This window comes from Bacillus pinisoli (assembly GCF_023036475.1).
GTDB classification, from domain to species: Bacteria; Bacillota; Bacilli; order Bacillales; family SA4; genus Bacillus_BS; species Bacillus_BS pinisoli.
The window spans coordinates 288,358-403,700 of sequence record NZ_JAJQKI010000003.1 but is presented as its reverse complement, the minus strand read 5'-3'; the positions used below and the strand labels follow the sequence as shown (position 1 = coordinate 403,700).

At 37.9% G+C, this 115,343-nt stretch carries 109 protein-coding genes, 1 riboswitch and 2 other annotated features (1 of these 112 running past the window's edge); of the genes, 79 read left to right on the top strand and 30 right to left on the bottom strand.

The window, feature by feature from the left end:
• Positions 1-3 precede the first annotated feature (3 nt).
• A complete protein-coding gene (locus LT143_RS06575) occupies positions 4-942 on the bottom strand; it encodes an ABC transporter substrate-binding protein (protein WP_418909808.1) in 939 nt (312 codons plus the stop codon).
• Positions 943-1,109: 167 nt separating this feature from the next.
• Between LT143_RS06575 and LT143_RS06570 the strand changes: the two genes are divergently transcribed.
• Both LT143_RS06570 and LT143_RS06565 read left to right on the top strand, forming a co-directional pair.
• Positions 1,110-1,892: an alpha/beta hydrolase family protein gene (locus LT143_RS06570; RefSeq protein ID WP_246941424.1), complete on the top strand. Its 783-nt coding sequence runs from the start codon at positions 1,110-1,112 to the stop codon at positions 1,890-1,892.
• Between the two features lie 13 nt (positions 1,893-1,905).
• Positions 1,906-2,148: a DUF2584 domain-containing protein gene (locus tag LT143_RS06565; protein WP_246941422.1), complete on the top strand. Its 243-nt coding sequence runs from the start codon at positions 1,906-1,908 to the stop codon at positions 2,146-2,148.
• Between the two features lie 66 nt (positions 2,149-2,214).
• Here LT143_RS06565 and pckA read toward each other — a convergent pair whose 3' ends face one another.
• Complete coding sequence (gene pckA, locus LT143_RS06560) at positions 2,215-3,804, bottom strand: phosphoenolpyruvate carboxykinase (ATP) (RefSeq protein ID WP_246941420.1); 1,590 nt, start codon at positions 3,802-3,804, stop codon at positions 2,215-2,217.
• Positions 3,805-4,057: 253 nt separating this feature from the next.
• On the opposite strand from pckA, the gene LT143_RS06555 reads away from it, so the two are divergent.
• Together LT143_RS06555 and metK are read left to right on the top strand one after the other, a co-directional pair.
• Complete coding sequence (locus tag LT143_RS06555) at positions 4,058-4,378, top strand: hypothetical protein (RefSeq protein ID WP_246941418.1); 321 nt, start codon at positions 4,058-4,060, stop codon at positions 4,376-4,378.
• 74 nt (positions 4,379-4,452) lie between these two features.
• Positions 4,453-4,561, top strand: a riboswitch (SAM riboswitch).
• Positions 4,562-4,832: 271 nt separating this feature from the next.
• Positions 4,833-6,032 carry a methionine adenosyltransferase gene (metK, locus tag LT143_RS06550; protein WP_246941416.1) on the top strand — a complete coding sequence of 400 codons (1,200 nt, stop codon included), beginning with the start codon at positions 4,833-4,835 and terminating at the stop codon, positions 6,030-6,032.
• Positions 6,033-6,484: 452 nt separating this feature from the next.
• On the opposite strand, the gene LT143_RS06545 is transcribed toward metK, so the two are convergent.
• Positions 6,485-7,000: a gamma carbonic anhydrase gene (locus LT143_RS06545; protein WP_246941414.1), complete on the bottom strand. Its 516-nt coding sequence runs from the start codon at positions 6,998-7,000 to the stop codon at positions 6,485-6,487.
• Positions 7,001-7,081: 81 nt separating this feature from the next.
• Here LT143_RS06545 and LT143_RS06540 point away from each other — a divergent pair, with 81 nt between their 5' ends.
• Complete coding sequence (locus tag LT143_RS06540; protein ID WP_246941411.1) at positions 7,082-7,882, top strand: alpha/beta hydrolase; 801 nt, start codon at positions 7,082-7,084, stop codon at positions 7,880-7,882.
• 29 nt (positions 7,883-7,911) lie between these two features.
• Positions 7,912-9,030, top strand: a complete 1,119-nt coding sequence (locus LT143_RS06535) for a tetraprenyl-beta-curcumene synthase family protein (RefSeq protein WP_246941409.1) — start codon at positions 7,912-7,914, stop codon at positions 9,028-9,030.
• 35 nt (positions 9,031-9,065) lie between these two features.
• On the opposite strand, the gene mnmM is transcribed toward LT143_RS06535, so the two are convergent.
• On the bottom strand, positions 9,066-9,632 hold the full coding sequence (mnmM, locus tag LT143_RS06530; RefSeq protein ID WP_246941407.1) for a tRNA 5-(aminomethyl)-2-thiouridylate-methyltransferase MnmM: 567 nt from the start codon (positions 9,630-9,632) through the stop codon (positions 9,066-9,068).
• Complete coding sequence (gene mnmL, locus LT143_RS06525; RefSeq protein WP_246941405.1) at positions 9,629-10,597, bottom strand: tRNA modification radical SAM protein MnmL/YtqA; 969 nt, start codon at positions 10,595-10,597, stop codon at positions 9,629-9,631. The genes mnmM and mnmL overlap by 4 nt, the downstream gene beginning before the upstream one ends.
• Before the next feature lie 202 nt (positions 10,598-10,799).
• On the opposite strand from mnmL, the gene LT143_RS06520 reads away from it, so the two are divergent.
• The 6 genes from LT143_RS06520 to LT143_RS06495 all read left to right on the top strand — a co-directional run bounded on the left by LT143_RS06520 (position 10,800) and on the right by LT143_RS06495 (position 17,008).
• Positions 10,800-11,066, top strand: coding sequence for a YtzC family protein (locus LT143_RS06520; RefSeq protein ID WP_246941403.1), 267 nt, complete (start codon positions 10,800-10,802; stop codon positions 11,064-11,066).
• Positions 11,067-11,110: 44 nt separating this feature from the next.
• On the top strand, positions 11,111-11,263 hold the full coding sequence (locus LT143_RS06515) for a glycogen biosynthesis protein GlgD (protein WP_246941400.1): 153 nt from the start codon (positions 11,111-11,113) through the stop codon (positions 11,261-11,263).
• Between the two features lie 304 nt (positions 11,264-11,567).
• Complete coding sequence (locus LT143_RS06510; RefSeq protein WP_246941398.1) at positions 11,568-12,563, top strand: nuclease-related domain-containing protein; 996 nt, start codon at positions 11,568-11,570, stop codon at positions 12,561-12,563.
• Positions 12,564-12,629: 66 nt separating this feature from the next.
• Complete coding sequence (locus LT143_RS06505; RefSeq protein WP_246941396.1) at positions 12,630-13,817, top strand: MDR family MFS transporter; 1,188 nt, start codon at positions 12,630-12,632, stop codon at positions 13,815-13,817.
• A 75-nt stretch (positions 13,818-13,892) separates the two neighbouring features.
• Positions 13,893-14,120, top strand: a binding site (T-box leader).
• A 90-nt stretch (positions 14,121-14,210) separates the two neighbouring features.
• Positions 14,211-16,625, top strand: coding sequence for a leucine--tRNA ligase (gene leuS, locus LT143_RS06500; RefSeq protein WP_246941394.1), 2,415 nt, complete (start codon positions 14,211-14,213; stop codon positions 16,623-16,625).
• Between the two features lie 65 nt (positions 16,626-16,690).
• On the top strand, positions 16,691-17,008 hold the full coding sequence (locus LT143_RS06495) for a rhodanese-like domain-containing protein (RefSeq protein ID WP_246941392.1): 318 nt from the start codon (positions 16,691-16,693) through the stop codon (positions 17,006-17,008).
• Between the two features lie 149 nt (positions 17,009-17,157).
• Here LT143_RS06495 and LT143_RS06490 read toward each other — a convergent pair whose 3' ends face one another.
• Entirely contained in the window at positions 17,158-17,709 is a 552-nt protein-coding gene (locus LT143_RS06490) for a GNAT family N-acetyltransferase (protein ID WP_246941389.1), read from the bottom strand.
• 454 nt (positions 17,710-18,163) lie between these two features.
• On the opposite strand from LT143_RS06490, the gene LT143_RS06485 reads away from it, so the two are divergent.
• From LT143_RS06485 to LT143_RS06465, 5 genes are all read left to right on the top strand, one after another.
• A complete protein-coding gene (locus tag LT143_RS06485; RefSeq protein WP_246941387.1) occupies positions 18,164-19,654 on the top strand; it encodes a helix-turn-helix domain-containing protein in 1,491 nt (496 codons plus the stop codon).
• A 160-nt stretch (positions 19,655-19,814) separates the two neighbouring features.
• On the top strand, positions 19,815-21,485 hold the full coding sequence (gene hutU / locus LT143_RS06480) for a urocanate hydratase (protein WP_246941385.1): 1,671 nt from the start codon (positions 19,815-19,817) through the stop codon (positions 21,483-21,485).
• An 81-nt stretch (positions 21,486-21,566) separates the two neighbouring features.
• Positions 21,567-22,868 (top strand): imidazolonepropionase, encoded by a 1,302-nt coding sequence (gene hutI, locus LT143_RS06475; protein ID WP_246941383.1) that lies wholly within the window; start codon positions 21,567-21,569, stop codon positions 22,866-22,868.
• Entirely contained in the window at positions 22,841-23,824 is a 984-nt protein-coding gene (locus LT143_RS06470) for an agmatinase family protein (RefSeq protein ID WP_246941381.1), read from the top strand. Before hutI ends, LT143_RS06470 begins: the two co-directional genes overlap by 28 nt.
• Positions 23,825-23,919: 95 nt before the next feature.
• Positions 23,920-25,257: a YjiH family protein gene (locus LT143_RS06465; protein WP_246941379.1), complete on the top strand. Its 1,338-nt coding sequence runs from the start codon at positions 23,920-23,922 to the stop codon at positions 25,255-25,257.
• A gap of 104 nt (positions 25,258-25,361) precedes the next feature.
• On the opposite strand, the gene hutH is transcribed toward LT143_RS06465, so the two are convergent.
• The 3 genes from hutH to LT143_RS06450 all read right to left on the bottom strand — a co-directional run bounded on the left by hutH (position 25,362) and on the right by LT143_RS06450 (position 29,336).
• Complete coding sequence (hutH, locus tag LT143_RS06460; RefSeq protein ID WP_246941377.1) at positions 25,362-26,885, bottom strand: histidine ammonia-lyase; 1,524 nt, start codon at positions 26,883-26,885, stop codon at positions 25,362-25,364.
• Between the two features lie 245 nt (positions 26,886-27,130).
• Positions 27,131-27,568 carry a hut operon transcriptional regulator HutP gene (gene hutP, locus LT143_RS06455; protein ID WP_246941375.1) on the bottom strand — a complete coding sequence of 146 codons (438 nt, stop codon included), beginning with the start codon at positions 27,566-27,568 and terminating at the stop codon, positions 27,131-27,133.
• Positions 27,569-28,058: 490 nt separating this feature from the next.
• Positions 28,059-29,336: a BaiN/RdsA family NAD(P)/FAD-dependent oxidoreductase gene (locus LT143_RS06450; protein ID WP_246941373.1), complete on the bottom strand. Its 1,278-nt coding sequence runs from the start codon at positions 29,334-29,336 to the stop codon at positions 28,059-28,061.
• Between the two features lie 181 nt (positions 29,337-29,517).
• Here LT143_RS06450 and LT143_RS06445 point away from each other — a divergent pair, with 181 nt between their 5' ends.
• Entirely contained in the window at positions 29,518-29,901 is a 384-nt protein-coding gene (locus LT143_RS06445) for a hypothetical protein (RefSeq protein ID WP_246941371.1), read from the top strand.
• 69 nt (positions 29,902-29,970) lie between these two features.
• Positions 29,971-31,605, top strand: a complete 1,635-nt coding sequence (locus LT143_RS06440; protein WP_246941368.1) for a putative polysaccharide biosynthesis protein — start codon at positions 29,971-29,973, stop codon at positions 31,603-31,605.
• Between the two features lie 28 nt (positions 31,606-31,633).
• Here the strand turns inward: LT143_RS06440 and LT143_RS06435 are convergent, their stop codons facing one another.
• Positions 31,634-31,846 carry a hypothetical protein gene (locus tag LT143_RS06435; RefSeq protein WP_246941364.1) on the bottom strand — a complete coding sequence of 71 codons (213 nt, stop codon included), beginning with the start codon at positions 31,844-31,846 and terminating at the stop codon, positions 31,634-31,636.
• Between the two features lie 110 nt (positions 31,847-31,956).
• Between LT143_RS06435 and LT143_RS06430 the strand changes: the two genes are divergently transcribed.
• A complete protein-coding gene (locus LT143_RS06430) occupies positions 31,957-32,676 on the top strand; it encodes a pseudouridine synthase (protein WP_246941362.1) in 720 nt (239 codons plus the stop codon).
• 124 nt (positions 32,677-32,800) lie between these two features.
• On the opposite strand, the gene LT143_RS06425 is transcribed toward LT143_RS06430, so the two are convergent.
• Complete coding sequence (locus tag LT143_RS06425; RefSeq protein ID WP_246941360.1) at positions 32,801-33,022, bottom strand: DeoR family transcriptional regulator; 222 nt, start codon at positions 33,020-33,022, stop codon at positions 32,801-32,803.
• Between the two features lie 403 nt (positions 33,023-33,425).
• Between LT143_RS06425 and LT143_RS06420 the strand changes: the two genes are divergently transcribed.
• The 7 genes from LT143_RS06420 (at position 33,426) to LT143_RS06390 (ending at position 42,097) form a co-directional block, all read left to right on the top strand.
• Positions 33,426-34,457, top strand: coding sequence for a potassium channel family protein (locus LT143_RS06420; RefSeq protein WP_246941358.1), 1,032 nt, complete (start codon positions 33,426-33,428; stop codon positions 34,455-34,457).
• 6 nt (positions 34,458-34,463) lie between these two features.
• Entirely contained in the window at positions 34,464-35,870 is a 1,407-nt protein-coding gene (gene pepV, locus LT143_RS06415) for a dipeptidase PepV (protein WP_246941356.1), read from the top strand.
• 37 nt (positions 35,871-35,907) lie between these two features.
• A complete protein-coding gene (locus LT143_RS06410) occupies positions 35,908-37,116 on the top strand; it encodes an MFS transporter (protein ID WP_336296593.1) in 1,209 nt (402 codons plus the stop codon).
• A 232-nt stretch (positions 37,117-37,348) separates the two neighbouring features.
• A complete protein-coding gene (gene thpR, locus LT143_RS06405) occupies positions 37,349-37,927 on the top strand; it encodes an RNA 2',3'-cyclic phosphodiesterase (protein WP_246941353.1) in 579 nt (192 codons plus the stop codon).
• A 109-nt stretch (positions 37,928-38,036) separates the two neighbouring features.
• On the top strand, positions 38,037-38,999 hold the full coding sequence (locus LT143_RS06400) for an NERD domain-containing protein (RefSeq protein WP_246941351.1): 963 nt from the start codon (positions 38,037-38,039) through the stop codon (positions 38,997-38,999).
• A 38-nt stretch (positions 39,000-39,037) separates the two neighbouring features.
• On the top strand, positions 39,038-41,173 hold the full coding sequence (gene pulA, locus LT143_RS06395) for a type I pullulanase (protein ID WP_246941349.1): 2,136 nt from the start codon (positions 39,038-39,040) through the stop codon (positions 41,171-41,173).
• Between the two features lie 141 nt (positions 41,174-41,314).
• Positions 41,315-42,097, top strand: a complete 783-nt coding sequence (locus tag LT143_RS06390; RefSeq protein WP_246941347.1) for a phosphotransferase family protein — start codon at positions 41,315-41,317, stop codon at positions 42,095-42,097.
• Here the strand turns inward: LT143_RS06390 and LT143_RS06385 are convergent.
• Complete coding sequence (locus LT143_RS06385) at positions 42,089-42,367, bottom strand: YtzH-like family protein (RefSeq protein WP_246941345.1); 279 nt, start codon at positions 42,365-42,367, stop codon at positions 42,089-42,091. The genes LT143_RS06390 and LT143_RS06385 overlap by 9 nt on opposite strands.
• Before the next feature lie 216 nt (positions 42,368-42,583).
• Between LT143_RS06385 and trmB the strand changes: the two genes are divergently transcribed.
• Positions 42,584-43,228, top strand: coding sequence for a tRNA (guanosine(46)-N7)-methyltransferase TrmB (gene trmB / locus LT143_RS06380; protein WP_246941323.1), 645 nt, complete (start codon positions 42,584-42,586; stop codon positions 43,226-43,228).
• A 118-nt stretch (positions 43,229-43,346) separates the two neighbouring features.
• Complete coding sequence (locus LT143_RS06375) at positions 43,347-44,189, top strand: YtnP family quorum-quenching lactonase (protein ID WP_246941321.1); 843 nt, start codon at positions 43,347-43,349, stop codon at positions 44,187-44,189.
• Between the two features lie 20 nt (positions 44,190-44,209).
• On the opposite strand, the gene LT143_RS06370 is transcribed toward LT143_RS06375, so the two are convergent.
• The gene (locus LT143_RS06370; protein WP_246941319.1) at positions 44,210-44,518 is read right to left on the bottom strand and encodes a PepSY domain-containing protein; all 309 of its coding nucleotides are present in this window, start codon (positions 44,516-44,518) and stop codon (positions 44,210-44,212) included.
• A gap of 347 nt (positions 44,519-44,865) precedes the next feature.
• Here LT143_RS06370 and LT143_RS06365 point away from each other — a divergent pair, with 347 nt between their 5' ends.
• Both LT143_RS06365 and LT143_RS06360 read left to right on the top strand, forming a co-directional pair.
• Positions 44,866-45,939: a M42 family metallopeptidase gene (locus LT143_RS06365; RefSeq protein ID WP_246941317.1), complete on the top strand. Its 1,074-nt coding sequence runs from the start codon at positions 44,866-44,868 to the stop codon at positions 45,937-45,939.
• 17 nt (positions 45,940-45,956) lie between these two features.
• Positions 45,957-46,466 carry a DUF84 family protein gene (locus LT143_RS06360; protein ID WP_246941315.1) on the top strand — a complete coding sequence of 170 codons (510 nt, stop codon included), beginning with the start codon at positions 45,957-45,959 and terminating at the stop codon, positions 46,464-46,466.
• A gap of 142 nt (positions 46,467-46,608) precedes the next feature.
• Here the strand turns inward: LT143_RS06360 and LT143_RS06355 are convergent, their stop codons facing one another.
• Positions 46,609-47,043 (bottom strand): YtoQ family protein, encoded by a 435-nt coding sequence (locus LT143_RS06355; RefSeq protein WP_246941313.1) that lies wholly within the window; start codon positions 47,041-47,043, stop codon positions 46,609-46,611.
• 146 nt (positions 47,044-47,189) lie between these two features.
• Here LT143_RS06355 and LT143_RS06350 point away from each other — a divergent pair, with 146 nt between their 5' ends.
• The 7 genes from LT143_RS06350 (at position 47,190) to murC (ending at position 55,591) form a co-directional block, all read left to right on the top strand.
• Positions 47,190-47,690, top strand: coding sequence for a hypothetical protein (locus LT143_RS06350; RefSeq protein ID WP_246941310.1), 501 nt, complete (start codon positions 47,190-47,192; stop codon positions 47,688-47,690).
• A gap of 393 nt (positions 47,691-48,083) precedes the next feature.
• Positions 48,084-48,392 carry a thioredoxin family protein gene (locus tag LT143_RS06345; RefSeq protein ID WP_246941308.1) on the top strand — a complete coding sequence of 103 codons (309 nt, stop codon included), beginning with the start codon at positions 48,084-48,086 and terminating at the stop codon, positions 48,390-48,392.
• Positions 48,393-48,422: 30 nt separating this feature from the next.
• Entirely contained in the window at positions 48,423-49,223 is an 801-nt protein-coding gene (locus tag LT143_RS06340; protein ID WP_246941544.1) for a DUF1444 domain-containing protein, read from the top strand.
• A 4-nt stretch (positions 49,224-49,227) separates the two neighbouring features.
• Entirely contained in the window at positions 49,228-49,830 is a 603-nt protein-coding gene (ytpR, locus tag LT143_RS06335) for a YtpR family tRNA-binding protein (protein ID WP_246941306.1), read from the top strand.
• Positions 49,831-50,337: 507 nt separating this feature from the next.
• Positions 50,338-52,758, top strand: coding sequence for a DNA translocase FtsK (locus LT143_RS06330; protein ID WP_418909805.1), 2,421 nt, complete (start codon positions 50,338-50,340; stop codon positions 52,756-52,758).
• Between the two features lie 143 nt (positions 52,759-52,901).
• A complete protein-coding gene (locus LT143_RS06325; RefSeq protein WP_246941304.1) occupies positions 52,902-53,999 on the top strand; it encodes a nicotinate phosphoribosyltransferase in 1,098 nt (365 codons plus the stop codon).
• 293 nt (positions 54,000-54,292) lie between these two features.
• Positions 54,293-55,591 (top strand): UDP-N-acetylmuramate--L-alanine ligase, encoded by a 1,299-nt coding sequence (gene murC, locus LT143_RS06320; protein ID WP_246941302.1) that lies wholly within the window; start codon positions 54,293-54,295, stop codon positions 55,589-55,591.
• Between the two features lie 329 nt (positions 55,592-55,920).
• On the opposite strand, the gene LT143_RS06315 is transcribed toward murC, so the two are convergent.
• A complete protein-coding gene (locus tag LT143_RS06315) occupies positions 55,921-57,036 on the bottom strand; it encodes an aminopeptidase (protein ID WP_246941300.1) in 1,116 nt (371 codons plus the stop codon).
• Between the two features lie 224 nt (positions 57,037-57,260).
• On the opposite strand from LT143_RS06315, the gene LT143_RS06310 reads away from it, so the two are divergent.
• From LT143_RS06310 to LT143_RS06290, 5 genes are all read left to right on the top strand, one after another.
• Complete coding sequence (locus LT143_RS06310; RefSeq protein ID WP_246941298.1) at positions 57,261-57,722, top strand: DUF948 domain-containing protein; 462 nt, start codon at positions 57,261-57,263, stop codon at positions 57,720-57,722.
• A 2-nt stretch (positions 57,723-57,724) separates the two neighbouring features.
• Positions 57,725-58,147: a YtxH domain-containing protein gene (locus tag LT143_RS06305; RefSeq protein ID WP_246941296.1), complete on the top strand. Its 423-nt coding sequence runs from the start codon at positions 57,725-57,727 to the stop codon at positions 58,145-58,147.
• Between the two features lie 26 nt (positions 58,148-58,173).
• Positions 58,174-58,500: a bacillithiol system redox-active protein YtxJ gene (gene ytxJ / locus LT143_RS06300; RefSeq protein ID WP_246941294.1), complete on the top strand. Its 327-nt coding sequence runs from the start codon at positions 58,174-58,176 to the stop codon at positions 58,498-58,500.
• 225 nt (positions 58,501-58,725) lie between these two features.
• Entirely contained in the window at positions 58,726-59,064 is a 339-nt protein-coding gene (locus LT143_RS06295) for a hypothetical protein (RefSeq protein ID WP_246941291.1), read from the top strand.
• Positions 59,065-59,103: 39 nt separating this feature from the next.
• Positions 59,104-60,468 (top strand): amino acid permease, encoded by a 1,365-nt coding sequence (locus LT143_RS06290; protein ID WP_246941289.1) that lies wholly within the window; start codon positions 59,104-59,106, stop codon positions 60,466-60,468.
• A gap of 42 nt (positions 60,469-60,510) precedes the next feature.
• Here LT143_RS06290 and LT143_RS06285 read toward each other — a convergent pair whose 3' ends face one another.
• Complete coding sequence (locus tag LT143_RS06285) at positions 60,511-62,649, bottom strand: cell division protein FtsA (RefSeq protein WP_246941287.1); 2,139 nt, start codon at positions 62,647-62,649, stop codon at positions 60,511-60,513.
• A gap of 177 nt (positions 62,650-62,826) precedes the next feature.
• On the opposite strand from LT143_RS06285, the gene LT143_RS06280 reads away from it, so the two are divergent.
• The 3 genes from LT143_RS06280 to ppsA all read left to right on the top strand — a co-directional run bounded on the left by LT143_RS06280 (position 62,827) and on the right by ppsA (position 67,981).
• A complete protein-coding gene (locus LT143_RS06280) occupies positions 62,827-63,903 on the top strand; it encodes a bifunctional 3-deoxy-7-phosphoheptulonate synthase/chorismate mutase (protein ID WP_246941285.1) in 1,077 nt (358 codons plus the stop codon).
• A gap of 231 nt (positions 63,904-64,134) precedes the next feature.
• Entirely contained in the window at positions 64,135-65,133 is a 999-nt protein-coding gene (ccpA, locus tag LT143_RS06275) for a catabolite control protein A (protein WP_272495698.1), read from the top strand.
• 478 nt (positions 65,134-65,611) lie between these two features.
• The gene (gene ppsA, locus LT143_RS06270; RefSeq protein WP_246941283.1) at positions 65,612-67,981 is read left to right on the top strand and encodes a phosphoenolpyruvate synthase; all 2,370 of its coding nucleotides are present in this window, start codon (positions 65,612-65,614) and stop codon (positions 67,979-67,981) included.
• Between the two features lie 76 nt (positions 67,982-68,057).
• Here the strand turns inward: ppsA and LT143_RS06265 are convergent, their stop codons facing one another.
• From LT143_RS06265 to LT143_RS06255, 3 genes are all read right to left on the bottom strand, one after another.
• Entirely contained in the window at positions 68,058-69,215 is a 1,158-nt protein-coding gene (locus LT143_RS06265; RefSeq protein WP_246941281.1) for an acetoin utilization protein AcuC, read from the bottom strand.
• Positions 69,208-69,840 (bottom strand): CBS and ACT domain-containing protein, encoded by a 633-nt coding sequence (locus LT143_RS06260; RefSeq protein ID WP_246941279.1) that lies wholly within the window; start codon positions 69,838-69,840, stop codon positions 69,208-69,210. The genes LT143_RS06265 and LT143_RS06260 overlap by 8 nt, the downstream gene beginning before the upstream one ends.
• 82 nt (positions 69,841-69,922) lie before the next feature.
• Positions 69,923-70,555 (bottom strand): GNAT family N-acetyltransferase, encoded by a 633-nt coding sequence (locus LT143_RS06255; RefSeq protein ID WP_246941538.1) that lies wholly within the window; start codon positions 70,553-70,555, stop codon positions 69,923-69,925.
• 384 nt (positions 70,556-70,939) lie between these two features.
• On the opposite strand from LT143_RS06255, the gene acsA reads away from it, so the two are divergent.
• Complete coding sequence (acsA, locus tag LT143_RS06250) at positions 70,940-72,658, top strand: acetate--CoA ligase (protein WP_246941277.1); 1,719 nt, start codon at positions 70,940-70,942, stop codon at positions 72,656-72,658.
• Positions 72,659-72,786: 128 nt separating this feature from the next.
• Here the strand turns inward: acsA and LT143_RS06245 are convergent, their stop codons facing one another.
• On the bottom strand, positions 72,787-75,747 hold the full coding sequence (locus LT143_RS06245) for a transglycosylase domain-containing protein (protein WP_246941275.1): 2,961 nt from the start codon (positions 75,745-75,747) through the stop codon (positions 72,787-72,789).
• Positions 75,748-75,913: 166 nt separating this feature from the next.
• Positions 75,914-76,129: a binding site (T-box leader), on the top strand.
• Between the two features lie 84 nt (positions 76,130-76,213).
• Here LT143_RS06245 and tyrS point away from each other — a divergent pair.
• The 3 genes from tyrS to LT143_RS06230 all read left to right on the top strand — a co-directional run bounded on the left by tyrS (position 76,214) and on the right by LT143_RS06230 (position 79,116).
• Positions 76,214-77,476 carry a tyrosine--tRNA ligase gene (tyrS, locus tag LT143_RS06240; protein ID WP_246941273.1) on the top strand — a complete coding sequence of 421 codons (1,263 nt, stop codon included), beginning with the start codon at positions 76,214-76,216 and terminating at the stop codon, positions 77,474-77,476.
• Between the two features lie 125 nt (positions 77,477-77,601).
• A complete protein-coding gene (locus tag LT143_RS06235) occupies positions 77,602-78,651 on the top strand; it encodes an ATP synthase beta subunit C-terminal domain-containing protein (RefSeq protein ID WP_246941271.1) in 1,050 nt (349 codons plus the stop codon).
• A 195-nt stretch (positions 78,652-78,846) separates the two neighbouring features.
• A complete protein-coding gene (locus LT143_RS06230) occupies positions 78,847-79,116 on the top strand; it encodes a hypothetical protein (protein WP_246941269.1) in 270 nt (89 codons plus the stop codon).
• Positions 79,117-79,212: 96 nt separating this feature from the next.
• On the opposite strand, the gene rpsD is transcribed toward LT143_RS06230, so the two are convergent.
• Positions 79,213-79,815, bottom strand: coding sequence for a 30S ribosomal protein S4 (gene rpsD, locus LT143_RS06225; RefSeq protein WP_246941267.1), 603 nt, complete (start codon positions 79,813-79,815; stop codon positions 79,213-79,215).
• A 380-nt stretch (positions 79,816-80,195) separates the two neighbouring features.
• On the opposite strand from rpsD, the gene LT143_RS06220 reads away from it, so the two are divergent.
• Positions 80,196-82,031, top strand: a complete 1,836-nt coding sequence (locus tag LT143_RS06220; protein ID WP_246941265.1) for a sensor domain-containing diguanylate cyclase — start codon at positions 80,196-80,198, stop codon at positions 82,029-82,031.
• Between the two features lie 110 nt (positions 82,032-82,141).
• Positions 82,142-83,317: a methionine gamma-lyase gene (gene megL / locus LT143_RS06215; protein ID WP_246941263.1), complete on the top strand. Its 1,176-nt coding sequence runs from the start codon at positions 82,142-82,144 to the stop codon at positions 83,315-83,317.
• 66 nt (positions 83,318-83,383) lie between these two features.
• On the opposite strand, the gene LT143_RS06210 is transcribed toward megL, so the two are convergent.
• Positions 83,384-83,863, bottom strand: a complete 480-nt coding sequence (locus tag LT143_RS06210) for a GAF domain-containing protein (protein ID WP_336296592.1) — start codon at positions 83,861-83,863, stop codon at positions 83,384-83,386.
• Between the two features lie 142 nt (positions 83,864-84,005).
• On the opposite strand from LT143_RS06210, the gene refZ reads away from it, so the two are divergent.
• Positions 84,006-84,659, top strand: a complete 654-nt coding sequence (refZ, locus tag LT143_RS06205) for a forespore capture DNA-binding protein RefZ (RefSeq protein ID WP_246941259.1) — start codon at positions 84,006-84,008, stop codon at positions 84,657-84,659.
• Here refZ and hisJ read toward each other — a convergent pair.
• Positions 84,641-85,459, bottom strand: coding sequence for a histidinol-phosphatase HisJ (hisJ, locus tag LT143_RS06200; RefSeq protein ID WP_246941257.1), 819 nt, complete (start codon positions 85,457-85,459; stop codon positions 84,641-84,643). The genes refZ and hisJ overlap by 19 nt on opposite strands.
• A 284-nt stretch (positions 85,460-85,743) precedes the next feature.
• On the opposite strand from hisJ, the gene ezrA reads away from it, so the two are divergent.
• The 8 genes from ezrA to LT143_RS06160 all read left to right on the top strand — a co-directional run bounded on the left by ezrA (position 85,744) and on the right by LT143_RS06160 (position 94,889).
• The gene (gene ezrA / locus LT143_RS06195; RefSeq protein ID WP_246941255.1) at positions 85,744-87,432 is read left to right on the top strand and encodes a septation ring formation regulator EzrA; all 1,689 of its coding nucleotides are present in this window, start codon (positions 85,744-85,746) and stop codon (positions 87,430-87,432) included.
• Positions 87,433-87,781: 349 nt separating this feature from the next.
• Positions 87,782-88,924, top strand: a complete 1,143-nt coding sequence (locus LT143_RS06190; RefSeq protein WP_246941253.1) for a cysteine desulfurase family protein — start codon at positions 87,782-87,784, stop codon at positions 88,922-88,924.
• A gap of 4 nt (positions 88,925-88,928) precedes the next feature.
• A complete protein-coding gene (gene thiI, locus LT143_RS06185) occupies positions 88,929-90,137 on the top strand; it encodes a tRNA uracil 4-sulfurtransferase ThiI (RefSeq protein ID WP_246941251.1) in 1,209 nt (402 codons plus the stop codon).
• An 88-nt stretch (positions 90,138-90,225) separates the two neighbouring features.
• A complete protein-coding gene (locus tag LT143_RS06180; protein WP_246941248.1) occupies positions 90,226-90,432 on the top strand; it encodes an alpha/beta-type small acid-soluble spore protein in 207 nt (68 codons plus the stop codon).
• 518 nt (positions 90,433-90,950) lie between these two features.
• Positions 90,951-92,525, top strand: coding sequence for an acyl-CoA synthetase MbcS (gene mbcS / locus LT143_RS06175; RefSeq protein ID WP_246941246.1), 1,575 nt, complete (start codon positions 90,951-90,953; stop codon positions 92,523-92,525).
• 101 nt (positions 92,526-92,626) lie between these two features.
• Positions 92,627-94,231, top strand: coding sequence for an amidohydrolase (locus LT143_RS06170; RefSeq protein ID WP_246941244.1), 1,605 nt, complete (start codon positions 92,627-92,629; stop codon positions 94,229-94,231).
• Between the two features lie 14 nt (positions 94,232-94,245).
• The gene (locus tag LT143_RS06165; protein ID WP_246941242.1) at positions 94,246-94,683 is read left to right on the top strand and encodes a hypothetical protein; all 438 of its coding nucleotides are present in this window, start codon (positions 94,246-94,248) and stop codon (positions 94,681-94,683) included.
• Between the two features lie 29 nt (positions 94,684-94,712).
• On the top strand, positions 94,713-94,889 hold the full coding sequence (locus LT143_RS06160; protein ID WP_246941240.1) for an SE1832 family protein: 177 nt from the start codon (positions 94,713-94,715) through the stop codon (positions 94,887-94,889).
• A gap of 43 nt (positions 94,890-94,932) precedes the next feature.
• Here the strand turns inward: LT143_RS06160 and LT143_RS06155 are convergent, their stop codons facing one another.
• Complete coding sequence (locus LT143_RS06155) at positions 94,933-95,745, bottom strand: NAD kinase (RefSeq protein ID WP_246941238.1); 813 nt, start codon at positions 95,743-95,745, stop codon at positions 94,933-94,935.
• A gap of 132 nt (positions 95,746-95,877) precedes the next feature.
• Between LT143_RS06155 and sppA the strand changes: the two genes are divergently transcribed.
• From sppA to LT143_RS06115, 8 genes are all read left to right on the top strand, one after another.
• Positions 95,878-96,885: a signal peptide peptidase SppA gene (gene sppA, locus LT143_RS06150; RefSeq protein WP_246941237.1), complete on the top strand. Its 1,008-nt coding sequence runs from the start codon at positions 95,878-95,880 to the stop codon at positions 96,883-96,885.
• Between the two features lie 12 nt (positions 96,886-96,897).
• Positions 96,898-97,389 carry an RDD family protein gene (locus LT143_RS06145; protein ID WP_246941235.1) on the top strand — a complete coding sequence of 164 codons (492 nt, stop codon included), beginning with the start codon at positions 96,898-96,900 and terminating at the stop codon, positions 97,387-97,389.
• A gap of 362 nt (positions 97,390-97,751) precedes the next feature.
• Positions 97,752-98,438, top strand: coding sequence for a DUF2953 domain-containing protein (locus tag LT143_RS06140; protein ID WP_246941233.1), 687 nt, complete (start codon positions 97,752-97,754; stop codon positions 98,436-98,438).
• A gap of 15 nt (positions 98,439-98,453) precedes the next feature.
• Positions 98,454-98,927 (top strand): GerW family sporulation protein, encoded by a 474-nt coding sequence (ytfJ, locus tag LT143_RS06135; protein ID WP_246941232.1) that lies wholly within the window; start codon positions 98,454-98,456, stop codon positions 98,925-98,927.
• A 129-nt stretch (positions 98,928-99,056) separates the two neighbouring features.
• The gene (gene tpx / locus LT143_RS06130; RefSeq protein ID WP_246941229.1) at positions 99,057-99,557 is read left to right on the top strand and encodes a thiol peroxidase; all 501 of its coding nucleotides are present in this window, start codon (positions 99,057-99,059) and stop codon (positions 99,555-99,557) included.
• Positions 99,558-99,701: 144 nt separating this feature from the next.
• Positions 99,702-100,691 (top strand): class I SAM-dependent methyltransferase, encoded by a 990-nt coding sequence (locus LT143_RS06125; protein WP_418909807.1) that lies wholly within the window; start codon positions 99,702-99,704, stop codon positions 100,689-100,691.
• 314 nt (positions 100,692-101,005) lie between these two features.
• Positions 101,006-102,196, top strand: coding sequence for an acetate kinase (locus LT143_RS06120; RefSeq protein WP_246941226.1), 1,191 nt, complete (start codon positions 101,006-101,008; stop codon positions 102,194-102,196).
• 23 nt (positions 102,197-102,219) lie between these two features.
• Positions 102,220-102,726, top strand: a complete 507-nt coding sequence (locus tag LT143_RS06115; protein ID WP_246941223.1) for a MogA/MoaB family molybdenum cofactor biosynthesis protein — start codon at positions 102,220-102,222, stop codon at positions 102,724-102,726.
• A 334-nt stretch (positions 102,727-103,060) separates the two neighbouring features.
• Here the strand turns inward: LT143_RS06115 and LT143_RS06110 are convergent, their stop codons facing one another.
• From LT143_RS06110 to LT143_RS06095, 4 genes are all read right to left on the bottom strand, one after another.
• Positions 103,061-103,351 (bottom strand): hypothetical protein, encoded by a 291-nt coding sequence (locus LT143_RS06110; RefSeq protein WP_246941221.1) that lies wholly within the window; start codon positions 103,349-103,351, stop codon positions 103,061-103,063.
• Positions 103,352-103,397: 46 nt separating this feature from the next.
• Positions 103,398-103,763: a hypothetical protein gene (locus tag LT143_RS06105; protein ID WP_246941219.1), complete on the bottom strand. Its 366-nt coding sequence runs from the start codon at positions 103,761-103,763 to the stop codon at positions 103,398-103,400.
• A 100-nt stretch (positions 103,764-103,863) separates the two neighbouring features.
• Positions 103,864-104,142: a hypothetical protein gene (locus tag LT143_RS06100; protein WP_246941217.1), complete on the bottom strand. Its 279-nt coding sequence runs from the start codon at positions 104,140-104,142 to the stop codon at positions 103,864-103,866.
• 444 nt (positions 104,143-104,586) lie between these two features.
• Positions 104,587-104,901, bottom strand: a complete 315-nt coding sequence (locus tag LT143_RS06095) for a hypothetical protein (protein WP_246941215.1) — start codon at positions 104,899-104,901, stop codon at positions 104,587-104,589.
• 180 nt (positions 104,902-105,081) lie between these two features.
• On the opposite strand from LT143_RS06095, the gene LT143_RS06090 reads away from it, so the two are divergent.
• Entirely contained in the window at positions 105,082-105,243 is a 162-nt protein-coding gene (locus tag LT143_RS06090; RefSeq protein WP_246941213.1) for a hypothetical protein, read from the top strand.
• Positions 105,244-105,304: 61 nt separating this feature from the next.
• Here LT143_RS06090 and LT143_RS06085 read toward each other — a convergent pair whose 3' ends face one another.
• On the bottom strand, positions 105,305-106,681 hold the full coding sequence (locus LT143_RS06085; protein ID WP_246941211.1) for a purine-cytosine permease family protein: 1,377 nt from the start codon (positions 106,679-106,681) through the stop codon (positions 105,305-105,307).
• 86 nt (positions 106,682-106,767) lie between these two features.
• Here LT143_RS06085 and LT143_RS06080 point away from each other — a divergent pair, with 86 nt between their 5' ends.
• From LT143_RS06080 to ald, 3 genes are all read left to right on the top strand, one after another.
• Positions 106,768-107,529: an SDR family oxidoreductase gene (locus LT143_RS06080; protein WP_246941209.1), complete on the top strand. Its 762-nt coding sequence runs from the start codon at positions 106,768-106,770 to the stop codon at positions 107,527-107,529.
• Between the two features lie 76 nt (positions 107,530-107,605).
• Positions 107,606-107,974, top strand: a complete 369-nt coding sequence (locus LT143_RS06075) for a hypothetical protein (RefSeq protein WP_246941207.1) — start codon at positions 107,606-107,608, stop codon at positions 107,972-107,974.
• An 87-nt stretch (positions 107,975-108,061) separates the two neighbouring features.
• Positions 108,062-109,183 (top strand): alanine dehydrogenase, encoded by a 1,122-nt coding sequence (ald, locus tag LT143_RS06070; RefSeq protein ID WP_246941205.1) that lies wholly within the window; start codon positions 108,062-108,064, stop codon positions 109,181-109,183.
• Positions 109,184-109,454: 271 nt separating this feature from the next.
• On the opposite strand, the gene LT143_RS06065 is transcribed toward ald, so the two are convergent.
• Positions 109,455-110,552 (bottom strand): M24 family metallopeptidase, encoded by a 1,098-nt coding sequence (locus LT143_RS06065; RefSeq protein ID WP_246941203.1) that lies wholly within the window; start codon positions 110,550-110,552, stop codon positions 109,455-109,457.
• Positions 110,553-110,807: 255 nt separating this feature from the next.
• On the opposite strand from LT143_RS06065, the gene LT143_RS06060 reads away from it, so the two are divergent.
• The 6 genes from LT143_RS06060 to LT143_RS06035 form a co-directional block, all read left to right on the top strand.
• On the top strand, positions 110,808-111,314 hold the full coding sequence (locus LT143_RS06060) for a DUF4178 domain-containing protein (protein ID WP_246941201.1): 507 nt from the start codon (positions 110,808-110,810) through the stop codon (positions 111,312-111,314).
• Between the two features lie 14 nt (positions 111,315-111,328).
• A complete protein-coding gene (locus LT143_RS06055) occupies positions 111,329-111,997 on the top strand; it encodes a PspA/IM30 family protein (protein ID WP_246941199.1) in 669 nt (222 codons plus the stop codon).
• Between the two features lie 140 nt (positions 111,998-112,137).
• Positions 112,138-112,776, top strand: coding sequence for an SRPBCC family protein (locus tag LT143_RS06050; RefSeq protein WP_246941197.1), 639 nt, complete (start codon positions 112,138-112,140; stop codon positions 112,774-112,776).
• Between the two features lie 113 nt (positions 112,777-112,889).
• Complete coding sequence (locus LT143_RS06045; protein WP_246941195.1) at positions 112,890-113,285, top strand: DUF350 domain-containing protein; 396 nt, start codon at positions 112,890-112,892, stop codon at positions 113,283-113,285.
• 190 nt (positions 113,286-113,475) lie between these two features.
• A complete protein-coding gene (locus tag LT143_RS06040) occupies positions 113,476-115,026 on the top strand; it encodes a polyamine aminopropyltransferase (protein ID WP_246941192.1) in 1,551 nt (516 codons plus the stop codon).
• An 87-nt stretch (positions 115,027-115,113) separates the two neighbouring features.
• Positions 115,114-115,343 carry the 5' portion of a metal-dependent hydrolase gene (locus LT143_RS06035; protein WP_246941189.1) on the top strand. 448 nt of this gene lie beyond the right edge of the window, so only the first 230 of its 678 coding nucleotides appear in the window; its start codon is at positions 115,114-115,116; its stop codon lies beyond the right edge, outside the window.

Genomic DNA, 115,343 nt, shown 5'->3' with positions numbered 1-115,343 from the left:
CCTTTATTCTGAGATGATGCTTTCCGCAATGTCAGTATTCACAAGGACACCATGCTCCACCTTAGTTGGTAGTTCACCTGCTTCATCCATAATGTTTTGTAAGTTTTGCCATTCTTCCTGATCTAAAATAGGATTTGTGGCAAATGAACCTTGCTCCTTGTAACGGGCCACTACTGTTTCAATTAGCTCAATTGGGGTATCCTCAAATTGAGGGGAGATGGATTCAGCAATTTCTTTCGCTGAGTGTGACTCCACCCATTGCTGAGCTTTATAGATTGCTCGTGTAAATTTTTCAATAGTTTCTTTGTTTTCATCAAGGTAGCTTTGTTTAGTCATAAATGTCGTATAAGGAACATGACCGGATTCTTTACCGAATGAAGCAATGATATGTCCTTTGCCTTCTTGTTCAAAGATACTAGCAGTTGGTTCAAATAACTGGACAAAGTCACCCGTACCAGATGCAAAGGCATTAGCAATATTAGCAAACTCAATGTTTTGAATTAATTCTAAATCCTGTTGTGGATTAATTCCGTTTTTCTTAAGAACAAATTCACCAACCATTTGAGGCATACCGCCTTTTCGTTGGCCTAAGAAGGTACTTCCCTTTAGTTGATCCCATGAGAAGTTATCAATTTTTTCACGAGATACAAGGAATGTACCATCGGTTTGTGTCAATTGTGCGAAATTGATAACTGGATCTGTTGCACCTTGGGCATACACGTAAATGGATGTTTCTGAACCGACAAGTGCAATGTCTATCCCATCGGATAAGAGAGCTGTCATGGTCTTGTCGCCACCAAATGTTCCTTGAAGCTCAACTTCCAATCCTTCTTCTTCAAAAAATCCTTCAGTTAGGGCAACATATTGAGGAGCGTAGAAGATCGAGTGGGTCACTTCACCAACTCTCACTTTTTGAACATCGCTTTGACCGCAGGCACTCATGCCTAGTATAAATATTATTGATACGATGAATATACTAAATGTCTTAATGTACCGCATCATGGTTACCTCCTATAAATAAATGAATAAGTAATTACTTACCCATACAATATGTTGGTGACAAAAATGTGTGAATGCCTACAAGAAATTTAAGAAAGGAGGGACACAACGTGGATGGGACGATTATTGATAAACAAAGGTTTCCTTCACCAAGTTCCAAAATAGAGCTATATATCGTTACATATTTATGTCAGGGATTAAAGATAAAAGGACTTCTTGCTGCCCCGAAAGAAGAAGGTGAATATGATGGATTCCTCTATTTAAGAGGCGGAATCAAAAATGTAGGAATGGTTCGAATTGGAAGAATTGTGCAGTTTGCATCAGAAGGATTTGTCGTTATGGCTCCTTTTTATAGGGGAAATCAGGGAGGAGAGGGCAATGAAGATTTCGCTGGTGAAGATCGAAACGATGCGCTTGCTGCCTTAACTTTACTTAAGCAACACAAAAAAGTGAATCCTGAAAGAATCCATGTCTTTGGATTTTCTAGAGGTGGAGTTATGGCGTTATTTACTGGGATCATTGATTCTACAGTCAAATCAATTGTATCTTGGGGAGGGGTCACTGATATGGCTCTGACTTACAAAGAACGAATTGATCTTAGAAGAATGATGAAACGAGTAATTGGAGGGTCACCTAATAAGGTACCGGAACAATATGCGTCTAGAACACCATTGTTTTATATTGAAAAAATTCAAGCTCCTGTCCTCATTATCCATGGCAGAAAGGATCAGAATGTCACGATTGAACACTCCTTTCGACTTGAAAAAAGGTTAAAGGAACTTGGAAAAAAGGTGGATTCATGGTACTTTGATGAATATACACATTATTTTCCACCCAAGGTGAATCGAAAAGTAGTACAAGATTTAACGAGTTGGATGAAACAACAGCAATAGGAGGAGATAAACAATGGGGATGCCCTTTGAATTAAACACGATGATTGTGACAAAAGGTTTAGAAGAAAGAGTAAGCGGAAATCTATTTACCTTAACGAAGGCTGGCTACCGTTTATATCCTTTAGATATTCCGTTGGAAGTGAGAAAAACGAAGGATTCTGATCCAAATGGAACGGGGATTATTAAAAAAGTAGAACTAGAAAATGAACAAACGGTTATTGTGTACGAGTTAATCTCGCTCAATTCTACTAATTAAATAAGTTACATTAGTTTTGTATAAAAAACAGCAACCGTCGAGAGTTGCTGTTTTTTTACATGAGATTTAGTTGTTAACGGGTCCACCAAGATTTTCAATTTCTTTTGGAACGTTTACGAACTTTTTAAAGTTTGCTTTAAATTTATCAGCTAGTTCCGTTGCTTTTTTCGTATAAGCATCTTGGTCAGCCCATGTTTGGTCTGGTCGAAGAACTTCATCAGGTACACCCGGAACGTGAGTTGGAATCTCAAGCCCAAAAATTTCGTCCTTTGCCGTTTCAACGCTGTTTAATTCTCCCTCTAGTGCAGCTTGAACCATAGCTCTTGTGTAGCTTAACTTCATTCTGCTTCCAACACCATATTCTCCACCAGTCCAGCCAGTGTTAACAAGGAATACTTGTGCGTTATGTTCATCAATCTTTTTACCAAGCATTTCTGCATATACAGTTGCAGGTAAAGGTAAGAAAGGTGATCCAAAGCAAGTAGAGAACGTAGCTTGAGGTGACGTTACACCTCTTTCTGTTCCAGCAAGCTTACTTGTATAACCACTTAGGAAATGGTACATAGCCTGTTCTTTCGTTAGCTTACTGATTGGAGGCAATACTCCAAACGCATCAGCTGTTAAGAATACAATTGTATTTGGATGACCCGCAATGCTTGGGTCAATAATGTTATCAATTGCTTGAATTGGGTAAGCAGCACGTGTATTCTCAGTTAGAGACATATCATCATAATCAGGTACTCTTGTTTGATCGTTTAGGATGACATTTTCTAGTACGCTACCAAAGCGAATCGCATCAAAGATTTGAGGTTCTTTTTCTCTTGTTAGATTCGCACACTTTGCATAGCAGCCACCTTCAACATTGAATACGCCACTGTTAGACCAGCCATGCTCATCATCACCAATTAAGCGACGGTTAGGGTCAGCAGAAAGAGTGGTTTTACCTGTTCCTGATAAACCGAAGAATAATGCTACGTCACCTTCAGCACCAACATTTGCAGAGCAGTGCATTGGAAGAATACCCATTTCAGGTAACACGTAGTTCATAACAGAGAAGATCGATTTCTTGATTTCTCCTGCATATTCTGTTCCACCAATTAGTACAATTTTGCGTTCAAAAGAAATGATGATAAATGTCTCTGAAGCAGTTCCATCGACTTCTGGATCAGCTTTAAAATTTGGTGCAGAAATGACAGTAAACTGAGAATTATGAGAAGACAATTCTTCTTGTTCAGGGCGAATAAATAGCTGATGAGCAAATAAATTATGCCAAGCATATTCATTAATGACTTGAATTGGTAGGCGATATTTTGAATCAGCACCAGCAAACCCTTTGAACACAAATAGTTCATTTCTATTTTGTAGATACGATAATACTTTATGGTAGAGGCGATCGAAAGTCTCAACAGAAATTGGTTGATTGACTGAACCCCAAGCAATTTTATCTTTAACTGATGCTTCCTCTACAATAAATTTATCCTTTGGAGAACGTCCTGTATATTTTCCAGTTGTTGCTCTTACTGCACCAGTTGATGTTAATTCTCCTTCATTACGTGAAAGGACTTTTTCAACTAGTTGTGAGACAGATAAATTTGTGTACACATTATGCCCATTTAGTAAATCCTTCAAGCTAATGGAAAGATCAATTGAACTCATCTTCATAACCTGCCTTTTTTATCAGTTTCTATTATTCTAAAAGTAAATGTATATATGAATTCCTTCTTGAATTAGTATAACATATTTAAATGAATAGTCTATACTATTTTACGGTATTGTACGCATAAATTCACAAAATGTACCAGTTATTTCGTTCAAAGTTCACAAAATGTAATCTGTACGTTTAAAAATGGTCATCCGCCCAATCGTTCTCATGCTATTTTCCATATTGTAAAACAAGGAGGGTGACATTATGTTTGAAATTACACAACTAAGCAGTTTTGATTATGCAACAATTGCTGCTGTTGTTGCAGCTTTTGTAACGGTTTTAGGTAATGCCTTTTCCATTAATAAAAAATATCGTGCGCTTTTAGCCATCTTTTTAGGACTTGTTATCGTTTGCTTACCTCAACTGTGGGCGGAAAAATTATTAACTGCTTTAATTATCGGTTTAACGGCAAGCGGTGTTTATAGTCAGGTAAAACCAAGAGATAACGAAAACGAGCTTCTTAAATATGAAACGTTGGAACAAATAAATAAGAAGAAACGTGACTCAGAAGAGACGCCTTATTAAAATTATTCGTTAAGCTATAATCTTTTGTTGACATCATTCGACTTCTTCGGTATGATATGAGCCGAACGGATACTCTCTTATCCCGAGCAGGCGGAGGGAACAGGCCCTATGAAACCCAGCAACCATCATGAGAATGATAAGGTGCTAACCTGATGCAAGGCGTTTGGCCTTGAACGATAAGAGCGAAAGGCTACGATGTGTATTAAAACCTTTCCTCATTAGGGAAAGGTTTTTCTTTGTTATTAGGAAAAGGGAGTTTTTACCTTTACAGGGGAATCTTGTTTTTTTCTATGACCTTGTTACAGCCTGGTTAAGAAAATGTCGAAAAAAGCATGTTTTCATCATAAATTCATGTTTTTATTAGAATAATAAGGGAATGAGTACCGTATCAAGCAGAAAGGTGATATACGAAAACCGTATTTCACTTCATTGTATAAAGGGAGGAAAACGTTAGATGTCAAAAAGACGCCGTTTATTTACATCTGAGTCTGTGACAGAGGGGCATCCAGACAAAATTTGTGACCAAATTTCTGATTCAATCCTTGATGCTATTTTAGCAAAGGATGCAAATGCTCGTGTCGCATGTGAAACTTCAGTAACAACAGGATTAGTATTAGTAGCGGGAGAAATTACAACTTCTACATATGTAGATATCCCAAAGATTGTTCGTGAAACAATCCGTGAAATTGGTTATACTCGTGCAAAATACGGGTTTGACGCTGAGACATGTGCTGTTTTAACATCGATTGATGAGCAATCTGCTGATATCGCAATGGGTGTTGACCAAGCTCTTGAAGCTCGTGAAGGTCAAATGACAGATGAGCAAATTGAAGCAATTGGTGCAGGAGACCAAGGTTTAATGTTTGGTTACGCTAATAACGAAACAAAAGAACTTATGCCTCTTCCTATTTCATTAGCTCATAAATTAGCTCGTCGTTTAACTGAAGTTCGTAAGGAAGATATCTTACCTTACCTTCGTCCGGATGGAAAGACGCAAGTAACTGTTGAATATGATGAAAACGATCAACCAGTACGTATTGATACTATTGTCATTTCTACACAGCATCACCCTGAAATTACAAATGAGCAAATCAAGCGTAATCTAAAAGAGCATGTTATCGATCCAGTTGTACCAAAAGAGTTAATTGATGAAAATACAAAATACTTCATTAACCCAACAGGCCGTTTCGTAATCGGTGGTCCTCAAGGGGATGCTGGATTAACTGGTCGTAAGATTATCGTTGATACTTACGGTGGATACGCTCGCCACGGTGGAGGAGCATTCTCTGGTAAGGATGCGACGAAGGTAGACCGTTCCGCAGCATATGCAGCTCGTTATGTAGCGAAGAACATTGTAGCAGCAGGTTTAGCTGATAAAGCTGAAGTCCAATTAGCGTATGCAATTGGTGTTGCTCAACCAGTTTCTATCTCAGTTGATACATTCGGAACAGGGAAAGTATCTGAAGATGTATTAGTTGACTTAATCCGCAACAACTTTGATTTACGTCCAGCAGGCATCATTAAAATGCTAGACCTACGTCGCCCAATTTACAAGCAGACAGCAGCTTATGGTCACTTTGGCCGTTCTGATGTTGATCTACCATGGGAGCGTACTGATAAAGCAGCAGCTTTAAAAGAGCAAGCATTAAGCTAAGTGTTGAAAGGGCTGACTTCGATTAATGAAGTTAGTCCTTTTTTTCGTGAAGGAAAAGAGTGATCCTTAGAGGCTCTTGTGTAACTTTTATCTGACTGAGCGTCAAATAAGGACGTGGACGAGGGTATAGTTTTTTCAAGATCATGACGGGAATATGGCTTACTAGTAATGAGAGAGCACTTGCAATACCAATATACTTTAATGGAGAGGGTAAGCATATAATGAACAAAAGGACCGTACCTATTGTCATTCTTGCTCCACCAATGTGGGTGATAGGACGGAAGAAATAGTTGAGTGCTTTTAAGTCGAAATGACGGTTCACGTATCGAAATAAAGAGCACTCCACTTCATATAATGTCGTTATAGATAATTTCTACCTATTTTTTTAGTAAGGGCGAAATATTTAGGAAATACTATGTGAATGTAAAAATAATGGAAACTGATTGTAAAACTTATTGATCTTGAAGAGATTTATAATATTGTCCCTTCTCGACGTATTCTTTTCTTATTCGTTCCATGTCCTGTTGGTCCTCTTCCGTTAAAGGTCTAATGACTTTGGCAGGTCTTCCAAATGCCAGACTATGAGGTGGGATCACTTTCCCTTGTGGAACTAAACTGCCTGCACCGATAAAGGCACCTTCACCAATTTCTGCACCATCAAGAATGATGGAACCCATACCAATTAATGCACCTTTACGAATAATGGAGCTGTGTAAAATAACTTGATGACCAATGGACGCATCATCTTCAATGATAAGAGTCTTATTTGGACTTTGGTGTAATACACAGTTATCCTGGATATTTACACGATTGCCGATCATAGTGGGAGATACATCTCCTCTAATGACGGTATTAAACCAAACGCTAGTTTCTTCACCAATCGTTACATCTCCTGAAATTGTTACATAATCAGCAATAAATGCTGAAGTAGCGATTTTAGGTGTATGATTTTTATATGGATAGATCATCTGTCATTTCCCCTTTTCAGTCATTATTGTCATTGTAACAAAAATAGATAAAATCTGTTAAGGAATGGGAGGAGAAGTTTTATGTGGAAGTGGGAAGCTGAGAATGCAAAAGGCGTCATTGTTATGGTTCACGGTGCCGCTGAGCATCATGGGCGATATAAGTGGTTAATTGAAATGTGGAGAGGTGAAGGCTACCATGTCATTATGGGAGATTTACCTGGACAAGGAACAACCTCAAGACGTGACCGTGGCCATATAGATAAGTTCGATGTGTATATAGAAGCGGTTGAAGAATGGTATAAGGAAGCCTTGTCATACCAACTCCCAATTGTTTTACTCGGTCATAGTATGGGGGGGCTAACGGTTATTAGAACGATGCAGGAGAAGCAGCTAAAAATAAACTGTATGATTCTCTCTTCTCCATGCTTAGGAATTAGTGAGCAGACCACTCCGTCTATTTTCTTGGATCTAGCTTCAAGAGTGTTAAATAAAATCACACCTTCGCTTAGAATCGCAACCGGACTAACTCCTTCTATGGCGACGAGGAACAAAGAAGTCATTGAACTTGATTCAAATGATTCTCTATATGTAACAAAGGTATCGGTCAGATGGTTTCGGGAGTTAATTCATGCTACGGTCTTAGCACTTATAAATATAAAAAAAGTTCCGGATGTACCCGTGTTATTTATGCAGGGTGGAGACGATCAAATTGTGGATAAGCGAAAAGGAAAGGAATGGTTTGATCAGTTAGATGTAACAGATAAGACATATAAGGAGTGGCATGGACTGTATCATGAAATTTTTAATGAGCCAGAACGTGAACAAGTTTTCGACTATGCAAAGCGATTTGTTGAAACGCAGCTATCAATCAATGTAAAATAAGGAGCATCAAGGCAAAGGAGTCGACTACTATGGTGCCTTCCCATCCCTTAGGATTAATGACAAAAGTATATCGAGAGGTTTTTCCAATTGTTCATAAGGAACTGGACTATTGGCGAGGGAGAGCTGCGAGCATTCCCAATCAGGAGTTAAGAACACAGGCCCTCGCAAGTATTGGCGATAAATCCTTTCATTGTGAAGGTGGTTCCATTTTGGCATTGTTGTCTATCCAACATCTCGAGCCATGTATTAAATTCATCGTTGCTTATCAAACCATAAGCGACTACTTAGATAATTTATGCGACAGAAGTACTTCTTTAGATCCACAAGACTTTGAAGCACTTCATGAGTCTATGCCCAACGCTCTAACGGTAGAGAGCGAGCACCAGCACGACTATTATCGTTTTCGAGAGGATCAAGATGACGGGGCTTATCTGAAAGATTTAGTGTTGACTTGCCAATCGGTTCTTAAAGATTTACCACATTATTCAAAGATAAAATCCTATATCATTGAATTAGCTAACTATTATTGTTCACTTCAAGTTCATAAACATGTTAAACATGAAGAGCGTGTACCTCGTTTGGAAAAGTGGTTTTCAACCTACAAATCGGACTTACCTGAAATGGAATGGTATGAGTTTTCAGCTTGCTCTGGCTCAACCCTTGGGATTTTCTGTCTAGTTTCGTATGCATTTCAACCGCAGTTAAAAGAAGAGGATGTTTTAAAAATTCGTCAAGGGTATTTTCCTTATGTACAAGGTCTTCATATTCTACTTGATTATCTGATTGACCAAGAAGAAGATAAGGCAGGTGGAGATTTAAACTTTTGTACATATTATCCGAGCGAAGAAGCGGTATTAACACGTCTATCACACTTCCTAACGAAGGCTGATGACCATATTAGTGGCATTCCGCATGAAGTATTTCATCGATTTATTAATCGAGGATTACTTGGAGTTTACTTATCGGATCAAAAGGTCTTGAATCAACGAGCTGTCCAAAAAATGGCCAAGCAGCTAATTAAGCAAGGTGGATTCATTAGCTTTTTCTTTTATTGGAACGGAAGAATGTATAGAAAATGGAAGCAAATGAAGGAGTTTAGAAATCGTTCCTTCTCTGATCGAAAAGCAAATAGATCAATGAGTGATTGAAAAAGCCCCTCAAACTAGTTCGAGTAGTGACTAGTTTAGGGGCTTCTTTTTTCAATCGCGATGATAAAAGGTGGGTTATTTTGTTGATTTAAAAACTTGTATTGAAGCACATGGGCTTCTTGTTGGTCAATGGACTCTACAAATGTTAAAAGCTGATCACGTTCCTCTTGTCCTTCAGGATGTCCATGATAGACCACAATGACGATTATCCCTTCTGGCTTTAATAAGGACAATATCTGTTTCACTGCAGAAATGGTGGTGGGGGGAGTGGTCACTATAGCCTTATCCCCGCCAGGTAGATAGCCTAAATTAAAGATGGCACCACTGACTTTTGTCGGTACGTGTTCTGAGACATGTTCATGGCCTTTATGAAGTAGTGTTACTCGATGAAGGAGATCTTTTTCCTGCAGCTTACTTTGTGTATTCATAATGGCTTCATCTTGAATGTCAAAACCGTACACATGACCCGTCTCACCAACTAGGTTAGCTAGGAAAAGGGTATCATGACCATTACCTACTGTTGCATCAACGGCAACTTCACCTGGTGATATCGCTTGGCTTAAGAGTGTTCGGGCAAAAGGCAAAATTCTTTCAATCTTCATAGTGTCATCAATTCCTTATGAAAAAATTTACCTTGGTAGCTATCTCGACTCTTTAGCTCATTTTCAATCGCATTAAAAACCGCCCATTTATTCAAACTCCACATTGGACCGAGTAATAGATCAGGTGGACCATCACCCGTTATTCGATGGATAATCATTTCTGGTGGTAAAATTTCAAGCTGGTCACACACTAGGTTGATATACTCATCAAAGCTTAGAAATTCTAAAAGTCCTTTTTCATATTGCTTCACCATAGGAGTACCTTTTAATAAATGCATAAGGTGTATTTTAATACCTTGAACATCAAGCTTTGCCACTTCTCTTGCTGTTTCCATCATCATTTCTGGCGTCTCAAGTGGTAAGCCATTAATGATGTGTGAACATATGCGTATATTATGTTTTCTTAGCTTGTTTACACCATCGATATAACATTGGTAATCATGGGCTCGGTTAATGAGTAAAGCTGTTCTTTCATGAACAGTTTGCAGACCAAGCTCTACCCATAAATAAGTCCGTTCGTTTAATTCCGCTAAATATTCTATAACGTCATCTGGCAAGCAGTCCGGCCTTGTGGCAATAGAAAGGCCTACAACCCCTTCTTGCTTTAAAACAACCTCAAATTTTTCTCGAAGTTCTTTCACCGGAGCATGCGTATTTGTAAATGCTTGAAAATAACCAAGGTATTTACCGCTTTTCCATTTATTGTGCATCTTATTTTTAATATCATGAAACTGTTTCTCAATGGACTCTGCTCGGTTCCCAGCGAAATCACCAGACCCGGCCGCACTACAAAATGTACACCCGCCATGTGCCACGGTGCCATCACGATTAGGGCAATCGAAGCCACCATCTAATGCCACTTTGAATACCTTGTGTCCAAAGTGATGTCGAAGATGATAGTTCCAAGAATGATATCGTTTATGGTCATCTGAAAATGGGAATGGATTGTGTTGGTTTGGGTTCATTTTTAATGTCCCCTCCTTATCTCTCGGATTCGCTCGTCATTTAGTCAATCAATTTTAGCATGGTTTCAGCAGGAAACCAACCAATTCAACAGTGGGAAAAACCTCCTTTGTGGAAATGTGATAGAACGAAGCGAGTTGTATAAACTAAGTGATGATGAAGCTTTTCATCTAGTGTATATACAGTGAAGGAGGTAGAGGCAGAATGGCAACTCGTCAATCTGTAGAAGAGCATCTGCAAATGGCAGAAGATACTTTACGCTATGCACAAGACCAGTTCAAGATTGCAAAGAAACAAGAGCATTATAATCAAACCGAGTACACAAAAGCACAACAGCTTTTAGAAACAACTGTCATTGAATTAGGTCAGCTTGCTCATAGCGGGAATCCCCAGCAAAAAGAGCAAATTGAACGAATGAGACTTCAATTGCAGCAAATTCAAAACGAGATGATTATCTATCCACATCACTAAAAAGTGATTGATTTCTGCTGAAAATAAAAGCTGGAGGTACTTGTATGAAGAAACGCTCTGATCAGAACAATCCAGAACAGAAGACAAAGAACGGTGTAAATAATCAGGATATGGAAGTCGGTCCAGACTTCGACCCGGTGAAAGAAGTAAAGAAGCGCAATGCGAAGCGCGCGCAGCCGGATAAGTCGAAGGCGTAGAGAGTAGTGAAATTATGAATTGGTACCCCTGCCCGGTGTTGGGTGGGGGTTTTTTGTGTGGTAAATAAGTGGAGTTGCTCGGGGTAAGGAGCAATACGCATAAATTTTGGATTTCACGCATATATCTGAAATTTCACGCATAAAAAACAGATTTCACGCATATATTTAAAATTTTCCGCATAAATCCTAAACTTCACGCATAACCGAGTGCTTCATAAATTTAGGACAGACCCAGGGTATAAAAGAAGGAATATATAGTTTAAAGTCGAAGTATATTTTACAAAATTGTAAAGGGAGGGCTTAAATGCTACTAAAAGAGAGACAAATTTCAATTAGAATTAGGAAACTTGAGGCTTTATTAAGGAGACTACCTAAAACTCACCCTACGTATTCTGATTTGGAAGTAGAGTTGGCAAAAAATCTTGCTGGGTACCGTGGTGAACAGTCGATGAACTACTATTACAGTTATCTAATGGATAATAAATATTGTATATTTCATGACTTAAGGCTCTTTGATCAGCAACATTATTTTCAAATGGACACTTTGCTACTATGTCCATCGTTTATTCTAATTGTAGAGGTTAAAAATTTTATTGGTACTTTATTTTTTGATAGCAACTTTAAACAATTAATAAGAACCCACAACGGAAAAGAAGAAGCTTTTCCTAATCCTCTTATACAGGCTAAGAACCATCAGCGTAAATTATCAGACTGGCTAGAAGTGAATAAGTTGCCTAGTTTGCCAATCGAATCTCTTGTTGTTATCAGCAATCCCCAAGCAATTATCAGAACATCCCCCAACTATAAAGAAGCCTTCCAAAAGGTGACTACAAGTCAAAACTTCCTAGACAAGCTGGTATTAATTGAAGCTACATATAAAACTGAAAGGCTAACAGGGAAAGAAATAAAGAAAATCTCAAAGATGCTATTAAGTAAGCATGCAGAAGGAAATCCAGATTTATTGAGACAGTTTAGTATCAATAAGGATGATTTACTTTTAGGAGTATATTGTCCAAGTTGCTCTAGAATCCCAATGAACAGAATAGAGACTAAGTGGTTCTGTACTTTTTGTAATGCGTACTCCTCAGATGCTCATATTCATTCTCTAAGTGATTATTTACTATTATTTGAAACGACCATTACCAATCGGAAGTTACGTGAATTTCTTCGAATTGAATCCAGAAATATAGCAACTTATTTGCTTTCCTCAATGAACCTCCCCACCACAGGCAAAGGCAAAGGTACGACTTATCATCTTTCTTCCACACAATTAGACTATCTGGATCCCCCTAAACATTAATATTGCCACCCACCCCAAAAGCGACTACAATGAACGATGGTGAAGATGATTTTTAGGGGGAGTACCATGCCAAAGCAGTTGAGGCTTTTGTTAATAGGAATGGTTATAAACGTGGTAGGGGCTTCTTTTTTATGGCCGTTGAATACAATTTATATTCATGATGTGTTGGGAAAATCGCTTACCATGGCGGGAGTTGTGTTAATGCTTAATTCGGCTTCTGGTGTGTTAGGTAATTTAATCGGAGGTCTTTTGTTTGACCGATTTGGTGGTTATCGCTCTATTTTAATCGGTGTCAGTATGACGATGGCAGCGGGACTTGGTCTTGCTTTGAATCATAGCTGGCCATGGTATGTGTTGTTTTTAACCTTAATTGGATTTGGTTCAGGAATGGTCTTTCCTTCAATGTATGCCATGGCGGGTTCGGTTTGGCCAGAAGGTGGACGAAAACCGTTTAATTATATGTATGTTGCTCAAAATGTGGGGGTCGCTGCAGGGGCGGCCTTAGGTGGATTAGTGGCTTCGATTTCTTTTCCCTTAACCTTTTTGGCGAATGCTCTGATGTATGGTGTGTTCTTCTTATTAGCATTAACGACGTATCATCGCATTAAAGTGGATGCAGGAGAACAAAAAGGTCTCCTACAAGCTGATAAAGGAATTAAAAATAAAGCTAAGTTTACGAGTTTACTCGTTTTATGTGCAGGTTTCTTGCTTTGCTGGGTGGCTCACGTTCAGTGGCAAACAAGTATCTCCTCGTATACTCAATCGCTTGATATTTCCATCAATCAATACAGCTTTTTATGGACGGTTAATGGAGCAATGATAGTATTGGCGCAGCCACTTATATCGACTGCCATTCGTTATGTAGCTAAGACTTTGAAAGCTCAAATTATTATCGGGATTATCATTTACATGGTTTCCTTTGTTGTTGTGGCGAATGCAGGACAGTTTACAGGCTTCCTCGTTGCAATGATTATTCTTACCATTGGTGAAATGTTTGTATGGCCGGCAGTTCCGACTGTTGCTAATGAACTTGCACCAAAAGGCAGAGAAGGCTTTTATCAGGGTGTCGTTAACAGTACAGCAACAGGTGGAAGGATGCTAGGACCAGTATTAGGCGGGTTTATGGTAGATGTATATAACATAAATGCATTATTTGTTTTACTGATTGGCCTCTTATTTATGGCGATTTTCACAACGATGTTCTATGATCGTGCCATTAAAAAAGAACAAGTTAATACGGAGCTTACAGCCTAATTATTTAATTGTTTTAAAGAAACACTTGATGTTTGGAAGTTTTTTCTTTAAAATACATTACAAAACCTTACACGAAAATAAACAGTGCGAAGGAATAGTAGTGATAGAAGTTGGTCTAGAGAGTTGACGGTCGGTGCAAGTCAATCCCATGACTATCATGAACTCGCCTTCAAGTTTCAATGGTGAACTGTTCTAACTGAACACACTAATTATTGACGACTCATCCGCGTTAAGGATTCAAGTGAATGCTTAGTAAGCATTAATTTGGGTGGTACCGCGGGTTATATAAATCTCGTCCCTATTTTAGGGGCGGGGTTTTTTATTTTGTCCTTCCACTGTATGAAATGGATAATTAAACCAAATGCTAAGGTGAAGAAACAAGGAGGAACTTTTATGGCTTTTAATCACCAAGAAATTGAAAAAAAGTGGCAGCACTATTGGGAAAGCAATAAGACTTTTAAAACAAAAGAAGAAAAGGGTAATCCCAAGTTTTATGCGTTAGATATGTTTCCTTATCCTTCAGGAGCGGGTCTTCATGTTGGGCATCCTGAGGGTTATACGGCGACTGATATTGTATCCCGTATGAAGCGTATGCAAGGATATAATGTCCTTCACCCAATGGGATGGGATGCATTCGGTCTACCAGCTGAGCAGTATGCATTAGACACTGGTAATGATCCTGCGGAATTTACGGAGCAAAATATTAACACGTTCCGTAGACAAATTAAGGAACTTGGTTTCTCTTATGACTGGGACCGCGAAGTGAATACGACAGATCCTAATTATTATAAGTGGACACAATGGATTTTCTTAAAGCTTTTTGAAAAAGGGCTTGCTTATGTGGATGAAGTGCCGGTTAACTGGTGTCCAGCACTTGGAACGGTTTTAGCAAATGAAGAGGTTATTGATGGGAAAAGTGAACGTGGAGGGCATCCAGTAGAACGTCGTCCAATGAGACAATGGATTCTAAGAATTACCGAATATGCGGATCGTCTACTTGAAGACCTTGAGGAATTAGATTGGCCTGAGAGCTTAAAGGATATGCAACGTAACTGGATTGGCCGTTCAGAAGGAGCTACGGTTAACTTTGATATCGACGGATTTGAAGAAGGATTCTCCGTCTTTACGACTCGTCCTGATACTTTATTTGGTGCTACTTACGCGGTGCTTTCTCCAGAACATCCGTATGTGGATAAAATCACGACACCGGAGCAAAAAGACGCAGTTCAAGCTTATGTGGACAAGGTGAAGAGTAAGAGTGACCTAGAGCGTACAGAGCTTTCCAAAGAAAAAACAGGTGTATTCACAGGAGCTTATGCGATTAATCCCATAAACGGTGAAAAAATGCCAATCTGGATTGCAGATTATGTATTAATGAGCTATGGGACAGGTGCCATTATGGCCGTTCCAGCACATGATGAGAGAGACTTTGAGTTTGCTCAAAAATTTGATCTACCGATTAAAGAAGTTGTAGCGGGTGGAGATGTTACAAAAGAGGCTTATACTGGTGATGGTGAGCATGTTAACTCCGACTTCTTAAACGGTTTAAATAAAGAAGAAGGAATTACACAAGCAATCAAGTGGCTTGAGGAAAACAATAAAGGTGAAAAGAAGGTTTCATACCGTCTTCGTGACTGGTTATTTAGCCGTCAGCGTTACTGGGGTGAGCCGATCCCAATCATTCATTGGGAAGATGGTACGACAACAGCAGTTCCTGAGAGTGAGCTTCCATTAGTTCTTCCAAAGACAAAGGAGATTCGTCCTTCTGGTACAGGTGAATCCCCACTTGCTGCTATCGAGGATTGGGTAAATGTTATCGATCCAGTAACAGGTAAAAAAGGTCGTCGTGAAACAAATACGATGCCACAATGGGGCGGAAGCTGCTGGTACTTCTTACGCTATATTGATCCACATAATAGCGAACAGTTAGCTGATCCTGAAAAGCTAAAAGAATGGTTACCAGTTGATATTTATATTGGTGGAGCAGAACACGCAGTACTTCACTTACTATACGCTCGTTTCTGGCATAAGTTTTTATACGATATCGGAGTTGTTCCAACAAAAGAGCCATTCCAAAAGCTATTTAACCAAGGAATGATTCTTGGTGAAAACAATGAAAAGATGAGTAAATCAAAGGGGAATGTGGTAAACCCTGACGATATTATTAAGAGTCATGGTGCTGATACACTTCGTTTGTACGAAATGTTCATGGGACCTCTTGAAGCGTCAATTGCTTGGTCAACAAATGGACTTGACGGCTCACGACGTTTCCTTGACCGTGTATGGAGACTGTTCATTGAAGAAAATGGGGAAATGAACCCTAAGATTACAAACAGCTCAGCTGAAGGTTTAGAGAAGGTATATCATCAAACGGTTAAGAAAGTGACCGAGGATTACGAAGGACTTCGTTTCAACACAGCGATTTCTCAGATGATGGTCTTCATCAATGATGCCTATAAGGCAACGGAACTTCCTAGAGAATATATGGAGGGCTTTGTAAAGCTTCTTTCTCCAGTTGCGCCACATCTTGCGGAAGAGCTTTGGGAAAAGCTTGGTCATTCAGGTACGGTTACGTATGAAGCATGGCCAACATTTGATGAGTCAAAGCTAGTTGAAAACGAAGTAGAAATTGTCGTGCAAGTAAACGGTAAGCTTCGTGCTAAATTACTTGTACCAACAACCGCTTCAAAAGAAGAGCTAGAAAGTATTGCAATGTCTGATGACAGTGTAAAAGAGCAGATTGAAGGTAAAACGGTTCGTAAGGTAGTTGTCGTACCAGGCAAACTGGTTAACATTGTTGCAAATTAGAAAAAAGCCTAACAAAGAGGCAGGTAAACTGCCTCTTTTAACTGAGGATAGGAAGGTGAATCAACATGGAACAAGAAATTAAAATCATCACAACGTCAGAGCTTCAAGAAAAGCTAGCAAAAGGTGAAAATGTAGAATTAATCGATGTACGCGAAAATGAAGAGGTGGCTCAAGGCGTCATCCCTGGTGTTAAGCATATCCCAATGGGACAAATTCCTGAGAGAATGTCAGAACTTGACCCTGATAAAGAATACATATTTATTTGCCGATCAGGTCGTCGTAGTGAGAATGTTTGCTACTACCTTCAAGATCAAGGCTATAAATGCGTGAATATGGTTGGTGGAATGTTAGAGTGGGAAGGCGATCGAGAAATTCCTTCCTAAAAAAGGGGAGGCATCAAGTAAGGTTCAATTTTAGAATAGAGAATTCCAATTCATAATTAGATTAGTACACTAATTCTCACAATCTCTATCAGTGAAATAGCACGAAAAGAAGCACCTGTTCATTCAGGTGCTTTTCAATTAATATATTGTTAAGAATGACTACCTCTCCATTCATTTACTAAAACTCCATATACGATATGGTCAACATAATGGTCATATAACCACTCTGCTTGTCTAATAGTTCCTTCATTTATAAACCCCAATCTTTCTGGAACACTTCTACTTTTTTTATTCTCCACGGCAGCTCTTATTTCCACCTTATTTAATTTAAGGTGTTTAAAAGCATAGTTGGTCAATGCTTCAGCAACCTTGGTTACAATCCCTTTTCCTTGAAATTTTTCTCCTAGCCAATATCCAATATATGCCGTCTTATTGGACCAATTTATACTGTTGAATCCTGCTATTCCTACAATCTCTTCATTGAGTATAATAACGGTATTTAAACTTTTATTTTCGGCATAACCTTTTAAACAGCCTCGGATAAAGTCTTTTGTATCTTCCACACTCTTGGTGAAGTCAAGCCAAGGTAACCATTCTTTTAGATAAATTCTTGATTCGTCTGTTAGTTCAAAGATTCTTTCAGCATCATGTATTTCGACCAATCTTAATGAAACACTCTCATCAATTTTATGTATGAACATCCTCGATCCCCCAATTTTTTCTATTTGTTTCATTTTACTATAGAACTAATATTAAATTTTAAAAAAACTGTAGGAGAATGATCTATTCATACTAATGATGTCTTTTTCATAGACTCATTCCCTTTAATCCCAAATCGTTGTGCTAGAGTTCTTTTCCTATCTTTAGTTTTAATTGTTTGTCCTTTATTAGGAACTCATTCCAACAGCTGAAAAACATATGTAGGTTTCTCTTAATCCGTTTCATTATTCAGTTAGAAATTTGCTAAAATATCATTATAGACTTTTCTTTGGTTAGTTACAGTGACTATTCATTACTTTTTGTATACCTTACTTCCAATGCTATACCTAACGAACGAAATTTCAACGTTTGTCATTGGAAATTCTCTCTCCTTCTAATTCTCAAACTATCGTAAACTTTTAAACTTACATAGATCACCAAAAAGGAGCCCTCAAAATGGTAAAACTTCTAATCGCAGATCGAGATTTAAATGAGCGGACAGGTATTAACTGGTTGGTCAATTCTTATGCTATTCCCTTTACGAGTGTTCTTCTCTCTGGGGCATTATCAGAGGTAGTTCAATTAATAGAGTCCGAGGTTCCAGAAGTGGTTTGCATTGAGCTTGATATGATTGAGCCACAACAGTGGGCCTATGTTAAAGAGCTAGTGAATCGTTATAGGATTAAGGTAGTAGCGATGACCGCGGAAGCTACATTTGAAAGGGCTTACGAAGCTATTCAATTAAAGGCTGTTGACCTTTGGGTAAAGCCATTATCGCCTGATACGATAAAACGAGTTTTATCTAGCTGCAGTACGTCTTCTAGCGGGCGAATAGATACAGATACCGCCTTACAGAACAAACGCCCAACTCTATCCTATCACTCTATTTTTCATTCCCAAGAGAGTTCAATTGGGGACTATCAGTTAATGCTCATTCAGCTTGAAAATGGAAAAAAGCAAAATAGTCTTCAATCTTTTATCTCTGATTATCCATTTGTAAATCAACCGGTCATATTACCATTAAGTGATATGATCGTCTGTATTTTTTCATTTACCAAAAAACAATCAAAGAGCATGTTAACGAATATTGGCAATCAATTTCTGCGAGAATGGGAGAAAGCGTACTCTGACTCCTTATCTCTCGTTATTTATGATTCTGACCAGGCTGGACTCTCGTTACATGAAAAATATTTGCACGCACGTCAAGCACTTGAGATCCGTTTTTATCAAGGCACTCGCAGGTTATTTTATTTAAATCATAAGGTAAATTGGTTGATAAAAGAACCATTTTTGACGCCTGCAGACCAAAGACTGTGGGTTGATATGCTGCACGGTGAGAAAAGGGATCAAATAAAAGATTGGATGTATCATGAGTTTTTAATTAAACAAGAGCCCTATCCAGAACCGGGATTACTACGAATCAGGCTGACGAGTATATTGGCACAAGTCAGTCGTTTTATGAAATCTCACGGACTTGTGGAGAATTCAATTACTACCAAATATCACAACGTGTTTGACATTATTTTATATAGTCCAATACTATACCGAATTGTACAAGAGTTTTTATTGTTTATTTATGATGTACTTGATTTAGCAGTGAAGAATGCTCACTCTTCCAGGATTGACATCATTGAGCAAGCTCTTCATTTTATGGAGAATCATTTTAGCAACCAAGATCTAAAATTGGAGGATGTTGCTGCACATGTAGAAAGAAGTCCTGCTTATCTAAGTACATTGTTTACTAAGAGACAAGGTAGCTCTTTTAGGGAGACGTTGACCGCATTTAGAATAAAGGAGGCTAAACGTTTGTTAATTGAAACAAAGCTTTCTATAAAGGACGTGGCAGGAAAAACCGGCTTTTATAGTGCAAATTATTTTAGTCGAATTTTTAAAGAAAAGACTGGATTACCACCAAGGAATTACAGAAATCAAAAAAAATTACTATAAACTAAAAAAATTAACATTATTAGGTAAGGTGAGAGGTGAATGGATCCTTCTCACCTTTAATTTTTAGAATAATTAGAAAGAATGTTATCTGTTTTTCAGTCTTCCGTTTTTCTAGAATAAAAATAAGACATAAGAAAAATATGGAAAAGCAGGTGACATGATGACAACTAATCAATCAAATAAAAGAGTCATTCAAAATTATACTGGAACGGAGCTCCACACAAAGGGCTGGATCCAAGAAGCAGCACTTCGCATGCTGTTCAACAACTTAGACACGGAAGTAGCTGAACGGCCTGAAGATCTTGTTGTCTACGGTGGAATAGGAAAGGCGGCTCGGAACTGGGAGTGTTTTGACGCCATTGTCGAGACATTAAAAAAACTAGAAAATGATGAAACACTTCTTATTCAATCTGGGAAACCAGTTGCAGTGTTTAAAAGCCATACAGATGCACCTAAGGTTCTCATTGCAAACTCGAATCTTGTGCCTGCCTGGGCAAATTGGGAGCATTTTCATGAGCTGGATAAGAAAGGCTTAATGATGTACGGGCAAATGACAGCCGGAAGTTGGATCTATATTGGAACACAAGGTATTGTACAGGGGACGTATGAAACATTTGCAGAATGTGCGAGGCAGCATTTTAACGGATCTTTAAAAGGAACGATTACAGTTACAGCCGGACTTGGTGGGATGGGTGGTGCTCAACCACTTGCGGTTTCTCTAAACAATGGTGTGAGTATTAACATCGAAATCGATGAGACAAGAATTCAAAGACGCCTTGATACAAAATACCTTGATATCAAAACAGATAATCTTGATGAAGCAATTAGGTTGGCTCTAGAAGCGAAAAGAGACGGGAAAGGTATTTCAATTGGTTTACTAGGCAATGCCCCGGAAGTGCTAAACAATATGATTGCAAAAGGATTTATTCCGGATGTACTAACAGATCAAACATCCTCTCATGATCCGTTAAACGGATATATTCCAGTCGGGTTTACACTGGATGAAGCAGCTGAACTTAGACAAAGAGATCCAAAGGCGTATGAGGCTAAATCAAAGGCAAGCATTGCTGAGCATGTTAGAGCAATGTTAAAAATGCAAGAACTTGGTGCCATTACCTTTGATTACGGAAATAACATTCGTCAAGTGGCAAAGGATGAAGGTGTCGAAAATGCATTTAACTTTCCTGGCTTTGTTCCTGCCTTTATCCGCCCACAGTTCTGTGAGGGGAAAGGTCCATTTCGCTGGGTAGCTTTATCAGGTGATCCTGAAGATATTTATAAAACAGATGAAGTCATTTTAAGAGAGTTTAGCTATAATACCCATCTATGTAACTGGATTAAGATGGCGCGTGAACGAATTCAGTTTCAAGGATTACCTGCTCGTATTTGCTGGTTAGGATATGGAGAACGTGCCCGCTTTGGAAAAATCATTAATGACATGGTTGCGAGCGGGGAATTGAAAGCACCTATTGTGATCGGTAGAGACCATTTGGATTCTGGATCAGTTGCTTCACCAAACCGTGAAACAGAGGCGATGAAGGACGGAAGTGATGCTGTATCAGACTGGCCAATTTTAAATGCCTTGATTAATAGTGTCGGTGGGGCGAGCTGGGTCTCTGTCCACCACGGTGGTGGTGTAGGCATGGGGTATTCTTTACATGCAGGTATGGTAATTGTCGCGGACGGAACGAAAGAAGCGGAGAAACGATTAGAGCGTGTGCTAACAACTGATCCTGGAATGGGTGTTGTTCGTCATGTCGATGCAGGCTATGACTTGGCAAGAGAATCGGCGAAAAAGCATGGTATTCAAGTTCCGATGATGAAGGAGTAATAATTGTTGTTTCTGGGACACTATAAAAATTTTTTTCTAGTGTTTATTGATTCATGCTAAGAAAGGAAAGGAAGTGTATCAATGAAACAAACCCCGATTTTAATACGAAACGCTAGCCAACTAGTTACTTTAAGAGGAAGTTCGGATCAGCCCCTTACAGGAAAGCAGATGGGGAATCTCAACATTATTGAAAACGGTAGTGTTTGGCTTGAGGATGGACTCATTTCCATGGTGGGAACTGATGAGGAGGTCATCCAAGCGTACAAAGGACGTCTGCATGAAGCAGAAATCATTCATGCAACAGGCAAGCTCGTCACACCAGGTCTAGTAGATCCACATACGCATTTGGTGCATAGTGGTACAAGAGAAAACGAGTTTGATATGAGACTACAAGGCGCATCGTATATGGAGATTATGAACAGTGGAGGAGGAATTCATGCTTCTACGAGGGCCACGCAAGCAGCAACACATGAACAACTTTTTAAGGAAAGCTTTGAAAGGCTTGAAAACTTCTTATTACACGGTGTTACAACAGTAGAAGCAAAGAGTGGGTATGGATTGACGCTTGAACATGAAATGAAGCAACTAGAAGTGGCAAATGAGTTGGGAGAAAAGCATCCAATTGATATTGTTCATACGTTTATGGGAGCCCATGCTGTGCCACTGCAGTATAAAGAGGAACCAGATAAGTTTGTTGATATCGTTGTCGATGAAATGATTCCTGAAATCGCCCGTAGAAAGCTAGCTGAATTTAATGATGTCTTCTGCGAACGTGGTGTGTTTACACCGGAGCAGTCAAAGCGCGTTTTGGAAGCGGGCTTAAAGCACGGACTCTTTCCAAAAATTCATGCCGATGAAATAGAGCCTTACGAAGGAGCAGAGCTAGCTGCGGAAATCGGAGCTATTTCCGCTGATCATTTGTTGCGAGCATCCGACAAAGGAATTTCATTGATGGCTGAAAAGGGAGTAATTGCTGTATTACTACCGGGCACCGCCTTTTTCTTAATGGCTGAATCAGCTAATGGGAGAAAAATGATTGATGCTGGTGTACCGGTAGCTCTTTCTACTGATTGTAATCCCGGATCTTCACCAACCGTTTCCTTGCCATTTATTATGAACTTAGGGTGCGTCAAAATGGGGATGAGTCCTGCGGAGGTTTTGACGGCAGCAACGATTAACGCCGCACATGCCATCAACCGAGGCAAAGAAGTTGGAAGTATTGAAAAAGGGAAGAAAGCAGATATTACGATTTTTGATGTTCCGAATTACATGGTGCTTCAATATAAATACGGAGTAAACCATGTTAGTACTGTGATCAAGTCTGGTAAGGTCGTTGTGGACGGAGGGAAGCTGGTTTGGCACAATACCCATATCCACAACTAGTCCCCCCCTCCTTCTCATGGAGGAGACCTGAAGCTGGCAGTGAATTAAAAGTACATGAATGGATACAAGGAGCTAGAGAATTAACAGACTTAAAAAATGCTGATGTGGTTATTTTAGGCGTACCGTTATCACGTTCTTCTATATCCGCGTCAGCAGCCAGTGAAACACCTGATGCAATGAGAAGGACTTGGAAATCCTTTACTACGTACAATTTAGACTATGACGAAGATCTTACTGATATGAAGGTAGTAGACCTTGGTGATGTAAGGCAGCATGTGACAGATATAAAAAGGTGCCATGAAAATATTCGTGAGGCAATGGTGAGCATGAGGACCTATCATCCAAACGTTTTGCCGGTTGTAATGGGAGGAGACCACTCCATAACGGCCATGCTCATAAAAGGATGGAGCCAAGTCCACAAAGGAGAAAGAATAGGTATTCTCCAACTAGACACACACTTTGACCTGAGGGACTTAACGGACAACGGTCCTAGTAACGGTACACCCATACGAAATCTAATAGAGTCAAAGATTATTAGAGGAGAAGATGTTTACAATATTGGGCTTCATGGCTTTTTTAACGCAAAATCTCTTAAGGATTACGCTGACAACGTAGGATTACATTACGTTACGATGAGACAGGCAAGAAAAAAAGGCATCGAGACCACAATAAGCGAGGCATTGGACGCACTTAGCCAAAAAGTGGATACTATCTATTTAACCGTTGATATGGACGTACTCGATATCAGTTTTGGACCGGGAGTTCCGGTTGCAACACCTGGAGGAATGTTCCGTGACGAACTGTTCGATGCTGTTTATCTAGCAGGAAAGCACCCAAAGGTTAAAGCTATGGATATGGTCTGTATTGATTCATATAAGGACCAAAGTGACATAACCATTAAAACGGCTGTGCATACGATGCTATCGTTTCTGACAGGATTTAAACAAAGAACATAACAAATTTTCATTACAACTGGTAGACAGTTCAGAAATTGAACTGTCTATGAAAAACATTTTGTAAGCGATTTCATAAAATGATAGGGGGAATGTATATGTTAGAACGCGAAACTAGTGGAGCAATTAAGAAACCCAATCTTAGAGTTAACAATTCTACAAACATATTAAAGTTTCTTTTATTTAGTATGGTTGGGGTCTTTGTATTCTTTATTCCTGTAACAATTGGTGAGGTTTCTTCCATAACACTCGATCATATCGTGACATGGATAAGGGGGAGCGCTTCTTCTTTATTACCGTATTATGCACTGATTGTTATATTACTTGGAGCCATCTATCCATTTTTTACAAAATCTTGGAATAAAGACAAAGTGACAATCGTATTTTCTTTCTTAAAAGTATTGGGTGTAGTGGTTGCTCTATTAATTGTCTTTAAAGCAGGGCCTGCATGGTTGCTAGAACCAAGCATGGGACCGTTCCTGTTCGAAAAGCTTGTGATTCCAGTAGGACTCGTCGTTCCGATTGGCTCCGTTTTCCTTGCCTTATTAGTAGGTTATGGACTTCTGGAATTTATAGGTATTCTCGTGCAACCTATTATGCGTCCGATTTGGAAAACTCCGGGACGTTCAGCGATAGATGCGGTCGCGTCCTTTGTGGGTAGCTACTCAATTGGACTATTAATTACAAACCGAGTGTTTAAAGAAGGGAAGTACACTGTTAAAGAAGCAGCCATTATCGCAACTGGTTTTTCAACCGTTTCCGCAACGTTCATGATCGTCATAGCGAAAACGCTCGGGCTAATGGAAATTTGGAATTTATATTTCTGGGTTGCACTGTTCGTAACCTTTCTAGTTACTGCGGTGACAGTACGTATTTATCCTTTAAATAAAATGAGTAATGACTATTACACTGAAAAGGGAGACCCGGAAGTAATTATTAAAGGAAAGTACCTCCAAAGTGCTTGGAATCATGCACTCGAAGCAGCGGGTAAATCTATGAGTCTTGGTAAAAATATATGGACCAACTTGAAAGACGGTTTCGTCATGACGATGAGTATTCTTCCTTCCATCCTATCCGTAGGTTTAATAGGTCTGGTCCTTGCAGAATTTACCCCGGTATTTGATTGGTTAGGGTATATCTTCTATCCGTTCACTTTGGCACTACAGATACCAGAACCTTTACTCGCGGCAAAGGCTTCTGCTATTGAAATTGCAGAAATGTTCCTACCAGCACTACTGGTTGTGGATGCACCTCTTGTAACAAAGTTTATTATCGGTGTTGTATCGGTTTCATCCATTTTGTTTTTCTCAGCTACAATTCCTTGTATCTTATCAACAGAAATTCCTTTAAAAATCCCTCAGCTGCTACTGATCTGGCTAGAGAGAACGATATTAACGCTAATTTTTGTAACACCTATAGCGTTTTTATTCTTATAAGCTCTGATGTGGAATAATGGACAATAGACAAAGTCTACTAGTAAATAGAAAAACTCTTTTCCTGTAAAAGGAGAAGAGTTTTTTTCTAGTAAAGGGGGACCTAATTATTGATAAACAACCTCATTCTTCAATACAGTTGTCCACTGCCCCTTATTTTTTTTAAACCATTCCGCTAATCTCTCGATATCATCAGAAAATACACGATCTTCCGTAATAGAAGGAACCACCTTTCTTACCTCATCGTAAAACTCTCTTGTTTTAGGTGACATTTTCTCAACCCCGCGGTATTGCACAGCTTGAAGGGCACATATACACTCGATTGCCAAAACGCGACGTACATTCTGAATAATCATATATGCATGACGTGAAGCAATTGTGCCCATGCTTACATGATCTTCCTGATTAGCAGAGGACGGGATTGAATCTACGCTAGCTGGATGGGCAAGGGTTTTGTTTTCAGATACAAGAGAAGCGGCACAATATTGCATAATCATGGCACCTGATTGTAATCCCGGCTGGGCACTTAAAAATGGTGGTAAATCATTTAGCTGTGGGTTTACAAGTCTCTCAATCCTGCGTTCTGAAATACTTGCCAACTCAGCTACACCAATCTTCAAGAAATCCATTGCAACCGCAATAGGTTGGCCGTGGAAATTCCCACCGGAAATGACCGTTTCCCCACCATCAAAGATTAATGGATTATCAGTCGCTGCGTTAACTTCAATCTCAAGCTTCTCCTTTACATAATCAAGTACTTGCCATGAGGCACCATGTACTTGTGGAATACAACGAAGGGAATAGGCATCCTGTACACGCTTCTCACCTTGTCGTGTGATGAGTTTGCTGCCATTCAAGAGATTCCGTATCCGTTCAGCAACTGCTGTTTGCTGCACGTATCCACGTGCCTCGTGAATCGCTGGGTGAAATGCATCAATAATACCTTCTAAGCCCTCTAGTGTAAGTGCTGAAATCCACTCCGATTGATAAGCAAGGTCACTAGCCTCAATCCAGTTCACGACACCCATCGCGGTCATGGCTTGAGTCCCGTTTATCAAGGCAAGCCCTTCTTTTGCCTTTAGCTTGATAGGTGTTAATCCTACCTCATTGTATACATCCTCGGTTTTTGCGATGGTGCCCTTGTAATGAACCTTTCCTTCACCCATTATGACTAGAGCTAGGTGAGAGAGAGGGGCTAAGTCTCCTGATGCGCCAAGTGACCCTTGCTGTGGAATTACCGGATGAATCTTAGAGTTTAATAGAGTGACTAGACGTTCTGCAATGACAGGCCTGATACCCGAAAATCCTTTAAGCAGAGCATTAAGTCTTAATAGAATCATTGCTCGTGAAACAACTTCAGGAAACGGATCACCGACTCCACATGCGTGTGAGCGAATTAAATTAACTTGTAAAGCATCTACATCACATTCATCAATCATCACATCACTAAACTTACCAAACCCAGTGTTGATTCCGTAAATTGTCCGTTTATCAGCAACAATTTTATCAACTGCTGCTCTGCTTTCTTCCACTTTTCTCATACTTTCCTTGCTTATTGTTACATGTTCTTCTTCGTAGCATATTTTTTTAATACTCTCTAATGTCAACGAATTTCCTGTTAAGTCCACCATACTGATCCCTCCGATATAAAATGTTTTTCATATAGGCTCTTTGCGTATAGATTGTTGCTTTCATAAAAATGCCAAAAGCCGGATTTTTCCTCGGTAGTACACTGGTCAAAGGTTAGAAAGTAATAAGATTCTAGAAAAGAGCCTTCATATATAAGAACCTATTGCCAAAATAAAAAGGAGACGATAATGGCATAGAGATACCATCATCGCCTCCTACTGACTAGTGGACTATAGGCAATGTTTCGTTATATATGATTAATTCCTAACCCAATCGTTTCGTGTTCTAATCCTTTTACAGGTGCACCAATGGTCCCGTAAAAAGCAATTGCGATCCATTCTCCTTCTCCTTCATCAGAGAAAGGGTTCCCTCTTACAATCGCAAAGCGTAAACCAACTGTTCTGCTCATTTCACCAATCGCTGTTCGTCCTCTTGTCACGCCCTCAATCGCTTCAATAATCGCATGGTATAAAGCGTGCGTTTCTCGGTAATAGCTCTCATGAATGAGTCCATTTCGTTTAGCAGCCGTTTCTACTGCAGATATAACTTTCTGCATATTCATTGATCCGACTTTCCCTTGGCAGTATTTTACGTGCTTTAAGGAAGAAGTGAATATGTCTAATTCCTCTTCTGACAAGGTAGCAAGCAATATGGCCATTTTACCAATGGCTACTTTCTGGCTCATAGTGAAACCTCTTTTTTCTGAATTTTCCCTCTTGACTAATAACTATCTTAAATTCTATTCTAAGCGTGATGATCATGTCAATGCATTTGGAAAATTTTAGTATATTAGCATAGTGATATGCTAAAGGGGTAAAGCTGAACTATTATAATTAAGGTTTAAGCAAATCAATCTTAAAGTTCAACAGGGACAATAAATAAGGCTGTTTTCGTATAGAATGTTGCTTTGCGTAAAAATCCCAAAAGCCGGATTTTTACCTTAGTATCTAGTTATTACTATACATAAAGAGAGTTGCTCTTTTCTAATCCAACCTCGTTTTGCTACTGAAACTGGTTGTACACCCAGAATAATTGTACTAAAAGCAACAAAATTTTAGAAAAGAGCCATAAATAAAAAGCAGGGCGAATTCATTTACGAATGGCTCTGCTTTTTAGATTTTATTCTGATAAAAAGTTATGGCAACTTACCATACTTTTTCCTTATCCTTATTCAGTTAATATTGCTTTTCCAACATCGCATTCTTCCCAGCTGTCATCCCAGCAATGCGTCCGGTTACGAAAGCAGCCGTTATGTTATACCCACCCGTATACCCATGAATATCTAAAATCTCTCCGCAGAAATAGAGTCCTTCTACTAGCTTAGAAGACATTTCCTTTGGATTAATCTCCTTAACCGAAACGCCTCCACCAGTCACAAAAGCCTTCTCAATAGAAAGGGTTCCGTCCACATAAAAAGAAAATTGCTTACAGCTTGCAACAAAAGCTTTCAGTTTCTCATGAGGTATATGATGATAGTTTAATTGTTCATCAATCTCATTATGTTCAAGTAAAAATAGTAAATATCGTTCAGGTATAAATCCTTTTAATACATTTTTAACGGATTTATTTGGTTCTTCTTTTAATGCCTTCAACATCTCCTGAAAAAGAGCCTCTTCCTTTTGATCAGGTAATGCATCAATTCTCATTTCAATTTTCTTCGTGTTGAATTTCTCCTGTGCTTTAACAACGTATTGACTGCAGCGTAATACGGCAGGTCCCGAAATGCCAAAATGAGTAAAAATCATATCCATTTTATGTGTAATTAATGTTTTTCCTTTTGGACTTATGACACTAAGTGCCACATCTCTCAGTGATAATCCTTGTAAGGTTTTATTCTTAATAAAGGGCTCGCTTGAAGTTAAGGGGACTTCAGTCGGATAAAGACTGGTAATCGTATGTCCAGCTTTTTCAGCCCAGGCATAGCCATCACCTGTGGATCCAGTGTGGGGAACTGATTTTCCTCCGACCGCTAGGATTACGTTCTGACATTCAATGACTTGTCCGTCTTTTAACGTAACAGAATGTGTTTGACCATCCTTATAATCAATAGTATGAACCGGTGAATTCGTCCAAACGGTCACATGTAATTTTTGAAGCTGCGATAACAATGCATCCACGACGGATTGCGCTTTATCAGTAACGGGGAACATTCTGCCGTGATCTTCCTCTTTAAGTTGAATACCCAACCCTTCAAAAAAGCGGATAATGTCTTCATTATTAAAGATGGAAAATGCGCTATATAGAAAGCGTCCATTTCCAGGAATATGTTTGATAATCTCATCAACGGGTAGTCGGTTGGTTACGTTACATCTACCGCCACCAGAGATGGCTAGCTTTCTTCCTAATTTATCTCCTTTATCAATCAGAAGTACCTTCGAGCCAGTTTCAGCAGCGGCAATTGCTGCCATTAGGCCAGAAGGTCCTCCACCAATAACTATTACATCATATTTCATTGTAATCCTCCGATATCATCACTCTCTAGATAACTTGTTTTGAGCTTCAAATCTACTGAACTCTAGATAAAAATGCAACAAGGCTAAAAAAGCCTAGCTAGAAAAAGAATAGCATTTTTCCCGTAAAAAGAAAAACTTGGCTCTATATTGGGTTTTCATCTATTATTAGGAGGGGAGAGTGATGAACGTGAATTACATTCCTACTGTGAATGAGGGCCACTATCCTCATGATGCTGGTTGGACAGAAGAAAACAATCAATCTATATTACTGCTGTCGATACCTGAGCTTAAAAATATAGCTCATCAGGTTATCACTGTATTTGATTATGCTTGGCTTTTTGATCGAAATCTAAATGCCTATATTTTTTGTTTTCGTATTGAAGAGGAAGAGCATGCCATCATCTTTCAGTTTACACACGCGGGAAAGCTTCTGATGGAGAAGGAAGCCTATGACAGTTTTGCAATTGCGATCACTGGAGCAGAGTTTAGTGAGATGACGGAGCACACGCCGTATTTATTACTACCCTCAATCCAGTTAAATAGGCAGCCTGTAGCGGGCTGGTAAGTAGAAAAGATACTTTTTATGGATAGTATGGTAAAATAATGCCATTGTTTGTTAACGTTGGGGGTTTTTATGTCAGGCTCAAATTTATTAAGAGGGACATTTATTTTAACATTAGGAACCTATATTTCTAGAGTACTTGGAATGATTTATGTTTTTCCATTTGTTGCTTTAGTAGGTTCTCAAGGAACAGCCCTATATTCATATGGCTATCTTCCGTACACTATTTTTCTAAGTCTATCGACTGTTGGTGTTCCAATGGCCGTTTCAAAATTTGTATCACGATATAATGCGCTTGGCGACTATCATACGAGCAGAAGGTTATTTAAACTGGGAATGCTTTTAATGTTAGCGATGGGAGTCGTATCTTTTATTGTTCTATTTATTATGGCGCCAGTTATAGCTCCAATGGTACTCGGTGAACAGGATACGACTGATACAGGGGTTAATCGTATTGAGGATGTTGTTTATGTCATTCGAATGGTTAGCTTTGCCTTATTGGTGGTCCCCGTTATGAGTGTCATTAGAGGTTTTTTTCAAGGGCATCAGTCGATGGAACCTACAGCTATATCACAAGTAGTGGAGCAATTGTTCCGGATACTGTTCTTACTAGGCTCTGTTTATTTCATACTTAAGGTGCTAAACGGAGAGTTAACAACGGCTATCGGTTATGCAACATTTGCTGCCTTTATAGGGGCGTTAGGCGGATTACTTGTATTAGGTTGGTTCTGGAAGAAAAGAAAAGCAGAGTTTAATGAGTTAACCAATCAATCTGTTGCTGTTTCGGATATCTCTACGAAAGCAATGGTTAAAGAATTAATTACATATGCAGGACCGTTTGTGTTTGTCGGTTTAGCGATCCCACTGTATCAGTTAGCTGATTTCTTACAATTCAACAAAACGATGATGGAGATAGGTAATACGAAGAAATTCTCAGAGTATGTATATTCCGTTATACAATTTAATGTCCCGAAGCTTATTATGATTCCTGTTTCATTAGCTACAGCATTCGGGCTTACCCTTGTGCCAGCTATCACAAAAGCATTCACAGATGGTGACCGAAAACTTCTACATACTCAAATCAATCAGTCTATACAGATTGTGTTTTTCTTGACGCTTCCAGCTGTGGTTGGATTAGCAGTTTTAAGTGATGAGCTCTATGCGTTATTTTATAATGTAGATGAACATGGAAGTATGCTTTTAGCTTGGTACGCACCAGTTGCTGTATTATTCGCTTTTTTCACAATCACTGCGGCGATGCTACAAGGAATTCAAAAGCAAAAACTCGCTGTGATTAGCTTGGCGTTTGGGTTAATTTTAAAGTTCTCATTAAATGTACCGCTTATCATGCTATTTGGAGGAATTGGTTCCATTCTTGCGACAGGTATCGGATATTTAGGTTCAGTCATTTATAGTTTAGCGATGATTAAACGTCATGCTCAATTTTCATTTAGGTTAACGATGAAGAGATCGGTACTTATGATTATTTTTGCACTTATGATGGTAATTGGTATTACAATCGTGATGTTGATTTTTTCTTCTTTTATTGATTATACAGACGGGAAATGGGCGACAGTAGTCTTATCTGTTATTGGAATTAGTGCTGGTGCTGGAATCTATTTATATTTAAGTTATCGTTCCAATTTAGCTGGAAAGCTACTAGGCAATAGATTTAGAATGCTAAAAAGACAAAAAGTGAATGGTTAATGTCCATTCACTTTTTTTGTCTAGGTGATTAGTAGTTGTAACCATCACCGTAGCCTAATCGACGCTCGATTCGATCAACACGACGATCAAGTCGATCAATACGGTTATTGATCCTTTGGATTTGTCTTTCTAATCGATCTAAACGTTGGTCCACGTTACCGCCGCCTCCAGGGTAACCAGGGAATCCAGGGAATCCAGGGAATGGGAAATAGTAACCTTCTTGTTGTTGTCTCGGATACATTTTGTTAGCTCCTTTGATTTAGAATACGAAATACAATATAGTGTATGAGAGCAGGTCAAATGTGGAAAGGGTTAACGCCCAAAAATATAAAATTAGTTAGGTGAATGTACATGCGTATTGATAAATTACTAGCCAACATGGGGTTTGGTACGAGAAAAGAAGTAAAACAATTATTAAAGACAGGACTCGTCCGAGTAAATGATGCCATTATAAAGGATGCAAAAACTCATGTGAATCCTGAACAACAACAAGTAACAGTAAACGGTGAAACAGTAGAATATAAGGAATTTATTTATTTAATGATGAACAAGCCACAGGGAGTTATTTCAGCTACAGAGGATAATCATGACCAAACGGTTATTGATTTACTTGAACATGAAGATTTGATCTTTGAGCCATTTCCAGTCGGAAGATTAGATAAAGATACAGAAGGGTTACTACTCATTACGAATGATGGACAGCTTGCTCATCAACTACTGTCTCCCAAAAAACATGTACCGAAGACCTATTTTGCTCTTATTAATGACGTAGTTGGTGAAGAAGATATAGAAGCATTTAAACATGGTGTTACTTTGGATGATGGCTATGAAACAAAACCAGGCGTATTAAAGGTGTTAGAGGCTGGACCAACTTCTAAAATTGAATTAACCATTACAGAAGGAAAATTTCATCAAGTAAAAAGAATGTTTGAAGCAGTTGGAAAGAGGGTAATGTATCTCAAGCGGATACAGATGGGCCCATTACCACTAGATGAAACATTAGAACTAGGTGAATATCGAGAGTTAACAGATGAAGAGATTGAACTTCTAAGAGAGGCAACAGGCAAGTAAGGGCGCTTAGTATCGTTCACATACAAAAGAAGGACTTTTTGTCCTTCTTCCTACTTTTACTATATATAACGTGAAAAATTCTGTTATCACTATGTAATCCTTTTTTGAAAGAATCTGAGGTGTTTTACGAAGTTAACTTCACTTTCTTTTCGGTTGTTGTCCATCGTCCGCGGCTTGGGCTTTCTACCAAATCGTTATATACCAGAACGTTTAAATCCCGCTGGACAGTACGCTGTGTCATTCCAAACTCATCTGCGAGTTGGTCTGTTGTCACTGTGCCACGTTCACTAATGTACATATACACTGATTTAATTCGATTTAGCATCCGAGAAGTTGAAGCCTTCAAAAAACCACTCCCTATTGTTTATTTGTGTTCCTCAACAACAAAGTTTTGAATTACTTCAATTAGAATTACTATAGACAACTCTCCTTTTCATTTTTTAGTAATATATGTCTTTACATAAACTGTATATGACCAATTCTACAAAATTCGCTGTTTTTCCTCCTGCTTTTTTTGAATTTTTCTTATTATTTCGTTAATTACTGAGAAAAGGGAAAAATGAAATGTAACTATGTTTATTTTCGCATGAGTGCTTTTGTTAGAGATTAAACTAGTGTTAAAAGTTTATTAAGTTTAACCGAGCAAGGAGATTGCTCGGTTTTTATATTTCTATAAATTTACTTTTTACATAACATTCTATTATTGTTTTTTGGTATGCTGATACTATGTAAAATTTCAGGAGGTACTTATGGTCATACTCAGAAGAATCCTTTTGATGACATTAAGATTGAATAATTGGGTATTATTTTGGTCTAGTTTTACTCTTATTTTAGGTAGCACGTTGGTGATTCATTATCTTGAGCCTGATACATTTCCTACACCGTTTATAGCTTTATGGTGGGTCATGACGACCGTTACTACGGTAGGATATGGTGATTATTATCCTGTCACGGTTGGAGGTAGAATATTTGCGATTTTCCTTTATATATTTGGCATCGGGTTAATTGGTGTTATGATTGGGAAAGTTGTGGATTTCTTTTCTGAGTTTAAAAGGAAAAGGGAGGAAGGCAGAATGATTTACAAGGGAGAAGGACATCTTGTCATAATAGGATGGTCTTCAAAAGCAAATTTTGCTATTCAGGAAATCTTGGAGTCAACATTAGATACAGATGTTGTCATTATTGATCAACTAGACAAGACCCCATTAGTAAAGGATCGTGTTCACTACATAAAAGGTCAGGCTACAACTGATGAAACCTTAGTCAACGCAAATATTACTCAAGCAAAAGCCGTGTTAATCTTTGCAGACGATAAGATTCAAAACGACGAATTAGCTGATGGAAAATCTTTATTAATTGCTACTTCTATTGAGAGATTAGGGAAACAGGTTCATACAATTGTAGAGATTTTAAATGAGAATCACATTAAAAATTTCAAGCATATTCATATTGATGATTTTCTATTATCACACGAAACGGTGTCTGGACTTGCTGTTCGCGCTGCCATTTCAAAAGGAATAACGGGTATCTATTCGCAATTGATCAGTCGCAGATATGGTGATGACCTCTTTCAACTCAAACCAAGTCCCCATTGGAAAACGTACAAGGATGCTTTTCATGCATTATTATTAGAAGGGGCTACATTAATTGCCGATAAGGACAAACTAGATATTAATAGAAGACTCGATGAATCCATTAAGGAAGATTCAATCCTCTATATCATATGTGACGTTCATACATACAAAAATATCCAAAATAAGTTTTCAGCTGTCAAGGAGTGATTACACATGAAGCATATTAATTGGTTAGAAGAGGTAGAAAAGAGAAAAGAAGATTTAATTAAGGATACACAAGCCTTCTTACAAATTGAGAGTATTTTAGATGAAGAGACAAAAGGTGAAGGTGCTCCTTTTGGTAAAGGAATTAATGATGCTCTGCAATTTCTCTTACATAAGGGAGAGAAGGAAGGATTCATTGTAAAAAATGTCGATGGCTACGCCGGACATATAGAGTTTGGCGAAGGAAAAGACCTTGTCGGCATTTTATGTCATATTGATGTGGTCCCTCCAGGTGATGGATGGACTAGTCCACCATTCTCGGCAGAAATAAGAGATGGGAAGGTTTTTGCCAGAGGTGCTCTAGATGATAAAGGCCCAACGATGGCGGCGTATTATGCTCTTAAGATTGTTAAAGAACTAGGAGTAGATGTTCAAAAAAGACTTAGGATTATTATTGGGACAGATGAGGAAAGCAGTTGGGGCTGTGTTGACCACTATTTTAAGCATGAAGAAATGCCAGGGTTAGGTTTTGCACCTGATGCAGATTTTCCTATCATCTATGCTGAAAAAGGGATTTTAGATTGTACCTTAACGCAAGAGTCTGATTCTAGAGGAGAAGCTCCTAATCACTTACTTTCTTTTTCTTCAGGAAGAAGATTAAATATGGTACCAGATTTAGCTATAGCGAGAGTAGTAGGTGATTCTTCAAGCATCATTGAAAGCTACGAATCATTTCTAGGTGAGCAACAGTTGAATGGAAGTTATAATCTTACAGACAATGTGGTGGAGCTAAAGCTTAATGGAGTATCCGCTCATGGTATGGAGCCAAGAAACGGAGTGAATGCAGGGACAAAGCTCCTTCAGTTTCTGTCTGCATTCTCGTTCAATCATCAGGCAAATCAGTTTATTGAAGCAGGCTCAACCTACTTTAATGAGGATTCAAGAGGTAATAAACTCGGCATTACTAGCTCTGATGACATTTCTGGAGATTTAACGATTAACGTTGGGATCATATCGTATGATGAAAGCAAAGGTGGCAGCTTTGGATTAAATATTCGCTATCCGGTTACTCAAAATAGCGATACAACCATTTCAACTATTAAGGAAAAAGTAGCACCGTATGGTTTTTCGCTTGCTAGCTTTTCTGACTCAAAGCCTCACCATGTGGATAAAGAGCATGAGTTGGTAAAGACCTTGCAGCGTGTTTATACAGAGCAGACAGGAGAAGAAGCGACTCTATTATCTATTGGGGGCGGTACCTATGCTCGTTCACTTGAGGTTGGTGTAGCGTTCGGACCGTTATTCCCAGGTCGCCCTGATATTGCTCATCAGAAGGATGAATATATGGAAATTGAAGATCTTGTGAAAGCAACTGCCTTGTATGCTCAGGCGATTTATGAATTGATAAAGAAATAGGTTTAGATGAAGCCCCCGATGTTCGGGGGTATTTCATGTGAAAGAAGGGTTTAACGTGCAAGGAAAACAACAAGATATAACAAATTGGAATTTTAGAATGTTTTATTTTCTTATCTTTTTAGGATTAGGTTCTTTATATCCTTTATTAGCGGTATATCTTGATGAAGAAGTGGGATTAACAGGGAGCCAGATTGGAACAATTTTATCGGTAAGTCCTGTTGTGATGATTGTGATTCAGCCACTGTGGGGGATGTTAAGTGATTGGACACAAAAACCAAGATTGCTTCTCACAATTGCCATCTTACTTACAAGTGTAATTGGCTTTATATACTCTCTAGTAGATGTATATATATTGCTATTTATTATGGCTATCTTGCTAGCAGCCGTTCAAAGTGCTGTTACACCATTATCTGATAGTATTACGCTGAATTATGTTCAGAAGGTAAAAGGTAATTATGGTTCTATCCGATTATGGGGGGCACTAGGTTTTGCTCTTGCTGTCATTATTGCTGGCGGGCTAGCAGACTCGTTCGGGTTAACGATTATTTTCTACCTATTTTCTGGAATGTTACTACTATCATTCTTGTTTTCTTGGAAATTACCTGAAGAAAATCAAGCGCTACGTGCCAATTTGTTTTCTGGAATGCGAACTTTGGCAAAGCGTCCTCGCTTCCTTTTGTTCTTATGTACAACGTTTTTAGTTTTTGGGCCAATCTTTGCTAATAATTCTTATTTTGGTCTTTTTATTAAGGACATAGGTGGAACGTTAACCGGGGTGGGGATCGCTTTTTTATTTGCTGCAGGTAGTGAAGCTCCTTTTATGCAGTTTGCCAATCGTTTCATTCAAAAAATTGGAATGCTACAAGTCTTGACACTAGCTGCCACAGTATCTATGCTACGTTGGTTTTTTTATTTCTTTGAGCCTTCCTTATATTTAGTCTACGCAACGACTATTGCACAAGGCTTTTCTGTGGGGTTATCAATTCCGGCCGCTTTACAGTATGTAAGAGATATCTCACCAAAAGAGGTTCGAGTTACCGCTGTCTCTATTTATGCAGCTGTTGGAAGTGGACTTGGGGCTTGGTTTAGTACATATATAGGTGGACTTATTCTTCAATACTACTCCATAAAAAACGTGTATCTATTCTTTGGCATTTTAACAGTCTTAGGTATTACAAGCCTTCTTGCTGTTGCAAGGCTGGATTATGTAAAGCGTAAAGCTGGTCTTCAGGTAGAACCTCGCTAAGAAGCTCCTAATAGGAGCTTTTTTCTAATTAATGTAATAATGGTTCTCCTATAATTGAAACCAGCCTCTAGTACAGTCCTCCATTTTCCCTGATTCATGAAATGTAACCAGTAAGTTTTGTGCATGATATTAAGAGTATGGAACAATTGGGATACATAGAAGAGTGGAGTACCTTTACAAATAACTTCTTGGTACGATATACAATCATCGGTACTATTGAAAGGTGGGAGAAATGATGACGAACACGCACTATTTTTTGGCGATTCCTATACCAACTTCTGTGAAACAATTATACTTGGAGTGGAGAGAGTTGATGAAGGAGCAGCTCCCGTTTAAAACGTGGGTTCATCATGAAGATTATCATATAACCTTAGTTTTCTTAGGAGAGGCTCCTTTTACTAAAGTACAAGATGTTAAGACAGAAATGAAGAAGATTGCAGCAAATCATCCGGCTTTTACTTTAAAACTTTCAGGACTTGGATATTTTGGCAGACAGGAAAGTCCTCGTATCTTTTGGGCTGGGGTAGATGTTTCTTTACAGTTAACAAGACTTCAAAAAGATATTTATGAAGCTTGTGAGAGACTGGGTTTTATGCTGGAAAAGAGGGCCTATCATCCACATATGACACTAGCAAGAAGATGGGGTGGGGAATATGAGTTCCCTCAAGGAAGCCTCTCGGATATGATGCAGCCTAAGGATGAACACTTAGAGATGAAGGTAGAGAATATTGTCTTGTATCAAACGCACTTAAATCGCTCACCTAAATATCAACCTTTATCAATTTTTTCTTTAGGAGAGAATAAGGGGTAGCGTTCAGCATAGATTAAATTCAACAAGAATAGTTTTACTGGAATACTTTACGTGTAATGTTATACATATGAGTTTTTTCACTTAGCCTATAAAATAAAGGGGAAAAGCAGTGGCACAGTTAATAAAATTACAGGATTTCATTTCAAGATATGAAATGAATGTATATCGCTATCCTAGTCAGTATATACGGTTGAAAAAGCAACATTGGAGAAAATTAAAAGCCAAATGGGAAGAAGGAACCCTTGTTGCTCCTGAGCAAGTGGAGCAAGAAATAGAGGATGAGGAGAGAAAAACCTTCTTTGGCCCTCTAAAAAAATGGAAGCTTAAAAGAGGAGGAGACACGGATGAAAATCTAGAAGTGATGATGTCTCCAGTTTCCTATGAAGAGGAAAATCAGGAAGACTCTGGTTTTTCAATGGAGTATCAGTTTAGAGAGCAACCACTTGATGAAGAAGATCTAAAGAGGCATTTTCTAGATCAGTTATTAGAAATACAAATTAGGTGGGCTAGTTCCACCATTCGAGAGAAATCATTTGTTGATCGGGAATTTTATCATGATGATCACTTAAAATATTTTCTTCAGCGATTCCCAGATAATTATCTTCTTCTTTATCATCCAGTTTTTCTGATTCAAAAGGCTCCGATTGAGTTAGAAATTATTATGATTAGTCCAACAGAGACATGGTGCATTACGATGCTAGAGGGAAAAGAAGATAGTGTATTCCTAGGATCTAAAGAGAAGTTTTGGACAGAAAAACATACAAATGAGGAGAAGAAGATTTTAAATCCTTTAATTAGTTTAAATAGGATGGAAAAAATAGTAAAGCGTATTTACACGCTATATCAACTTGAGCTTCCAATCCGGAAAGTGGTATTAAATCGTAATGGGTATATTGATTATCCATTTGGACCAGCAGACACCCTTTTTATAGATCGACGAAATTATGAAGGTTGGTTTACGTCATTAAGAAGACTATCCTCACCCATTAAGCATGATCAATTAAAAGCAGCGAAACACCTGCTACAATATTGCCAGACCACCTATATAAAGCGGCCTGAATGGGATGCATAAAATTACGTTAATTAAACCTAGAGCTGGGGGAATGAAGGATGGAGACGATAGTATCTCGGGACTTTGAAGCTTACTTAGATGAATTAACGTTAATCACAATATTGCTACCACGTAACCGAAGTTGGGAAGCGAATCCAACTTTTCAATTACTAAAGGATGACGGAAAGAGCTATACATTGGAAGTCATTTTTCAAGAAGAGCATGATCACTTTTTCAAGTATCAATGTACATTGATGGAAAGGATAAGAGTAGAGAACAACTATCAACTTATCTGTCAGGATGCCCAAACAGATTTACAGATAGGTGCTGTTGTCCGGACTGAACAGTTTGATGCTGAATATGCTTATGATGGTGATGATTTGGGCGTTCAATACTCTAGCCCTTGTTCTACCTTTAAAATATGGGCTCCTACTGCTACGCAAGTATTACTACAAGTAATAGATGCAACCTCAGGATCTGAAGAGACGTTAGAGATGCTGAGAATGGAAAAAGGAGTCTGGGAAAAGAAGGTTGAGAAGGATGTGGAAGGGTTCTACTATATTTATAAAGTCTGTGTAAATCAGATTTGGCGAGTAGCGGTCGATCCTTATGCGAAAAGTGTTTCGTTAAATGGAGAATTCGGGGTAATCATAGATCCAAGTAAAATAAAGAAAACGTTTAACGCTTCACCATCACTTATTGAGTTCACAGATGCCATTATTTACGAAACCCATATTCGAGATTTTACCATCCATCCAGGAAGTGGAGTAGATAAAAAAGGGACGTATAAAGGCTTTACTGAATCTACGACAGACACTGGATTAGATTACGTATCAAGATTAGGTATCACGCATATTGAGCTTCTACCAGTCAATGATTTTGGAGGGATTAATGAAGCAGAAAAGGAGTCTTCTTACAATTGGGGGTATAATCCTTTACATTTTTTTGCTCCAGAAGGTAGTTATTCTTTAAATCCTAGCCATCCATATGAGAGAATCTATGAACTTCAAGAAATGATTGATGAAATCCATAAAAAAGGAATTAGTGTCATTTTAGATGTCGTCTTTAATCATGTATATGTGAAGGAGGATTCTTCTTTTGAGAAAGTAGTACCAGGCTACTATTTTCGATATGATCAACACGGTTTCCCTTCTAACGGCACAGGTGTCGGAAATGATATAGCCTCAGAACGTAGAATGGTAAGGAAGTTCATAGTAGACTGTATTCTATACTGGACTCATACTTTTCAAGTAGATGGTTTTCGCTTTGACTTAATGGGCATTCTTGATATAGACACAATGAATGAAATTAAGAGAACGATAAACAAGTTGGATAGAAAAATGCTTTTATTAGGAGAGGGATGGGAGTTAAATACCCCCTTACCTGTTCAGCAAAAAGCAACCATAAGAAATTCTTCTAAGATGGATGGCATTGCTTTTTTTAACGATCGTTTTCGTGACAGTGTGAAAGGCAGTACGTTTAATTTATACGACCGTGGTTTCTGTCTAGGTAATACTCAACAAACGGAGGAAGTTAAAAAAGTAGTGGCTGGTAGTTTGTCCGTTTTCGATAACCCAGAGCTATCAGTAAATTATGTAGAATCTCATGATAATCATACATTTTGGGATAAAGCGGTTAAGTGTAATAGCATGGAAGAGAAAGACATAATTAGAAAGCGGCAAAAGCTAGCTACATGTATGGTACTGCTTTCTCAAGGTATTCCCTTCTTGCATAGTGGTCAAGAATTTTATCGAACCAAACAGGGAGAAGGAAACAGCTATAAGTCTTCAGATGAAATTAATCAGTTGGACTGGGAGTTATGTAAGAAGTGGGCAAAAGATGTAACTTATATTCAACAGATCATCTCAATCCGGAAATCTCATCGCTCTTTTCGATTTAATAAGAAAGAACAAGTTAACAAGCACATGAGGTTTTTGCCGACTAATCCAGAGGTTATTGCTTATGAGTTAGTTGATGTCGGAGCATTTGGAGAATGGGATCAGATCGTCGTTATCTTTAATAACAGCCTTGTCGAGCAACAAATTGTTCTTCCACAGAAAGATAGCTGGATGATATTGGCCGACCATCTTCATGCTTCTGAAAGTGGGTTATACACCCTTGTTACAAAGAAACTAATTGTCCAGCCTGTTAGCTGTTTAATTTTGGCTAAACAAATGAAGCATAAATTTACTTGACGTAATTTGAATAGAAAAGATAAACTTTATAACATATTGTTTTTTTTTACTACATTAGTTTGAACAACAAAACTATATAAATATATTTTTTATTAATATCAGCATATTGTGATATGACATAAGGCAAATGAAGGTGATGGTTTGGAAGATTTACTAGGTAAAGAGTGGGAGATATCTCCGGCTGGTGGAGCTACGGGAGAGGCTTACTTCGCAAGATTTGAGGATAAGAGATTATTTTTAAAGAGAAATTCTTCTCCTTTTTTAGCAGTGTTGTCTGCTGAAGGGATTGTTCCTAAATTGGTTTGGACGAGAAGATTGGAAAATGGGGATGTTATTACTGCACAACATTGGTTGGATGGGAGAGAGCTAAAACCAGTTGATATGAAGCTAGCAAAGGTAGCAAAGCTCCTAAATAAAATACATTCATCTAAAGAACTGTTGGATATGCTTATGAGAATAGGAAAAGCCCCACTTATGCCATTGGAGCTTTTAAGTGAGTTAGAAGGCTCTCCATATTATAGTAAATCTAGTAAAGAAAACCACCTAATCCATAATGCCATTCAGTTCCTGAAAAATGGACTGAATGAAATTAAGTATTCCGACTTTGTCGTATGTCACGGAGATATTAACCATAATAATTGGTTATTAGCAGACAATGATCATTTATTCCTCATTGATTGGGATGGAGCAATGGTGGCAGATCCCGCTATTGATATTGGAATGCTCTTGTATTCCTACATTCCTGAATCAAATTGGGAAGAGTGGATGAACCATTATGGACTGGAGCTAGATGATTCGTTAAGAAGCCGGATGAAATGGTATGTGATCTACCAAACATTGCTTTCCATTCAATGGTTTGACGAGAAACAACTAGATGAGCAAAAAGGCTATGCTGAACATTATTTACAGACATTATTAGGATAATTGATGAATATCTTCAATCCATTGTGATAAATCTTGCTGATGACTTAGAATATGTTCATCCAGATGCTGATTATATTTACCGCTTTGACTATATTCATACACATCCATTAATACATTTTTGGCTTCCGAAGTAAGCTCGTTATTGGCTAGTAAAGATTTAACGAGTCTTTCTAGTTGCTCACATTCAGCTACAGTGCCACAGCAATCTGTTTGTTGATTAGATAGAATGTCCATTAACACACTAAGTTGATGATGATAATCTAAAGGCATTGATTTCACATCCTCGATTAAATTTACTACCTTAATGTTTGTTGTAATAAGAAATTTATACTGTGTATTATAAGCCAGACGGTCGCTCTGGCTTTTTATTAGGCTCTTCTTAAAGTAAAATACTAAAGGAATAAGTCTATGTTGGTCATGTTGCAACATTCATATCTTTCATGATATTGTTTAATTTGTATATTTTGTAGAAGAGGAAGTGTAATTATGCGTCTGCGTAATAAACCGTGGGCCAAAGATAAGCTAGCTGAACATTCAAATTATGTGATTGATAACCCGACTGAGCAAAAAGGGAAATGGCATGAAATCTTTGGGAATGACCACCCTATTCATATAGAAGTTGGAACGGGAAAGGGAAAGTTTATTACTGGAATGGCAAAAGCGAATCCGGAAATAAACTATATCGGTATAGAGTTGCAAGAAAGTGTAATAGTGGGTGCTCTTGATCGGATTCTAGAAGACCCATTACCAAATATAAGACTTCTTAATGAAAATGCTGATGATTTAAACGAGATATTTCAAGAAGGCGAAGTAGATCGCGTTTACTTAAACTTCTCTGATCCATGGCCAAAGAATCGACATGAAAAGAGACGATTAACTTATAAAAGTTATCTTAACCTCTATGAAACAATCTTAGTTAAAAATGGCGAAATTCATTTTAAAACTGATAATCAAGGGCTGTTTGAATATTCCTTGAGAAGCTTTTCTGAATATGGGCTTTTATTAAAGTTCGTAAGCTTAGACCTTCACCAAAGTGACTTTGAAGGAAATATAATGACTGAATATGAAGAGAAATTTGCAAGTAGAGGCAATCGCATCTATCGTTCAGAAGTTAAATATCTTAACGGATAGAAACAAAGTTTTAGAAAAGATCCAACTAAAATCCTGCTAAAGGCAGGATTTTTTTTCATTCATACAGAAGTTATTGAAAGCATATGCACTATAGAAGAGTGTAAAAAGGAGTGATTTAGTGGAAACTTTAAACGTAGGTAAGGCTACTTTGACTTGGTTGAATGGTGGAGTTACACATTTAGATGGGGGAGCTATGTTTGGTGTTGTTCCAAAGGCTCTATGGTCAAGAAAATATCCGCATAATGATAAAAATCAAATTGAACTGCGCTCCGATCCAATTCTTGTCCAAATGAAAGGTAAGAACATCTTAATTGAAGCAGGTATTGGGAATGACCGTATGTCCGAAAAACAAAAGCGAAATTATGGAGTTCTAGAAGAAGCTGCAATTGAGGATTCCTTAGCAACACTAGGATTAACAACACAAGATATTCATATCGTTTTAATGACACACATGCATTTCGATCATGTATGTGGGCTTACAAAATGGAGTGAAGGAAAATTAGTTCCAACTTTTGAGAACGCTGTCATCTATGTATCAGAAACCGAATGGAATGAAATGAGAGAGCCTAATATTCGTTCTAGAAATACATATTGGAAAGAGAATTGGGAGAGTATTCAACATCAAGTGCAAACCTTTGAGAAGGAGCTTCATGTTCTAGAAGGTTTAAAGATGATTCACACAGGTGGTCACAGTGATGGACATGCCATTATCACACTTGAAAGTGATGGCGAGCAATTATTTCACTTGGCAGATCTTCTACCGACCCATGCTCATCAAAATGCATTATGGGTGATGGCGTATGATGATTATCCGATGCAGTCCATTTACTCTAAGGAATATTGGATGAATCAAGGACTTACAAAGCAAGTCTGGTTCTCCTTCTATCATGATGCCTTCTACCGAGCGATAAAGTGGAATAAGGAACTAGAGGTCATTGATCAACTTGAGAGAAAAAAATAATGTCCTACAGTCGCAGGACATTACAAGGATGTTTGAACATCGATGATGGTACCGTTTTCAGCGTTTACGACAAATTCTAGCTGTTCTGGGTTGTTATCATTAACGCGTGAGATACCACCCTTATAGACACGATACGTAATATTATTTCGTACATACGTTTCAGGCTCCATATGTATCCAAGAACCATCAATGGGGCCTTGTTTTTTCATTTCCTGTTTAACTAGCTTAAGGGCTTGATCTGATGAAATGTATGAAGGCTTTAATTTTTGTATCGCGTATGTGCCAATAACTCCAACTGCAATACCTGCTAAAAAATTACCTAAACGCATATTGTTCATATCCTCCTTTTCCTTATGAAAGGCTCTCACTTCAAGTATTTACAGTTAAGGCTCTTTTCCAAAACTTTGTTGTTTTTCAAACTAATTTTTCAACTAAATTAACCTTCTAATGGTCTCTAAATAAAGCACTGACCACTGTACTATCTAGAAACAATCTATACGAAAAGAGCCTTCTTTAAACGGCCTTACAATACATGCTTTTATATACTATTCACAGTATAAACTACTTTATGCTTTTAAACCAACTGATGGAATTTCAACTGGAAACAGTGAAGTTATTTCTGTAAAATAAAAAGCAGAAGATATTTAGTATATCGAAATATTGAGGGGGATGTACAATGAGAGAAGATACTTTGCAATTATTTCGTACGTTAACTGAGCTACCTGGAACTCCAGGTAATGAGCATGAGGTTCGTAAGTTCATGCGTTCAGAGCTTGAGAAATATTCAGATGATGTTGTTCAAGATGGCTTAGGAAGTATTTTTGGTGTGAAGCGTGGACTTGAAACGGGTCCGACAGTAATGGTTGCAGGTCATATGGATGAAGTAGGATTTATGGTTACGTCCATTACTGAAAATGGTATGATTCGCTTCCAACCACTAGGCGGCTGGTGGAGTCAAGTGTTACTAGCGCAACGAGTACATATTATTACACCAAATGGGCCAGTTGTTGGGGTCATTGGTTCCATTCCCCCACATTTGCTGGAGGAGTCACAACGTTCTAAACCAATGGATATGAAAAATATGCTTATTGATGTTGGTGCTGATGATAAAGAGGATGCGCATAAAATTGGTATTAAGCCTGGTCAGCAAATTGTTCCGATTTGTCCTTTCACTCCAATGGCAAACCCTAAGAAAATTGTGGCAAAGGCATGGGATAATCGCTATGGATGTGGGTTAGCAATCGAGTTATTAAAAGATTTACAAGGAGAAAGCATTCCTAATATTCTTTACTCAGGTGCTACAGTACAAGAGGAAGTTGGCTTAAGAGGTGCTCAAACTGCTGCCAATATGATAAAACCTGATATTTTCTTTGCACTTGATGCAAGTCCAGCGAATGATATGTCTGGTGATAAGCAAGCCTTTGGTCAACTAGGTAAAGGGGCTCTTTTAAGAATTTACGATCGTTCCATGGTCACACATCGTGGAATGAGGGAGTTTGTATTAGATACTGCAGAGTCCAATAACATTCCTTATCAATACTTTATCTCACAAGGTGGAACAGATGCGGGGCGCGTCCATACAGCAAATGAAGGAGTTCCTTCTGCCGTTATTGGTATCTGCTCACGTTATATTCATACGGCGGCATCTATTGTACATGTGGACGATTATGCGGCAGCAAGAGAGTTGCTAGTAAAGCTTGTCAAATCATCTGACCAATCAACTGTAGAATCAATTCGTCAAGACAGCTAATAGCAAGGAGTATTTTCATGTTAACCATTACAGTTGGATCGAAAAACTTTGCTAAAGTAGAAGCTGTTAAAGATGTATTTTTAGAAGCGGTAGAAATTAAGAGCCTATCTGTTCCCTCTGATGTTTCCGAACAGCCTTTTTCTGATGAAGAAACATTACATGGTGCAAAAAATCGTGCTGTACATGCAATGATGGCTGGAGGTACTGACATCGGTATAGGTCTAGAGGGTGGAGTAGTTGAGATGGCCTCAGGACTTTACTTGTGTAATTGGGGTGCACTTGTAGATCACACAGGTTTTTCTACGGTTGCAGCGGGTGCCAGAATCCAATTGCCTGATGAGATCGCTCATGAATTGCGGAATGGTCAAGAATTAGGTCCTGTTATGGATGCCTATGCCAAGAAAAAGGACGTCCGTAAACTTGAAGGTGCGATTGGGATTTTTACAAATGAAATGGTGAATCGTAAAGAAATGTTTACACACATTGTCAAACTGCTCGCAGGACAGTATGAATTTTTTAAAAAGTAGGCTAAGTTAACCAGTTGACGATTTAAATGAAGTGGATACTCACGAGATTGTAGGGTGGAAAACGAGTGTCTCATATCAAATGCCAAGTTCAACAGAGCCAAAATATAAGAAAATCTCGGCCGTTTTTTCTGGCCGAGTTTTCTTATTCATATATGTAATTCAATATCTTAATAGCTTGTTCAACTGTTTCAACTGTGACATTTGCTTTGTTGGAAAGTTCCTTTAGTGGGTGATGAAGCTCCTCTGGCCGAATGAGGATTAATGGCTTTTGAAGAGTTAGTGCCGTGCTCGCATCCATCGCTGTATTCCATTGTTTGTACTTCGAACCAAATAATGCAATCACAAGATCTGCTTTGCGTAATAATAATTCAGTACGTAAATTATTTATGTTAGAAGCTGCATCATCTTTAAAAATACTTGAAGGCTGAGTGCCTAGTATTTCTTCCCCAATTTGATCGGACCGATCATGGTCCAACATTGGACCAACAAAAGTAAGTGGGAGATGTTTTGCCTGTTCCTTTAGTTCGTCTCTCCAGTTACTATGAATCTCACCAGCCAAATAAACGACTAATTGCATCTAAAACCATCCTCCTATTAAAAAAGTAGTATATTCATCACACCCACTATATCATATTCTTTTTTACGAATCTGTTATTTCCCCTTGAAACATCGTTTTTAATAGAGTTATTATAGAAGAGTGTGTCTATTATAAGGGGGGGTATTGTGAGTAGATTTATACTTGTATTTATTGCATTTTCGATCCTTTTAGTAGGATGTTCATCTATAGAAGATCAATTAGCAGAAACAGAGAATGTAACAAATGAGGCTTTTGAACTAGGAGCGAAGGGAATTAATATGGAAGAGGGAGCGTTTACCTACTACCTACCTGGCTCTATGGAACGTACTAGTTCTGAAGAAAATAACATTATACTATCCGAAGGTAAACAAACATATATTCTTTTCGTCAACCCACTTGAAGCAAAAACGAGTAACATTGTGTATGAATCGTCTTTACATGGTGACGAAGAGTATCTATTAAATAAAACATATGAGAACGATGACCGCTTTGGGTTTGTTCAAGTGTTAGAACTAGAAGAAGGTCAATATGAAGTTACAGTAGGTGTGGGTGGTTCAAAACTTACTACCGTTACGAAAAAGAATAATATTGCTGAAAGTGCAAATAAGATGATGTTAATTGCTAATTCAGTTCGATTGAAACCTTAGGACTCTAGGGTTTTTTTTATCCCCCAAAAACTATGAGGGGCTTCTTAAAACATGAGTACGATGTTAAAAGAGCAACATTTAAAGCAAAGGAAATGTACCGGTTTTTGTTAAGACTCTTTTCGTATGCTTTCGTAAAATTCCCTAAAGCCGGATTTTTACTCGGTAGTACAGTGTTTAGTGCTTTAAATAGAGGTAGTTGCTCTTTCTAACAATTATTACTTCGGTTTAATAGTATGAGAAGGGGAACTTTATTTAAAATTAGTTTGAAAGCAACATAGTTTTAGAAAAGAGCCTTTGTTAAAGGCTGTTTAGGTACAGAAGCCAATCATTTTGTATTCAACTTCGATGATAGCTATAATAAAGGAACGAGAATGTAAAAAAGGTTGGGATGATATGAAGAAGCTTGAAAGTGTAGATCAGTTTAAAGAATTGAAGAATGGTAACACAGTACTGCTATTTTCAGCAGATTGGTGTCCGGATTGTCGTGTCATTGAGCCTGTCCTACCGGAAATTGAAGAGAATTTCGCTGAATTTACTTTTTATTATGTAGACCGAGACCAATTTATTGACCTTTGTATAGAGCTAGATGTATTTGGTATTCCAAGCTTCATTGCTTACCGTGATGGACAGGAAGTAGGCAGATTTGTAAGCAAGGACAGGAAGACGAAAGAGGAAATCGAAGAATTTTTAAGCAAGTTGTAAGCCTGAAGTAAGGAGTGACGCATAATGAAAATGACAAGTATCAAGATGAAGAAGCTACTTGAAGAACGGTTAGCTAATCCCAATTGGGAGACAAGCTATCATTCCAAGCAAGATACGCTGAAAGTAACGGACAAGGAACATGAGAAAGGAGTCACCATTTCACTGCCAGGTATTATTAGTAAATGGGAAGTGAGCAAGGAAAAAGCCATTGATGAGGTGGTCTATTACGTAGAAGAGTCACTTCATGCGCTTCGTCGAAATGATGATTTATCAGGGAAAGAAAAACAAATTTATCCTGTCATTCGCTCGACCTCTTTTCCGACCGAGACAAAAGAAGGAAAAAAACTCCTTTTCACAGAACATACAGCTGAAACTAGGATTTATTATGCTATTGATCTTGGAGCAACCTATAAGCTTGTAGACGAGAAAATGATGGAAAGAGAAGGGTGGCAGGTTGAACAAGTAAAACAAATTGCAACCTTTAATGTAAGGTCACTTCCTGTGCACACTAAGGAAGACCAAGTAGCCGGGAATATTTTCTACTTCTTAAACACTAATGATGGTTATGATGCGAGCCGAATACTAAATGACGCTTTACTGGATAAGTTTGAAAAACAAATAGAAGGAAAAATGGCGGTAGCCGTTCCCCACCAAGATGTTTTAGTCATTGCTGATATTAGGAATGAAACAGGTTATGATATTTTAGCACAGATGAATATGAGTTTCTTTACGAATGGACTTGTACCAATTACAGCTTTATCGTTTCTGTACAACAATGGTGAATTGGAGCCTATTTTTATATTAGGTAAAAATAAACCAAAGAGGAGTTAATAACATGAATGTATTTTATAATGAAAAAGGTATTGGAGATACTTTATTAATTTCTATAAAGGATGTTGCTAGAGAACATAGAGCTTTCGAGAAGAAGGGAAATGTTGTACGTATCTTCAATCATGAAACAAATGAGACGGTGGGTTATAACATATTTCAGGCTACAAGCTTCCTTACGATGAAGGAGTCTGGTCACATCACTTTAACCGAAGAGCTTGTCCTACAAATAGGTGACATTCTAAAGCGGAATGGATTCCAAGAACCTCTGAATGTTGATTTATCTCCTAAATTTGTCGTAGGACTAGTGAAGGAAAAAATCAAGCATCCAGATGCTGATAAGTTAAGTGTGTGCAAGGTAGATGTAGGGAAAGAAGTTCTACAAATTGTATGTGGAGCTCCAAATGTTGAAGCCGGACAAAAGGTGGTTGTTGCAAAAGTAGGTGCTGTTATGCCAAGTGGACTTGTCATAAAGGATGCCGAACTAAGAGGAGTAGCCTCCTCAGGTATGATTTGCTCAGCCCGTGAATTAGCCATCCCAGACGCACCACAAGAAAAGGGAATTCTAGTGTTAGAGAACGAGTATGAAGTCGGTAAAGAATTTAAATAGAGCAGGACAGGAGGCTGGAATATAAGTATTCTAGCCAACATTATACCCGAACTAATAGGTGTTTCATAATGAACCTTACACACCAAATAGTTCGGGTCTTTATTTGTTGATTTCATACTATTTATAGGAACTAGTGAAATGGAGCGGAGGACACTCGACTCCTGCGGGAAAAAGAGAAAAGGTTGAGACCCCGCAGGCGAAGCCGAGGAGGCTCGACTTTCTCCCCGCGGAAAGCGAGTGTCTGAAGCGCAATGGAACGCACTTGATATTTGAATAAGCTGGTTAAAAAGTAACAAAGTATTTAAATACATGTATATATAATCAATATAATAATCTAGAGATTATTCGTGTTTGAGGAATATACATATAGTTATGTCCCAACTTCCTTTTCTCGGTTAGGCTTTTCCCAGCCCTCCTAAATATAACTGAATTTTATTTCTTCCCCCAAATAAAGAAATTCTTGATAGAATAGAGAAGAAAACTTTTATCTTTGAAAGAGTGATTTACATGTTTAAATATATTAAAGGATTTTATAGATTTATAGTTGGAGAGGATTCACAAACGAAGAATTCGAAATCAAATCAGACTACTACTACACAACCAACTGTACGTACGAACCAAAAGATGGATGATCAACATATGAATGCTAGGGTTAGTTATCAATATCCAAAAGGAAATTTTCGATTCCCTTTGATTTCTGACGATGAAGTGAAAAAGGATATTGAACGAAGACCAGAACGGAAACGAGAGAAGGTAACCGAACAACCAAGACAGCAAGTTAGAAAACAGCAACCAAGACAGACAACGGTTAAACCGGTAGAAAAGCCGGTTAAAGATCAGCCAAAGCACTCCTTTAAGCCTACTGATGTCCCGTCCCCGATACATGGTTTTCATTCCACTGTACAAAAAGAACAGCAGGTAATTGAGTATGAATTACCCGCGTCTAAAGGTATGTCTAGAAACCAGTCTTTGATAAGGCTTGAACCTGATCTAAGTGAGTCAGAAAGAGCATTGGGAAGTAGCTCGGATGAAAGCTACGATATGTCTGTCGCGGAAGAGGTTCATTTAGATGTGACAGAAGAGATACAAGGAGAGGCTGGATTTGTAGAAGAGTCTTTTGCTCCAGAGGAACAGGAAGTAACTGAGTTTGAAATAATGGAAGAACCGGAACTAGTTCAAGACCAAGAAATAGATGAGTATATGGAAACCTTGCAAGAAGTAGAAGTATTCCAAGATGAAGAACCATCTTCTTCGGCTTATTATGAAATTGAGGAAGTGGAAGCAACTCAAGAATGGGTATTAGACACTCTTCAAGATGAAGAAGATGTCGTAAAAGATAATGAAGTAGTGATGACAGAAGAGAGGAACTCTGAGTCTGTTCAAGTTGAGACTCCACCTAAAAAATATGTTCCATTTAATGTAGTGATGCTAAAACAGGACCGTGAAAGACTAAAAGAAAGACAAGAAAAGGAAACTCATCAACCTGCTTCTTCTCTATCTTCAAGTCCGGTTTATCGCTTTCCGCCACTTCATTTTTTGACCATGCCTAAGCACGATAACGATGTTGATGATCAGTGGTTACATGAACAACAAGAACTCTTGGACGTAACACTACACCACTTCAATGTGAGGGCAAAAGTTGTGAATGTTACACAAGGGCCTTCCGTCACTAGATTTGAAGTGCATCCTGAGCCAGGAGTGAAAGTTAATAAGATTACGAATCTTTCTGACGATATTAAACTAGCATTATCTGCAAAAGATATTCGTATGGAGGCACCAATTCCAGGGAAAAACACGATCGGGATTGAGGTACCAAATAAAAAGAGTAAACCTGTATTACTAAGTGAGATTATTAGCAGTCAAGCGTTTAGAGGCAATTCTTCACCATTAACGGTGGCACTAGGCTTAGATATATCAGGAAAGCCGATTGTGACAGATCTAAAGAAAATGCCACATGGTTTAATTGCAGGAGCTACTGGTTCAGGTAAGAGTGTTTGTATCAATGCTATGTTGATTAGTATCTTATATAAGGCAGATCCTAGCCAAGTTAAGCTTTTACTCATTGACCCTAAGATGGTCGAGTTGGCACCATATAATGATATTCCTCATCTAGTGAGTCCTGTTATTACAGACGTGAAGGCAGCAACCGCTGCATTGAAATGGGCTGTTGAGGAGATGGAGAGAAGATATGAACGATTTGCCCACTCAGGGGTACGTGATATCTCAAGATATAATGAGCTTGTTCGAGAGCATAATGAACCTTCCGGTGAAATGCCTTACTTAGTTATCGTAATTGATGAGCTTGCTGATTTAATGATGGTAGCTCCTGGAGAGGTAGAAGAATCTATTTGTAGAATTGCTCAGAAAGCAAGAGCCTGTGGCATTCATTTATTACTTGCAACACAACGCCCATCGGTTGATGTTATAACAGGGTTAATTAAAGCGAATATACCTACAAGGATTGCTTTCTCGGTCTCATCACAAGTCGACTCAAGAACCATAATTGACTCAAATGGTGCTGATAAGCTACTAGGTAAAGGGGATATGTTGTTCTTAGAAAATGGTTCTTCTAAGCCGTACCGTTTACAAGGAAACTTCGTATCGGATCAAGAGATTGAAAAGGCAGTGTCATTTGTAAAGTCCCAATTAAAACCAGAATATTTATTTGAACAGCAGGAACTGATTTCTAAATCGTCGTCTATCACTCAAGAAGAGGATGAACTGTTTTATGAAGCATGTGAATTTGTCATAGATCAAGGTGGAGCTTCTTCGTCAAGTCTACAAAGAAGGTTCAGAATTGGATATAACCGTGCAGCTCGACTGATTGAGATGATGGAAGAACAAGGTTATATTTCTGAGCAAAAAGGAAGTAAGCCAAGAGATGTGTTAATTACAGAAGATCAGCTTATTGAAAAGCAATCAAATTAATAGGCTGGCTAATCCATAAAGTATTTTCCGTTTGAGTAATAGGGCTGATTTCGTTACAATGTAAACAAAAACTTTAGAATGTGAAATATTTAACTAAAAATTCGTTAAAACTAAGGTCTAAAGGTAGAGATAGGGGTCTAGGCATGAAAGAAATCGAATTAAAGCTTCAAGGAAAAATTAAAAGGTTAACAAATCGCACTTTCAAATTTGATGAGCGGGTAAGGGAAGGCTGGTTTTCAGCTGTGTACTTCTTGAAAACAAAGGAAATTGTGAAGAAGTATAAGCCCGATAATATTGTGACAATGCAATTTTTTCAAAAGGAGCATGCCGTTCTCTGTGGGACTGACGAAGTGATCGCCTTGGTAAAAACCTTTGCGGAACAACCAGAGGAACTCGAAATCTACTCTTTAAAAGATGGAGATAAAATAAGCCCATTTGAAACGGTATTAACCATTAAGGGACCTTATCAGAACTTTGGTTTCTTAGAAGGAATTATAGATGGAATTCTTGCAAGACGAACTTCTGTTTCAACTAATGTGTATAACGTGATGAACGCTGCTGGTATAAGTGGTATCCAAAAACCAATTATTTTTATGGGAGACCGTGATGATCATTTTACCCAGCAGGCTGGTGATGGCTATGCTGCTTATATAGGTGGCTCCAAAGCACAGGCTACTCATGCAATGAACGAGTGGTGGGGTAAAAAAGGAATGGGCACCATGCCACATGCACTCATCCAGCTATTCAATGGTGACGTCGTGGCGGCTGCAAAAGCCTATCATGAAATGTTCCCCGAAGATGAACTGATTGTACTGGTTGACTATAATAATGATGTAATATCAGATGCCTTAAAAGCAGCACATGAGTTTGGTGAAAAATTAAAAGCGGTTCGTGTTGATACATCACGTACTATGATTGATCAATATTTTATTAAGCATCCAGAGGTGTTAGGTACATTTGACCCTAGAGGTGTGAACCCACCATTAATCTTTGCTTTACGCGAGGCGCTAGACCGCGGTGGATTTGAACATGTCAAAATAGTTGTTAGTGGCGGTTTTAATGAGAAGAGAATTAAAGAATTTGAAGAACAACAAGTACCAGTTGATATGTACGGGGTAGGCGGAAGTCTACTCAAAATCAATATCGGTTTTACGGGTGATAATGTAGAACTAAATGGTGATCCGGAAGCAAAAGCAGGGCGTAGATACCGTCCAAATCCACGCCTTGAATTAGTGGAATAAATAGAGCCTATTTTTTAATGGAAAAACTGATAGACTGCTATCAGTTTCTCTTTGCTTTTGTTTAACCCTTGGAATAGTTTTTTCATCCAGTAAGCCTATAAGACCAGCGATCGATCTAGTGATAAGTTGCTACTTTTGGCATGAGTGTGTAAACAGAAAATCAATGTTATAATAGGTAGGGTGTTTTACACGTAGTATGCTCGGAATACTGGACAATCGCAAAATTAGATAAATTACATATACTGTCTTACAGATAGACCGTTGCATTTGATTGAATATTGGAGGTTCTTTATATGACAGTTTACCACTTTGTAGGAATTAAAGGGTCTGGAATGAGCCCTTTAGCACAAGTGCTTCATGATATGAACTATCAAGTACAAGGTTCGGATGTGGAGAAATACTTTTTTACGCAAGCAGCACTAGAAGAGCGGGGAATTCCTATTCTACCCTTTAATCGTGAGAACATAAAACCCCCAATGACCGTTATTGCTGGTAATGCTTATCCAGATACTCATGAGGAAATAGATGAAGCCGAAAAGGAAGGCATTCCTGTTATTAGGTACCCAAAATTTCTAGGTGAATTCATGGAGAAGTTTACGACTGTCGCAATCACGGGGGCACATGGTAAAACATCCACAACAGGATTACTGGCTCACGTTATTTCAGGTTCTTATCCAACCTCGTATCTTATTGGTGATGGTACGGGGAAAGGAACAGCTGGTAGTAAGTATTTTGTGGTGGAGGCATGTGAATATCGTCGTCACTTCTTATCGTACCATCCTGACTATGCCATTATGACGAATATTGACTTTGATCATCCAGATTATTTTAAGGATATTGAGGATGTCTTTGATGCCTTTCAAGAGATGGCCTTACAAGTGAAAAAAGGAATCATTGCTTGTGGTGATGATGAATATTTACAGAGAATCCAAGCCAATGTTCCAGTCATTTTTTACGGATTTGATGAGGATAATGATTTTCAGGCAAGAAATGTTGTGAAATCAACTACAGGCACAGCCTTTGATGTTTTTGTTCGTAATAATTATTATGCATCCTTTGAAATCCCTGCTTTCGGTAATCATAATGTTCTAAATTCCCTTGCGGTTATTGCATTATGCCATTACGAAGGGATGTCTGCAGAATCCATTGCTGAACAATTAAAAACGCACAAAGGTGTGAAGCGTCGCTTTACAGAAAAGAATGTGGGCGATCAAACGCTAATTGATGATTATGCTCATCACCCAACTGAAATTAAGGCAACGATCGAAGCCGCTAATCAAAAGTACCCGGATCGTGAAGTAGTCGCGATCTTCCAGCCTCACACTTTTACTAGAACGCAAACTTTCTTGCAGGAATTTGCGGATAGCTTAAAACTAGCAGATAAGGTATATCTATGTGATATTTTCGGATCTGCAAGAGAGCAACAGGGTGAGTTGAAGATTGAGGACTTGCAAAGAAAAATTGAAAATGCAAGTATAATTTCTGAAGATAGCATTGATATTTTGAGATCCCATCATAATAGTGTCTTGATTTTTATGGGAGCTGGAGATATTCAGAAGTTCCAAGATGCTTACGAAAAATCATATGTGTAAAGGGAGGACATACAATCTCGAGTGGATTGTATGTCTTTTTGACTGGTTCAAAAGAGAGCACCAATTTATGCGTAAAGAGCACTTTGATTTGGTTGATTTTTCCTTGTAGGCGCATATATTTTGAAAATCGCGCATAAAATTGTTATTTGACGCATATATTTTGGATTTGACGCATATATGAAAAAATTGACGCATAAAATCCGAGAAAGACGCATAAACGCTATAAATTAGTTTTCAACAAGGAGCACATGTAGGTAAAGTGCAAACTTTCTGCGATCCAAAACAAAAAACGAGGTAGTATCACCTCGTTTTTGTCCTGTACAAAAGAATTATTTTAAGTTCTCTGGGTTTAATGCCTCAAGTTGCGGCACGACAAATCGGCCATCTTTACGAATTAATACATCATCAAAGTAAATCTCCCCACCACCATATTCAGGGCGTTGAATATTAACCATGTCCCAGTGGATGTTAGAATTATTTCCGTTCCAAGCATCTTCATATGCTTGACCTGGTGTGAAGTGGAAGCTTCCATCAATCTTCTCGTCAAACAGAATATCCTGCATTGGGTGTAGGATGTAAGGGTTTACTCCAATTGCGAACTCCCCAATGTAACGAGCACCTTCATCTGTGTCAAATATTTTAGTAATGCGCTCTGTATCATTTGCTGTTGCATCCACAATCTTTCCGTTTTCAAACGTTAGCTTCACATTTTCAAAAGTGAAACCGTGATATGGTGAAGGGGTGTTATACGTAATCACACCATTGACTGAATCTCTTACAGGTGCTGTATATACCTCACCATCAGGGATATTCATTTCTCCAGCACATTTAATGGCTGGGATATCTTTAATAGAGAATGAAAGATCAGTTCCTGGACCTGTAATACGCACCTTGTCTGTTTTGTTCATCAACTCTACAAGGCTGTCCATGGCATTGCTCATTTTTCCGTAGTCTAGGTTACAGACATTGAAGTAAAAGTCTTCAAATGCTTCTGTGCTCATTTTAGCTAATTGAGCCATGGAGTTATTAGGAAATCTAAGAACGACCCATTTTGTCTTAGGTACACGAATTTCACGGTGAACTTTTTTCCCAATTGTTTTTCCGTGTATAGCCATTTTGTCACTAGGTACGTCAGATTGTTCGGAGATATTGTCACCTGAGCGAAGCCCTATGTAAGCGTCCATTTCGCTCATAACGTTTGCTTCAAATTGAGCCATCATTTCATACTGTTCTTCCTGCGCTCCCATTAGTAGCGAGCGATCTACTGTTGCATCTTTTAATGATACAAATGGGTGAGCTCCTGCAGCGTAAGCTTCTTTAACTAATGCTGTTACAAGCTCTTTTTGAAGGCCGAAATTTTCAATTAAGACTTTTTCACCTTTTTGTAATCTACATGAGTAATTAATTAAATTCTTTGCTAAAGTTTGTATTCTGGGATCTTTCATTTTTGTACACACCCTTTTATGTAATATATAAATATTGTAACCGAAACGTAAGAAAAATGCTGTGTTATAAAATTCGATATAAAAGAAGGAATATCTATTTTCATATAGAAGGTGTAAACAAAAGATTTATACTTTCTACTTGCTTATGAGTATAATGTTTCATATACGTTAGTTATGGGTAAAGTTAGTATAGATGAAACAAGCTTTAGAAAGGGGTCACAGGTGTGTGGATTAATTTACTCTACGTGAGTGCAGCTATTGTAGCTATTTCATTTTTAGTTTTAGTGATTTACTTGTCTAGGACATTATCAGCTCTACAAGGTTCTTTAACACAAATGTCAGGGACAATTGCTGACCTAGAAAAGCAAATGAGAGGGGTAACCAAGGAGACAACCGATTTACTTGCGAAAACAAATAAATTGGCTGAGGATTTACAACAAAAGTCAGAAGCTTTAAATTCAGTCGTACACTCGGTGAAGGAAATTGGTGATTCTGTACATAAGTTTAATGTCTCTATTAAAAATGTATCAACCTCAATTTCACAAAAAGCAGAATTAAATAGCGAAAAAGTGACACAAGCTATTCAATGGGGAAATGCAGCCATCGATGTTTGGAATAGATGGAAGCAAAAGAGAAGAAATGTAGATCAAGTTGAAGTTAAACGAGAATTTGAAGGGGGAGTTTAATAATGGCTAACAATCAAGGTGGTTCAGGTAAATTTGTATTAGGTGCATTTATTGGGGGCTTAGCGGGTGCAGCTGCAGCCTTATTCCTTGCTCCGAAATCGGGCAAAGAACTAAGAGATGACCTAAGCGAACAGGCAATGGTATTAAAGGATAAAACGAATGAATACAACTCAATCGCTCTGGAAAAAGGGTCAGAATTTGCGGATTATGCAAAAAGAAAAACGATTAGCTTAACGCAAGCTGTATCTGAGCAATCTTCTCAAGTAGTTGATAAAGTAAAAACTGCAAAAGAGCAAGTACTTACTCAAGCGGATGAAACACAAGAAGATTCAGATGTAGAAGAAAACGAAGGTGTAGAGCTTATAGAAGAAGTCTCTAATCAAGATGAAGTGGCAACTGCACTAAATGAGAAACAAAACTTTTAATCATCGTATGTAATGGAGGAGCAGCAATGAAAACAAGAATCTCAACTGTAGAAGAATTTGAGAAGTTAGTCAATGAAGAACATGATTTCTTATTCATCAAACACAGCTTAACCTGTCCAGTCAGTCTCGCTGCTTTTGATGAATATCATCTATTCGTTGAAGCAAACTCAACTATCCCGACATACTATCTATATGTCCAAGAGGATCGACCATTATCAACTTATATAGCAGATACATATGGAGTTAAACACGAATCTCCTCAAGCATTACACTTTAAAAATGGTGAAGTCATCTGGAACGCTTCGCATTGGAAAATAACAAACCGTTCTTTGACGGAAGCCTTAATTGGCTAATCATCAAAAAAGAGCTAAATCATTCTGATTTGGCTCTTTTTTTGTGCAATCGACAAAATTCGAGTGGTGCCTGTCACCTGGCGTATTCGACAAAATTCGGGTGGTGCCTGTCACCTGGAGTCACTTTGCGGGGTTATCCATATTTTAGTGGTCGAGTTTTTGAATGCATCACTTTCTTACAGGTTAATCTAAGCAAAGATGTCAATCGACTGTGGAGGGAAGCATATGTCAGTTTATGTGTATCAAACGTTTGAGTTGAAACAAGATCAATTGAGTGAAGCGATTAAGAATGTGAGAACGATCCAGAATTTTAGAAATGAGCATTATGATCATCAGATTGAGTTGTTGTCTCCGATTTCTGGTGATGATTTTAAGTATGCATTTGTTTCTGTGTTTGAGGGATTAGCTGAAATGGAGCTTCAGAGTAAGAAAATGTTTGAGGATGAAGAGTATAAACAGCTGATGACAGCGTTTATGACGAAGTTTATTGTTCAGGGAAGTCTTCATACTCAGATGTATCGAACGATGCCAGGTTTAAAGAATGAGAAGGATTCAAAGGATTAAACAACAATAAATAAAATTATACCGAGGGAGGAGCTAGGTTTGGATTTTTTTGTTCCTAATGAGGATTCGTGTTCAGATCAAGAAGATGGAACAGGTACGTTAAAATGGTGGCAGTTATCATTGGTTGGGGTGGGCTGTACAATTGGTACGGGTTTTTTCCTTGGATCTGCCATTGGAATTAAGATTACCGGCCCCTCGATTGTTTTTTCATTTCTTTTGGCTGCAATCGGAACATATATCGTCTATAACTTGTTGGCAAAAATGACAGCTCAAGACCCACAGGATGGCTCATTTTGTTATTATGCCAATAAAGCGTATGGCAGATGGGCTGGTTTTAGTTGTGGATGGAACTACTGGGCTTCAAATATTTTAATTATGGGGAGTCAGTTGACGGCATTATCTATCCTATCTAGATTTTGGTTTCCTGACGTTCCGTTATGGATTTTTGCTTCGGGTTATGCGGTATTATCCATTCTTGTTGTTTTAACAGGGAGTAATGGATTCAATCGTGTTGAAAACTTATTTGCTATTATTAAAACAGCAGCAATTATAATGTTTATTATCCTAGCTGCAGCTGCTTTATTTGGTTGGATTCACGGAGATGCTAAGATGCCAAGTTTTCCTAACACGGGAGAAGAAATATTTCCCGAAGGACTAAAGGGTTTCTGGGGATCATTAATCTACGCTTTTTATGCTTATGGAGGAATTGAGGTTATTGGTCTCCTAGCAACGAATCTAAAGAAAAAAGAGGATGCGCCTAAGGCAGGAATTATCATGTTAATCCTTCTCGTCATTATTTATGTACTTTCTCTCTTCTTTGCTGTAATTCTAGCCAAACATGGAGCGTTTACAGATAAAGAAAGTCCATTCGTGACAGCATTATCTGCTTATAATCTTGATTTCTTTCCTCATGTGTTTAACGGAGCCATTATTATTGCTGGCTTTTCAGCTATGACAGCGGCTTTGTTTGGGGTTACGACTTTATTGGTGACATTAGCTGACGGTGGAGATGCACCAAAGCTCTTTTCAAAGAAAGTAAAGAAATGGAAGGACCTGCCGTTGCCGTCGCTTGTGCTCGCTACAATCGGATTAATCGCATCTATTATTACAGCCTTTTTATTACCGGGGAAGATCTATGAATACATTACAACTGCAGCAGGTATTTTAATCTTATTAAATTGGGCATTTATTATTATATCTGCTTTACGCATTTTGAAAGTGAAGGCATGGGGAAAAATAACTGGTATGATTGGGATTATTCTCATTATTGCCGCCATAAGTGGAACACTTGTGGAGAAGACCATTCGTTTAGGGCTTGTGTTTAGTGCAGGATTTGTTCTACTTATCGCGATTGTTACACTAATTATGCAAAAAAAAGTATGGAAACATGCCGAGTCGAACTAAGCATAAAAAGGAGCCACTGGGCTCCTTTTTCAAATAGTCATATTAAAATACAATATCCAAATAGTCACCAGGTGTGAGATTCTCATCAAAACCTACTTCTCGTTCATTTCGCAAAAGCTTAAAGCCACTAATACCGTGAGTCGGAATTTGTAAGTCAATAAACCTAAATAGATCTTGAAAAATAAAAGGGCTTGTAGAATGGAGAATGGTTTGTAGAGAGTCTCCATTATTAATAACATCAGAATGTTCTACAGGCTGACCATCCTTCATAACTTTCATGTTTTCCCTTGTTAATGTTAGCTGTTCTCCTCTAAAGAAAACGGTCATGGAACTTGTGAGTTCTAATTGTTGTAGTTCAGCAAAATCTTTAAGTAATAAAGGTTGTCCATCTTTAATTTCAATCTCATCGTGATAGTCAACGGAAGTCGTGGCTGAGACTACTTTGCCATTTTTAAAGATCTTTCCTTGGTAGGAAGGAAGGGTTATTTTTCTTCCATTTAATTGCACTGTAAAGTCCTTCATGATCTGCAACCATTCGTTTAACTCTAAAAAATGTAGAAGTTGTTCAATAGTCTCTGGAAAGTGGTAGTCAATTTGATCATGGTCATGTACCAGGTCATTTCCACTTGCTAAGAGACTATTTTTGTATATACTTGCTCTAATCTCAATCGTTTGCTGATTAAGCGACATTTGTTTAATAGGAGGCTCATCGAGTAATTCACCAATAGTAATAGAAGGTGGGCTACCATCTTCCCCTTTTTCAACGATAAGTTGATCACCATTCCTTACATTTGAGTCAAGTGTACAGGTCTCTCCATTTTGTTTCAGCACTGGTGCTTTCCCATAATCACCTGGAATGGTTACCTTTCTACCATTTAAAGTAATCATAAGGGCCATACCCGGCTTTCCGTAAAGTTTTTTCATATTATAGCCTGCTGCCAGTATACAATCTCCTACTGTCAACTGCTTCATATCAAATAATCTCACTGGGCGTTCATTTACATAAATAGTTAGATATTGGACAGGACTTTGGTTTGACGCAATGGCAATTCCAATAGGAGTTACCAGTTCTGGCCCTTTTAATATATGGTCTGGTAGCTGGATATTACGAATAGCATCAATCCCTCTAATAGCTACTCTATTTTCGGGGAGTTCTAGCATATTTGCTATTCTAAGTGGTAATTCAGGAGTTAAACTCCCACCTCCTACAAGCATGATTGCTTTAGGAGATTTCTTATTTAGACGTAGGATCTCCTGACAGATGGAATAGGCTAAACGATTAATGGATTCTGAAATCCTATCAATAACATCTTGCCTTGGTACATCGGTTTCAAAACCTAATATATCCTCAATTGTTATCATTTCTTGAGTGTGCAGATCACGCTTCGCTTTTTCTGCTAGAGGAAAATCTAATAAAAATTCATCACTAAGTGCCTCTGTAATTTCATCTCCAGCGACAGGTACCATTCCATAAGCAACGACCGTGCCTTCGTCCGTTATCGCGATGTCTGATGTACCAGCACCTATGTCAACAAGGGCAACATTCAATCTCCTCATAGAAGGTGGTATTAATACATTGATAGCTGCAATTGGCTCGAGTGTTAGGGCCTCCATTTCTAAGCCTGCTCGTTGCAAGGCAGATAGTAATGACTCCACCACTATTTTAGGTAAGAATGTAGCAATAATCTCAACAGAAGCTTCTTCACCTTGTTGATCTAGTAAGTTTCCAATGTCTTCTCCGTCCAATTGATAGTGCATGACTGAGTAGCCTACACAATAATAGTGTTGACTTTTTTCTTCCATGTATTTTGAAGCAAGGGCGAACTGAGCCTGCTGGACAGCACTTAATTCAAGGTGTAGGATATCTTCCTTTAGAATAATCGGCTTTCGTTTAATATCAATGCTTACTTTTGCTCGTTCTGTTTTAAGAGCACGACCAGCTGCGGCAACACATACTTTACTAAGCGGACCATGCTTCTTTTCCAACCTATTCTTAATTTGTGCAATAACATTTGAGACAGATAATACGTCATGGATTTGACCATCTACCATTGAACGTTCAACATGCTCAATTGTTTCGTTATCAATAATATGATAAATTCCATCTATGTTTTTCATAATTAGTCCGACTACAGACCTGGTCCCTATATCAAGAGAGAATATCAACGGCTGTTCTTGCAAAATGGTTTCACCTCTACCTTAAAACATGCATAAAATACTTTAATGCTTAAAAGCGTTTAACTGATGAAGTGGATGTCGTGACATTCACTAACATATCGTTTATAATAAATGCTAATTAATCAAAATGTACCATACTTTGAGAGTTAATTAAACAGATAGAAAGAAAGGATGACAGAGATGAGTAATGTTGAGCTAGATCAGTTAAGAGAACAATTGGATGATGTGAACTTAAAGCTATTAACGCTGTTAAATGAACGTGCCAAAATTGTGAAAGAGATAGGAAAAGTAAAGGAAACACAAGGTACAAATCGATTTGATCCAGTGCGGGAAAGATACATGCTAGATAAGATTGCTAATGAGAATGAAGGACCGTTTGAAACTTCGACTCTTCAACATATATTCAAGGAGATATTCAAAGCAGGATTAGAATTACAAGAAAACGATCACCGAAAAGCGTTATTGGTTTCTAGAAAGAAAAAGCCAGAGGATACAATTGTTAACGTTAAAGGCGAACTGATTGGAGATGGTAAGCCTCACTTTGTGTTTGGACCTTGTGCGGTTGAGAGCTATGAGCAAACAGCAAAGGTTGCAGAGGCTGTCAAGGCAAGGGGACTAAAGCTTCTACGTGGAGGAGCATTTAAACCGAGAACCTCACCATACGACTTCCAAGGTTTAGGCTTAGAAGGGTTAAAGATATTAAAGAAAGTGGCAACTGAATATGATTTAGCTGTCATTAGTGAAATTGTAAATCCTGCCGACATTGAAGCAGCGATTGATTATATTGATGTCATTCAAATTGGTGCAAGAAACATGCAGAACTTTGAATTATTAAAGGCGGCTGGTTCTGTAAATAAACCGGTACTATTGAAGCGTGGACTAGCGGCAACGATTGAAGAATTCATTAATGCTGCAGAATATATTAATTCAAGAGGAAATGGACAAATTATTCTCTGTGAACGAGGAATTAGAACATATGAAAAGGCAACAAGAAATACATTGGACATTTCAGCTGTGCCGATCTTAAAGCAAGAAACCCATTTACCAGTTATGGTGGATGTGACACATTCCACTGGAAGAAGGGATTTATTATTACCTACTGCTAAGGCTGCATTAGCGATTGGGGCAGATGGAATCATGGCAGAAGTTCATCCAGATCCAGCTGTTGCACTTTCAGATTCTGCCCAGCAGATGAATATTGAGCAATTTAACCACTTCTTAAATGAATTACAAGCATTTATGCCAGTTAAAGCATAAAAACTTAACCTTTCACTAAAAATAGTGAAAGGTTTTATTATTTTCAAAAAACATTAATCTCGGAATAAAATTTGTCATAAATCTGAATTTTAATACTTGGAAGTGGATAAATCATAGTAAATACGTTGCGGTAAAGGCATTTGTATCGTATTATTAGTAACATACAAAAACGATGATAATGGTTTAATTTTACATAATTTGATTTCATTATTATAAGGAGGAGCACTTACATTGAATATTACAATATACGATGTAGCCAGAGAGGCCAATGTTTCAATGGCTACTGTCTCAAGAGTTGTGAACGGTAATCCAAATGTTAAACCGGCTACAAGGAAAAAGGTTCTAGAAGCTATTGAAAGATTAGGCTATCGTCCTAATGCAGTAGCGAGAGGATTAGCAAGTAAGAAAACAACAACAGTAGGAGTAATTATCCCGGATATCTCAAGCATCTTCTTTGCGGAATTAGCGCGCGGAATTGAAGATATTGCAACGATGTATAAGTACAATATTATCTTAAGTAACTCTGACCAAAATAAGGACAAGGAGTTGCACTTATTAAACACAATGCTTGGGAAACAGGTTGATGGAATTGTGTTTATGGGTGGAAACATTACGGAAGATCATGTGGAGGAATTCAAAAAATCACCTGTACCAATTGTGCTTGCTGCAACGATCGAAAAAAGTAAGCAAACGCCATCTGTAAATATTGATTACAAGCAGGCTGCCTTTGATGCAGTGACTCATTTACTTGAGAAAGGTCATGAACGAGTAGCATTTGTTTCAGGGCCACTTCATGATTTAATTAATCAAGATGAAAAGCTTGAAGGATACCGTAGTGCTCTTGCAAGTAAAGGTATTGAGTTTCAAGAGGAGTATGTGGTGGAAGGTGATTACTCCTACGATTCAGGAATTGAAGCGTTTGAAAAACTAACAGAGCTTTCAACACCACCAACGGCAATCTTTGTTGCGACAGATGAAATGGCTCTAGGTGTCATTCATAGCGCTCAAGACATGGGTAAGGTCATCCCAGATGATATTGAGGTAATTGGCTTTGACAATACTCGTCTAGCGACAATGGTACGTCCACAGTTGACAACTGTCGTTCAGCCGATGTATGACATTGGAGCTGTAGCGATGAGACTATTAACGAAGCTTATGAATAAAGAAAATGTGGAGGACCATATTGTTGTTCTTCCTCATCGAATCGAGTATCGAAAATCAACAAAATAAACCGATCAAAGCTAATTATGAGTCATATATCATAATTAGCTTTTTTATATTGTGTGTACTTAAACACCTAAAAAGCTGTAACGATGCTCTTTAAAAAAGGCTCTTTTCGTATAGATTGTTGCTTTCGTAAAAATCTCAGGAAGCCGGATATTTACTAAATAGTTTAATGTCAACTGCTTTTCAATTAGACAGTTGCTCTTTTCTAAAGGATATATACGGAATTTATTCGTTAAAGGTTAGCTTAACTTCAGATAAAGTAGGTTAGAAAGCAACAAAGTTTTAGAAAAGAGCCTTAAAAAAAGGCTGAGCAAGGAGAAATTTCCTCGCTCAGTCTTTTATTGTGTCACAATCAAATTATTTATTTAATAATGTTATAATTTTTAGTGTAAATATATAAAAAGTATAACACAATTAAAATAAATTGTGTTATTATCAAATTAACATGTAATATCTTTGATAAAGAAAAGGGGTACAAATGATGGCTGAAGCGACCAAATATAACTATATCTTGAGATTTAATGAAATTGGTAAGAATGATATTCAACTTGTTGGTGGAAAAGGTGCAAACTTAGGTGAATTAACTCAGAATAACATCAATGTTCCTCCTGGTTTTTGCGTTACAGCAGAGGCTTATAAAGTCTTTATTGAAGTAAGCGGGATTAGTCCTCAAATAGAAGAAACTATTAATCAATTAGATTATGAAAACACGGAGCAGCTTCTAGAAGCAAGTAAACGAATTCGTACATTAATAGAAGAAACTTCAACACCTGAAATCATTCGTGCTGAAATCGAAGAAGAGTATAACACATTTTGTGAGCAGATCGGAAAAGAGAATGTTCCTGTTGCGGTTCGTAGCTCGGCTACGGCTGAGGATCTTCCTGAGGCCTCTTTTGCCGGACAACAAGATACTTACCTAGAGGTTAAAGGTGCCATTGATGTAATGGAACACATTAAAAAATGTTGGAGCTCTCTATGGACGGCAAGAGCTATCTACTATCGTCAAAATCAAGGCTTTAATCATTTCGAGGTATCTTTGAGTGCAGTTGTTCAAAAAATGGTCGATAGTGAAAAAGCTGGAGTGATGTTCACAGCCAACCCAGTTACACATGAGCGTAATCAAATTATGATTAATGCTAGCTGGGGTCTTGGTGAAGCAGTTGTTTCAGGTATTGTTACTCCTGATGAATACATTGTGGATAAGGATACGAAAAAACTAATAGAAACGTATATTGCAAGTAAAAATGTGATGGTGGTAAAAAGAGACATTGGTAGTGGGACGGCGGAAGTAGCGGTTCAAGATTATCTTGGCTTTTCAAAGGTAAAAGAACAGTGCTTATCATCTGACCAAATCTTGACGTTAGCAGAGCAGGCATTACAAATAGAAGAAGTATATCATGCACCACAGGATATCGAGTGGGCGTTTGATCATGATTTAAAAGAATTATTTATTCTTCAGGCAAGACCCATCACAACTTTAAAGGAAAAGGAAGAGGATAAAATGGAAACTTCAGCAACGACAAAACGAAATGCATTAGTAAAGGGTCTTGCTGCCTCTCCAGGTATCGCTAGAGGTAAAGTAAGGTTAATCCATCATATATCGGAGTTTGCTAAGGTACAAGAAGGCGACATCCTGGTGACCATTATGACAAATCCAGATATGATTCCTGCCATGAAAAGAGCAGCAGCAGTTGTTACGGATGAAGGTGGTAGAACTTGTCATGCTGCCATCGTTTCTCGTGAACTTGGCATTCCTTGTATCGTTGGTTCAAATCATGCCACTGAGATTTTAGAAGACGGCATGGAAGTAACGGTAGATGCGACTCGTGGAGTGGTTTATGAAGGGTTAGTCATGCAGGAGAAAGTAAAACCCCAAACTGAAACGACTTCTGGTGGGTATATGATGGACCCAATGTTTATGCAACAATTCGCACCAATCACGGGTACAAAGGTATACATGAACCTTGGCGAGCCTTCCATGATTGATAAATATCAGTACTTACCATTTGATGGAATTGGCTTAATGAGAACGGAATTTATATTTTCAAATATGATTGGTGCTCATCCTATGTATCTACTAAAAACAGGTCAGGGTGACGTGTTGATTGAGAAAATGTCAGAAGGAATTACGATGGTTGCAGAAAAGCTTTTCCCTAAACCTTTAGTTGTTCGTTTAAGTGATTTTAGAACTAATGAATTTAGAGGTCTTAAGGGAGGAGAAGAGGTAGAGCCAATTGAAGCGAACCCAATGATAGGTTGGCGTGGAGTGTCACGGTATATTTCTCCTCAATATCGTGAAGGCTTCCGTTTAGAATGCCGTGCTATTAAAAAGGTAAGAGATGAATTTGGTTTAACCAATGTGTATGTCATGCTTCCTTTTGTGAGAACAGTTTGGGAGTTAGAAGAAGCAAAGGAAATTATGAAGGAAGAAGGTCTTGTACAAGGACCAAACTTTAAGATTTGGATTATGGCAGAGGTACCATCTGTTATCTTTGCGGCTGAGGAATTTGCTCAATTGGTAGATGGCTTTAGTATCGGTAGCAACGATTTAACTCAGTTAATCTTAGGAATTGACCGCGATTCTGGCATCTTAAATAGCATGGGATATTTTGATGAACGTGATATCGCTGTGAAGAGAGCGATTAAGAAGTTAATTGAAGCTGCACATAAATACGGTAAAACCGTTTCAATTTGTGGTCAAGGTCCATCCTTATATCCTGATTTCACAGAATTCTTAATAGACGCTGGTATTGACAGCGTAAGTGTTAACCCTGATACAGTAGCCTTCACACGTCGTTTAGTAGCAAGTGCAGAACAAAAAATTCTATTAAATAAGGTAAGAAAAAACTAAAATATTGTTGTGGGGACAAGGTGACAAGTACCTTGTCCTTTTTAGGTCAAAAAAGAAGAGACCATCTACTAGATGGTCAAACAGAACGTATTACACTTAGAGCTTTACTTAAAGTAAGACTATTTTTTTCATTAATCTCAGCCTTCCTTGGTATTGGCTTTACTAGATTACTAGGATCAAACCAAGTAGTTGGAAGGGAAACAGGAGCTTTAGATTGCCATTTATTAATCCACTCTATAGGAAGTTCTTTTTGATAGACGGAGGACTGTTCAACCATTTCAGCCCAAACCATTGACCATGCTCGAGGTACGACTCGCCAAACATCGTATCCTCCACCACCAACGGCTATCCATCTTCCTTGGCAATACTGATGAGCAATTTTATGAGCCAGTTTAGGGATGGCCTCATAAAGTTTCATCGTACAGGATAGATGAGTGAGGGGATCATGGTAATGCGCATCTGCTCCATTCTGCGTAATAATAATATCCGGTTTAAAATATGCTGCTATCTCCGTTAGAGCTTGTTCATAAGCATCTAAAAAGGAATCGTCTTCTGTAAAGGCATCTAATGGAATATTAAAGGAATAACCAAATCCGACTCCGTATCCTCTTTCGTAAATATTTCCGGTACCAGGGAATAGATAACGACCTGTTTCATGAATGGAAAGCGTACAAACGGTCGGGTCATCATAAAAAGCCCATTGCACCCCGTCACCATGATGGGCATCAGTATCTACATATAGTACTTTTAACTGATATTTTTGTTGAAGGTATTTGATTGCAACCGCAATATCATTATAAACACAAAAACCTGAAGCTTTTCCTTTAAAACCGTGGTGTAGACCACCCCCAAGATGGAGAGCATGAAGTGCCTTGCCACTCATGACATAGTCAACAGCAGTTAGTGTTCCCCCAACAAGCCTTGCACTTGCCTCATGCATATTAGGAAAGATAGGTGTATCCTCAGTTCCAATCCCATAATTTATACCTGTTTCTTCAGAGAGTTCTCCAATACTAGCACTTTTCACTGCTTGAATATAAGCTGAATCATGAAATAGAGCTAATTCATCATCGGTTGCCATCCGAGGTTCAACGATATCCGTAGGAGTTATCAATTGAGTACATTCAAGTAGATCCTTAGTCGTGGTCACCCTAATCTGATTAAAAGGGTGGTTCTCATTAAACTTATACTCTTCGATTTGATTTGAATGAATAAATACCGAATGATTACTCATATGTAGCACCTGGTAATCTAGGCCAGAGAACGTCATACTGTTTAGCCCTTAGTTTTTCAATCAATGGAAGAGGATTTTTTGTTTGAATACGAAGTACTAATGTTTGTTTTTCAGCGTTTGTAGTTGGATAAACAATAACACTTAGAATATTCAAGTGCAGTTCTCTTGTTACAGTTGTAACTTCCGCTAATACGTCTGAAATTGTAGAAGTTTTAATTTCAATTTGGGAACCAGGTTGATCGGCACCTGTCAGCTGCACAAATGTATGTAGTAAGTCAGTTTCCGTGACAATACCAACTAGCTTGTTATTTTCAGTAATAGGAAGACAACCAATTTTTCTTTCAAAGCATATAGCAGCAACTTCCTCTATAAAGTCTAACGGATGTCCAGTTATGACCTTTGTATTCATCACATCAGCAATAACTGCTCGATCTTCTTCATCCCCACTCGTGAGGAAATATTGATATAAATCTGACCTTGTTACTAGACCAATGACTTGTTGTTGGTCGTTTACAACTGGAAGATGACGTATCCCGTTTTCCAACATTAGTAATTTCGCTTTTCTGATCGTATCAGTAGATAACAGCGTTATCACTTTTTTCTTCATGATTTCATCGACGATCATTTAGATCCTCCTTCCGATCAAGCTTGCATGGTTTATTCTCCATTTGAGAATATCCGAAAAAGAAGAGTAGTTGGTAGATTGCTTAGTACATAAACCGATGTCTAAATCTTAGTCTATCGAATTGTTGAATAGAGTCTTGATCCACTCGTGAACCTATACGCACCATTAAGCAATTAGCTGGATGAGAGCTAATTTCCGGATCATCTGTGGCAAACCATACAAGTCCACCGGAGTTCATCATTTTTTCCATAACCTTTCGATATTCCCATACATTAAGACCTGTACCTTTTAAGTCCCAATGCCAATAATATTCTGTTGTAATAATAATGAAATCATTCATTGCGTCATCCATCATGGAAACCGTAAGAAGATTCTTCCCTACAGATTTACCTCTATATTTTGGTATGACTTCTATTGCACCAAGCTCAATCAGATTCTCCATCTTACCTTCTGACCAGCGCTCAAGAGGATCTGGGTATAAGTAGGTAACGTAACCAACTACGGTATGATGGTCTCTAGCTATGATAATTCTTCCTTCTGGAAGTTTTGCTATTTCAACAAGTGCTTTATGCTGCTGTTCTGGTATTCGGAAGGAGGTTAGATCCTCATGAAACTCATAGGATGCTAGTTTGTCAGACGGGATAGGTCCTTCTATAATTAGACTGCCATGTTGTGTTTTTAATTCCATTGCGTTGTATGTTTTTTTATGAAGCATTACATCACCGCCAATAAAGTTTTTAGCTAACAATTTTTTAACGTTAACCAGTGTCTACTTCTATTATTATACTGATGAGAAGAGAAGTAAAGCGTTTTCAATATCGGAATTTTTAATATTAAAGCTGATTTCATATATATTGCTACCTTCGTAACAAATACCCGCTAGCATAATGTGATGTACATAACATCTAGAAAGTTGCTTTTTTCTAAGTGTCTTGTTGCATTAAAGTGAGCTCGTGCTTAAATAGTTGAGGTTGATAAGCAACAAGGTACTAGGAAAGAGTCAAAATTCAGTACTTTAAGTTTTTTAAAAATTGAGAAAAACTTATTTTTATACTATAATATAATGGAAATGATTACATAAAAGGGGGAGAATGAAGAAATGAAATTGGAAGCGCTTCCTGTGATAAAGGGTAATTTTAATTTAAAAAGTTATGATGATGCGAAAAATCAATTTTCGTGGGATGAAGTAGAAAAGGAATTTTCTTGGTACTCAACAGGGCGAATGAACATGGCCTATGAGGCGATTGATAAGCATGTTGAAACGGCAAGAAAGAATAAAATAGCACTCTATTACAAAGACTCTACTCGCAATGAAAAATATACTTTTAAAGATATGATGGAAAACTCTAATAAGGCTGGAAATGTTTTAAAGCAATCAGCTGATGTAGAGAAGGGAGATCGCGTTTTCATTTTCATGCCACGTTCTCCAGAGCTATACTTTATGGTTCTTGGTGCATTGAAGCTTGGTGCCATTGTAGGGCCGTTATTTGAAGCATTTATGGAAGGTGCTGTAAAAGACCGTCTACTAGATAGTGAAGCAAAAGTATTAGTAACAACGCCATCATTATTAGAGAGAGTACCACTAGAGGATCTACCTTCTTTAAAGTCTATTATTCTAGTTGGCGATGATGTAAGAGAAGATGGAGTATTCATTGATTATTATAAGAGAATGAACGATGCTAGTAAGTATCTTGAAATTGAATGGTTAACTAAAACAGATGGACTTATTCTTCATTACACTTCTGGTTCAACAGGAAAGCCAAAAGGAGTATTACACGTTCAGAATGCCATGATTCAGCACTATCAAACAGCTAAATGGGTACTAGACTTACAAGAAGAGGATATTTATTGGTGTACAGCAGACCCAGGCTGGGTAACAGGTACTTCTTACGGTATCTTTGGACCATGGCTTGTTGGAGCATCTAATGTTGTAGTGGGTGGTAGATTCAGTCCAGAAGCTTGGTATGGGACGATTGAGGACTACGGTGTAACGGTTTGGTACAGTGCCCCAACCGCGTTTAGAATGCTAATGGGTGCTGGTGATGAAGTCGTAAAGAAATTTAATTTAAACTCTTTACGTCACATTTTAAGTGTTGGAGAACCGTTAAATCCAGAGGTAGTTCGTTGGGGAATGAAGGTATTCAATCTTCGAATTCATGACACTTGGTGGATGACTGAAACAGGTGCACAGTTAATCTGTAATTATCCAAGTATGGAAATTAAGCCAGGTTCTATGGGGAAACCAATTCCAGGTGTACATGCAGCAATTGTAGATGATCAAGGTAATGAGTTGCCTCCGAACAGAATGGGGAACTTAGCCATCAAAAAAGGATGGCCTTCTATGATGTATACCATTTGGAATAACCAACAAAAATATGAATCTTATTTTATGCCCGGTGATTGGTATGTATCAGGAGATTCGGCTTATATGGACGAAGATGGATATTTCTGGTTCCAAGGCCGTGTAGATGACGTCATTATGACATCTGGTGAAAGAGTTGGGCCTTTTGAAGTTGAAAGTAAACTTGTAGAGCACCCTGCCATTGCAGAAGCTGGAGTCATTGGTATTCCAGATCCTGTTCGTGGTGAAATTATAAAAGCATTCATTGCTTTACGACAAGGCTATGAACCGTCAGAAGAACTAAAAGAGGAAATTAGATTATTTGTTAAAAAAGGTCTAGCAGCTCATGCAGCTCCAAGAGAAATAGAATTTAAAGATAAACTTCCAAAAACACGTAGTGGAAAAATCATGAGACGTGTGTTAAAAGCGTGGGAGTTGAACCTACCGACAGGAGATCTGTCTACATTAGAGGATTAATGGTAAAGCCCCCGATACATTGTGAGTATCGGGGGCTTATTAATTTCTTTGAGAATTAAGGGCTTGAATGAAAAAATAACCTATGACTCTTTGTCATAGGTTATCTTAATGAGATTATAGATGTTTTATCAACCGCCAGAATTACCATTACCACCTGTATTACCACCAGTGCCACCGGTATTACCACCGTTACCTCCAGTATTACCACTGCCACCGGTGTTACCTCCACCGCCATTGCTTGGAGGGGTTTCAGCAGGTGGATCAGCTGGTTCTTCAGGCTCTTCAGGCTCCGGTTCTGGTTCAGGAGGCTTTTCCTTCATCCATTCACCTTTTAAAGCATGTGCTGAAGGCTTACCTTCTTTTCCGCTTATATCTACCGCTGTTACATAATAGGCTGCAACACCAGAATTAATGGGGAAACCACCATTTGTCATGAAGTCATTAATCGAAATACTTCCAACCTTCACAAACTTATCGGAGAAGTTTTCCGCTCGGTAAATTCGGAATCCAATGATGTCGTTATGAGCATGCTTTGCCCATGTTAATTTACTGCCTGAAACGGCTACCTTATCAACAGCACTTGGTGCGGAACCGTTATCTGCAAGAGGCTCTTCTTCAGGAATTACTACATTTTTAAAAGTAGCTGCTTTAGCAAGTAATTTCATCAATTCTTCAGCACTCTTAAGATTGTTTTCTTCCAAGAATTCCTTCTTAATCATGACTCCATCCTGCGTAAATTCTGCTGGAGAGGAATCAAGAGCACGATACGCTTTGTCGCCAATCATGACAAATTTACCTTTTTCTAACGTATCATCTTCTTTTCTTGGTACAAATTTAGAGTTGAAAATATCTGTTTCAACTAAGCCTGCTTCTGAACATAACGCAGAAGGGAGTAATCCAGAAATCGTACAATACGATCTTCTTACTATGCCACCTGGCATTTTAAATGTATCGTTTGATTTAACTAGTTCAGGTCTAACATCATAAGCTGCGTTCATTAGTTGTGCCCAAATCATTTGACCTCTCTTAGAGTAAGAGAGTCCTTTATATGCTTCTAAACGCTTAGGCGTGTCATATCCAATCCATGTACCGAATGTTACATTTGGATTTGTAGCTACAAACCATGAATCACGATATTCCTGGGAGGTACCCGTTTTACCAGCCCAGTCAGAAGAGAAGTTTAACATAGAAGGAACGCCTGCAGCTGTCCCACCTCTTATTACATCTCTCATCATATCAATGGTTAAATAAGCTGTTTGAGGAGAGAATACCTCGACTTCTTCCGTTTCATGCTGATAGATGATTTCTCCATCTTTTGTTTCAATCTTCTCTATCATATAAGCATCAATGAACTTCCCGCCATTTGCAAAAGTTGCATATGCGTTTACGTTTTCTTCAACTGTTACACCAGCTTCCATCCCACCAAGTGACATCGCTAAGTTTGTATGATCACCTTCTGTAAGACTTGTGAAGCCCATATTTTCTAAAAAGGTAGTTGGTCGTTGATTAACAATCTTTGTATACCCAATAGCAGCCGGGACGTTATGGGATTTAGCAAGTGATGTACGAGCTGAGACTAGTCCATAGTGATTCCCACCAAAGTTTTTAGGACTCCACATGTCTGGCCCAGCTTTTATAGAAAATTCAACATCTACAAACACAGTACCCGGCTGAATTTGCCCTAATTCCATACCTGGTGCATATACCAGAAGAGGTTTCATTGTAGAACCATTTTGACGTTTAGCTCGTAAAGCATGGTTCGTTTGCTCACGCTGATGATCACGACCAGCAACGAAACTAATAATCTTACCTGTTTTATTTTCAATGAGAACGGCACCTACTTCAACCGGTTCAGGTACCTTTTCCATCTCACCTGTTTCTTTATTTTTCTTTTCTTCCATCTTGTCTTGTCCGTAGTATTGGAATTCCTCTGCTACAGTTTGCATACGATCATAGATGTCTTTATCAATCGTTGTATAAACACGGTAGCCGTTTTGTCTCATTTTTGTATCAGCTAAGTTTAAATAAGAGTTATATAGCTCACTGTCATTAAGTAAATCAGCTTTTTCATATCCATCTTCTTCAGCTAGCTTATCTGCTAGTATTTCTTTTGTTCTTAATTCAATCTCGGCTGTTAACCAAGGATAATCTTCAGTAGGTGATGGTTTTGGTTTCGCGAAGCTACCAACTATATCAAAGGCTAGCGCTTCATTATATTGCTCTAACGTTATCTTTTCTGCTTTAAGCATTCTGCTTAGGACAGTTCTCATTCGCTCTAAGCCAGGTTCTAAATTGTTTTTGATTTCCCCTGCATTCGTGAAGGGTGTATAACCAAAAGGACTTTGTGGAAGTCCTGCAATAAAGGCAGCTTGAGCAAGGTTTAGCTCTTTAGGATCAATATTAAAAATTCCGAGGGCGGCTGTTTTTACGCCTGCAATATTATCTCCTGAACTGTTTCTTCCGAATGTTGCTACATTAAGATAGGTTTCTATAATCTCTTCTTTTTCAAAAAATTGCTCTAAACGCATGGCTAGAAGGATTTCTTTTGCCTTACGTTCAAATGAAACTTCGCTAGATAAAATTTGGTTCTTAATTAATTGTTGAGTTAGTGTACTTCCACCCGTTTGTGTCTGTGCATTTGTTACTTCCTGTAATAACGCACGAAGGATCGCTTTAGGTACTACACCATTATGTTGATAGAAGTATTCATCCTCTGTAGCAATGACAGCGTCCATTAAAAATGGGGAGATTTTGTCTAATGTTACCTCTTCACGGTATAGGTCAGATCTAAGCTCGCCCAAGTAAACATTGTTTGCAAAGTATACTTCTGAAGTCTCTTCGTAGTTGTAAATATCTTTTTTCATACTTTCATAACTTCTAATAGGCTCGTCCTTAACAAGGGAAGCAAAGTACCCAGCCCCTACTCCTCCGGCAAAGAAAGCACCAATTAATCCTATAACTAAAAAAACTAAAAATAAATTCCAAAAAACCTTGTAAGTAACAGAAAAGAACTTAGTTGTATTCTTACTTACGATGATGTCTTTAAAGGTTTGCAAGTATTCTTTTATCATTGATTTGTTAATCTTCATAACACTCCCCCTAAATCACCTACTATTATAGCACATAACAATTGTAGTTTTATATACACAGCAGTACATATTATAGGAAAAATAAACCATTTAGTGATATGTTTTAAGGGAGGAGTTTGACAGGAACTTGTTTATTATGGTATTAATTTGTATATGAATTTAATAGTGAAAAGCAATGATAGGAATAAGTAATGGAGTTAATCACTGTTTAAGAGAGCTGATGGTTGGTGAGAATCAGTACAAATTAGCACATGAAATACGTCCTTGAGCATCTTTTGTGAAATCAAGTAGCAGAAGACGGTGAAACCGTTAATTTGTCTGAGTGGAAAGTATTTATTTACTTTCAACAAGGGTGGTACCGCGACTATAACTCGTCCCTTTTTTAGGGAGGAGTTTTTTTATTTTATCTCTATTTAAGGATAGGACAAAGGTTCTTTGCTTCATAACAAGAAAGGGGTTTAGGAGTATGGATTTATTAAAGGATTTAGAGTTCAGAGGACTTATTCATCAGGTTACAGATCAAGAAGGGTTAGAAAAAGTGTTAAGCGAGGAAAAGATCAAACTGTACTGTGGTTTTGATCCAACTGCTGATAGTCTTCATATTGGTAATCTGTTGCAAATTGTAACGTTACGTCGCTTTCAGCTGGCAGGCCATTCCCCGGTTGCATTGGTTGGAGGTGCAACAGGATTAATTGGAGATCCAAGTGGTAAAGCAAATGAAAGAACGCTTAACTCATCTGAAGTGGTTGAACAATTTACTGAAAAGATTAGAATGCAATTATCGCGTTTCTTAGACTTTGAACATGCTGTTAATCCTGCAACCATCGCCAATAACTTTGATTGGATTGGTAAGCTTGACGTCATCTCGTTTTTACGTGATGTAGGAAAAAGCTTCGGTTTAAACTATATGCTGGCTAAGGATTCTGTTCAGTCAAGACTTGATGCAGGTATTTCTTTTACAGAGTTTAGCTACATGATTTTACAGTCGTATGACTTCTTAAAGCTATACGAAACACAAGGTGTTCGTCTTCAAATTGGTGGAAGTGACCAATGGGGGAATATTACCGCTGGACTTGAATTAATTCGTAAATCAGTTGAAGATTCGAAGGCTTTTGGTTTAACCGCTCCACTTGTCACAAAAGCGGATGGAACAAAGTTTGGTAAAACGGAGTCAGGAACAATCTGGTTAGACCGTGAAAAGGTTTCTCCATACGAGTTTTATCAATTCTGGATTAACACAGATGACCGAGATGTAATGAAGTTTATTAAATGCTTTACGTTTTTATCAAAAGAAGAGATCGAAGCAATTGAACAAGATATGGTAGAAGCACCTGAAAGAAGAACTGCACAAAAGCGTTTAGCTGAAGAGGTTACAACTTTTGTTCATGGAGAAGAAGCGTTAAAACAAGCTATAAGAATCTCAGAAGCATTATTCTCAGGAAGTATTGGTGATTTAACAGGAGAAGAAATTAAAGAAGGCTTTAAGGATGTTCCTTCTTTTGAAATTCCTGCTTCTGAACAGCCAGGTCTTGTAGATCTATTAGTACAAAGTAAAATCTCATCATCGAAGCGTCAAGCACGTGAGGATATTTCAAATGGTGCAATCTATATCAACGGTGAAAGAATTCAGGAAGTAGATTTTGTCGTATCGGAAGACCAGCGTATTGAAAGTGCATACACCGTCATTCGACGCGGGAAGAAAAAGTATTACTTAATTAAGTTTATATAGTGTCGTAAATTAGCCATCTCCTTAGGAGGTGGCTTTTACTTTTAGGAGTAATAAAAATTATTTTATAAAGTAATTGTATTTAAACGAAAAATATATTACTCTTTAAAGTAAGGGGGTGTTAAAAAATGGAAGACTTAAGGCTGAATGTAGCTTTATTGAGAAGAAGGGTACCAAATTTAACAAGTGCAGCAAAGTCAGTGGGATTACGACCGGCAACCGTTTCAAATTTATGTACTGGAAAGATACCAATTGGTCGATCTGAGGTTCGGACACTGGTGGCTTTAGCAGATTTAGCTGAATGTAGTTTGGATGAGCTAATCATTAGAGGGGAGAAAATTGACATGATTGAAACGAAAATCAAGGTGTTAGATTTATTTGCTCCGTTAGCAAAAGGTGGAACGATCGGTTTAGTAGCAAGACCAGGTATGGGGCAGGTTGTCGTACTTGCTGAATTATTTTATAGATTGAAAAAAGAAGGATATTTAACAGCATTACTCATGCCAGAAACAGAATCCAAAGAATTAGATGACATCCTAGAATATGTGGATATTGTTGCGAAAGACATTGATGAGGCTTATGAACAGCTAGCTGTTAAAGGGAAAAATCATGAAGTGATATTCGCATCAGATCGCAGTCATGTGGTGTCAGGAAAAATCTATGACCTTCAACAACGACTCCAGGATATTGGTATAGATTCTATTACCACTATGTTACTTGACTTAAGAGGTGAGGCTGTTGATGAAGATTTACCATACGGTCCACTTGAGACACTTCTACAATTCGATGCAGACCTATCCGCAAGATTTAAGTTTCCAGCAGTTAATCCTATTTACTCCACTTCATCCGTGCTAGAAGGCGCACACCTAGACCAACAACATCTATCCATTCAACAACGTGCTCAAAAACTACTCAGACGCTACCGTGAACTTCGCTCATTAGTGAATGTAAATGGAGTACAATCGCTTCCGACATCCGAGATCCAAACCTTTAAACGAGGTGAACGCCTTGAAGCGTATTTAACGCAACCATTCTATGTAGCTGAACTGTTCACTGGGAAAAAGGGAGAGTCAGTGGACTTAGTAGATACGTTAAATGACGTGCGGAAAATATTAGACGGAGTAACTGATTCACAGGAAGTGGATGAGTTGAACTATGTAGGGAAGCTCTCTAAGTAAAAAGCATCTGATTAGAAAGCGCAACACTCTATTTTTGGACCGCAAGAAAAAGAGGCAAACTGGCAAGAAAAATGAAAAAGTCACAAGAATATTAGCTAAACTCGCAAGTAAAAGTTGCTGGTGCAAGAAAAAGTGGCAAACTGGCAAGAAAAATGAAAAAGTCGCAAGAATATCGGATGAACTCGCAAGTAAAAGTTGCAGGCGCAAGAAAAAGAGGCAGACTGGCAAGAAAATTGGAAAAGTCGCAAGAATATAGGTGAACTCGCAAGTAAAAGCTGCAGGCGCAAGAAAAATAGGCAAACTGGCAAGAAAAATGAAAAAGTCGCAAAAATATGGGATGAACTCGCAAGTAAAAGTTGCAAGCGCAAGAAAAATAGGCAAACTGGCAAGAATAATTACAAAGTCGCAAGAAAGTTGCATGAACTCGCAAGAATAAAATTACAAACTCACAAGAAAAGTTGCTGAACAAGCAATAAAACTGCATGATCGATGAGTAAAAAATGAGGACGCTATAAATTAATCAATAAAGAACCCCACTGGATACCAGTGGGGTTACATTTATTAACGAGAATAGAATTCTACGATTAGTGATTCGTTGATTTCAGCTGGAAGTTCAGAACGCTCAGGAAGACGAGTGTAAGTTCCAACTAATTTCTCAGCATCAAATGATAAGTAGTCAGGTACGAAGTTATTTACTTCTACTGCTTCCTTAACAGCCGTTAGGTTTTGAGACTTTTCACGTAGAGCGATAGTTTGTCCAGGCTTTACGCGGTATGATGGAATGTCAACACGAGATCCATCAACTAAGATGTGACCATGGTTTACTAATTGACGAGCTGCACGACGAGTACGAGCTAAGCCAAGACGGTAAACTAGGTTGTCTAAACGAGATTCTAAAAGAATCATGAAGTTTTCACCGTAGATACCAGTCATTTTACCAGCAGCATCAAATGTGCGACGGAATTGACGCTCATTTACTCCATACATATGACGAAGCTTTTGCTTCTCTTGTAATTGTAAACCGTATTCTGATAATTTCTTACGTTGGTTTGGACCATGTTGTCCAGGAGCGTAAGGACGCTTTTCTAATTCTTTACCAGTACCACTTAAAGAGATACCAAGACGACGAGATAATTTCCAGCTAGGACCTGTATAACGAGCCATTATATGACTCCTCCTTTTGTGTTTTTATTTTGTATAAAATAAAAACCGTAACGGGCATTGATCTACAACATTTTATTACATGTTATATCCTCGCTCCAGCAGCAGGGAGTTACTCGATATAGCTCATACTAAAAGGTGATGAGTGAATATCTTCGCCACATGACCCTAGTACGGGAATAAAATGCTCATAAATTTACCTATTTAGGCTGCAGTATTTTACACAAAAGCTATTATATTCTTTCTATAGGTCCATGTCAACCACTGTCTCTATGTATACCGACATTTTCATTAGGTGAAAAGAACTATTTTAATATCCTATTATAGGTTTATATGGTATAATTTTTTAGGTGTCTACTCAAGATAATATAGGTGATAAAATAATGGAACGTTTCCAACTTCTGAAAAGTGAATTATTTGATCTATTATTTAATGGGCAAGCAGTCAATCGTCAAGATTTGCTAACTACCTTATTAAATTATGTCCAAGATCATTATATGGCTATAGATGTTACACTGTTTTCACACACGAGTGAAGACTTTATAATAGTAAGTTCAACAAGCCAAGAAATTATGAACAACCCTAACTATTTTACAAATCTCTTCTCCTCTCAGACAGAGCTCCTCGAGGAAGGTAAAGTAAAGATTATAACCACAGACATCCATCACCTTGTTCTAATACCATTACGTTTAAAAAATAATAAATTAGAACTTATCCTTATGACTTTATTAGCTGATCATGAAGTAACGAAGGGTATGAATTGGGACGAAATCTCCAAAATCTTCTCTACTTTTTTAAATAAAGTGTATGAGTTTGTTAACCTTACAGATGAATACAGACGCTATGAACAGCTTTACCGTGTCACTTCTAAGTTTCATTCTTCTATGAACATGGATGATATCCTTAAAGAGGTTATTGAAACTTTACGTGAAGTATATCCAGATTTTACATATTATTTACTATTGTCACATGATTATAACCATTTGAACGATTTGCCGATAAAAGAAATTCAGTATGACGAAACGAATATGGCGGTAACTCAAGCTTTTGTCACTGGAGAGGTTCAATTAGAGGATAGAGTATCCGATCGGACTTCACTTCTTTATGCACCGCTAAAAGGTAGGCAAGGTGTTTATGGAGTGCTGCAAATGATTGCACCAAATACGTTATTCTTCCCAAAAGAAGAAATTAGTTTTATTACTCTTTTGGCGAATACAGCAGGAAGTGCGATTGAAAATGCTAAGCTTTATCAACAGTCAAACCGTTTAATTGCCGATTTACAATTAATAAACGAAACATCTCATCAGTTAAACTCAAACTTGCGTTTAACAGAAGCTATGGGATACATGTCAAACCAAATTATTAAATCTTTTCAAGCGGATGAGGTTGGCTTTATTCTATTTAAAGAAAACTCCGACTATCAGATTTTACCCGGAAGTACTGACTTTTTTCTAAAAGACGCGTCGACTGTTATTACTAAAGTACAGAGTAAGTTAATGGTTGAAAGGGAATCAATTTTTGTAGGTGATTTAACGTTAGATTCTGAAACAAATCAAGTCAACTATCGATCACTTATGGCTGTTCCGATGATACAAGGAGCCGACTTACGTGGTGTTTCCATTGTTCTTCAAAAAGAGCCCTATGCTTTCCCGTTTGAGACATTTAAACTATTGCAATCTCTTATCCACCATTCTACTTTAGCACTTTCTAACTCTTTGCTTAGAGAGGAGCTGGAGAAACTAGTTATTACGGATCACTTAACAAAGCTTAGCTCAAGAAGTTACTTGAATGATCAAATCAGTAAGTCGATGGAGAACGATGCTTTTGGTACTTTTTTGTTAATTGATATAGATGATTTTAAACTAGTGAATGACACATTCGGCCACCAGGTTGGTGATGATGTGCTAAAGCAGGTTGCCGACATCATTAGAGATAATATTCGAGAGTTCGATGTAGGAGCCAGATGGGGTGGTGAGGAGCTTGCGGTTTATTTACCGCGAGTGGATCTACAGTCAGGTGTTGCTATTGCAGAGCGCCTCGTCCAAAAAGTAAGCGAATCAACGAATCCGAAGGTCACGATATCTTGTGGTGTGGGACATTGGGAAAAAGGTCATTCAGATACGCCAATTACACTGTTTAAGCGAGCAGACGAAGCGCTGTACTCTGCAAAGGGAACCGGAAAGAACCGCGTAAGAGTCCAAGAAAAATTATATAATTAGAAACAAGAAACTTGGTATTGTAAGTTGATACCAAGTTTTTTTATAATAGATAAAGAAAGCGTTTACAAAATAGAGAGTTCTTACATATGGTGTAAGTAGGAGGCGGAAATATGGGGAAGAAGCACAGATTTGAAACAAATGCCGTTCATGGTAATTATGAATCTTCACAGTTTTTAGGGAGCTTGACACCACCATTATTTCAAACATCAACATTTACATTTGATCGAGCAGAGACAGGGGAAGCTAGATTCTCTGGAGCAGAGGAAGGGATGATTTATTCAAGACTCGGAAACCCTACTGTTCAACTACTTGAGGATAAGATGGCAATGCTAGAAGGAGGAGAGAAGGCGTTAGCTTTTGGATCTGGAATGGCAGCAGTTTCTTCTGTTCTTCTGCATTTCGTTAAACAAGGGAGTCATGTACTCTGCTCGAAAGGAATCTATGGTTGCACGTACGGATTATTAAAATGGCTACAGGAAAAGCTGGACATTACTTTTGATTTACTAGATATGGAATCTAGTGAAGAAATAGAGAAACGATTGACGGAAAAGACTGCTTGCATCTTTATAGAAACTCCGATTAATCCAACAATGGAGGTCATTAACCTTAAAACCGTTGTAGAATCGGCAAAGAAATATAACGTACCGGTAGTTGTAGATAATACATTTTGCTCACCGTACCTTCAAAGACCCATAGAGTGGGGTTGTGATGTAGTGATTCATAGTGCCACTAAATATATTGGTGGTCATGGTGACGTTATTGCAGGAGTGGTAGTTGGGAAGGAGGATCTCATTAACGAGATTGCTAGACATATCAGAAAAGATATAGGTGGAGTGATGTCACCGTTTGATGCATGGCTTCTTTTAAGAGGATTAAAGACATTACCAGTCAGAATGGAACGACATTGTGAGAATGCTATGAAGCTAGAAGAAAAACTAATTGCTCATCATGCGGTAGAAGAAGTGATTTATCCAAAGGCTGAGAGTACAAATGGTCAAATGAGTGGATCAGGCGGAATTATTTCCTTTAAAATCCGTGGAAGTAAGGAAGAAGCCCAAAAGTTATTAAATTCTGTTCAGTTAATAAAGGTGGCAGTCAGTCTTGGGGATACCGAAACTTTAATACAACATCCTGCCACGATGACACATGCGATAGTTCCTGAAGAAGAGCGAATAAAGATGGGCATTACGGATCAACTTATCAGGCTTTCCGTGGGTCTTGAAGCCTGGGATGACATTTGGGAGGATTTAGAGCAAGCATTAAACCAGGTTAGCTTGAAGGACTAAGAAGGTTGGACTATTAAAATTCATTAAAAAGGAGTCAGAATTGACTCCTTTTTACATTGAAAGAACCTATATAAATTGGTTTAAAACCTCTACGAACTTTTCTAGATACTTTTGGTCAGTTTCATCAAAGCGGTCTTTAAGAGGGCTATCAATATCAAGTACGCCAATTACTTCACCATTCTTAATCATGGGAACGACAATTTCCGATTGAGAGGCAGCATCACATGCGATGTGACCTGGGAAAGCATGGACATCAGCAATGCGTTGTGTTTCTTTTGTTGCGGCTGCTGTACCACAAACTCCTCTTCCAAAAGGGATTCTCACACATGCAGGGAGGCCTTGAAAAGGACCCAGCACTAATTCATTACCTTCTGTAAGATAAAAACCTACCCAATTAATATCAGTTAAGAACTGATTTAATAAGGCGGAAGCATTTGCCAGATTGGCCACAGCATTTGATTCACCTTCTAGTAGGGCTTGTAGTTGTTTAATAACTAGCTCGTAGTTCTTTTCTTTTGATTCTTGATACTGTTCGACTTTAAACACAATAATCCCCCTTTTTTTGATAATCATTGATTAATATCTTAGCAAATTAGAGGAGAATTAGCACGAATTTGTCGATAGAAACTTAAAGGAATCACTCCGGCAACCAAGAAAATGTATATATGTAGAGAATGGAGTGATTAATTTGAGTCAACCTAATTCAAAGGAAAAAGTTATCAGCGCATCCATTGGATTATTTAATACTAAAGGGTTTAATGGTACTTCCGTTCGTGATATTGCTAATAAAGCAAATGTTAATATAGCCATTGTCTCCTATTATTTTAAAAATAAAAAAGGATTATTAGAATATCTTATATCCTTATACTTTGACCAATATATTCATGTGATTGAGAAGGTGTTAATGGAGACGGATCTATTGACCACAAAGGAGAAGCTAAAAGTACTTACAAAAGCTTTACTCAAGTACCAAGTGGATCATAGACAACTTGCAAGGTTTGTTTATCGTGAAATGACGTTAGATAATGTGTTGATTCGAGAAGTAATGGCTACTTATTTAGCCAAAGAAAAATATTATTTTAAGCAGCTGTTTGAGGACGGTATCCGGTCTAAAGAATTTCGTAAACTAGAAATCCCTTCAGTCATAGCACAATTTAAAGGAATGTTGTCTATGCCTGTTTTGCAACCTCAATATTTTACCGAAGTCTTGCACATTATTCCTTATGATGAGTATTTCTTCAAACAATACATGAAGGAGATGGAGAACTGGATTGAGCTCTCCATTTGTCACTCTCCAACAGTAACCTTTATCAATAAGCCATCCTACGTGGTGGGCGACTGAAATGTAGCGGATAGGTGAAGATGGTCAAGCCCTTGCTGTAAATCCTTCACTTGATGAGCATCAGATCCATAAACTAGAGGGATGTTTAACTGGATGGCTTTCTCTACTACCCAATCAGGTGGATATGGTTCTTTGCAAAGAGGCTTATTTACACCCGCACCGTTATAATCAAGTTGTAGATGATGTTGTTTCATAGTGAGTAATAGATCTATGATTTCCTGTTCAAACATACGATGAACAGGGAATTTTTTTTGGAATTTATGAACGAGTGTGATATGACCAATTCTTTTCGGTTTATAAGGACCTAAATCTGCTTGAATAGACTGATGTAAAGTGTGAAAATAACTCTCGTAAATTTTCTCTACACTGCCAAACACACTTATCATTTGCTCAAATGTGTCTGGACTATAATCTAAGCAAAAATAGTTATTGTCTTTTCTTAGAAAATGGACAGACAAAATACTATCATCTAATAAGGCACCATATTGGGTAAGAAAAGATGTAATTTCTTCTTCATAACCTTCAATAAAATCTACTTCTAGTCCTCGGTTGATTTTTATTTTTTCACTATACTTTTCTTTTAGCTGGGTAATGGTTTCAAAATAAAGAGTAAGATCTTCCATCTTCATCGCGCTGTCCTGATTAGGCGTTGGATCTGTAAAAGTAGATGGAAGAGGAGCATGTTCGGTAAAGGATATTTCTTTCACACCTAATTCAATGGATTTTTCAATATAACTTTCAAATGAATCTTTCGTTCCATGTGGGCAAAAAAGGGTATGAATATGGCCGTCTGCGATCAAAAGTGAACCCTCCAAAGTCAAAATGTAAAAATTTTAAAAAATTTGGTCAAAAATTGTCGTTTACATGGTATCATAAAAGCATTGATTTTTCATTTAAATAAATGTAGATATATAAGTTCTATCTTTTTTTAGCTAATCGTAAGAGACAGGAAAAGTGTTTGCTTTTCACAAGGCTTTTTTTAGAACTTGTTGCTTAGAAGTGCCTTGAAGCAGCAAATGAAGAAAATAGTCTTGTACAATTAGATAAAGAGATGGTGAACATTAGCAGTGGAAAGGGGCTTATTATGGAATTCATCATCGTTGTAATCCTATTATTGGTAGGCTTTTTCATATATGGGATGATTGTAAGAAAAACCATCTATAAAGAAGTGGACCGATTGGAAGCTTGGAAAATTGATATTATGAACAGACCGGTTACGGACGAAATGTCCTTAATGAAGGGACTAAATATGATCGGCCAAACAGAAGAGCTGTTTGAGAAATGGCGTACTGAATGGGACGAGATCGTGACAACTGAACTGCCAAATGTAGAAGAAGCATTATTCGATATTGAAGAGTATGCCGATAAATATCGTGTTCGTAAAGCTAAGCAATTGGCAAAAGAAATGAACGATCAGTTGCAAGGTATAGAGGATACCATTAAGTCGATTTTATTAGAGCTTCAAGAACTGGTTGGTAGTGAAGAGAAGAACCGGTTGGAAATTGAAGAACTTAAACAACGTTATCGCGATGTAAAACGTACCATTCTTGCTCATAGTAACTCTTTTGGAAAAGCAGAAGCTAAGTTAGAATCGTTGCTTGAGGAAGTGGCTGCACAATTCATCGTGTTTGATGAAAATATGAATAACGGTGATATCTTATTAGCAAAAGAAACCGTTCAATCCATTGCAACTCAGCTGAATCAAATGGACGTATTAATAGAGGAGTTACCTTCACTTTTAAAAGATTGTCTTTATACGACTCCAAATCAAATAGATGAGTTAGTTCAAGGAGTTAAGGAGATGACGGAGGAAGGGTTCATCTTAAGTCATCTTGAAATTGAAAAAGAAGTGTTAGCGATGAGGGAGATGTTATCGGAATACCTTCTTCAATTAGAACAAGCAAATATTGATCCTGTTAAGGAAGGCATTGCATCACTCCAAGAGAAAATAGAAGGATTCTATGATCAACTTGAAAAAGAAGTGGTGTCCAAGCATTTTGTTCAACAGCAGGTAACCCCTTTACATGTGGAATTAAGCCAGCTGTTTGATGAAACAACTCATACGAAAACAGAAACAGAACAAGTTCAATTAAGCTATCAACTTTCAGATAAAGATATTGAAGTTCAAAAACAGATTGAGACACAGATTAACCAGTTAATAAAACGATTCACCGGTGTTAAAGGATCTGTGGAAGAGAAAGATATTGCTTACTCAATCATTCAGAATGAATTAGAAGACATTCAACTACAAATAGAGGCATTAAAGCAATCACATCAAGAGTTTGTAAGCATGCTACAAACGCTCCGAAAAGACGAGTTATATGTTAAAGAAAAGCTATCAGACATGAAGAAGATGCTTCTAGACTCGAAGCGTTTAGTTCAAAAAAGCAATATGCCAGGGTTACCTGAAGCCTATTTGTATGAAATTAAAGAGTGTAATAATCAAGTCGCACTGGTCGCTGATAAACTACAGGAGAAACCTCTCCACATACCAGCATTAACTTCACTTTTAGAGCAAGCGCTAGCAAGAGTAGAACTATTGTCCACTCATACAGAAGAAATGGTAGAGCAAGCCTACTTAGTCGAGCAAGTGATTCAATATGGAAACCGTTATAGAGGAAGATCTCTTCATATGGCTGAAAAACTGGCAGAAGCAGAATTATCCTTCCGAAACTTTGATTATTCTCGTGCTCTTGAAGAAGCTGCCACTGCACTAGAGAGAGTGGAGCCAGGTGCTTTAAAGAAAATTCAACATTTAATTGAAAGTAAATAAAATGGAAAGCTGTCGGGAACGTCTCGATAGCTTTTTATATGGCTCTTTTCTAAAACTTTGTTGCTTTTCAAGCTAACACTTAAGAAAAACGAATTTTTAATTGTTAGAAAAGAGCAACTCTCTCTATTTAAAGGACTGGACGTTGTGCTACCTAGTTAAAATCCGGCTACCTGAGATTTTTACGAAAGCAACAATCTTTACGAAAACAGCCTTTTATATTGAATATGGTTGAGTGACTAAACTAGACAGGGACAAACTAGTAAATAATAGTTTATCCGTTTTTGAATAAGGCCTAAATATGATAAGATTAGTAATTGCATTGGTGGACATGTAAAAGGGGAGAAAATCATTGATTTATCTAGATAATAGTGCAACTACAAAACCATACCCTGAAGTAGTTGAGGCCTATATTAAGGTTGCGACAGAGTACTTCGGCAATCCTTCCTCTGTAAATGCACTTGGAAGTGAAGCAGAACGTCTATTATATCAATCAAGAGAAAATATTAGTAAACTATTGTCGATCCACCCAAGTGAAATTATTTTTACGTCTGGTGGAACTGAAGGCAATAATATGGCTATTAAAGGGGCAGCCCTCAAATATAAAAATCGAGGTAAACATATTATCTCAACAACGATTGAACATGCTTCTGTACAGGAAGCGCTCAAACAGTTAGAAATGCATGGATATGAAGTAACCTACTTACCCGTAGACGAAAAAGGTGCCGTTACCGCTCAGCAGGTAAAGGATGCTATCAGGAAAGAAACAATATTGGTAACAATCATACACGTTAATAATGAAGTAGGAACCATTCAACCCATTCAAAAAATTGGTGAGTTGTTGAAGGATTATCCAAAAATAATTTTTCACGTGGATGATGTTCAGGGTATTGGAAAAGTACCCGTAAACCTTTCAACATCTTATATCGATTTACTTACAGTTAGTGGTCATAAGTTTCACAGTGTAAAAGGAACCGGATTTCTATATGTAAGAAAAGGGATTAAGCTTGAGCCCTTGTTTACAGGTGGTTCTCAGGAGAATCAGCTTCGAGCTGGGACTGAAAATGTTTCAGGTATTGTAGCAATGACAAAGGCGTTACGAATGTCGTTAGAAAATCAGTCTACTAAGGTGACACGATTAAATCAATTTAAACAGACATTGATCACCTTTCTAAATGAACTAGGAGAGATTCAAGTAAATACTCCTATAGAAGGCTCTGCGCCTCATATTGTTAACTTTTCAATTCCCGGTGTAAAGCCGGAAGTGATGGTTCATGCCTTGGAAGAGCATAATATCTATGTTTCAACCAAATCAGCATGTTCATCAAAACAAACGAGTGCTAGTCGAATCTTATTAGAAATGGGCAAGCCGAATAGGATTGCTAAGCATGCTATACGGGTAAGTCTATCTTCCCAAAATACAGAAGAAGACATACAAGCGTTTTGCAGGGCAATAAAGGAAATTGTGACAGAAAAAATTGTGATAAAGAGGTAGGTACATGCAATACGATCAAATATTAATACGCTACGGAGAAATTACAACGAAAAGTAAAAACCGACTAAAATTTATTGGTGCATTAAAGGAAAATATTCTTCATCGCTTAAAGGACTATCCCAACATTAGAATCGAAAAAACAAGAGATCGCATGTTCATTAAACTTAATGGCGAAAACCATGAAGAAATTATGGATCATTTAGAAACAGTTTTTGGAATTCATTCTTACAGTTTGGCACTTAGAACGGATACAGAACTTGAGGAAATTAAAAAAGGCGCACTTTATGCTTTTCATGAAGCAAAGGAAGGAGCGAAAACATTTAAGGTTAGTGTGAAACGTTCCTTTAAAGGGTTTCCTCTCGATACTCAACAATTAAATCATGAAATTGGTGGCTATCTACTAAGAAATACTGAAGATCTTACGGTTGACGTTCGAAAGCCTGATATTGAGGTTAGAATTGAAATCAGAGAAGAAGATACTTATATCTCTTCCTATACGAGAATGGGAGCGGGCGGTTTACCTGTTGGTTCAAGTGGAAAGGTGTTATTGCTGTTATCTGGTGGAATTGACAGTCCGGTTGCCGGCTATTTAACCATGAAGAGAGGCGTAGCACTTGAAGCCATTCACTTTCATAGTCCACCGTATACAAATGAGCGAGCAAAACAAAAAGTATTAGACCTTGCTGGGAAGTTGACTTCATATTGTAAAAAGGTTAATGTACATCTTGTACCTTTTACCCAAATTCAAACGACCATCCATCAGCAAATACCAAGTAACTACTCTATGACAGTCATGAGAAGAATGATGCTTCGAGTTGCAGAAAAGATTGCAGAACAAAATGAGATCCTGGCTCTAGCTACAGGAGAAAGTCTTGGGCAGGTAGCGAGTCAAACACTTTCAAGTATGAATACCATTAATGAAGTAACTAATATGCCTATTATTCGTCCAGTTATCGCAATGGATAAACTAGAGATTATTGATATTGCTCATAAAATTGATACGTATGATATATCCATTCGTCCGTTTGAGGATTGCTGTACAATCTTTACACCATCGGCCCCGGCTACGAAGCCAAAGCGAGAAAAAGCGAACCGCTTTGAAAGCTTCTATGATTTTACACCATTAATTGAGGAAGCAGTCCGTGGTACGGAGGTTGTCGAGGTTACTGGTCAGCAAACGCAAGCAGAAGCGAAGTTTGATGATCTATTCTAGGGTCGATTAGTAGAAGAAATTACCAATATATTCTCTGAATGAAACCATGTGATTCATCACACTCTATTAACACAAGGAGGTGATACACATGGCAAACAACAACAGCTCAAACCAACTTCTAGTACCTGGAGTTCAACAAGCTCTTGACCAAATGAAGTATGAGATTGCTAACGAGTTTGGTGTAAACCTTGGTCCTGATACAACTGCAAGAGCTAACGGTTCTGTTGGAGGAGAAATCACTAAGCGTTTAGTCTCTATGGCTGAACAACAACTTGGTGGTGGATACCAACAATAATTAATTAAATAAACATGGCTACAGGGCGGGACTTAGGTTCCCGCCCTTTTTATGTTTGGGATGCTGATTTTGGTCAAGATAGATTAAAGTTTGTTGATATGAAGTCTAATTTCGTTGATAAATAACAAAAACTGTTAGATAAATTTTGAAAAGTATTAGTTAAATACTATTTTTCGTTATTATGTTACTAACTTTCGTTGATAAGTGAGGTATGCTATTCAAAAGCTACCTCCAGACCACTGTAAAGAACAGTATCTTGCGAGTTACCATAACTTTCTTGCCAAACAGTTAAAAATACTTGCGAGAATAGCTCATTTTCTTGCGACTTTTACACGATTACTTGCCACTAATCAAGATTTACTTGCGACGTGACTTACTTACTTCCCCTTACTAGCGGTCATCTCCTCCTCCTACACTTCTTTACTGCACCTCCGAATAAACTCCTAAATTTATCTATCAATTTATTCTAAATTATCTTACTATTTGATATAATAAAGAGAAACTTAAGGAGGGATATTATGGAAAGACACGAATTACTAGCACCTGAAATGTATAACATTACTTCTGAATTTGAAAGATTTGCGTCAGATCCTCTTAAGGTTGCTCTTATTTGGGAGGATCAAGCTGGTACTCAGAAGCAAGCGACATACTCTCAACTAATGGAACGTGCCAACCAAATTGGAAACGCTTTAACGGAGAAGGGACTACAACAAGGCGATGCTGTTTTAGTGATCGTTCCAAGGTTAATTGAAGCATATGAAGTATACATAGCAGCGTTAAAGAGTGGATTTATCGTAATTCCAGGCTCTGAAATGCTTCGTAAGAAAGATATTGAATATAGATTACAGCATGGAGAAGTAAAAGCAGTTATTTGCTATCACGAATTTACTAAACAGTTTTCTGATATCGACACGGATCACATTCATTTATTCTCAGTAGGCAAAGCTGTACCTCATTGGGAGAATCTTGACCAACTAGCTGATCAAAAGAATACACAACTGCAGGCTGCTAAGACAAAGAATGACGATATCGCATTTCTTTCTTACACATCCGGGACTACTGGAAATCCCAAAGGGGTTGTACATACTCATGGCTGGGGATTTGCCCATTTAAGAACGTCCGCTGCTCATTGGTTAGGCATCCAAGATGGAGATGTAGTTTGGGCAACGGCAGGTCCAGGCTGGCAAAAATGGCTTTGGAGTCCATTTCTCGCAACATTGGGATCAGGGGCGACAGGGTTTGTGTACTATGGAAAATTTGATCCAGAAAAATATTTAGAATTACTTGGTAAGCATTCTGTTAATGTCTTATGCTGTACACCTACTGAATACCGTTTAATGGCTAAAGTAGATGGACTAGATCGATATTCATTACCACATTTACATAGTGCGGTTTCCGCTGGTGAGCCTTTAAATAGGGAAGTTATTGATACATTTAGAAAATATTTTAACGTGGATGTAAGAGATGGCTATGGACAAACAGAGAATACGCTTTTAGTAGGTGTTCTGAAAGGGATGGAAATTAAACCAGGATCCATGGGGAAACCAACTCCTGGAAATACGGTAGCCATCATTAATGAGGATGGTCAACCAGTTAAACCTGGGGAGACAGGAGACATTGCGGTCCATATCGAAACACCTGCACTGTTTAAAAATTATTATAAAGACCCTGATCGAACAGCGAAACAGTTTAGGGGAGACTATTATTTAACAGGAGATCAAGCCCGACTAGATGAGGATGGGTATTTTTGGTTCGAAGGTAGGTCAGACGATATTATTATAAGTTCAGGGTATACAATTGGGCCATTTGAAGTAGAGGACGCCCTTGTCAAACATCCATTGGTGAAAGAATGCGCAGTCATCGCTAGTCCAGATGAAATTAGAGGAAGTATTGTAAAAGCTTATGTGGTCCTAAAAGATCATGTTAACCAAGATGATCAATTAGTTAAAGAATTACAGGAACACGTTAAGGCGCTTACAGCACCTTATAAGTACCCAAGAAAAATAGAGTTTATTGATAGCTTACCAAAGACAACTTCAGGTAAAATTAGAAGAGTAGAACTTCGTCAGCTTGAAAAGCAAGTTATAAACTAGGCTATTTTATTTATGTACAAAACAAGCCTTTCACTAAAAGCAGCCGCCTGGCTGCTTTTGAACTGTTTAGCACGTTTAATTGAGAAAAGGTGGTTTAGAAAATGGGTGTTTTATGGTTTGGAGGAAAAATAAAGACTCTTCTTACGGAAGATAGTGAGGTTGAAGCTGTTTATATAGTAGGTGATAAAATTATCGCAACTGGTGCAAAGGACCAACTAATGCATCAATACCAACCTGACACTCTCATGGATTTAGAAGGAGCAGTTATGTTTCCTGGATTTGTAGACAGTCACCTACATCTTATTGGGCATGGAGAGAAACTAATTCGTCTTGACTTATCTACTTTGACTTCTTCTAAAGAAATAATAGAGGCCTTAAAAATGAGAGTCTCTGAAATAAAACATGGAGAATGGGTAATAGGCGAAGGATGGAATGAAAATCAGCTATCTGATAAAAAGATTTTTCATGCGAAAGAGTTAGATGAAATAGCTCCAAATAATCCTTTGATTTTACATAGAATTTGTCGGCATGCCATAGTGGCCAATAGTATGGCCTTAGATCTTGCGGGTATTACGTCTGACACCAAAGACCCTGCTGGTGGTGTCATCGTGAGGGATCAGGAAGGTGAGCCAACAGGTTATCTTTTAGATCAGGCACAAGAACTAGTGAAGCAGGTAATTCCAAAAGTAACGACTGACTATCTGGAGAAAGCACTACGAGCATCCATTCAAGATTGTCACAAACTTGGGTTAGTTGGGGGTCATAGTGAAGATCTCAACTACTATGGAGGGTTCACTCGAACTTATCAAACCTTTAAAAACATCATCAATAAACAAGGATTACATTTTAAAGCGAATTTATTGGTTCATCATGAAGTAGTAGAAGACATGCATAACCAAGGATTAGGTGTTGGTCATGTGAACGGTGGCATTGAGATTGGCGCGATGAAAATCTTTGCGGATGGTGCCCTTGGGGGAAGGACGGCTTTACTAAGTCAGCCTTATCAGGATGATCCGACCACTTCTGGAGTTGCCAACTATTCAGAAGAACAATTAACCGAACTAGTAAAAAAAGCTAGAAGTTTTAATATGCCGGTTGCCATTCATGCGATAGGTGATCTAGCATTTGAGTATGTATTAAATGCTATTGAATTATATCCTCCTGCTCTAGGGCAACGTGATCGGCTCATTCACGCACAAATACTAAGAAAAGATTTAATAGAGAGAGTAAAGAAGCTACCTGTTGTCCTTGATATACAACCAAGATTTGTTGCTACGGACTTTCCTTGGGTTGTGGAGAGGTTAGGTGTTGAACGGATAGAGTACTGCTACGCGTGGAAAACTCTTTTAAACGAAGGTATACCGTGCTCAGGTGGTTCAGATGCTCCCATTGAACCAGTGGATCCGATACTTGGTATTCATGCTGCTATCACGAGAGCTAATCCGAATGAACCAACGATTACCTATTATCCAGAACAAGCATTATCAACGTTTGATGCCATTCAATTGTTTACATCGGGAAGTGCCTTTGCTATTCAGCGAGAACATGAAAGAGGTAAAATTGCTGTTGGTTATGATGCTGACTTTACCATTTTAGATCAAGACTTATTAACGGTAACACCAGAACAGATCCTAAACACGAATGTTATAATGACTGTAGTCAATGGTGAAATTGTTTATAAAAGGAAAGAGCCCATTCCTTTATAATGAGGTGATATCTGATGAAAAAAATAATAGTCCTTCTAATATTCTCCTTCTTTGCTTTTGAAGTGTCAGCATTTTCCTTAACATGGGCGTATGGATTTGTGGTGAATGACGGGAAAGTCTATGAGGTCAAAGAAGGCCTTATTCTTCCGAAAGATGAAGTAGGAAAAGTCGTTGGGCAAGTAGAAACACAAGCTGATGAATATGGTGGAGATTATTATGGGAATGCATCGAATTATTATGACATTGGAACAAACTACTACGAAATAAAGGGAATCGCCACAAAGGAAGCAATTGCTGTAGAAATTCAACCAAACGAATTTGTAAAAGCGGTGTTTGTTCACGATGCACCACCCCATTTTAAGAACTTTCTGTTCAGTACTTATACTTGGATCGTGGTAGGTTGCGTTATTATAGTGCTTGGTATAGTTGTTCTGAGATCCAGACAAGCATAATCCAGAAGTATAGAAAGAGAGGCATCACCATGGAGAAAACAGAGATTGAAACGAAGATTGCAGAATTAAAGGATGAATATATTCAACTTCAACATAATTTAGAAAAGCTAGAGTTTGTAAACGGAAACGTGGCTCCTTTGGAAAAACGTTTGATACAAGTAGAAGAGGAACTAAGTTCGCTTAATCAACAATTACGTAGAAGTTAATACGAGAGGCATTGCGAAACCGCAATGCCTCTCATTTTACGAACTATTCCTCTATTAAGAAAGTTCGTCTTACTTTTTCCCAATAGGAATTATCTTTTAATTTAACAGTTTTAATTCTCTTATCAGTTAAGTTAATGACCACTTTTTTTACATGACTGATTCCAAGTGCTTCATTGTCGGCCCCAATGATAGGATAATCATTACCGTCTTGAATAATTTCTAGTGTAAGGGTTCTGTTCCCACTTAAAATGAAGGAGGAACCTAGAGTTCTGTATCGGTTGTTGTTAAGTGACGCTAATTCACTGACTTGTAAGCATGGAAGCATTGGATCGACCACAGCACCACCAACTGATTTATTATAGCCTGTACTACCCGTAGGAGTGGCTACAATCATTCCGTCTCCGCGGAACCTCTCAAAATGTAAATCATCAATATAAACATCCATTACAAAAGTTTTAATAATTCCAGAACGAATGGACAATTCATTTAAACAGTAAAACGAGGTTGTATCGTCAATAGATGCAGTTAGTACAGGATAACGCCTTACTTCAATTTGCTCGTTTGTCATAGCTTCAACCATCTTCTGTTTATCTTCAATGTGGAAATCACAGTATAAACTTAAGGACGAATGTGTTGTAACTCCTGTATATAAGCAGTCTTCACGAAACCCAGTTTTTCTAACTGCTTGTAAGAAGTTGCCGTCACCTCCTCCAATACTAACGATAATATTGGCCTCCTTGCTGTTTGTCACAACAGAGAACCCATGAGTGGTTGCTAATTCCTCAAGCTCTTTCACGTGGTTCATGATTTCAGGATCTTTTTTGTAAAAAAAGTATATATTTTTGCGTGATGACATAAAATTACCTCCTAAATTATGTAAAAAATGTTATGGGTAGCCAAGAATGGAAGCTCATATTATAGTTATAGTGTATCAAAATCAACAATCATATGAAAACTAGGTATAGTTTGTCGTAAGGAGGGAGCTTTAATGAATAGTAAACGTTGGATAGCCCTTGGTATTGCAGTAGGGTTATTTATATTTTCTGCTATTGTCAATGTGGCTACATCTTTAGCCTTCGGAAATTTTTCTACCTTCTCAGAGGATTTATTCCCGACTGACGAAGAATTTATGGAGACCGTGTTAGAAGAAGGGGATCTGATTTATAAGATAGCGGTCTTAGACGTAAATGGCGCTATTATGGATACTGGTGATGTCTCTTCTTTCTTTCAATCAGCGGGTTATGATCATCGTGCTTTCTTAAGAATGCTTGATAAGGCGGCAGAGGATGACTCAGTAAGAGGAATCTTAATTAGAGTGAATTCACCTGGAGGTGGCGTAGTAGAAAGTGCAGAAATACACGACCGTATTAAAGATATCCAGGCTGAAACGGAAAAGCCTGTATACATATCTATGGGGAGTATTGCTGCTTCAGGAGGTTACTATATAGCAGCTCCAGCTGATAAAATTTATGCAAGTCCTGAAACGTTAACAGGATCTCTAGGAGTTATTTTTCAGAGTTTGAATTACAGTGGGCTTGCTGAAAAATATGGTGTAATGATGGAGACAGTAAAAAGTGGGCCATATAAGGACATTATGAGTCCAACTAGAGAAATGACAGAGGACGAAAGACAAATTCTACAGTCTATGATTAATAATTCGTATAGCGGATTCGTAAAGGTCATTTCAGAAGGACGAAATCTCTCAGAGGAACAAGTTCGTAAGATTGCAGATGGACGAATTTATGATGGAAGACAAGCGAAAGACTTACAACTGATTGATGAATTTGGTTATTGGGAAGATGCAATTGAAGGGTTAAAAGCAGATTTTGATTTGGGTGATGTAACAGTCATTCAATACGAAGCTGCTTACGGTTTCTCATCTATCTTTTCAATGGGCGCACAAAAATGGTTCTCTAATGATATTGAGATGAATAGTCTTATGAAATTATTGAGTCAACCGAATGCTCCAAGACCTATGTATTTATATCAGGAGTAGGAGGGAAATCATATGGACACATCTATTCATACAGAAGAGAATGTAGATCATACTGCGCAAACTGTAACAAAACGTATTTATTATGCAGGTTTTTGGATTAGATTTTGGGCTTATTTGCTAGATGTAATCGTCATTTCTAGTCTTAATCAACTTGTTAACTATCCCATCTTTCGTTATTTTGATTTCTCCATAGTAAAAGAAAATATGTTTACACCAATTGCCATCCTAACTGCTTTAACCATGTACCTCTATTTTGTTGTTATGACAAAGGTTTTTAAGCAGACTATTGGAAAAATGGTGTTTGGATTAAAAGTGGTAGATCTTCATGAAAGGCCATTAACTTGGACGACTGTCCTATTTCGTGAAGTGATTGGGAAATTCATTGCTAAGACCATTTTCTTTGTAGGATTTATAGTGGTTGCCTTCACTAGAAAGAAACAAGGGGTACATGATTTATTCTCAGACACTAGTGTCATACTCGAACGTTTTAGTGATAATATTTAAAAATATAAGATTGAAAAGCAGCTAAGTATTAGAAAAGAGCCTATTTAAATTTAAGGCTATGTTAAAGTACAGCGTTGATTTTTAGCAGAGTTGATTGAAGTGGAAGGACGCGAGACTCCTGTGGGAGAGCGGGTCGCGGGAGACCCCGCAGGCACGGTTTTTGCCGAGGAGGCTCCCGGATTCGCCCACGGAAAGCGAGTGTTCTGGAACGAAAATCAACAACAAAGTTTAACAGAGCCCAATTTAAGACTCAACCTATCTGTTAAGATAGGTTTTTTTGTGGATTAACACCTCCCTTTTGATTGATTAGGTTTAATTTGCTTGTGCGAAGGTGATACTGTTAAGCGAATGAGGTGATTGGAATGATTTGGCTCTATGTGATCCTAGCCATTATATTATTTTTTTCGTTACTACTACTTTCAAATCTCTATATTAAAATAGATTATTCACATACCCAAGACGATGATCAGCTTTCAATAATGGTCAAATTATGGTTCTTTCGATATACGTTTAAGATCCCTTTAGTCAAAATAGATAAAGACACAAACAGTATCGTATTCAAGAAAGAATCCCAAATGGGGAATTCAAGCGAGGTAAAAGAAAAGCAACCAACAGAGGTCACACCAAATGAGATACTAAATGGCTTTAAAAATGCTAGAGAAGTTATTCAACACGTCGTTCATTTACACAGTATAGTAAGAGCTTTTCTACAGAAGGTAACGATTCTTAAGCTAGACTGGCATACAAACTTTGGAATAGGTGATGCTGCATTAACAGGTATGCTCGTCGGGGCAGGTTGGGCGGTAAAAGGAGGGATTATCGGGCTAGTTAGTCAGTATATGAGATTGAAAACAAACCCCACTATCACGATAACCCCCTTTTTTCAACATTCCTTTTCTCATACTAAACTAACATGTATGCTTTCTTTTCGAATCGGGAATGCTATTTTAGCAGGATTAAGAATCGTAAAATTTTGGAAGGGAGGACTTCCCTCCTTCACGGGTGGACCTTCATTTCTTAAATCAAAAAACAGTAAATCTATATCGTAAATGGGAGGAATCAGTATGGCAGAACATCCTATTCAAGGTTTAATGACTACTGCAATGGAAAGCTTAAAGCAAATGATTGATGTAAATACCATTATTGGAGATCCTGTTGAAACTCCAGATGGTAGTGTTATTCTAACAGTTTCAAAGGTTGGTTTCGGGTTTGCAGCAGGTGGAAGTGAATTCCAAGTAGACAGTGGTTCTAAGAAAGATGGCGAAAGTTCAGCACCTAAACTACCGTTTGGCGGAGGTAGTGGTGGAGGGGTATCTATTACACCAATTGCCTTCTTAATCGTTAATGCTTCAGGAGTGAAAATGCTACATCTTGACGAAAGCACTCACCTTTATGAAAAAATTCTAGAAGCGGCTCCACAAGCTGTAGAAAAAATTCAACAAATGTTTAGCAAAAATAATAATAACCAACAAAACAACAACCAAAATCAAAATAATAATCAGAATCAAAACCAGCCAAAAGAGACAATTGATTTTTAATGAAGGGTTAACCTTAATGGTTAACTTTTTCTTTTTTATTCTTTTTTTGTTCAGCAACTTATTTGCAATAAATTCCTGTTGTCGGTAGAATAATATTGAATCTAAAGAAGTTTTTAGGAGGAAGAGTAGATGGCATCCATTACGTTTAAAGGTAATCCAATCACATTGTTAGGAAATGAAGTAAAAGTTGGAGACAAGGCTCCAGACTTTACAGTATTAGCAAATGATTTAACTCCAGTTTCACTTTCTGATTCAAAGGGTTCAGTAAGATTAATTAGTGTGGTACCATCACTTGATACGGGCTTATGTGATGCCCAAACACGTAGATTCAACGAAGAAGCAGCGAAATTAGATAATGTAAAGATCTTAACTATTAGTGCTGACCTACCATTTGCCCAAAAGCGCTGGTGTGGAGCAAACGGAATCGAAAATGTTCAAACATTATCTGACCATCGTGATTTTTCCTTTGCAGAAGCATATGGAGTACATATGAAAGAGTTAAGATTACTAGCTAGATCCATTTTCGTCGTTGATAGTAATGACACAGTTACATATGTAGAGTATGTAAGTGAGGGAACTACTCACCCAGATTATGAAGCAGCACTTGAAGCAGCAAAAGCAGCACAATAAAGATAGATACTTAAAACGCCTCGAAAATCGAGGCGTTTTTACATACCTATGAAAAATTATGTTATGATACTATATTGGAATGAAGGTCTCCGTAAGTGAAAGAGCAATGATAAGAGGAGGAACGGTTAAATGACAATGTCTACGATGGAAAGTTGGTTCACGTTAGTTGATACTACAGCTACGCTAATACAAGAGAAATTAGAAGTTTCCTATTTAGAAGCGGTTTACCTAACAGGTGTTAACCTTTTTGAGGGTGAGATTATACAAGAAGAACTTTTACATAACGAGCTTTTAGTGAAGAGATTGAGGAAAGAATACGAAAATTTTAAACTTGATAGAGTATCAAACGAAGAGATTCGAAAAGGTTACCAGTTGGCAATTCTAAAAGGGATGAAGGAAGCTACACAAGCCCATCATCAAATGACACCTGATGCAGTAAGTCTGTTTGTCAGTTATCTAGTGAATAAGTTGACAGCAGGTAATGAAAATATGTCCATACTAGATCCTGCCATCGGGACGGCCAATCTTTTAACAGCCGTTCTTAACCATCTGCCTCAAAACAATGTCACAGGATTTGGAATTGAAGTAGACGATTTATTAGTGAAGTTAAGTTTGGCAAATGCAAATTTACAAGAGCATCAAATTGAGCTGTTTAATCAAGACGCTTTACAAGACTTATTCATTGATCCGGTTGATCTAGTTGTGTGTGACTTACCGGTTGGGTATTATCCGAATGCAATGAGCGCTGACAAATTCCAACTAAAAGCGGAAACAGGACATTCATTAGCTCACCATTTATTTATTGAACAAAGTTTTAAATATACCAAGCCAGGTGGGAAGCTTGTATTTCTAGTACCTAACCTGATGTTTGAAGGCGATCAGACGAAGGCTCTCCATGATTTTATAAAAGACAATGGTGTAATCTTAGGGCTGCTTCAATTACCTTCATCCATGTTTAAAAAGAAAGAACATGCTAAGAGTATTTTTATCTTGCAGAAAAAAGGTCCAGAGGTTTCTATCCCTAAACAAGCCTTGCTCGCAGAACTACCTTCATTTTCTAATAAGAAAGCAATGGAAGGTATGATTCAGCGAATTGACAATTGGTTTGCTAATGAATTCAACGTGAAAGAATAGTTCATGATAAAGAGTTAGGCTGTTTAAAGGATATTGTTGTTTTTTGCACTATTGATTGAAGTGGAGGGATACGAGACTCCTGCGGGAGAGCGTGGTAAGGGAGACCCCACAGGCGAGAAGCGCCGAGGTGGCTCCCAAACCCGCCAACGGAAAGCGAGTGTCCCGAAACGAAAATCAACATAGAAGTTTAACAGAGCCAAGAATTAAGAAAGCAACCTAATAAAAAATAGGGTTAAAAGACACACACATAGAAGAACCTATGGGTATCAAAGCATATAGACAACATGGGATTGCACATAAAGGAGATGTTACATATGTCAAAAATTATTGCCATTAATGCAGGAAGTTCATCCTTAAAGTTTCAACTGTTTGACATGCCAAGTGAAACCGTCGTTACAAAAGGTTTAGTTGAGAGAATTGGATTAGAGGAAGGAGTTTTTACCATTGTTGCACATGGTGAAAAGGTGAAGGAAGTAACTGATATTCCAGATCACTCCGTTGCGGTAAAGCTATTATTAACAAAACTAACAGAGTTACATATCATTGAAAGTTTAAATGAGATCGATGGAATTGGACATAGGGTTGTTCACGGAGGAGAAAAATTTACTGATAGTGTTTTACTAAATGAAGAAGTTATTAGTGAAATTGAGGGCTTATCTGAGCTTGCTCCCCTTCATAATCCTGCTAACGTAGTTGGAATTAGAGCTTTTAATGAAGTTTTACCTAATGTTCCAGCAGTGGCGGTATTTGATACTGCTTTTCACCAAACAATGCCTGAGAAGTCATTCCTTTATAGTCTACCTTATGAGTATTATGAGAATTTCGGTATTCGTAAGTATGGCTTTCATGGGACTTCTCACAAGTATGTATCGATGAGAGCGTCAGAACTACTTGGTAGACCCATTGATCAACTTCGCTTAATTTCATGTCACTTAGGGAATGGTGCTAGTATTGCTGCAATTGAAGGCGGTAAATCAATTGATACATCAATGGGCTTTACCCCACTTGCTGGAGTAGCCATGGGAACACGTTCAGGTAATATAGACCCTGCATTAATTCCTTATATTATGGAAAAAACAGGTAAGACAGCTGATGAAGTTCTACAGATTCTAAATAATAAAAGTGGAATCTTAGGAGTATCTGGTTTTTCAAGTGACTTAAGAGATATTGAGAAATCTGCTTCTGAAGGTAGTGAGCGTGCAGAGCTGGCACTAGAAGTGTTTGCTGGAAGAATTCATAAATATATTGGATCTTATGCGGCTAGAATGTCTGGTGTAGATGCGATTATTTTTACTGCGGGAATCGGTGAGAATAGTGATGTTATTCGTGCTAGAGTCTTAAGAGGGTTGGAATTCATGGGTGTCTATTGGGATCCGACATTAAATAAGGTTCGCGGGGAAGAAGCGTTTATTAGCTATCCGCATTCACCAGTTAAAGTAATGGTCATCCCAACAAATGAAGAAGTAATGATCGCTAGAGATGTAGAAAGACTGGCGAGTATATAGTATGTGAAAAGGAGTTTTGATCATTGAGCGTTTCAGAGCATAAGGCAGAAGCACCTAAAGTGCTAAGCTGTAAAATCATCACGGTAAGTGATACAAGAACGAAAGAGACAGATAAAAGTGGACAGTCTATCATAAGTTTCTTGGAAAAAGCCAATCATGTTGTGGCTGAATATGTCATCGTAAAAGACGAACAGTCTCAAATTAAAGAAGAAATTCTAAAAGGATTTGAGAGCAACGATATTGATGTAGTCCTAACAAATGGTGGCACGGGCATATCTAAGCGGGATGTCACGATTGAAACCGTCCAGTCCATCATTGAGAAAGAAATTGTAGGATTTGGGGAATTGTTCCGCATGCTAAGTTATACAGAAGACATTGGCTCAGCAGCTATGATGTCAAGAGCTATAGCGGGCGTAACTGGAACAACAGCCGTCTTCTCCATGCCAGGCTCAACTGGAGCAGTTAAACTGGCGATGGAGAAATTAATTATTCCGGAATTGCCACATGTGTTAAGAGAAATAAGAAAATGAAAAAAGCATCGTCTTCGTACGATGCTCTTTTTGTAGTTATCGTTTTAATTTATTGATACCTGCTTAATGCACTCTTCTCTCACGTTCCATAAACGGTCTAGCGTAAATCTATCTTCCAACTTATTATTTCTTAGCCAGATTGGAATATAAGAACGGTGAAAGGTTGTTTTAAATTCTCCAATATCAGAAGGAGTAATGTTGACTTCTGTTAGAAAAACATCAATTGGTTGCCCTAATACGTCCGTTCTAGTGAAGTCAAAACGATCCTGTTTGTATCTTAAATAACAATGAGCTTCAGGAATGCTTTGTAAACCATACTTATCTAATACATCTCCTACTCCAGAGTATTGTGCTCATTCATTTCATAGATTCCTGTAAATAATGTTATCTCATCTCTATTTTGTTCCAAACATAAAGCTGAAAGCAAAGCATGCTTGGTACTGCAAGTTCCCTTACTTTCGTTTAACACAAGCGTGTAATCAGCACGATCCGCATTCCTCCCATATGGCAAACCACCGATATATTGAGCAACCTGTTGAAAATGAGTCAGTCCTAAATCTAAAAAGGATTTGGATATGCTTCCTAATGGTGCAATTTTAAAGTTTGGAAATCTTTCAGGAATCATAAGAGCACTCCTCATACTGCATTAATCTACTTAAGGTTATGCAAATCTAATGTTTAATTTGTATAATCCTACCGGAAAATCCAACTAGTAAGAAAGAAACGGATGTAATGAATCCAAAAATAAAAACATGTAAATAAGGCATCACTATATCGCCAGCATCTCTTATCTGTTCAGGAGGAAACATCATAATACCTAGTGAGGCAATAATCATATAAATGAAACCGGAAGCTATGGATATTTGCAATATGTCCTTTGTTTTTAATTTTTTATTCTTAATGTAAAAAATAAATACAGTTGCAAAGATAAGTAGTGATAAACAAAATGCTACCCATAAGCCGGCCCAGTTTCTTAGTAACATAAAACTAAGAAGAAGTAACAAGCCAAATACCGATCCAATTGAAAGATGCTTCATTGCGGTTCCTTCCTTTACGATAGTAGATTTGAAATTATTAAATAATAAGATTCCATAAAAAAAGCATTAATCCTCCTTTGATTAATGCCCTCAAACTTATTTATACTAGGTCAACGACAAAGAGATGAATGGCTACCACGATTAAAATAGAAACGATTCCTGACAGGCTAACTGGGTGTGTAAATTTATATTCTTTAATAGGAGATATGTTTCTGAAGAAGACCCAAAATAAGAAATTACCCAATATAATAATAAGGCCTCCGACAAAGAATACATGCTTAACCGAATTAGCTATACCAAGTATGTGGTTATTGTAAAGTAACCATAAGAAGCCTAGGAAGGCATGGAAAGCAATTGAAAATGTAACTTGTTTAAGCACGATATCCCCACCTCTTTTTTTACTAAATATTAACATATAATCTTTATTTTGGTATTAATTACATTTCAAGAAAAGTTAACCTTTGAGGATCGCATTATTTCTGATAGCTACAAGTAATTTGCATCTACCAACTAAGTGAATTTTGCCAAAAATTGTTTAGATGGAGGTAGTTTTTACTAAATATGATTATGTTTAGACGTTCGGATCTTACCTCTAAGTGGTTACGTTCTCCCTCTACCTAGATATTCCACGAAAATAATGATTATTCGAGCTTTTGTCTTGATAATTCCACGAAAATATTAATCATTCCACGTTTTTTCTCATTATTCCACACTCAATTATCGTTATTTCATAAGTTTGAAAAGCAACAAAGTTTTAGAAAAGAGCCTTTCATAAAAACAAAAAAGCATGAAAACTCAATCGTGAGAATTCATGCGTTTACCATTACATATGAACTTTTGTCGATACATCCTGATTCGTTCTATACCATAGCCATAAATCATTGATAACAGAGGCTAGTTCTGAGATTTCAGAGTTCAGTAAGCAAGAACGTGGAAAGTCGTTTTCATCATTAAGTTCAGCTTGTTTTTTATTAATAATCGTTTCGATCTCACTAATTCTGTCAGGAATTCGTCCTCGTATTTTTTCCCATGTTACTAATATTTCTTGTTGCTCATCAGCTGAATAGTCATCCCATAACTTTTTAAGGTCAGGTGTCGATATTCCTAGCCGTTCATTAAATGTAAAATTATTATTCATCATACATTCCCCCAGCAAGCTGTACATGATAGATTCATTGTACACAATTTTTTGAATATGTTCTAATCCCGTGTATTTCTTTTGATCCAAGCATAGTTATGCTCTCACCGTAAACACTACTTAATAAGACGCTTTTCAATACTCAACTAACATCCTGTAGTAAAGTGAGGTGAGGGCAAGATGACTAAAGATAAGCAAGATAGCTCATTTCAGTTCTACTATGATGAAGTGGGGGAAAAAGAACTCCTAGAACAATTAACGGATTCGTACCAAAGTGGATATGATTACACCGTTACTCAGCAGGAAGATCCTCAATATCAATCTAAAAAAGAAGGGCAGTAAAGGCATCCTGAAAGATGCCTTTTTTTACTAGCAAGGAGTGCTTGTGTCGTAACTCTTCTTATCAGAGTGAAAGCCCTTGTTTTGCTACGTTCTTGTTTTTCCGAATTCTTAACCAATAGTCGACCTTTATCATACCCATGTAAAGAATGGTGCTAATCAAAAATGAACTGAATCCGGGCGAATAATGTTCATCAATCGCTACATAACTGATGATCCCAACTATAATCGCGAGAAAAGCAGATTTGTTGAATTGAAAGATAGGTGGAGTCATAATTTTTTCAAGATCTTTCATACTAATCTCACTCCGTTTAACAATCATAAAATCTGTAATAATGACTGCAGATAGAGGGATGACAAAGGCACCTAGAAGTGAAATATACTGCTTCGCTTCTGTTACGATGGTAGGAAAGCTGCTAATGATAATGGCTATTCCACCAAAAATTAAAGCACTTCTAATTCGTCCTAGACTTGGAATACTATTTAAAAGGCTAAAAGAGCCAGTGTAGGCATTACTCATATTAATAGAGACCATTGAGAACAAAGCAGATATGGTAATAATTGCAATTAGTACATAGGAATTACTTAACGTAGTAGCTGACACGAATGGATTGATATGATTCATCGCACTAGCTGAGTAGGCAGCAAGTAGAGCTGCCATTGTAAATCCAATAATATTGCCACAAAGCAGTCCGTAAAAAGAATGCCTTTTCGACTGTGCATATCTTGCAATGTCAGCTGAAGAGCTTACACCTGATACATACTGTATAAAGGCAAGGCTAGCAAAAAATAAAAAGTTTAGTAGTGAAAAGCTGCCTGTATCTGTAACAACGCTTAAAAATGTTTTTTCTAGCTGATCTGTAGTAATGTATAAGTATATAATACTTCCCTGACCAAGGAATAGGACAGGTATGAAGAACTTTGTTGCTTTTTTAATGGCATCAAAGCCGATGAGTGCTAACAAAGTCATAATTGCTGCTAGTGTAAGTGAAATAAGTAGAAATGGTATCTTTACATTAAATAATCGATTGGAAAGTTCACTTATGACATAGGTACCGCCAATCGTCTGAACAGCGAACCAATACATGGACGTAATCGTTCGTATGGGCGAAGCAACAAATCTTGCGCCCTTCACGCCTATAATGGATCTAATCGCATACTGAGAAGGTATTCCGTGTGTGGCTCCAGGCAGGCTTAACCATGCGACAAAGAAAAAGGCAAGTGATGCGCCTAAAACTGTACTTAGTACAGCATATTTAAAAGAGAGGCCACCTTCTAAAACCGCCATGGCCGGTACAAGAAAGTTTCCGGCATTTACAGAAAAGGCAATCTGAATGAATGTATAGTCTAACCATTTACTAGTTCTTAGCTCTTTAGGAACGGGATCAAGTCCGAAGCGTTCAATTAATTCCTGTTTCTTTTTCGTAGCTGCAACACTCATACATCATACTCCTTTACATTTAGGACCTACATGTTATTCTACAATATATTCAAAGGTTAGGATAAAAATATTTTAGGAGGGTAAGAATGACAAGGCATGTATTTATTACTGCTGGCTCTAAAGGGATTGGGCGTAAAGTAACAGAAACTTTTATTAAGAAAGGGTATTACGTTACCGTTAATTATCGTCAAGATACAACAGCCGTTGACTCTTTAAAAGAAGCTCTATCTACATATTCCAATCAACTTTTATTGATTAAAGGTGATATTACCAATCGAGATGATATTAAACGAATGGTGCTTGAAGCCAATCAGGTTTTCGGAAGCATTGATATATTAATTAATAATGCGGGGCCATATATATTTGAGAGAAAGAAACTAGTTGATTACAGTGATGAAGAATGGGATGAAATGGTAGAAGGTAATTTAAGCTCTGTATTTCATCTTGTAAAAGAAATAGTTCCAGCGATGAGAGAGAAGAAATTTGGTCGTATTATTAATTATGGTTTTCAAGGGGCAGAATCTGCACCAGGTTGGATTTATAGATCTGCTTTCAGTGCCGCGAAGGTTGGGCTCGTGTCCTTAACAAAAACCATTGCCATTGAGGAAGCTGAGAATGGAATTACAGCAAATATGGTTTGTCCAGGAGACATTTTAGGTGAGATGAAGGAAGCCTCTATACAATATGCGAAGGATCATCCTGTTCACCAAGCACCGGTTGGAAGATCAGGCACGGGTGAGGATATTGCTAGGACAATAGAATTTCTCTGTGAGGAGAACTCAGATATGATAACTGGTTCCATTATTGAAATTACCGGCGGATTAGATGTCATCAACCGGTACCGATGAAAAAAGCATCCATATTTTTCTATATTTACTGAATATATTCCTTATTTTTTCATCATCCTAAATATGAGGTGATTAAATGAGAATAGTGGTAAGTTTACTTTGTCTTTTATTATTAAGTTCAACTGGATTGCATGCTTACGCGGCTGATTATACAAATAGTCAATTATTCAAAGTAACAATTTGGCAGAATAACGAAGAAACTGAATTTGAATTTGAAAATCCATCTCATTATGAGTGGGAAAAAGGGGAAAAGGTTGTTAAAGGAGAAGCAGCACAAGAGCAAGTGAAGAAGGTGTTTCGTACCCTTTCCCTTTCAAAAGATGTAAAGGTCGATGAAGTAAAACAACGTTTAGCAAATTTCGGATATACAGAAATTGATCGATTTGTTGTAAGATGGATGAATAATGAGGGCAAGCTCTATACTTGGCATTGGGAAAGGGAATAGAAGAAATTTATTCCACAATTTGTCGTTTGATGTTATAGTTAATACGGTCTTGTTCAAGCGTTATTTATAGTAGGAGGAATGTAAAGGATGCGTATAGGGGTACCTAAAGAAATTAAAAACAATGAAAATCGTGTTGCTATGACACCTGCTGGCGTTGTAAACCTTGTAAAATTCGGACATGAAGTGTTCATTGAAGACAATGCAGGAGTTGGCTCAGGGTTTACGAACGAACAATACATAGAAGCTGGCGCAAAGATTGTAGAGTCCGCTGAAGAAGCATGGTCTATGGAAATGGTGATGAAAGTTAAGGAACCGCTTCCAAGTGAATACGGTTATTTTAGAGAAGGTTTAATTTTATTTACATATTTACATTTAGCACCAGAGCCAGAACTAACAAAGGCTCTTATTGATAAAAAGGTTGTAGGAATTGCCTATGAGACCGTTCAAATGCCAAACGGCTCACTTCCACTACTTACACCAATGAGTGAAGTGGCGGGAAGAATGTCATCTCAAATTGGTGCACAATTTTTAGAAAAGCCAAAAGGTGGAATGGGTATCCTATTAGGTGGAGTTCCTGGCGTTCGCCGTGGTAAAGTAACAATCATTGGTGGAGGAGTAGCTGGTACAAACGCTGCTAAAGTAGCAATCGGGCTAGGCGCACATGTGTCAATTTTAGACGTGAATCCAGACCGTCTTCGTCAACTTGATGATATTTTTGGTACTGACGTAACAACGCTTATGTCTAACCCATTGAATTTAGCGGAAGAAATTGCTGACTCTGATTTAGTAATTGGCGCAGTATTAATTCCTGGTGCAAAAGCTCCAAAACTTGTTTCAGAAGAAATGATTAAGTCTATGAGACCTGGTTCTGTTGTTGTTGATATTGCAATTGACCAAGGTGGTATCTTTGAAACGACGGATCGCATCACAACCCATGATGCCCCAACTTATGAAAAGCATGGTGTATTACATTATGCAGTGGCTAATATGCCAGGTGCTGTTCCACGTACATCAACTATTGCTTTAACAAATGTAACTGTTCCTTATGCAGTGCAAATTGCTAATAAAGGCTACAAGCAAGCTTGCTTAGAAAACGAAGCGCTTCTAAAAGGAATCAATACATTAAATGGATATGTTACGTACAAAGCAGTAGCAGAATCACATGAATTACAATATGCGGATGCTCGTGAGGCATTAGTTTCACTATAATTGTTAGAAAATAGCCCCTTTGGCATCAAGTTTTTGCATAAAACTTGATGCTAAAGGGGTTTTTGAATGGGTAACGATGTTGATTATTCCGCTTATCGACGAAACTATGATTTTATCAATTAAACTTAATAATTTATTGAACACTTTTTGAAATTTATAAACGAAAATCAAACTATATCGAACACTTTTCCGAATATATCAACAAAATGCCAAATCCTAAAAGCCAAACAAAAAAAGCCGACGAATCCGATTCGTCAGCTTAAACTTCCAATTATAAAATCTGTAGTTCTTTAGGATAGGAAGTAAATGTAGTAAATCCATTTTCAGTAATTAATACATCATCTTCAATACGGACTCCGCCTACACCTGGTAAGTAAATCCCGGGTTCAATCGTGAAGGTCATTCCGGCTTGAAGTGGTCTTGTGTTTGTATGTGTCATGGACGGAAACTCATGAACGTCAATACCTAAACCATGACCAATACGGTGGGTGAAATAGTCACCATACCCTTTGTCAGTTATAATGCTTCTTGCAGTTTGATCAATGTTTCCGATTTGCTCTCCAGGCTTGCAAATATGTAAAGCAGCAAGCTCTGCCTGTAGGACCGTTTCATAGATTTCTCGTTGACGGTCATTTACTTCTCCTAATGCAACGGTCCTTGTAATGTCAGAGCAATAGCCTTGATACACTACACCGAGATCAAAAAGAATTAAATCTCCTTTCCGCATCATCGTTAACCCTGGCTTCCCATGAGGGGCTGCTGTTTTTTCACCAGTTAACACCATTGTGGAAAATGACATTGCTAAAATTCCTTTTTTCTTTAACTCGTATTCTATGGTAGCCAGTACTTCGAGTTCAGTTCTTCCTTCTTTTATGGCAGAAACCCCGACTTCCACTCCGAAATCTGCAAGCTTTCCAGCCTCTTTAAGGAGTGAGATTTCCTCCTCATCCTTGATGAGACGAAGCTCTCTTAATTTGTCTTCTACTGAGACAAGAGTTGGTGATTGGAACGCTTCGTTAATTTTTTCAGCTCTCTCATAAATAACATGTTCTTTTTCCATAGCTAACTTATTAATAGCGGGAACTCTTTTCTCAACAGCGACTTTTACTAACTCCCAAGGATTGTCGGTATCAGAGTATCCGATTATCTCGTGCTCCCAGCCAGTTGCCTTAATTTGTTCTTTTTCCATATTAGGTGCAATAAGAAAAGGAGCATGATCCGCAAACACAAATAAAGCGACTAAGCGTTCATGTGGGTCTGTATAGAATTTAGTTAAATAGAATACATTAGCCTTGGAAGTAATCATGCTAACAGGGATGTCTTCCGTTTTCATCCAATCCATTAATTGTTGTAGTCTTTGATTTTTCATCTAGTTACACTTCCTTTTATAGATCGTTTGTACACTACTTTAACAATGTTTGGAAAAAGTGTAAACTTTAATTAAAACAATTGTTAAGTGTACACCAAAGTAATAGTAGGGTTCGTTGCAAAAGATACAAAAATTTTGAAACCATTTATTACATCAATCGTATTAAAACGTAGAATCATTTAAATGGCTCTTTTCGAATATTTTCGTAAAGTTTTAGAAAAGAGCCTTTAAAAAATTGAAGCCTGAGGTGAAGTTGTGAGTTTTTTTCAGAAGCTATTTGGAAAGAAAGAGGTACGACCAAACATCGAAGAGCGAACTGTGTTGAACCTGCAGATCAATGATATAGTGGCGTACGATCTGGAGGATTACCAGGTTGTAGGAAAGCTTACGTACTCCGATCATGGATTTTCTTGGCATGCTTATCAGCTTCAGTCACCAGATCGGGTGATTTGGCTCAGTGTAGAAATGGATGATGAGTTGTATTTGGGGATTTATGAGAAATCTAAACTGAAACTATCTGAACCAATTCCAAAAGAAATCAATGACGAAGGTACTACGTACTACTTAGATGAACATGGAGTGGCACAAGTTACAGGGATTGGAAGAGGACAAAATGTAAACGGGGCAACCTGTAAGTATTTTGATTTCTGTGATGAGGAACAGGAAGCGTTTTTATCTGTTGAGATCTGGGGTAGTGAAGTTGAGGTTAGTAAAGGCTATGCCATTGAAGAATATGAATTAAAAATTATAGCGTCTAATTAAAGGAGGAACTAAATATGTTTCAATTTTTTAAGAGAATGGGTACAGTTGTCAATTCTGAGCTAAATGCCATGCTTGATAAAGCAGAGGATCCAGTTAAAATGTTGGACCAATTTATGCGTGATATGGAAGCAGACATTCGAGAAGCAGAAGCAGCGGTTGCAAAACAAATTGCAAATGAAAAGATGCTAAAGAAAAAAGTGGATGAAGCAGCAGCGCTTGTTAGCAAGAGAGAAGAACAAGCGATTAAAGCTTTAGAGGCTGGAAATGAAGATTTAGCAAGAAGAGCACTTGAAGACAAAAAGCTTCAAAGTAAACAGGCAGAGACATTAAAAGAATCTTATACACGTGCAAAGACGGATGCAGATGTTCTCCGTGAAAAGTTAGATGAAATGAAGAGAGAATATCATGAAATGAAGTTGAAAAAGGACAGCTTAAAGGCTCGCGCTGAATCTGCCAAAACTCGTACAAAGATGAACCGTGTAATGTCAGGAATCGGTGGAGATGAATCACGAAAAGGCTTCGAACGAATGGAAGAAAAAGTAATGAGATTTGAGGCTGAAGCCGAAACAAGTGAAGACTTATCTTCAAAAAGCAGAACTCTTGATGATGAGTTTGCTGCATTAGACAACAATGGGGTGGATGACGAATTAGCTGCCCTAAAGAAAAAACTTGGGAAAGAATAAAAGACTTAAAATAGCGCCTTCTTATTATAGGGCGCTAACTCTTTTTTTACGTGATGTGAATTTGTTGCTTCATACTACTCCCTATAGCCGTTAAGGAATGTATGGAGTTACAAGTAATACATATATAGGGGGTGATTTATTTGAAAAAGATATGCTCGTTGGTTGTGCTCTTATTACTCTTATCAGCATGTGGAGTAGACAGAGGAATGTCTTCTATAGAATCCGAGTTATCAAGTGGGAGCCTAGAAGGTGGCCTGTTTCATACACCTCTAGATCTCGCTCATGCAACCTATCCATTAATAGACGTGGTAAAAAGCAGTTCAGATCAGCATGATACATCCATGGTGTTTAAGGCCGAAGGTGAATCTATTGATACTGTCGCTCAGTTTATCCAAGGTCATGTCGCGATTGAACCTGTAGAAGTATCTGAAACGAAGGATAAGAAGAAAATTATTATTTATGAGGATCATTTTGTTACGATGACGGAAGATCCTGAAGACCCTGCATCAACGCTAGTGGAAGTTGCGACTTATGGATTCGTTAGAGATAACTATCAACCTAATTTTTTTAGTGGTTTCTTTTTATGGTACTTGCTTGATGATGTACTAGATGTGGATGATTGGAATAAGAAGCAGAAAAAAAGATGTGACTCATCGACTGGTGGGTGCTATGGAAGCTATGGAGGATCCGGCGGTGGGTATAAGGGACCAATAGGTCAGCCTTCATTACGTGGAGGTTCATCTTCTGTGAGAGGTGGAGGTCCTGGAACTGGTAAATAAAACAGCCTCTCTTAATGATTGTGGTTTATAGTATGAGAGGTTTTAACACGAGATTAATAGGTTCAGATCGAACAATTTTTTAGAAAGACTATAAAAATTAAGAGGTGAAAAAAGTGGGACCATTTCTATTAACTTTTCTTTATTTTATCATTGCGATTGTCGTTGTCATTATAGGTTTATTTGTTTTTGAGAGTTTAACGAAAAAGTATAAAGATTGGGATGAGATTAAAAACGGAAATCATGCCGTTGCTCTTTCCATTGGAGGAAAGATCATTGGTATTTGTATCATTCTAGCTTTCTCTGTTTATCATAGTGTGAAATTATCGGATACGTTAATTTGGGGAGCTTTTGGGGTTCTTTTACAAATGATTGCTTATCTACTATTCGAGGTATTCACGCGAAAGTTTTCTGTTGAAGAGCAATTGCATAAGGGGAATATTGCAGTTGGAATTGTAACTTTTTGCGTGTCTGTTGGGTTAGCCTTTGTTATTGGTGCTTCTATTACGTAGGCTAGTAGGTAAAAATCTGGGATGTGATTTTTTTTCGTAAAGCAAGTCTTTACGTATGGCTCTTTTCTATGCTTTAAAAAGTCAGTTTAAGCATATTAAATTTGGCAAAATTGCTGAAATATAAGTTTGAAAGGCAACTAAGTTTTAGAAAAGAGCCTCACGTATTATCTAGTTGGTTAGGGTGATTGCCATGGATTCAACTGCTATAAGACAAAGCAATGCAATTTATTGGGCTTCTGGAATCGTCTCCATATGCGGGATTATCTTTGAAGTATTATTTGGAGCGATTGGATCCTATATCTTAGGAGATGGAGTTAAGCAGTATACGTTAACCATTTCTTTATTTTTGACAGGAATGGGAATCGGTGCTTCCATAAGTGAACACATAACGAAAAATTTATTGTCTTCCTTTGTATGGATAGAATATACAATTGCACTCATAGGTGGCTTTTCCACCTTTTTATTATTTGGAATTAATGCTTACTTAAGTAGCGGGACAGATGCCCTCTTTTTGTACAGCATCACACTACTCGTTGGAGCCTTAACAGGTGTAGAATTACCAATCTTAATAAGAAAAGCAAATGAGATTGGTGTCTCCTTAAACAGAAGTACAGCCAGAGTTTTATTTTCAGATTATGCAGGGGGGCTAATAGGAGGATTGTTATTTGTCTATCTATTACGTCCTCAGCTTGGAATGGTGAAAACAGCCTTTTTTGTCGCGATCATTAATGCATCAGTAGCTTTGTGGGTTCTAGTTTATTTTAGAAAAGAGATAAAACGGTTTACAGGACACGCCGTTGTAGGCATTGCTATTCTTTTTGTATTGGTGGGTGGATTATTCTTCGGGGAAGAAGCAGCCTTCTCCTTTGAGCAAAAAATGTATCGAGATCCCATTGTATACGCAGAAGAAACGGATTATCAGCGTATAATTTTGACAAAGGAACAGGGAGATTTGCGCTTATTTTTAAATGGTCAACTACAATTTAGTTCTAGTGACGAGTACCGATACCATGAAATGCTTGTTCATCCTGCCATGCTTAGTGCATCTAGTCATCAAAACATTCTTATCTTAGGGGGAGGAGATGGACTGGCCTTACGAGAATTGCAGAAGTATGATTCAACCAAGTCCATCACACTCGTCGACCTAGATCCTGCTATTGTAGTATTAGCAAAAGAGCATCCTGACATTGTGTCACTAAATCGAGATGCATTTCAACATCATAATGTAAAAGTAATCCATCAAGATGCGTTTGAATTCATGGAGAATACAAACGAATTTTACGACGTAATCATTGTAGATTTGCCTGATCCAAACAATGAGTCTTTAAATAAGTTATACACAATCGAATTTTACTCTCTGTTAAGAAATCATCTCAATCCCGGTGGAGCGATGATGATTCAAGCGACAAGCCCAGTTTTTGCTACAGAAGTGTATTGGACAGTGGATCACACAGTGAAAGCTACAGGGTTACATACAGAGAATTTTCATCTCGATATACCTAGCTTCGGTAACTGGGGATTTATCCTAGCAAAAAGAGAGCCGATTATTATGGAAAATGCTAAAATAGTCGTAGAGACAAAGTTTCTTACAGAAGAAATGATGTTAGCTGCCACTCATTTTGGTAAGGATGAAGATAGGGAATTAGTAAATGAAAAAGGTAAGTCTATAGAATTAGAGGTAAATTCATTGATCAATCCTCATTTAATTGAATTGTACGAACAAGCTTGGTTGCATTATTAAAGCTGTAAACTTGTTGCAAAAAAAGTAAGACCAGCAACAAATTCTACATAAAATTCATCTAAATATTTACAGGGGAGTGTGTTGGAAATGAAGGTTTCATATCATGGACATTCAGTTGTAAAGGTTGAGGCAAATGGAAAAACTATACTTATCGATCCGTTTATCACGGGAAATGGTTTAACAGATTTAAAAGCAGATGACGTGAAGGCAGATGTAATCCTGTTAACTCATGGACATAATGATCATGTTGGTGATACGATTTCAATCGCAAAACGGAACAATTCGTTAGTAATTGCACCAAATGAGTTGGCAGACTT

What these genes read in the sequence shown, in the direction of transcription:
- LT143_RS06575 (WP_418909808.1), bottom strand. Translation starts at nt 942, where the DNA reads ATGAGTGCCTGCGGTCAAAGCGATGTTCAAAAAGTGAGAGTTGGTGAA.
- LT143_RS06565 (WP_246941422.1), top strand. Translation starts at nt 1,906, where the DNA reads ATGGGGATGCCCTTTGAATTAAACACGATGATTGTGACAAAAGGTTTA.
- pckA (WP_246941420.1), bottom strand. Translation starts at nt 3,804, where the DNA reads ATGAGTTCAATTGATCTTTCCATTAGCTTGAAGGATTTACTAAATGGG.
- LT143_RS06555 (WP_246941418.1), top strand. Translation starts at nt 4,058, where the DNA reads ATGTTTGAAATTACACAACTAAGCAGTTTTGATTATGCAACAATTGCT.
- metK (WP_246941416.1), top strand. Translation starts at nt 4,833, where the DNA reads ATGTCAAAAAGACGCCGTTTATTTACATCTGAGTCTGTGACAGAGGGG.
- LT143_RS06545 (WP_246941414.1), bottom strand. Translation starts at nt 7,000, where the DNA reads ATGATCTATCCATATAAAAATCATACACCTAAAATCGCTACTTCAGCA.
- LT143_RS06540 (WP_246941411.1), top strand. Translation starts at nt 7,082, where the DNA reads ATGTGGAAGTGGGAAGCTGAGAATGCAAAAGGCGTCATTGTTATGGTT.
- LT143_RS06535 (WP_246941409.1), top strand. Translation starts at nt 7,912, where the DNA reads ATGGTGCCTTCCCATCCCTTAGGATTAATGACAAAAGTATATCGAGAG.
- mnmM (WP_246941407.1), bottom strand. Translation starts at nt 9,632, where the DNA reads ATGAAGATTGAAAGAATTTTGCCTTTTGCCCGAACACTCTTAAGCCAA.
- mnmL (WP_246941405.1), bottom strand. Translation starts at nt 10,597, where the DNA reads ATGAACCCAAACCAACACAATCCATTCCCATTTTCAGATGACCATAAA.
- LT143_RS06520 (WP_246941403.1), top strand. Translation starts at nt 10,800, where the DNA reads ATGGCAACTCGTCAATCTGTAGAAGAGCATCTGCAAATGGCAGAAGAT.
- LT143_RS06515 (WP_246941400.1), top strand. Translation starts at nt 11,111, where the DNA reads ATGAAGAAACGCTCTGATCAGAACAATCCAGAACAGAAGACAAAGAAC.
- LT143_RS06510 (WP_246941398.1), top strand. Translation starts at nt 11,568, where the DNA reads ATGCTACTAAAAGAGAGACAAATTTCAATTAGAATTAGGAAACTTGAG.
- LT143_RS06505 (WP_246941396.1), top strand. Translation starts at nt 12,630, where the DNA reads ATGCCAAAGCAGTTGAGGCTTTTGTTAATAGGAATGGTTATAAACGTG.
- leuS (WP_246941394.1), top strand. Translation starts at nt 14,211, where the DNA reads ATGGCTTTTAATCACCAAGAAATTGAAAAAAAGTGGCAGCACTATTGG.
- LT143_RS06495 (WP_246941392.1), top strand. Translation starts at nt 16,691, where the DNA reads ATGGAACAAGAAATTAAAATCATCACAACGTCAGAGCTTCAAGAAAAG.
- LT143_RS06490 (WP_246941389.1), bottom strand. Translation starts at nt 17,709, where the DNA reads ATGTTCATACATAAAATTGATGAGAGTGTTTCATTAAGATTGGTCGAA.
- LT143_RS06485 (WP_246941387.1), top strand. Translation starts at nt 18,164, where the DNA reads ATGGTAAAACTTCTAATCGCAGATCGAGATTTAAATGAGCGGACAGGT.
- hutU (WP_246941385.1), top strand. Translation starts at nt 19,815, where the DNA reads ATGACAACTAATCAATCAAATAAAAGAGTCATTCAAAATTATACTGGA.
- hutI (WP_246941383.1), top strand. Translation starts at nt 21,567, where the DNA reads ATGAAACAAACCCCGATTTTAATACGAAACGCTAGCCAACTAGTTACT.
- LT143_RS06465 (WP_246941379.1), top strand. Translation starts at nt 23,920, where the DNA reads ATGTTAGAACGCGAAACTAGTGGAGCAATTAAGAAACCCAATCTTAGA.
- hutH (WP_246941377.1), bottom strand. Translation starts at nt 26,885, where the DNA reads ATGGTGGACTTAACAGGAAATTCGTTGACATTAGAGAGTATTAAAAAA.
- hutP (WP_246941375.1), bottom strand. Translation starts at nt 27,568, where the DNA reads ATGAGCCAGAAAGTAGCCATTGGTAAAATGGCCATATTGCTTGCTACC.
- LT143_RS06450 (WP_246941373.1), bottom strand. Translation starts at nt 29,336, where the DNA reads ATGAAATATGATGTAATAGTTATTGGTGGAGGACCTTCTGGCCTAATG.
- LT143_RS06445 (WP_246941371.1), top strand. Translation starts at nt 29,518, where the DNA reads ATGAACGTGAATTACATTCCTACTGTGAATGAGGGCCACTATCCTCAT.
- LT143_RS06440 (WP_246941368.1), top strand. Translation starts at nt 29,971, where the DNA reads ATGTCAGGCTCAAATTTATTAAGAGGGACATTTATTTTAACATTAGGA.
- LT143_RS06435 (WP_246941364.1), bottom strand. Translation starts at nt 31,846, where the DNA reads ATGTATCCGAGACAACAACAAGAAGGTTACTATTTCCCATTCCCTGGA.
- LT143_RS06430 (WP_246941362.1), top strand. Translation starts at nt 31,957, where the DNA reads ATGCGTATTGATAAATTACTAGCCAACATGGGGTTTGGTACGAGAAAA.
- LT143_RS06420 (WP_246941358.1), top strand. Translation starts at nt 33,426, where the DNA reads ATGGTCATACTCAGAAGAATCCTTTTGATGACATTAAGATTGAATAAT.
- pepV (WP_246941356.1), top strand. Translation starts at nt 34,464, where the DNA reads ATGAAGCATATTAATTGGTTAGAAGAGGTAGAAAAGAGAAAAGAAGAT.
- thpR (WP_246941353.1), top strand. Translation starts at nt 37,349, where the DNA reads ATGATGACGAACACGCACTATTTTTTGGCGATTCCTATACCAACTTCT.
- pulA (WP_246941349.1), top strand. Translation starts at nt 39,038, where the DNA reads ATGGAGACGATAGTATCTCGGGACTTTGAAGCTTACTTAGATGAATTA.
- LT143_RS06385 (WP_246941345.1), bottom strand. Translation starts at nt 42,367, where the DNA reads ATGCCTTTAGATTATCATCATCAACTTAGTGTGTTAATGGACATTCTA.
- trmB (WP_246941323.1), top strand. Translation starts at nt 42,584, where the DNA reads ATGCGTCTGCGTAATAAACCGTGGGCCAAAGATAAGCTAGCTGAACAT.
- LT143_RS06370 (WP_246941319.1), bottom strand. Translation starts at nt 44,518, where the DNA reads ATGCGTTTAGGTAATTTTTTAGCAGGTATTGCAGTTGGAGTTATTGGC.
- LT143_RS06365 (WP_246941317.1), top strand. Translation starts at nt 44,866, where the DNA reads ATGAGAGAAGATACTTTGCAATTATTTCGTACGTTAACTGAGCTACCT.
- LT143_RS06360 (WP_246941315.1), top strand. Translation starts at nt 45,957, where the DNA reads ATGTTAACCATTACAGTTGGATCGAAAAACTTTGCTAAAGTAGAAGCT.
- LT143_RS06355 (WP_246941313.1), bottom strand. Translation starts at nt 47,043, where the DNA reads ATGCAATTAGTCGTTTATTTGGCTGGTGAGATTCATAGTAACTGGAGA.
- LT143_RS06345 (WP_246941308.1), top strand. Translation starts at nt 48,084, where the DNA reads ATGAAGAAGCTTGAAAGTGTAGATCAGTTTAAAGAATTGAAGAATGGT.
- LT143_RS06340 (WP_246941544.1), top strand. Translation starts at nt 48,423, where the DNA reads ATGACAAGTATCAAGATGAAGAAGCTACTTGAAGAACGGTTAGCTAAT.
- ytpR (WP_246941306.1), top strand. Translation starts at nt 49,228, where the DNA reads ATGAATGTATTTTATAATGAAAAAGGTATTGGAGATACTTTATTAATT.
- LT143_RS06330 (WP_418909805.1), top strand. Translation starts at nt 50,338, where the DNA reads ATGTTTAAATATATTAAAGGATTTTATAGATTTATAGTTGGAGAGGAT.
- LT143_RS06325 (WP_246941304.1), top strand. Translation starts at nt 52,902, where the DNA reads ATGAAAGAAATCGAATTAAAGCTTCAAGGAAAAATTAAAAGGTTAACA.
- murC (WP_246941302.1), top strand. Translation starts at nt 54,293, where the DNA reads ATGACAGTTTACCACTTTGTAGGAATTAAAGGGTCTGGAATGAGCCCT.
- LT143_RS06315 (WP_246941300.1), bottom strand. Translation starts at nt 57,036, where the DNA reads ATGAAAGATCCCAGAATACAAACTTTAGCAAAGAATTTAATTAATTAC.
- LT143_RS06305 (WP_246941296.1), top strand. Translation starts at nt 57,725, where the DNA reads ATGGCTAACAATCAAGGTGGTTCAGGTAAATTTGTATTAGGTGCATTT.
- ytxJ (WP_246941294.1), top strand. Translation starts at nt 58,174, where the DNA reads ATGAAAACAAGAATCTCAACTGTAGAAGAATTTGAGAAGTTAGTCAAT.
- LT143_RS06295 (WP_246941291.1), top strand. Translation starts at nt 58,726, where the DNA reads ATGTCAGTTTATGTGTATCAAACGTTTGAGTTGAAACAAGATCAATTG.
- LT143_RS06280 (WP_246941285.1), top strand. Translation starts at nt 62,827, where the DNA reads ATGAGTAATGTTGAGCTAGATCAGTTAAGAGAACAATTGGATGATGTG.
- ppsA (WP_246941283.1), top strand. Translation starts at nt 65,612, where the DNA reads ATGGCTGAAGCGACCAAATATAACTATATCTTGAGATTTAATGAAATT.
- LT143_RS06265 (WP_246941281.1), bottom strand. Translation starts at nt 69,215, where the DNA reads ATGAGTAATCATTCGGTATTTATTCATTCAAATCAAATCGAAGAGTAT.
- LT143_RS06260 (WP_246941279.1), bottom strand. Translation starts at nt 69,840, where the DNA reads ATGATCGTCGATGAAATCATGAAGAAAAAAGTGATAACGCTGTTATCT.
- LT143_RS06255 (WP_246941538.1), bottom strand. Translation starts at nt 70,555, where the DNA reads ATGCTTCATAAAAAAACATACAACGCAATGGAATTAAAAACACAACAT.
- acsA (WP_246941277.1), top strand. Translation starts at nt 70,940, where the DNA reads ATGAAATTGGAAGCGCTTCCTGTGATAAAGGGTAATTTTAATTTAAAA.
- LT143_RS06245 (WP_246941275.1), bottom strand. Translation starts at nt 75,747, where the DNA reads ATGAAGATTAACAAATCAATGATAAAAGAATACTTGCAAACCTTTAAA.
- tyrS (WP_246941273.1), top strand. Translation starts at nt 76,214, where the DNA reads ATGGATTTATTAAAGGATTTAGAGTTCAGAGGACTTATTCATCAGGTT.
- LT143_RS06235 (WP_246941271.1), top strand. Translation starts at nt 77,602, where the DNA reads ATGGAAGACTTAAGGCTGAATGTAGCTTTATTGAGAAGAAGGGTACCA.
- rpsD (WP_246941267.1), bottom strand. Translation starts at nt 79,815, where the DNA reads ATGGCTCGTTATACAGGTCCTAGCTGGAAATTATCTCGTCGTCTTGGT.
- LT143_RS06220 (WP_246941265.1), top strand. Translation starts at nt 80,196, where the DNA reads ATGGAACGTTTCCAACTTCTGAAAAGTGAATTATTTGATCTATTATTT.
- megL (WP_246941263.1), top strand. Translation starts at nt 82,142, where the DNA reads ATGGGGAAGAAGCACAGATTTGAAACAAATGCCGTTCATGGTAATTAT.
- ezrA (WP_246941255.1), top strand. Translation starts at nt 85,744, where the DNA reads ATGGAATTCATCATCGTTGTAATCCTATTATTGGTAGGCTTTTTCATA.
- thiI (WP_246941251.1), top strand. Translation starts at nt 88,929, where the DNA reads ATGCAATACGATCAAATATTAATACGCTACGGAGAAATTACAACGAAA.
- LT143_RS06180 (WP_246941248.1), top strand. Translation starts at nt 90,226, where the DNA reads ATGGCAAACAACAACAGCTCAAACCAACTTCTAGTACCTGGAGTTCAA.
- mbcS (WP_246941246.1), top strand. Translation starts at nt 90,951, where the DNA reads ATGGAAAGACACGAATTACTAGCACCTGAAATGTATAACATTACTTCT.
- LT143_RS06170 (WP_246941244.1), top strand. Translation starts at nt 92,627, where the DNA reads ATGGGTGTTTTATGGTTTGGAGGAAAAATAAAGACTCTTCTTACGGAA.
- LT143_RS06165 (WP_246941242.1), top strand. Translation starts at nt 94,246, where the DNA reads ATGAAAAAAATAATAGTCCTTCTAATATTCTCCTTCTTTGCTTTTGAA.
- LT143_RS06160 (WP_246941240.1), top strand. Translation starts at nt 94,713, where the DNA reads ATGGAGAAAACAGAGATTGAAACGAAGATTGCAGAATTAAAGGATGAA.
- LT143_RS06155 (WP_246941238.1), bottom strand. Translation starts at nt 95,745, where the DNA reads ATGTCATCACGCAAAAATATATACTTTTTTTACAAAAAAGATCCTGAA.
- sppA (WP_246941237.1), top strand. Translation starts at nt 95,878, where the DNA reads ATGAATAGTAAACGTTGGATAGCCCTTGGTATTGCAGTAGGGTTATTT.
- LT143_RS06145 (WP_246941235.1), top strand. Translation starts at nt 96,898, where the DNA reads ATGGACACATCTATTCATACAGAAGAGAATGTAGATCATACTGCGCAA.
- LT143_RS06140 (WP_246941233.1), top strand. Translation starts at nt 97,752, where the DNA reads ATGATTTGGCTCTATGTGATCCTAGCCATTATATTATTTTTTTCGTTA.
- ytfJ (WP_246941232.1), top strand. Translation starts at nt 98,454, where the DNA reads ATGGCAGAACATCCTATTCAAGGTTTAATGACTACTGCAATGGAAAGC.
- tpx (WP_246941229.1), top strand. Translation starts at nt 99,057, where the DNA reads ATGGCATCCATTACGTTTAAAGGTAATCCAATCACATTGTTAGGAAAT.
- LT143_RS06125 (WP_418909807.1), top strand. Translation starts at nt 99,702, where the DNA reads ATGGAAAGTTGGTTCACGTTAGTTGATACTACAGCTACGCTAATACAA.
- LT143_RS06120 (WP_246941226.1), top strand. Translation starts at nt 101,006, where the DNA reads ATGTCAAAAATTATTGCCATTAATGCAGGAAGTTCATCCTTAAAGTTT.
- LT143_RS06110 (WP_246941221.1), bottom strand. Translation starts at nt 103,351, where the DNA reads ATGATTCCTGAAAGATTTCCAAACTTTAAAATTGCACCATTAGGAAGC.
- LT143_RS06105 (WP_246941219.1), bottom strand. Translation starts at nt 103,763, where the DNA reads ATGAAGCATCTTTCAATTGGATCGGTATTTGGCTTGTTACTTCTTCTT.
- LT143_RS06095 (WP_246941215.1), bottom strand. Translation starts at nt 104,901, where the DNA reads ATGAATAATAATTTTACATTTAATGAACGGCTAGGAATATCGACACCT.
- LT143_RS06090 (WP_246941213.1), top strand. Translation starts at nt 105,082, where the DNA reads ATGACTAAAGATAAGCAAGATAGCTCATTTCAGTTCTACTATGATGAA.
- LT143_RS06085 (WP_246941211.1), bottom strand. Translation starts at nt 106,681, where the DNA reads ATGAGTGTTGCAGCTACGAAAAAGAAACAGGAATTAATTGAACGCTTC.
- LT143_RS06080 (WP_246941209.1), top strand. Translation starts at nt 106,768, where the DNA reads ATGACAAGGCATGTATTTATTACTGCTGGCTCTAAAGGGATTGGGCGT.
- LT143_RS06075 (WP_246941207.1), top strand. Translation starts at nt 107,606, where the DNA reads ATGAGAATAGTGGTAAGTTTACTTTGTCTTTTATTATTAAGTTCAACT.
- ald (WP_246941205.1), top strand. Translation starts at nt 108,062, where the DNA reads ATGCGTATAGGGGTACCTAAAGAAATTAAAAACAATGAAAATCGTGTT.
- LT143_RS06065 (WP_246941203.1), bottom strand. Translation starts at nt 110,552, where the DNA reads ATGAAAAATCAAAGACTACAACAATTAATGGATTGGATGAAAACGGAA.
- LT143_RS06055 (WP_246941199.1), top strand. Translation starts at nt 111,329, where the DNA reads ATGTTTCAATTTTTTAAGAGAATGGGTACAGTTGTCAATTCTGAGCTA.
- LT143_RS06040 (WP_246941192.1), top strand. Translation starts at nt 113,476, where the DNA reads ATGGATTCAACTGCTATAAGACAAAGCAATGCAATTTATTGGGCTTCT.